The organism is Algibacter mikhailovii (assembly GCF_014651495.1).
GTDB lineage: Bacteria > Bacteroidota > Bacteroidia > Flavobacteriales > Flavobacteriaceae > Algibacter_E > Algibacter_E mikhailovii.
This window is the reverse complement of the sequence record NZ_BMWZ01000001.1, coordinates 1-115,343: the sequence shown is the minus strand read 5'-3', so window position 1 is coordinate 115,343 and position 115,343 is coordinate 1. Positions and strand designations below refer to the sequence as shown.

Below are 115,343 nucleotides of genomic sequence, written 5' to 3'. Positions count from 1 at the left end.
TGTATGGAATCCCATCGTTATACCCCCATTCTGCTTTAACAATCACAAAATTAATAGCTGAAGCTATAGTATTAGGCCGATCAAGAAAAGACATTAACTGAGCGTTTTGTGCTTTTAAATGAAGCCAATCTCTATATGGACTCCATTGTTGTTTTGAATAATCATGCATTTGAGCACCATATTCTGAAATAACAAAGGGTTTAACTCTGTTAAATTTCATCTGACTATATTGCTCCATCATATCAAATGTGGCTTCTAAATTACTTCCTGATCGTAACAATTTCTTCCCGCCATTTATGGAAGGAAAATCATATATGTGAATAGACCAAAAATCCATGTTCTCTCCTGCCACATCCATGAATAATTTCCATCTATTATCCCAACGCTGAAAATCTCCTTTTTCAAAATTTGGAAAGGCTGTTGTATACCCACCAACTTTAATGTTTGGCACATGATTTTTAATGGCTAAAGCTACATCATTATGAAAATCTGCCACTTCCTGTAGCGAATGTTCATAGTCATTAGGTCCTCCTAAATGTTCGTATGCTGGTTCATTTATAATTTCAACAAAAGCAGGAAGCGGTTGACCATTGCCTCCATGAAAAGCATTTATATACCTTCCCATATAATCTCCGGTAGCCGTGCCGTTAGCCAAATACCAACCTTTACCTGTTTGCTTTTGTCCTTCCCCTGTCCAAAATGGATGTTTTTGACCTGCTAAGACTAGATTATTCCTAACTTCATAGGGGTGTAAGTCTGTTTTTAAAGCGTAGCTATTTCGGCTGTTTGTTCCGCGTCTGGTAATCTCAGAAGCACTGGCATAACCTGTAGTTCCCTCTTGTGGCATCTGGTTTAAATTCCAAGTAATGCCTCCTGTGTCTCGTCCCATATAAACATCATACCCATTTAGAAAATGATCTTTTAAATCGGGTGTAAAGTTGGAACCATTCCATCCATTTTCAGTTTGATTAGCATGTATGGTTATAAATTTTGAACGATCAAATTGTTCAAAACCTTCAACAGTATGCCTAGCATTTAACGTAGCCGTAACTTTGGAATTCAAAACATTCGAAGAAACAGTAATATCAACGCTACCATTAGCAGAGGTGTTAGGCGTATTATCCAACAAATAAATGATTAAAATATATGAATGACCTGGGTTTAAAGTGCTACTTTCAGGTACATTTACCGGAATGGTATAATTATAATTGACAACACCACTATTGGGTGCAGTGTTATTAAGAGGACAGGTTTGAAAAGCACCATATTCAGCAACTTTTGAATTGAATTCATCCACCTCTCTTACCCAAACACAAACATAACTTAAATCGGGTGTACTGTAAGTGATTTCCATAGGTATTTGTTGCCCCGGAGAAAAAGTTAGATTAGCAGGTGCGTTTGTCCAACTAACACTGCTTTGAGCATTAATAATACAAGAGATTAAGAAAAAAAATATTGAGATTTTATTCATGTAAACTTCCTTTATTGGTTATTATGATTCAATTAATCCTAAATATAATATATGAATACATTCAAAACGCCTCTAACTACTAGACTAAAACTTGACTCCTAAAAAATCACTCATTTTTTAAAGCTTTTACCAAACTTTTATCTGTTCAACTAATAATATCAATCTGCAAAGAATTCCAAGTTTGGCCCATATGTACGGGTAATTATTAAACCAATAACACCTGTTTAAATATTTAACAGAAACAATGAGAACCACAGAATTATATTGACAATGAATAAGTTATAATCTAAATTTCAATACTTATAAAATTATATTACTGACTTGGTACAATAATCAAAAGTCTTCACTTAAGGTTACCGCCAAACAAATTAAAATAATGAAACCCAAAATATTAATAAACTCAACTGCCCTTTACTATAGAATCAGAAAAGAATTACAATACCCTAACTATGCGAAAAACCTACGTTTATTATTAAATTAATTCGTTTTTTTTTTTAATATTTTTTCTACCTTACCATACTTTTGAAAACTAGTTATACCTCAAATGATATTAAACCTTCATACATATAGCAACTCTTTTAATTTCATACTTAGATTTGCCTTCATTTTCCTTTTTTGTTGTGCTTTTAACATGGGAAGCGCTCAAGAGTCTTTGAGTGCTAAAAAAGCTTTTGACAGAGCCTTAGAAATAAGGTATAAGAATCCTGACAGTTCCATATTTTTATTTGAAAAAAGTTATAATGAGTATCTTGAATTAAACGATACAATACCTGCCATCCAAGCGCTTTTCCAAAAAGCTTTTGTTTATGAAACTAGGGCTGAATACGCCAAATCTTATGATGTTCTTTGGAAAGCTCTATTGATCATGGATAATATGCAAAATGATGGATTAAAAGCTCAAAACTATCATAGACTAGGAAGAATCTACAGTTATTATAAGCGAGAAGACACATCCATTGAATTTCAAAAGAAAGCATTACAACTTCAAAAAGAAATACTTAAAAAAAATAATGAAGATGATGGTAGATTATCTACGTATTACTACTTTATAGCTGCTACATATAGAGAACTTAATAAACCAGAATTAGGTAAGGTGTATTTAGATTCAAGTTACACCTATTTTAAAGAAAACAAATCCTATACACCAAAGGCGTTTTTAGATTTTGAAAATGCATTTTATCTTTCAAAATCAAATAAAGGACAAGAAGCCATTAAAACCATGGAACGCATTGCACCTTGGTTTGAAAATAACAGGCCGTCCTATTTGGTTCTTTTTTATAAATACTGGGGTGATTTTTATTTAGACCTAAATAATCTAAAAAAGAGTAAAGAATTCTATTTAAAATCTTTAAAGGTATCTTCTGACTATAAAAGCCATATAGATTTTACGCCTTTAGTTTATGAAAAATTATCAGAAGTATCCCTGCTTTCAAAAGACTACAAAATGGCCTTTGAATATATTAACAAGGCTAAAGAGTTAGATCGGTTATTTTTTGATAGTAGAAGCCCAGAAAACAGGACTTTATTGGAGATTAAGGATGACTACAGATTAGAAAAGGAAAAGCAACAGAAACTAATACAAACACAACATTTAAGACAACTTCAACAAGAAGACGAAATAAAAAACCTTCAAAGAATTATTTTATTTGCCTCCATTGTTTTTATCTTGATCATAGGCTATTTTTATATTAAGAATATTAGAACAAAGCATCAAATTGAAAAACAATTAATCAAAAAAAATAAGGAGCTTGAAATTAAAAAGGCTAAAGAACTTTTAGAACTTAAAAACCGTGAGTTAGCTGCTTCTGCCTTACAGCTCATAGAAAAAGAGGAATTTTTGAAAGACCTTAAAATTAAAGTTAGAGAAGGTGATTCCACAATAAAGAAGAGTGAATTGAATAAAATTTTACGTTCAGTATCTATTAACAATACTATTACTTGGGAAGAATTTAGGCTCAGATTTATTGAAGTTAACAAAGAGTTCTACGACAAAATTTTTGAGAAATTCCCTAATCTAAGTCAGGGAGATCAAAAAATATGCGCCTTAATTAAATTAAATATGTCCAGTAAAGAAATGTCTAAGCTTTTAGGTATTTCTGTGGAGTCAGTGCATACTTCTCGTCATAGAATAAGAAAGAAAATGGAACTTTCCAGAGAGGTTAATTTGGAGGACTTTATTAATTCTTTATAAACTTCAAAACTTTGTCTAGTACAGTTTTTGTCAATCCTATACCCTATAATTTATAGTCGTGTACAGTATTTGTCAAGTCGTAAATAACTCAAATAAGTACCTTTTTCTACTAAATTAGCACTCGCTATTTTGACAGGTTTAGGCAGTAAGTCTTCAATCAATTTCAAAGCACTGATCATTAAAGCCGACTAGAACACGTTAATATGTCTTCTAATTCAGGTAATTATTATGCAGGTTTATAGCCTTGTAATAAGATAAATTATGATTAGTTCTATTATTTAGAAAAAGTAAAAGAAGCTTTTTTAATGATAGCACCTGTTTCATATTAACAATAGCAAGAAAATCGACATTAGACCATGGATATAGAAGTTACCGACGAACAATTAGACTTTTTAGGAATTACCAATAGAGATAAATTAAGCGCTGCCAGCAAAAGAGCTTTGAAATGGCCTACAGATTTAGGGAAAGACTGGTTTTTTGAATATCAAATTGAGGATTTAAAGGGGGATTTGGCCTATGAAGAAGGTATTGTAAGAAGAGACCCGAGTGCACTCATTAAATTTGAAGGTAAATATTTTGTATGGTATAGCAGAAGTGTTGGTCCCACTCAAGGCTTTTCGGGTGATATTTCTAAAGATAAAGTTTTTCCCTGGGATAGATGTGATTTATGGTATGCCACGTCCTATGACGGCATTACTTGGAAAGAAGAAGGTTTAGCCATTCCGCGCGGGAAAGCAGGTGGCTACGATGATCGATCTGTATTTACCCCAGAAATAATGGAGCATGACGGCACATATTATTTATCCTATCAAACGGTTTCTGGTGATTATAATGTTCGTGTAAAAAATGAAGTTGGACTGGCTTGGTCCAATTCACCTTTTGGCCCTTGGGAGAAAAGTGAGGCACCTATTCTAAAACCTGCAAATAATGGTGTCTGGAAAGGTGATACTCAGAATAGGTTTGCCGTAGAGAAAAAGGGCGATTTTGATAGTCATAAAGTACATGATCCTTGTATCATTCCATTTAACAATAAATTTTACTTGTATTACAAAGGCGAGCAAATGGGAGAAGCAATCACCTTTGGTGGTAGACAAATAAGACATGGCGTTGCCATAGCAGACCATCCTAAAGGCCCCTACATAAAATCTGAATACAATCCCATATCAAATAGTGGTCACGAAATTTGTGTTTGGAAATATAATGGTGGTATTGCCTCATTAATTACCACCGATGGTCCAGAGAAAAACACGGTGCAATGGTCTCCCGATGGCATTAATTTTGAAATTAAAAGCGTGATAAAAGGTGCTCCACATGCTATTGGTTTAAATAGAAATGCTGATAATGACGTACATCCTACTCATATTTTGCGTTGGGGTTTAACACATGAATATATGAATGATGACTATCAATATATTCGAAGATTTACCACTTGGGAAATGACGCATCATACAGCCAAAGGAGAAAAAACCACTTAAAAACCTACTTATAACTCATAATTATGTCAAGTAAAAAAGTATTTATTATCAAAATAGCCGCTATTGTGGCACTGGGTGGGTTTTTATTAGGATTTGATGCTTCTGTTATTTCTGGAGTGGTTAAATTTATTGAACCTGAATTTAACTTAACAAAAATACAATTAGGATGGGCCGTTAGTTCCATAACCCTCACTGCAGCTCTTGGAATGGTAATTTCAGGCCCCATGAGTGACAAATATGGCAGAAGAAAAATACTTAAATACGCTGCTATATTATTCACCATTTCTGCAATAGGCTCTGCTTTGGCAGGAACATTTTTTTGGCTTATCGTCTTTCGAATGATTGGCGGATTAGGTGTTGGAGCTGCATTAATCATAGCTCCAATGTATATCGCTGAAGTTGCTCCACCTGAAAAGCGAGGACAATTGGTTTCCTTTAATCAGTTGAATATAGTAATTGGCATTTCGATAGCCTTTTTTACCAATTATTTCATTCTAGAACTCGGTAATTCTGAGGCAGAATGGACTAAAACACTAGGTTTTGATACATGGAATTGGAGATGGATGTTAGGTCTTGAAGCCTTACCTGCCATTCTGTATTATTTTGGATTATTTCAGATACCCAGAAGCCCCAGATGGTTAATGACTAAAAACAAAAAAGAAGAAGCCTTAGCGGTTATGAAGCAGCTTGTTTCAGAAGAAGAAGCCGTTTCGCAAATTAATGCAGTACAAAAAAGCATCAAAGAAGATAAAGGGAAACAAAAATCAAAATTGGGCGACCTCTTTAAAAAGTCTATGCGTAAAGTGCTTATTATTGGTTTAATTGTTGGGATCTTTCAACAAATTGTTGGTATTAATGCCGTATTATTTTATGCCCCTATGATTTTTGAACAAACAGGTATAGGAACAAATGCAGCCTTTGTTCAGGCTGCCTTGGTAGGTTTAACCAACCTTGGCTTTACCATTCTTGCCATGTTAGTCATTGATAAATTAGGGCGAAAGCCTTTACTTATTATTGGAATGGCGGGTATTGCAATATGCTTATTTCTTTTAAGCTATGGATTTCATGATGCTACGTATTCACTGTCTAAAGAAGCCATAGTCAACTTACCTAAAGAAATAAACCAAGAACAAATTGTTCAATTACAAGATAAGGTATTTGAAAGCGACCTTGAATTTAAAACGGCCTTAGTTTCAACCTTGGGAGAGGAAATGGCTCTAACCTATGAATCAACACTTATAACAGCTTCTGCCAAAATGAATACGCTTTTAATCCTTATAGGAATTATAGGTTTTGTGGGCACATTCGCCATGTCCATTGGCCCTGTTATGTGGGTATTATTCTCTGAATTATTTCCAAACAGAATTCGCGGTCTAGCTATATCATTTGTAGGTCTAATTAACCTTACGGTAGCATTTTTAGTTCAACTACTCTTTCCTTGGGAACTTTCAATATTAGGTAATGCTTCCACCTTTTTATTATTTGGCCTTTTTGCAGTGGTTGGATTTATACTTATTTGGTTTAAGGTGCCCGAAACAAAGGGTAAATCATTGGAAGAGTTGGAAGACTTACTTATTAAATAAATCCATGAAATACCTTAAAAATATAGTTTTAGCATTAGTCCTACCTGTATTTGTTATAGGTTCTATTAATGCACAAAATCATGAACTTATTCTATTTGATTTTGAAGATGGAGCCCAAATAGAATACATTAAACCACAAGATGCTACTTTTAAATTAGTAAGTTTAGAAGGCAGTAACCATCTTCAAGTAAATAATGGGAATACCTTAAGAGAAACTGGTGTCAAACTTTTATGTTCTTCAAATCAACCATGGAATTTATCTGGCTACTATCAAGTAAAGGCAGATGTTTCTAATAAAGGCGATGAAGACATGCAAGTTGAGCTGTTTGTTGGTAATGACCCTGATGGTTTGCTGAGATGGTATTGTTCAGATTATGTTGACCTTGCTCCTGGTCAAAGTAAAACCATTACAGTCGATCTTGCTTGGACTCCTTGGATACATGAGCCACAAATTGAAATAAATGGATTAAGGGGTGTCCCCGGAAAAATAAAAGCGGATTTAACTAAAGTTACCGAATTAACATTCTGTTCTAGATATAACCTAGTTCCCAATCAATTTACAATTGACAATGTGAGAGCCGTTGGGAATTATGAAATTAAAAGTTCGGATAATTTCTTTCCTTTTGTTGATAAATACGGACAATACATTCATGATGATTGGAAGGATAAAATTCATTCTGACAATGAATTAAGGGAAAAAACTAAAGCAGAAATAGACTATTTATCAAATGCTAAAGGCCCGGATAATCGTGGGAAATTTGGCGGTTGGACAGCAGGACCTCGATTATCAGCTACTGGCTTTTTTAGAACAGAAAAAAAAGATGGCAAGTGGTGGATAGTAGATCCTGAAGGCTATTTATTCTGGACAGCAGGACTAAATTGTGTTTCCTCTAATGCTACTAATACTGGGGTGTCTAGCCGTGAATACTACTTTGAGTATTTACCTGAAAAGGACAACGATTTTACTCAGTTTTATGGGGAAGGTACCCATGCCTCACATGGCTTTTACAAAGATAAACTACCTTTTAAAACCTATAATTTTTACGAAAGTAATTTATACAGAAAATATGGCCAAGATTGGCTCAGCTCATTTCAAGACATGGCACATAAGCGTCTAAAGGATTGGGGCTTAAACACTATTGGGTTTGTATCAGATTTTGGTGCCACAAGACAGCATAGAACCCCTTATGTAGGTTCTATTTGGATTAAAGGCACACCTAAAATTGAAGGCTCTAAAGGTTTCTGGGGGAAATTTCATGATGTATTTGACCCTAATTTCAGAACAGCAGTAAAACAATCCATCGTATTACAAAAAGAAGGCGCAAATGATCCCTATTGTATTGGATACTTTGTTGATAATGAATTGTCTTGGGGGCAATTAGGCTCTTTATCCATTGGCGTACTAAAAAGTAAAGCCACGCAAGCAGCTAAAATAAAATTCATTAGTGATCTTAAAGACAAGTATGAACATATTGAAAACCTAAATACCAATTGGCAAACAACACATAAGAGTTGGGATGCTTTATTGCTGAGTACAACCCCTCCAAATGAAAAACTTGCAAAAGAAGACTTAATTGATTTTTATGAAAAAATAGCTTTGACCTATTTTAAAACAATTAATGAGGAACTTAAAAAAATAGCTCCAAATCAAAACTACTTAGGATGTCGCTTTGCATGGGCAAATAATGATGTTGTCCTTACTGCTGCGAGCAACTATTTAGACATTATGAGTTTTAATAAATATGAATACAGTGTAGAAGGGTTCTCTCTACCAAAAGGTATAGATAAACCCGTAATGATTGGCGAATTTCATTTCGGCGCATTAGACCGAGGAAGCTTTCATGTAGGTATTAAAAAAGCCAAAGATCAAACTGAACGTGGCGAAATGTATCAAAGTTACATACAAGGTGCTCTGAAACATCCAAATATTGTTGGTGCACATTGGTTTCAGTATATAGATGAACCCAATACAGGCCGTTTTGATGGTGAAAATTACAATGTTGGGTTTGTAGATATCTGTGACACCCCATATGAAGAATTGATTAATAAAGTAAAAGAAACAACTTATACCATGTATGACTATAGGTTCAACAATAATATAAACTCGAAAAAATAAATTTAAAAATAAGATGATTTACCTAAAAAATAATTTTCAAAAACCATACTTCTTTTTACTATTCTTAGCCGCACTTTGTTTTCAGAACTGCAGCAACTCTTCAAGTGAAGATGAAATACTTACTAAAAACCATTTACCTGAGGCAGTCAATGATGTATTAATTATAGTTGAAAACAGTGGGTCTGGTGTTTTAAATCAAGTTAATGTTGCTACAAACGACAATTTGGGTGAAGATGGTGGTGATGAAGATAATTATGCGCTTATAAGTGCTACTTCTAATGGTACGATTATCGAGATAAATGATGGTATTTTCGAGTATATTCCAAGTACCAATTTTATTGGTGAAGACAGCTTTACCTATGAAATAACGGATATTGATGGTGATGCAGCATCGGCTGTGGTGACCATTACAGTAAATAAATATCAGGCAACCGCCGAAGATTTCAACAATATTGACCCAAATTTCCCATCATTCGTTTCTATAGATGACACTACACCAGAGGACAAAAAATGGGTCAAATTAGAATCTATGTCGGATGAATTTGAATTCTGGGACAGTAATAAATGGTTTAAATCAACATGGAATTATGGGGTGCCTGTTTTTATGTCGTCATCATCTGCAAACTCTGGCGTTGAAGATGGTAAGCTATGGATAAAAGCAACTTTGAATGAAAATAACCCTGAAGGCCGATGGTTTCAAACGGCAAGAATTCATTCTAGAGCAGAAACCAAATATCCTATGTATACCGAGGCTAAAATAAAATCGTCACATATTTCCGCTTATAATACCTACTGGCTTAATAATGGAGATATTAACAATAGGGATGAAATTGATATTATTGAAAACAACTCAAAACCGTCTTGCGGCTGTCAACCCGAATTCCCTACCCGAATGAATTCACAATATTTTCATGCTGATTCAAGCAAGTCTCCAGGTACCATAAGAGATGAGGACAATTTTATAAATACTAATTTATCGGATGCAAATCCATTAAAAGGTGTAAAATGGAATGAAGCCTATCAAACCTTTGGGGTATGGTGGAAAGATTCAAAACACATACAGTTTTATTTAAATGGAGAACCAGCAGGAAGTGTTGTTGTTGGTGAAGACCGTTCTGGAAAAACATACGCGAATCGTGAATTTACACGAGATTTAGAAATAATCTTTGATTTATGGACCAATGAAGCTAGTTGGCTAGGTGGGCTTCCTCCAAAATCTGATTTAGGTGACGATAGTATAAATACAATGAAAATTGATTGGGTAAGAACTTGGAAATTAGAAGATAAGTAAGCATCACATGTACGGGATAATGTAGTTCGTCATTTTGTTTGCTCTATTGCATTTCAAGATGTTAAAACCTACTTTATTCAACTTTGTTATCTGTCAAGTTTTTGTCAAGGAAGAGAAATACAAGATTAGCTACACAATGCGCTAGTTTTACATAAAAATGAAAAAATGAAAATAATATATACGGTTATTGTAGTTCTTGCTATGGTTATTGAATCTAGCAGTCAAAATGATTGGGATGGCATTCCTGTTCCACCAACTTTAGAGCCTGGAGATACTTGGGTTTTGCAACCAGATGTATCAGATAGCTTTAATTATTCAGCCCCTGCTGACAATAAAGGAAGTACCTTTTTATCAAAATGGGATGATTGGTATCATAATAGTTGGTCTGGACCAGGTTCAACGGTATGGTCAAGAACACATTCATCCGTAGCTGATGGCGAATTAAAAATGATTGCAACCAGATATCAAACCAATAAAGTCAATGCTGGTGTTATGCATTCAAACAATACCATCCAATATCCTGTTTATATTGAAGCAAGAATTAAAATAATGAATTCGGTTTTAGCCAACGGCGCTTGGCTACTAAGTCCTGATGACACCCAAGAAATAGATTTTATGGAAGGTTATGGCGCAGATTATTCAGAAAGTGCAAATGCTAATCTTACATGGTGGGCACAAAGAATGCATGTGAGTCATCATGTTTTTATAAGAAATCCATTTCAAGATTGGCAACCTAGTGAATTTGTGAATGGGAACGGAAACCCCTCACCCAACCCGACTTGGATTACAAGAAATGATGGCGCCGGAAATATTCTGTGGAAAGACACCTATCATACCTACGGTGTTTATTGGAAAGACCCTTGGCATTTGTATTATTTTATTGATGGTGTTCAAGTCACAAAACGAGAAGGTAAGAATCAGGTAGATCCTTTATATTTCACCAATGCAGTAAATCAAGGAGACACCAGTAATGATACACGAACAGGATTGTCTAAGGCTATGGATATTATGATATCTGTAGAAGAACAAGGCTGGCGATCTGCAAATGGTAAAGCTGTTATTCCCACCGATTCAGAATTAGCAAATACTGCAAATAATACGTTTAGCATAGATTGGATTAGAACTTATAAACCTAACAGTAGTCTATCTATTGAGGATATTAGAAATGCATTGAAAGTTGAAATATACCCCAATCCATCCTCAAGTTTAATCCATATCAATTCAAGTAAAATAATATCTAAAATAGATTGTTTTGATGTTAGCGGTAAATTGATTGCTTCAAAAACGTATGATGATGCCAGTCTGACGCTTAATATTGAAAAATTTGCTTCTGGAGTTTATTTCTTAAATGTATCAGCTAAGGATGGCTCTATAACTAGACAAAAAATAATCAAGTATTAATCACCAACATTTAAATTGAAAACGTATTCTTATTTGTTCATATTCTAAACTTTTATTAAAAATTTTCAATTCATTTTTTGGTTATAACAAATATTTCTAAGTCAAAAATAGGTATCAATAAGAACAACATATAAGACCATAGTTAAGATCGTTTTTGAAAATAATAAAAGCGGTGTTAATAGAATTCATGTAACCTTAGTGCTTCAGAACTGATAAGAATTGCGTTTTAGTATTTACTTACATAAACATCAATGTTACTTTTAGACGTCTTGCTTGAATTAGGTTTAGACGCGCTATTTCCAGTGAACCAGCCGAACCCAATAAATGGGTTTAAAACTTGACGGTGCTTTTTTTTGTGTCGTAATTCCATGATTTAAAAATTTTGATTGTGAAAGTTTTATATAATCATAGACAAGTTAAAAAGTAAAAGGTTGCAGCATTTTTAATAAAACTACTAATCAGGTTACTAAAACTAAATTATAAATACGGATCTTGAAGTCTAAATGCACAAGGGTATTGTTCTATGGGAATTTGAAAATTTAGGATAAAAAAAAGAGCAACCTTTAAAAAGGTTGCTCTTTTAGATATTTCAGTAATCAATTTAAATGTGTAGCGCTCTATCTTCGGTTGCCGCCAAAGCAGCCTCTTTAATAGCTTCCGTATATGTAGGATGCGCATGTGACATGCGAGATACATCTTCAGCACTCGCTCTAAACTCCATAGCAACAACAGCTTCAGCTATCATATCAGCAGCACGAGCCCCAATCATATGAACTCCCAAAATTTCATCTGTAGTCTTATCAGCAAGAATTTTAACAAACCCATCGATGTCCATACTCGCTCTACTTCTTCCTAAAGCACGCATTGGAAATGATCCCGATTTATAGGCAACACCTGCCTCTTTTAATTGCTCCTCAGATTTACCAACTGAAGCAACTTCAGGCCAAGTGTAAACCACACCTGGAATTAAATTATAATCTATATGTGGTTTCTGTCCAGCAATAGTCTCGGCAACAAAAACACCCTCTTCTTCCGCTTTATGCGCTAACATGGCACCTTTTATAACATCACCAATAGCATATATATTTGATGCTGAAGTCTGTAAATGGTCATTAACTTCTACTTGTCCACGATCGTTTAACTTAACGCCTGCGGCTTCAGAATTCAATCCATCAGTATAAGGACGACGCCCAACTGATACTAAACAGTAATCCCCTTTTATTTCTACTTCTTCACCTTTTTTATTATCCGCTTTGATGATTACTTCATCTCCAACACGTTCAACAGATTTCACTTTATGTGATACGTTCATTTTGAACTTTGCCTTCTTAAAAACTTTATTAAGTTCTTTAGATAAACCAGCATCCATAGTAGGAATAATTCTATCCATATATTCCACAACCGTAACTTCAGCGCCTAAACGTCTATATACTTGACCTAACTCAAGACCAATAACTCCTCCACCTATAACAACCAAGTGCTTAGGAATCTCCTTTAACTTCAAGGCCTCCGTAGAGGTTATAATACGCTCTTTATCTATATTAATGAAGGGTAAGCTTGAAGGTTTACTTCCAGTAGCAATAATGGTGTGCTTTGCTTCTATCTCAATAGTTTCTTCTCCTGCAATATTAATATGCCTAGCATCTTTAAAACTTCCTAAACCTTGGTAAACATCAATATTATTCTTCTTCATTAAGAAATCAATACCTCCAGTAGTTTGGTCAACAACAGCTTGTTTTCTGGCTATCATTTTTTCTAAATTCACCTTAACATCACCAGGAAGTTCAATACCATGTGTATCAAAATGCTTAACAGCATCTTCAAAATGATGGGAAGAATCAAGAAGCGCTTTACTTGGGATACACCCAACATTTAAACAGGTTCCCCCTAAGGTTGAATACTTCTCTATAATGGCAGTTTTCATGCCTAATTGTGCGCATCGTATAGCTGCCACATACCCTCCAGGACCCGAGCCAATTACGGCTACATCATATGAATTCATATCAATATTATATTTTGAATTTTGATTTTTATGTATAGTTACCAAAAATACAAATGTTTTAACGGGTAGCAATAAAAAACAAGTTTTATCAAATAAAATTACAATTCACTTAAAGAATCCCTCAAAACTTTATGAAAATCAAATAAAACCATCACTACTTTAAATGATTTTCGGAATCTTATATTTTTGGAAAAGAAACTTCCTAATTTTATGTAGTTTTGTGACACATGCAAAAGACCATAAACATAAAGAATAAGAAGGCTAGATTTCAATATGAAATTTTAGATAAATATACCGCTGGAATTGTTTTAACAGGGACTGAAATAAAATCGATTAGAAGTAGTAAGGCTTCAATTGCTGAAAGTTTTTGTGAGTTTAATGAGCAAGGTGAACTTTTTGTTGTAAACATGACCATTCAAGAATATGCCTTTGGAAATTACTACAATCACAAACCAAAAGCAGTGCGTAAATTACTTTTAAACAAAAGGGAGCTAAAAAAACTCAATAAAGAAGTACAAAATTCCGGATTAACAATTATCCCTTTGCGTTTATTTATTAATGATAAAGGTTATGCGAAATTAGATATTGCTTTAGCCAAAGGAAAAAAGTTATTTGATAAACGCGAAACCATTAAAGATAGGGACAATAAACGGGATCTAGATAGGATAAAAAAAGCCTATAAATAAGTCTTAGAATTATTTACAGGCTATCAATACCTTAACTTTGTTTGCTGCCTTAAAGACATAAAAATTATGAAAAAAAGACTCATTGTTATTTTATTCGCACTAATAACAAAAGGTGCTTTAGGGCAAGATGAAAAAAATAAAGAATCGGCTCCAGCTCCAATTGAATTCACAGTAGATAGCACATCTGTTTTAACTTTAGGTAAAACCATTAAAACACTCTACGCAGTTATTTCGGGTGAAAAAGGGGCAAAGAGAAATTGGAAGCAATTTAAATATTTGTTCAAACCTGACGCCAAATTAATCCCTTCTGGCAAAAATAAGGCAGGGGTTTTTCAAGTCAATTACATGTCGCCTGAAGAATATATTAAAAGCTCAAGTAAATGGTTTGCATCTAACGGTTTTTATGAAAAGGAAATATTAAGGCGTGTAGAATACTTTGGCAATATTGTTCATGCTTTCAGCTCTTATGAATGTTTTCACACCGAAACCGATAAAGAACCTTTTATGCGGGGTATTAACAGTATTCAGCTTTTAAATGATGGCACGCGTTGGTGGATAGTGAATATATATTGGACTCAGGAAACCAAGGATAATCCCATCCCCGAAGTTTACCTAAAAAGATAGTATACCGTTAATTCTTATCTTCTAACAAAGGCACAAATCTAAATTCACCAAACTCTTCCTGTTCAAATTCTTTTGGTCCTTTTCTGTGATACATGGTCATAACCTGAATATCATCGCCTACAGGGATTACCAACCGTCCACCTACTTTTAACTGACTTAACAGCGGTTTAGGCACAAAAGGTGCTCCGGCTGTTACAATAATACCATCAAAAGGCGCTTCATCCTTGAGCCCTATATAACCATCTCCAAAGATTAGCTTTTTAGGACGGTACCCTAATTTTGGTAAAAACTTATTGGTTCTTTTAAACAATTCATTTTGACGCTCTATACTCCAAACTTTAGCGCCTAGCTCACATAAAACAGCCGTTTGGTACCCACTACCCGTTCCAATTTCAAGGATTTTGTCTCCCGGCTTTATTTGAAGCAATTCAGACTGAAAAGCCACCGTGTAGGGTTGAGAAATAGTTTGGTCTGCAGCGATAGGAAATGCTTTATCTTGATAAGCATGATCTAAAAAACTAGAATCCATGAAAAGGTGTCTTGGAATTTTCCCAATGGCCTTTAAAACAGCTAGATCCTTTATTCCTTTGTTTTTTAACACATTGACAAGTTGCTGGCGTAATCCTTGATGCTTAAAAGAGTCTTTCAAATTGGTTAAGTTTTAAAAGTTAAAATTAGGTAAAGATTTTCAACACTGAAACAATTTATTGAGAATTAATTTTAGAGCATAATTGATCAAAAATTTAGTTGCTTTTGCTTAACTTCATCTTTTAAATATCTTATTTTTGTTAAAAACGAAACAATATGCTAAAAGCTGGAGTACTTGGTGCTGGTCACTTAGGAAAAATACATTTACGGTTATTAAATCAATCAGATAAATATAATCTTGTAGGTTTTTATGATGCCGATGAAAATAATGCAAAAAAAGTAGCTGATGAATTTGGGTATAAATACTTCAATTCGGTAGAGGCATTAATTGATGCCGTTGATATGGTGGATATTGTTACACCTACCCTATCGCATTATGACTGCGCAAAACAAGCCATTGCAAAAGGGAAACATATATTTATTGAAAAACCTATTACCAATACTGTTGAAGAAGCTGAACATATTAGAGAACTTTTAGCTGAACATAATTTACGAGGTCAAGTAGGACACGTTGAACGTTTTAATCCGGCCTTTATCGCTGTGAAGGATGATATTAAATCGCCCATGTTTATTGAAACGCATCGCTTAGCTGAATTTAATCCTAGAGGAACAGATGTCCCTGTTGTTTTAGACTTAATGATTCATGATATTGATATTATATTAAGTCTTGTAAAATCTAAGGTAAAACATGTTTCTGCTAGTGGTGTTGCGGTTATAAGTGATACACCAGATATTGCCAATGCTAGATTAGAATTTGAAAATGGTTGTGTTGCTAATCTTACTGCCAGTAGAATTTCACTTAAAAAAATGCGTAAAGCACGTTTTTTTCAAAAAGACGCTTATATCTCAGTGGATTTTTTAACTAAAAAATGTGAAGTTGTTAAGATGAAAGATGCTCCTGAAACCCCTGGTGATTTTGATATGATTTTGCAAAATGCTGAAGGTGTTAAAAAGCAAATCTACTTTGACAATCCTTCAATTCCGGATAATAATTCAATTTTAGATGAATTAGAAACATTTGCAGATGCTATTAACAACAATAGGGCTCCTATAGTCACACTGCATGATGGAACAGAAGCTTTGCGCGTAGCTACTCAAATAATAAATAGTTTTTAATTATGGAATACGTTGCGGTTATTGGAGCCGGAACTATGGGCAACGGTATAGCTCATACTTTTGCGCAAAGTGGATTTAAAGTCCATTTAATTGATGTTAATATGGACGCCTTGGAAAAGGGCGTACAGACAATTACTACCAATCTTAATAGGATGGTAGCCAAAGAAAAAATTACAGACCAGCAAAAAGAAGATACCCTAAAAAACATCAACTTATTTACAAGTATGAAAGCAGGGGTTAAGGATACAAATCTTGTGGTTGAAGCTGCTACTGAAAATGTGGCGCTTAAATTAAAAATATTTAAAGATTTAGATGAAGCTTGCCCCAAAACGACCATTTTAGCAACAAATACCTCCTCAATATCAATTACGCAAATTGCCGCGGTAACATCAAGGCCTGAACAGGTTATTGGTATGCATTTTATGAATCCCGTGCCCTTAATGAAATTAGTTGAAATTATACGTGGATACAATACCAGTGATGCAGTAACTTCAACAATTATGGCGCTATCAAAAACTTTAGGTAAAGCTCCCGTTGAAGTTAATGATTACCCTGGTTTTGTTGCCAACCGCATTTTAATGCCTATGCTAAACGAGGCTATAGAAACGCTTTACAATGGTGTTGCAGGTGTTCATGAAATTGATACAGTTATGAAATTAGGTATGGCCCACCCTATGGGACCATTGCAATTAGCCGATTTTATTGGGTTAGATGTATGTTTATCAATTCTCAATGTGATGTATGATGGTTTTAAAAATCCTAAATACGCTCCTTGCCCACTGCTTGTAAATATGGTTATGGCCGGAAAACTTGGTGTCAAATCTGGTGAAGGTTTTTATGACTATAGTCAAAATAAAAAAGCAGAAATAATTTCGAAACAATTTTTAAATTAAATAACACGTTGCTTTAAACGCAACGCAAAAAGACTTCAATGTCCATCTCCGAAAACCTTAAAAAAATAAAATCAGCGCTTCCTAAACACGTTACTTTAGTGGCGGTTTCAAAAACTAAGCCTGTAGCTGATCTCATGGAGGCCTACCAGGCTGGTCAGCGTATTTTTGGAGAAAACAAAATTCAAGAAATGGTGGAAAAACATGAAACCATGCCCAAGGATATTGAATGGCATATGATAGGTCATGTACAGCGTAATAAAGTGAAATACATGGCGCCTTTTGTTAGTTTAATTCATGGGGTTGATAATTTAAAATTATTGAAGGAAATTAATAAGGAGGCAAAAAAAAATAATAGAATTATAGATTGCTTGCTTCAGATAAAAATTGCTACCGAAGATTCTAAATTTGGACTAACTAACACGGAGGCTCTAGAAATTATTCAATCCGAAGTCTTTTCAGAATTAAAAAATATTAGAATTACAGGTGTTATGGGTATGGCCACTTTTACAGAAAACAGTGAACAGGTTACTCAAGAATTTAAGGCCTTAAAAGCCAGTTTTGAGCAGTTGTTGAAAGTACCTGCTTTTAATTTAAATCCTCAGATAATTAGCATGGGTATGAGTGGAGATTATGACTTAGCCATTACTTGTGGTAGTACCATGATTAGGGTTGGAAGTAGTATCTTTGGAAGCAGAAATTATAGTTAATTTATAATTATGAAAAAAGAAAATTAAATAAACCCAAAAATATTTTTTGTACGCAATATTAGACATAGAAACCACTGGAGGTAAATATAATGAAGAAGGAATTACGGAGATCGCTATTTATAAATACAACGGTCATGAAGTGGTCGATCAATTTATAAGCCTAATTAACCCCGAGCGTGAAATCCAACCTTTTGTTGTTAATTTAACAGGTATTAATAGTAATATGCTCCGCAATGCACCAAAATTCTATGAGGTTGCCAAACGTATTGTTGAAATTACAGAAGATTGTATTCTTGTGGCTCATAATGCCCAATTTGATTACCGGATATTATGTACTGAGTTTAGAAGATTAGGTTTTGAATATGAGCGTAAATCACTTTGTACTGTTGAACTCTCCAAAAATTTAATTCCAGATCAGCCCTCTTATAGTTTAGGCAAATTAGTCCGATCATTAGGGATACCGGTTACTGATAGACACAGAGCCTCAGGTGATGCCTTAGCCACTGTTAAGTTGTTTAAGCTGTTATTAGATAAGGATTCTGGTAAAAGCATTATTCAGAATTCAGTGAGGCTAAACCCGAAACATCAACTTGAACCAAAACACATAGATATTATTGCCAATTTGCCAACGGTTACTGGGGTGTATTACATTCATAATGACAAAGGGGATATTATATACATAGGGAAAAGCAAAAATATTAAGAAAAGAATAAATCAACATTTAATTGGCACTAACACTAAATCAAAAAAAATTCAAGCCAAAATCAGTACGGTGACTTATGAAGCTACTGGTAGTGAACTCGTTGCATTACTGAAAGAAAGCGAAGAAATAAAAAGAGTTAAACCTTTGTATAACAAAGCGTTAAGACGATCTATTTTTACTCATGCTTTATATCATTTCAAAGATGAGCATGATTATATCAACTTAAAAATTGATATTGCTAATGGTAAAGAAAAACCCATAACAACTTTTAGTAATCGCCAAAGTGGTAAAAGTTTTATAACCAAAGCTGTTGAAGATTATAATTTATGTCAAAAATTAACAGGACTATATAAGACTAAAACAAGTTGTTTTAATTATGAAATTAAATCATGTGATGGAGCATGTATTCAAAAAGAGCCATCTGAACTTTACAATAAGAAAGTTAATTTACTAATAGAAAAAAATAGCTATGCTAATAAAAACATGGTGATTGTTGACAAAGGAAGAGTTGTTGATGAGCGCAGTGCCATACTTATTGAAAATGGGGTTTTTAGAGGTATTGGCTTCTTTAATCTTAACTATCAAATAAATAACCTTGATGTCTTAGAATCTATAATTACCCCAATGCAGAATAATAGAGATACCCAACATATTATTCAAAGTTATCTAAGACGCAACAAACGACTAAAAATCCTACATATTTAAGTGCCCTATGAAAAAAACCTACCTACTTCTATTCTTACTTTTTACTAGTTTTAGTTTTGCACAAACCCATTATGATTCAGACCAATTTATAGTCACATTAAAAGATATTTCATCAAAAACATTTGATAAAGATTCTACAGCCAATGCCTTAGTCATTTATGAATCTGGAAAAAGTTTTGTTGGACAAGGAGACTATAGGCTTCATACCAAATTCAAACACAAAATTAAAATTTTGAACAAAGATGGATTTGATAAGGCCACTGTTAAAATCTATCTATATAAAACTAAAAGTAGTTCTGAAAAAGTAAAGAATATTTTAGCCACATCATACAACCTTGTTGAAGGTACTAATAAAGTAATTACGCGTAAATTAGATAAATCTAATATTTATGAGGAAAAGTATAATGATAATTATACCATAGTCAAATTCACTTTACCCAATGTAAAAGTTGGGTCTGTTATTACCTATAGCTATGAAACTGTTTCTCCATTTATGTTCAACTATAAAAGTTGGCATTTTCAAGAAGATATACCAAAGTTATATAGTGAATACAAAACGAGTATACCTGCTAATTGGATATACAATATAAAACTTATTGGGTATAAACCCCTTGATATTAATACAAGAGATATTGAAAAAAATTGCTTGGAAGGCGCTCGAGGAGCTTCCTCTGGATGTTCTTTAAGTCACTACGCCATGAAAGATATTCCTGCTTTTATAGAAGAAGAATACATGACAAGTGACACGAATTACAAGGCAAGAATTGAATATGAGTTAAAGACTTTTCAAGGCTTTGATGGTGTTACCCATAACTATACTAAAACATGGGAAACCGTAGACGATGAATTAAGAAAAGATCCTAATATTGGAAAACAACTATCTAAGTCAGTGGATTTGCCTAAATTGCTTCCACAAACCGTGTATTCTATAGAAGATAATTTAGAACGCGCTAAGTCTATTTATCACTACGTCCAAACGCATTATACCTGGAATGGTGACTATAAAATATTTAAAGATGTTGATATTAAAGACCTTATAAAGACAAAATCTGGTAATGTTTCTGAAATTAACATATTGCTTCATAATCTTTTAAAAGAAAGCAACATAGACGTAAAACCAGTACTTATTTCAACTAGAAATAATGGATTCCCAACTAAAATTCACCCGGTTATTAGTGATTTTAATTATTTAATTGTTCAAGCCAATATAAACGGAAAAAGCTATTCACTTGATGCTACTGATAAGTTTTTAGATTTTGCAGAACTCCCCTTTCGTTGCCTAAATCAACACGGCAGACTCTTAGACTTTAAAAAGGGTAGTAATTGGATGGATATAAAAGTGGAAAATATATCGAAAGTATTTTATAATGTTGATTTAAAGGCCAATGATGAATTTTTTTCCGGTTCTGTCCAATCAAAAATCACAGGCTATCATGCCTTAAATAAAAGAAAAGACTATTTTCCAAATTCGCAAGAATATTTTGATGCCCTTGAAAAAAGAAATGAAAATCTAGAAATTTCAAACATTGAAATCGACTGTGAAAAAGAAACAAGTTCTGAATTTAAAGAGTCCTATGATTTAGAATATTTTGTAGAAAATTCAGGTGATAACGTATATATTAACCCTTTCTTGGTTACCTTTTTTAATGAGAACCCTTTTAAACTTCAAGAACGCACCTATCCTATTGACTTTGGCTATAAGGATACCTATTATTATGCCCTAAAATTAAATTTGAACGAAAAGTATGAACTGGTAGAGGCCCCAGAAGATTTTAAGATTGTCCTACCTAACAATACCGGTACAATTGCCCTTTCCACAAAACAGGTATCCAATGAGCTAATAATGACATTTAGAATTAATTTTAATAAAGCTTTATATGCTCAGGATTACTACCCATATTTAAAGAAGTTTATGAGTAAAATTGTAGAAATTCAAAATAATTCAATAGTCTTACTTAAAAAAATAGGCTAATCTTTTATTACTTTTGAAAGTATGAGTAATAAACCAGAACAAAGTTGGAAAAGAAAACTTCATGATATTATCTATGAAGCCGAAACACCAGAAGGTAAACTTTTTGATGTTATCTTACTTATTGCCATCATTGCTAGTATCATTCTAGTCATGCTAGAAAGCATAAAGAGTTTTGATGACAAGTTCCATAACTTCTTAAATATTTCAGAATGGATTATTACCATCTTATTTAGTATTGAATATATTGCCCGTATTATAACTGTAAAAAAACCAATTAAATACATTACCAGTTTCTACGGTATTATTGATTTTTTATCTACTATACCAAAATATATTTCCTTGTTGTTTGGAGGCATACATGCCTTGGCCGCATTAAGAGCCTTGCGCTTATTACGCGTTTTTAGAATTTTGAAACTTGCTCGTTATTTAGGGGCATCAAATATGCTAACCTCTGCTTTAAAAGCTAGTAAGGCAAAAATTTCTGTCTTTCTTTTTGCCGTTCTTATTTTGTGTATCATTTTTGGTACGCTTATGTACCTCATTGAGGGGGAAGAAAGTGGTTTTACTAGTATTCCGGTAAGTGTTTATTGGTGTATTGTTACCCTTACCACAGTAGGCTTTGGTGATATAGCACCCGTTACAGCCGTAGGACAATTTATTGCTGCCTTAATTATGATTTTGGGTTACGGCATTATTGCGGTTCCTACTGGAATAGTTTCTGCGGAATATACCAATCGTCATAAAAATGACAAGCCTGTCAATCCTGAAGATACAGTACACTTAAATTCACAATCCTGTTCGTCTTGTTTAGCTGAAAATCATAAAGATCATGCTGAATACTGCTATAGTTGCGGGGAAAAGCTATCCGTGTAATTATTGATTTGAAAAAGATTGGCGCATTGCTATTGAGCCTCCAAGCTTAACGATCTTCATTCGAGAACCTAAATGTTTATTTTAACCGCAAACACTTGTTCAATCCTTTTTTCAATTTAACTTTGCACATCACTTTAAACTAAAAAAAATTAGTACTCAAGAAAAATATCTTATTGCCATCGTTGGCCCTACGGCTATAGGGAAGACAGCTTTAAGTATTAAATTAGCTCAACATTTTAATACTGAAATACTATCTGCAGATTCTCGTCAGTTTTTTAAAGAAATGCAAATAGGAACCGCTGCTCCTACCACAACAGAATTAGCTGCAGCAAAACACCATTTTATACACCACAAATCCATTAAAGACAGCTATAATGTAGGCGCCTTTGAAAAAGACGCCATTAGTCTTTTAGACAAGCTATTTGAAACCAAAGATGTGATAATCATGGTTGGCGGTTCTGGCCTTTATGTTGACGCTGTTATAAAAGGTCTTGATTATTTCCCTAATGTAGAACCAAGTATTCGCGAGTCGCTAAATCACGATTTGAAAACTAAGGGGCTTACTTTTTTACAGGAACAGCTTAAAGAACTGGATCCTATTTCCTATAAAACTATGGCCATTGCTAATCCCCATCGAGTAATTAGGGCATTAGAAATTTGCATTGGTAGTAAACAACCTTACTCTTCTTTTTTAAACAAAAACAAAAATAAACGCCGTTTTAAGACCATAACTATTGGACTTTCAGCAGAAAGAGAAATGATATACCATCGAATAAATCGGCGCGTGGATATAATGATGCAACTTGGTTTGCTAGAAGAGGTTAAGGCCTTAATGCTCTTTCAAGATTTAAATGCGCTTAATACGGTTGGTTATAAAGAACTATTTAAATACCTAAATGAGGAATACGAATTAGATTTTGCTATTTCTGAAATTAAAAAGAATACAAGACGTTTTGCCAAACGGCAACTTACTTGGTTTAAAAGGGATAAAAGCACTTTATGGTTTGATTATTTAACTAATGTTGAAGCTATTATAGTTAAGGTAAACCATCTTATTGGGAAGAACTAATTTATTGAAAATTTACCGTACTATACTTTGCATTAACCACAATGTTTTTATTGCTAGTAGGATTACCCGCAGAAAAATTTGATTTATTCTCTTTTGTTGTCTTATCTGGATGTGAATATTTAGAATAGCTTCCTTTATATTGCAAATTATGATCTAATTTTGGCAAACTAATCACCGCATTACAGTTTTGAATAATAATATTTAAATTACTAAAAGCATCATCAATATGCATGATTTTCAAATCACCAATATTGCCATCAATTACTGCAGTATGTCGCAAGTTTTCAATTTCTATATTTGACGACGTAGCATTTAAAACTAACTGATCTACATTTTCCAACTTTACATTTTTAACATAGTTTAGATTTAGTTCGCCCAAACTCCAATGTGCAACATTAATTGGTGAGTAAGATGCATTAATGGAAGTTGTTCTCCCATTAATGCTATGTGCTTTAAACTTAGTATAAGCTAAATCAGCCTGTAAGTTATCAATAGTTGAGGCAAACTCAATTTCGCCATGCCTAACATCAACTTTTAGCTTTGCACTTTTTGGCAATTTAATTTTAATCGTTTTCTTAACCTTACTATTGGATTTTCCGTGAACCATGTGCTCTATTTCCTTGTGGCGCTCTTTCAATAAGTGATTTTTTTCAATGATATATATCTTCTTATCCTCCAAAGCTTTAGCTCTATGATGCTCGCGTTCAATTTGTTGTTCTATCCTTGCTGCTTGGCGTTCAGCTTGCGCTGCATGTTTTTCTGCCCATGCTTCCATTTTTTCAGCATACGCCTCTGTATCATATTTATCCTCAAAGCTCTTTGCCCAATCTTCCAATTGAAGCTCATAATTTTCGCTCCATTGCTCGCCAAACTTCTCACCCCATGCTTCCATTTTTTTGGCAAAATCCTCGCCAAATTCCTCCTCAAATGCTTTGGAGTATGCTTCCAAATATTTATCACCATCCTTCTTATAGGCTTCAAAATCAAACTTTATTTTATGAATGCCTTGTGGTAATTCCGGCAGTTCAGGTAAAGGAGGCATTGGTGGCATAGGCGGCTGTTTGGCCATTTTTACCTTAATATCAATATCAGGAATGTCCGCCAATTCAAATTGCAACTCATTTAAGATAGCTATAGCAGCATCTGTATCTCCAGGATTATCTACATTATAAACCCAAACGTTTTTACTGTCCCCTTTAGTTTTAATGGTCACTTCATTAGTTGTACCATCAATATCAATATCCCAAGACTTCAGGGCTTCTTGCAGCTCTTCATTATTAAGTTGTTCTCCTTCAATATAAGCTTCAATTTCAATTGTATTCTTATTCCATGTGTCAAAAATCACATTACAATTGCTCGTATTTAGTTTTACGTTGACATCTTTATTTACTTTTATGGATTGTGATAATTTTGTTAATTTTTGCTGCCCAATAAGACTTCCTGTTATAAGAAAGCTTAATAGAAACATTTTAAAATTTATGATTATTCTGTTCATTTTTTGATTATTAGATTGATTGTTGCACCGCATCCCCGGAGGTTGTATTGGTGCTAAATTCCTTTAATTGCGCCCTTAACCGATACAATAAATTTAATCGAAGTTTTAAATTATCAATTAGTGCATTTACGGTTAGCTCATTTGGTCCTGATACCGCCATTTCCTGGGACAACCGTTCATATTCTCCATCCAGTTCATTTAGTTGAACCAAATAATCATCAAATAATTCTTTAGTCTCAGGCGTATAACTCATTTGTGATAATTCTAGATTTATACTAGCTAAATAATAATCTTCAACCTTTTTTAGTGCGGGAGAAATATCTCCCAAAGTTTTCGTGTTTTTCACAGCTGATTCATTAGCCACCTGAACATCAATAGTATCTGTAATTGGTATTTCAAAATAGTAATACCCTCCAATACTTAATCCTAGAAGTACAACTACACTAGCTGCAACTTTCATCCAATCAAATTTAAGACCTTGCTTTTCAGGTAAGGCTTTTTCCAATTTCTGGAGAAATCGATCTTCATGCTTAAAAGGCATCCTTTCATGACTTAATTTATCATTTTCAAATAACTCCTTAATATCTTGTGCCATTCATTTTAGGTTTTAATTGTTCTAGTAATTTCGCTTTACCTCTTGATAATTGCGTTCTTGAAGCCACGGTGGTAATATTTAGAATTTCTGAAATCTCCTGGTGGTCATAACCTTCAATTAAATATAGCATCACTACATATTGATATTTATCCGGTAAATTATTAATTGCTTTCTTAACATCATCAAGTGTTATTGCATCGTCTACTAACCATTTGTTGTCCATAGAATTATCAACTACTTTGAGGTGCACCTCTTCTAATTCAACAAGTTGTTGTTTTCTAGATTTTAAAAAGTCGATACTCTTATTTATAACAATACGTTTTAACCAAGCACCAAAAGTAACTTCTGCCTTATATTGATGGAGTTTTGAAAAAGCTTTTATAAAAGCCTCTTGTACAACATCTTCAGCATCAGCAGTATCCTTCAAAAACCGTTTTGCAACAATATACATACCATCGCAGTACTGGTTGTATAACTGCAGTTGTGCCTTTCGGTTGTTCTGTTTACATTGTTCAATAATGTCAACTTGAAACATACTTATTTTACTTCTGTGTTTGTTAGTTCATTTAAAAGACGACTAAAAAAAAGGAATGTTGCAAAAATTATTTTTTTTATTGCAACTTTAACAAAACTAAATAAATATACGTTTGCATTTTAGAAGTTCTACCTTTTAAATTATCTTTATACTTTACTAATTTGCCATTTATGAACACCTTTTTAAAACGCGTCTTAATTCTATTATCTGTAATAGCGTTAGGACTATTTTTATATTCAGTTTTAGTAGAAAATATTTTTGCTCAACGTTTAAGTCCTAAAGATACCGTAGAATTTAAGTTAAATGATTTAAAACTGGAAGTCTTCTACAACAGGCCATATAAAAAAGGGCGTGATGTTTTTGGGGCTTTAGTACCTTTCAATCAGGTTTGGCGTACTGGTGCTAATGAAGCTACAACCTTTAAAACAAATAGTCCGCTTAAAATTAAAGGTAATTCCTTAAATGCTGGAAAGTATACCTTATGGACTGTTCCTAAAGATTCTACTTGGACCATTATCTTTAACTCAAAACAATATTCTTGGGGTGTAAACGCCCAAATGCAGCCCATGTGGGACCCTAATTATGATGTGATTAATGTAGAAGTTCCGGTACAAAAATTGGATGATTCAGTAGAACAGTTTACCATTGGTTTTGACAACTCCACAGATAAACTATTTCTAACTTTGGCCTGGGATGATGTTAAGGTTGCGGTTCCTTTAAAATAAAATAACTATTTTTAGAAGTACATTGTTTTTAATAGGCATTGCGTACGCTAAACTTGACCGCTTTCATGTCAAATAAAAAGAAATCAAAATCATATGAAACCTTAGGAGTTCCTTCTGAAGAAATATCAAATATTTCTTCTATTGAACGCATTAAGACCAAACGTAAAACAGCCATTAATATGGTTGACTTAGTCTCTGGTATTCTTAAGCAAGATATAACGGCATTAAGTAGAGCTATTACCTTAATTGAAAGTAGAAACCCAAAGCATCTTCAGCAAGCCAATACCATAATAAATAACTGCTTACCGCATGCAAACAAGTCTATACGGATTGGTATTACGGGTGTGCCTGGAGTTGGTAAAAGCACTTTCATAGAAGTTTTTGGTAAATATTTGACCAGCGTAGGAAAACGCGTAGCTGTTTTGGCTATAGATCCTAGTAGTAGCATTACTAAAGGTAGTATTTTAGGTGATAAAACTAGGATGGAAGATTTAGTTAAAGATCAAAATGCTTTCATCCGGCCTTCAGCATCAGGTGAGAATTTAGGAGGTGTAGCAAGAAAAACAAGAGAATCTGTCATTTTATGTGAAGCCGCTGGTTTTGATGTAATTATTATAGAAACTGTTGGTGTAGGTCAAAGTGAAACTACGGTACATAGTATGGTAGATTTCTTTTTGCTTTTAAAACTGGCAGGAGCTGGTGATGATTTACAGGGAATAAAAAGAGGAATCATTGAAATGGCTGATGCCATAGCTATAAATAAAGCCGATGGTGATAATTACAAATCGGCAAAATTAGCCCAAGTAGAATTTAATAGGGCTTTACATCTCTATCCTAAAAAGCCTTCAAATTGGCAACCTAAAGTATCTATCTGTAGCGCGATAAATAACACTGGCATTGAAGCTATTTGGGCACAGATTTTGGCTTATTGGGAAATAACTTCGAAAAACAATTATTTTAACGCCAAGCGTATTGAACAAAATAAAAATTGGTTGATTCAGACTATTGAAGGGCAATTAAAGGCTAACTTTTTTAATAAAACACAGGTTAAAAAAGAGTTAGAAAACCAATTGGAGCTCATAGAAAATAATAAGACCTCACCATTTACTGCAGCAGATTATCTCTTAAGTTTAAAATTTTAAGATTTTACAAACCTTTTCAAAGCATATGTTGCAATTTTAAAGAACATAAAACCTGCTAAGGCTCCAAAGGTTAAACCACACAAAATATCTAATGGATAATGCACGCCAACATATATGCGGCTATAAGCAACAATAACACTCCAAACCAGTAGAATAAAAATTAGATTTTTATAAAATGGCTTTAGCATTAATCCAGCAAAAACAGCAGCGGCCATGGAGTTGGAGGAATGCCCTGAGAAAAACCCATATTTCCCACAACGTACAGCTATAAAACGCATATGATCAATTAAATCGGCTTCACCGCAAGGTCTTGGTCTCATAAATCCGCGCTTAAATACGTTTGTAATCTGATCTGTAAAGGTTATCATTAAAGCGACTACCACGACAAAAACCAACAATGATTTAGCACCAAACTTTTTGTAAAGTAAAAACAGTAATAAAGCATATAAGGGTATAAAAGTTAGTTTTTCAGTAATGGCAAGCCATAACCCATCCCATGGATTGGATCCCAAATTATTTAAATACAAAAATAATTGTGTGTCGTATTCTAAAAGCTGATCAATCATTTTCTATATGCTATTCTTCATATTTTTCGACTTCGCTATCATAAAATGCTGTGGCCAGTTTTATGGCGTGTTCTGTTTCTGTTTCTAGTTCCTTTTGGTCTTCAGCATCAAAATCTTCAAACCATTCCACTTCATCATTTTCAAGATTAATTATAAATCTTGGAAATTCAGTATGAATCACATAAATAGCATTTGGATAATCTGTATTATCCCCTAGAATAAATTTTGGAAGACTCATTTAATAAATTATTAGTTATGAGACAAAATTAACCTTTTGGTTAAATAATTAAACCTAATATATAATAAAATTGCAGCCGTGGTTAAACCCGCTAACAAGCCTAACCATATGCCAAAACTACCATACATATCTTCCTTACCTAAAAACCAACTTATGGGAAAGCCAATTAGCCAATAAGATATAAAGGTAATAATGGTTGGTATTTTAACATCTTGTAAACCACGAAGTGCCCCTAAAACAAGAACCTGAATACTATCACTTATTTGAAATATTGCAGCTGCAATTAATAATTTGGAGGCAATCTCCACAACTTCCTTATTGTCCATCAAATTCTTAGCATCATCATAATCAACATAAATTTTTGGCAATTGATTATGGAAAACATAAAACAAAATAGCAAAACTAATTGCAAAAAGTGTTCCCATCAAAAACAAGGAGAATGCTATGCGTCTTAATTCAAAATAGGCTTTAAGCCCTTTTTGATTCCCCACTCTAATCATGGCGGCAACACTCAACCCCATGGCCACCATAAAAGTCATTGAACTTAAATTTAATGCGATTTGATTTGCTGCTTGCGGATTCTTGCCTAGCAAACCACTCAACCATATGGCTGCCGTAAAAATGGCCACTTCAAAAAACATTTGCATAGCACTAGGCGCTCCTAAATTAAGCAGTTTTTTAATCATCAACTTATTGAGCACAAATATTTTAATATGCGTTACATAGGCGCGCGACTTTTCTTTTCCCTTCAGTAAAAACCACAAATGCCAAACCATAAATATTCTTGAAGCCAAGGTACCATATGCAGCCCCAACAATACCTAATTCAGGGCAACCAAACTTTCCAAAAATCAATAAATAATTTAAAATCACATTGATTATATTTCCTAACAAGGTTGCATACATAGGATATTTGGTCATAGACAAACCATCTCCAAATTGCTTAAAAGCTTGGAATATTACAAGGGGGATTAATGAAACGGCCACCAAGTCTAAATACGGCATGGCCAATTCAACCACCTCTAAAGGCTGTTTCATTAAATACATTAATGGTTTGGCAAAATAAACAAGTGCAAAAAGCAAAACACCTATGATTGTGCACAGAAACAAACCATGTTTAAAAGCAGATTTCCCTTTTGCAAAGTCATTTGCAGTATCTGCCTCTGCAATTAAAGGTGTGATGGCCGTTGAAAAACCAATACCTAATGACATGGCCACAAACATAAAACTATTACCTAAAGATACTGCGGCCAGTTGCGCAGTACCCAATTGCCCCACCATTATGTTATCAACAAAACTAACAAAAGTATGCCCTAACATCCCCAACATAACCGGTGCTGCCAGTTTCCAATTGTATGCAAATTCTTTTGTGTATGCTCTTATTTTCATTGTTGAATTGAAGGGATTTGCTTGTTATACTTTATATACAGCTATTAGTATTCAAAGGTGAAAATCAATAAATGATTACTAAACATTACCATGTTTTATAGCTAGAATTATTAGCCTCTTCAAATTCATCTATAATATTTTGAACAATTTGCCGAACGGGCTTTACATCATGTATTAAGCCTGAAATTTGACCAATTTCCAATTCACCATTTTCTAAATCGCCTTCAAACATGCCTTTCTTTGCTCTTGCTCTTCCTAAAAGTGTCTTTAATTCATCAATAGATGGCCCTGTTTTATATAAATCTTCAACTTCATTATAAAACTTATTTTTAATAAGTCTAACAGGTGCTAATTCTTTAAGTGTTAATTGCGTATCACCTTCTTTGGCCTCTACCACTATTTGCTTAAAAGCTTGGTGAGCAGAGCTTTCTTCACTGGCAACAAAACGACTTCCAATTTGAACGCCATCGGCTCCTAATACCATTGTTGCCAACATCCCCCTTCCTGTGGCAATGCCCCCTGCAGCAATTAATGGGATTTTAATCTGCTCCTTCACCATGGGAATTAGTGTTAAAGTTGTTGTTTCATCCCTCCCATTATGTCCACCTGCTTCAAATCCTTCAGCTACAATAGCGTCTACTCCAGATTCTTGGGCTTTAAGTGCAAATTTCAAACTACTCACAACATGTACAACTAGTACACCGCGTTCCTGCAACCAGCTAGTCCATATCTTTGGATTACCCGCCGATGTAAATACTATTTTAACACCTTCTTCCACTATAATATCCATAATTTCTTGAATATTAGGATATAGCATAGGTACATTAACCCCAAATGGTTTATCTGTAGCTTTTTTACATTTTATAATATGCTCACGCAACACATGAGGATACATTGAACCTGCACCTAATAAACCTAATATTCCTGAATTACTAGCCGCCGATGCTAAACGCCAACCACTATTCCACACCATCCCCGCTTGGATAATAGGATATTTAATATTAAACAATTGGGTGATTTTATTCATTACTTCTTAATAAGTTTTATAGTTTTAAATCTTTCTTTCTCTCCTATTTTAACCAAGTAAACACCCTGCGAAAGGTGAGCAAAATTGAAAGAAACCTGATTATCTAGGCCAGATTTAAAGATCAACTTCCCAAATAAATCATACATCTCAAATGTAGCCTTTTTTAAATTAGGCCCTAAATCAAGAAATAGTTCGGAGGTGAAAGGGTTAGGATATAAACGAAGAACATCTTTTTCAATTGCATTTACTGCTAAGACTGTTTCTAAGGCCTGGTATAAATTAGGAATACCATAGCCTAGTTGATAATCAGGCATACCGTATTGGGATGCAGATTCACGAACTAGGTTCATGATTTCAATATTGGTTTTATTTGGCAAGGCCTGCATTAAACAGGCAATTCCGCCTGCCATAATTGGTCCACTAAAAGAAGTCCCATTATTCTGAACAATATTATCATTTAAATCAATTAAATAAGGCTGCACCCCTCTAGCCATAACATCTGGTTTTTGAGACGGCTGTATTACACTGCCAACAGAACTGAAAGCCGCATACTCACCATTAGAATTTACCGCACCTATGGATAAAACACTAGGAGAATCGGCTGGCGCTCCTACACCAGAATTTCCAGAATTACCTGCAGAGGTTACCAATAACAAACCTTTTTCAAAAGCAATATTTGCACCTTTAGTGATAAATGCCGTCTTACCATCCATATCTGAAGACGTGTAACTATAATGAGGGTAATTTGGTGCATAGCTCTTATAACCCAACGACGTGTTTATAATATCAACACCTAAACTATCAGCTCGCTCCACTGCTTCAACCCAATAACTTTCTTCTACTGGGTTTTCATCTTCATCATCTTCAGTTCTAAATAAGTAATACGATGCATCTGGAGCCGACCCCACATATCTGTTTTCAATAAAACCAGCCATAGTGCTTAAAACTTGGGTCCCGTGACTAATTCTAAATGTTATAGGACTATAGTTATAAATATTGTCTGTTCTATCTACAAAATCATAACCGCCAAGTAACTTCTCAGAATCACGTAATCGTTCAAAAGACCTCATGATATTGACATTGGTAAAAGATGCATCTAACACAGCAATGGTAACACCAGCTCCAGTAAAATCATCTAAATGCAATTTATTTACACTTATCATTTCTAGCTGGTTTTGCGTAGTCCCATATGAAAAATTTACTAAAGAATTTTCTAACTTAAACTTATGAGCTGCAGTCTCATATTTATAGTTTGAATGCCTTTTTAAATTTAAACTTCTATCTGCATATACAATATAATCAATAAAGTTTAAGGCGGAATTTGTAAGCAGATTTTCTATAGCTGTCCTTTCACCCCTAATATGAATCGCATTAAACCATTTTGATTTTGCCTTTACTGTAATACCAGCAACAGCCTTAATTTCTCGTATGTAAGTTTCATTGACTGGCACATCTCTTGAATCAATACCAATATTGTGTTTGGCTTTTCGATCAATGGCCTTTTGGGTAAGAATACTAATAGGATTGGCAATAGAAGCCGCTATATTTTCTTTATCAACAAAATATACCCAAGCATCTTCTTGAGCAAAAACACTGATAGCTAGTATATAAATTGTAAAGAAACAATAGGGCCATTTCATTCACTTAATTTTAAGCTAAGTTATGAAATTACTCCTGAACCTATAAGTTCATCATTTATGTACCAAGCAACAAATTGACCTTCTGTTATTGCCGATTGTAAATTCTCAAATTCAATATACAAACCCATGTCTACTTTGTACAGCGTAGCTTTTTCTAGAGCCTGTCTATAACGTATTCTGGCTTTTACGTGCATAGTCTCATCCAATTGTAATGCCAAATCTTCACGAACCCAATGCAGTTCATCATTAGCTACAAAAAGTGCTTTTTTGTATAAGCCAGGATGTTGTTTTCCTTGTCCAGTATAAATAATATTCTTTTCAACGTCAGTATCAATTACAAATAATGGTTCTACTGTGCCTCCCACGCCTAAACCTTTACGCTGTCCTTTAGTAAAATAATGAGCACCTTGATGCTTTCCTACCACTTTTCCCCAATCCTCTTTGTAGATTATTTTCCTAGACAAATATTCCAATTTTGATTCCGTTGAATTAAACTCAGTTTCAACATTTGAAAAAACGGGTTCATCTTCAGGAATTTCAACAATAAAACCTTCTTTTGGTTTTAATTGCTGTTGAAGAAAATCTGGCAACTTAACCTTTCCAATAAAACATAGACCTTGCGAATCCTTCTTTTCTGCTGTTACCAAATCTAATTCCGTTGCTATTTTTCTAACCTCTGGTTTGGTTAACTCACCAATAGGGAATAACGACTTGGCTAATTGCTCTTGTGATAACTGGCATAAGAAATAAGATTGATCCTTATTAGTATCAATACCACTTAATAACTGATAAATATCTTTACCATCTTTATGGATCATGCCTTTCCTGCAATAATGTCCTGTAGCAACGTAATCGGCACCTAAGTCCAGTGCAATCTTCATAAAAACATCAAACTTAATTTCTCTATTGCACAGTACGTCTGGGTTTGGTGTTCTACCGCGCTCGTACTCAGCAAACATATAATCAACGATGCGTGCTTTATATTCCTCACTTAAATCAACCGTTTGAAATGGTATACCCAACTTTTCAGCGACAAGCATGGCATCGTTACTATCATCTAACCATGGACACTCGTTAGAAATGGTCACTGAATCATCATGCCAGTTTTTCATAAACAATCCAATAACTTCATACCCCTCGCGTTGCAATAAATATGCAGCAACACTAGAATCTACACCTCCTGAAAGTCCAATAACTACCCTTTTCATCTTAAAAAATTAGGGCACAAAGATACATAATATTCTAGGAATTTAGTTTTCCTCAAAGGATATCGAATATCGACGAAATACATTTTTGTTTACTTATTTTAAAAAAACATGAAACAAAATTTGGTTTTTTGTTTAATTATATTCTATATTTGTTGAACAAAATAATTATAGATTAAAAGAAGTAGAATAAAATTATGCAGACGTTACTAAATATAGATAGAACAAAACCCATTCTTTTTCTAATATTTTCTTTCGCTACAATTGATTTCTATTTGATTATGCTCTATATATTTTAAAAAAATCTTGAAATACAAACCCAGAAAAATTATTACAAAATGAAAAATTTTAATTACTTAATGCGATTTAGTTTAGTGATGCTAGTTGTTTTTACTTTGACCTCTTGTAGCGATGACGACGACAACACAGGTACTGTTCCTGAAGGTCCCAAAAATATTGTAGAACTGGCGTTAGAAACACCAGAACTAACCGCCCTTGTACTTGCACTTCAAGCAGCAGATGGCGATTTAGTAAATGTGCTTCAAGGCGATGGACCATTTACCGTTTTGGCACCAACCAACGCAGCCTTCACAGCATTTCTAAATGCCAATGGATTTGACGGTCTAGGGGATGTTCCTACCGATGTTTTAGAGCAAGTATTACTGAACCATGTCATCATGTCTGACGTCAAGGCAAGCGACTTAATTTCCTTGGGAGCTGGTTATGCTACAGGAAGTGCTACGAACAGTGAAAATGATAATATTAGTATCTATTTTAATGCCCCATCGGCGGATAACGTAAGGTTTAATGATGGCGCTTTAGCCTCGGAAGCCGATATAGATGCATCTAATGGAACTATACATATCATAGACAAGGTATTAGGATTACCAGATGTTGTGGATCACGCCATCAATAATCCTTCTGCATTTTCTAGCTTAGTAGCAGCTTTAGGAGCGGCTGATGGTAATCTTGTAAGTGCTTTGCAAGGCGAAGGACCATTCACAGTATTAGCTCCAGATAACGCTGCTTTTACCGAATTTTTAGATGGAACACCTTTAGGAAGTGTTGACACAGCCATTTTATCCCAAATTTTATTAAATCATGTACTTTCTGCATCAATTAAGGCTGAAGACCTAGTAGCATTAGAGGCAGGGTATAATAAAACCCTTGCAACAGGTGCAGGAGATAACCCAATGAGTATTTATTTTAATACTACTGAAGGGGTTAAGTTTAATGGAATTTCCACTGTAACCCAAGCAGATGTGGTAGGAACCAATGGCGTAATTCATGCAGTTGATAAAGTTATTGGAATACCAACTGTAGTTACATTCGCGGCAGCAGATCCTAACTTTACAACATTAGTCGCAGCCCTTACAGACTTAACACCGGCTACAGACTTTGTTGAAATATTAAGCAGAACAGAAGCCGGAAGTCCAGCAGACGGAATAAACCCTGATTTCACAGTATTTGCTCCAACTAATGATGCATTTGCAAAACTTGATGCTGTTCCTGGTGAAACGGTGTTAACTCAGGTGTTATTACATCATGTTAAAAGTGAAGCGAATATCACATCAGGTATGTTAAACAACCCAGGTGAGACTATGGCTGATATGTTGAATGGAGGTATAACGATAACATTACCTGGTATAAACGGAAGTATTGCTAACATTACAGATGGATCTGGAAATTCTAGCACAGGCATAATTGCCGTAGATGTTCAGGCAGGAAACGGTGTAATACACGTTGTTGATACCGTATTAATACCACAATTATAAAAAAATATATAAAACTTTAGTTTGGTTTGTTGATTTGTAGGCAGTTACTTTAGTATTCCCTCTAATAATTGTCTATGAAAAAGAGGCCCCCTAAGCTTTTAGGGGGTTTTTTTTATGTACTTTGGTATGTATGTAAAATCTTTTTCGCGTACTAACTTTCCGTTTTCGTAATATTTCCAGACACCATCTTTCTTATCTCTTTTATACTGACCTTCAGAAATCAATTCTCCTTTAGGATTATAAAACTTTGCGGAGCCATGAAGTTCTCCATTTGAATACACTAGATGCTTCATAACCACATTCTTTACAGAATACCAAATGGCATCACCTTCCAATTTACCCGCATTGTAATTTTGCTTTTCAGCAATTTGTCCGTTTGGATAATACACGAGACGTTCATTAATTAGAACTCCGGTATTATTATAATGCTCAATAGTTAATAATGCATCTGAATTCTTATGAAAATATTTCCATGTTCCCACATATATTTTCCCATCCATTGTGCCTTCACTAATCACTTTCCCATTTGAAGCTAAAAATTTTACTTCAGCGGTATTATCGTTTTTATTGAATTTTTTTGTAGCACTTAAAACGGCTCTATTTCGAATTTTTTTATAAAACTTAAATGTGCCTATCTCCTTACCATGATCAAATTGGCCTTCATACCTTATAAGCTCTGTTTCGTCAAAATATTTTTTCCAGCTACCATGGCGCTTTCCATCAGCGTCAAAGGCATTTAATTCTTGTGAAATGACTACACCATGGCATAGCATCATAATAAAAAAACTAATCAGGATTCTCATTGTTCTTTAGATAAAATATCGCTTATGCGAAAATTATTAAATACATGTTTTTATTTAGAAAGTATTATAACAAAAAAGCTGCCAAAATTATTGTCTTGGCAGCTTCTTATGTATGTTTATAATGTTTATTTACGCTTTTTCTGAGCTTGTTTTTGCTGTTCTGCTTGCTCCATCATTTCGGCCATTTTCTTTTGAAACTTGCTTTGTTTTTTAGGCTTCTTTTTCTTCTCCTGCATTTCGGCATGAATTTTATCTTCATCAAGAATATAATTCTTAATTACTAATATAATTCCAATACTAATAACATTCGAAATAAAATAATACAAACTCAAACCTGAAGCGTAGTTGTTAAAGAAAAACAACATCATGATTGGTGAGAAATACATCATATATTTCATCATTTTCGCCATATCTGGCATACCTTCTTGCTGCGGTTGAGATTGCATATTTTGACCTGTAGTTAATCGCATATAGAAGAAAATCGCCACAGATGCCAATATTGGAAACAAACTCACGTGATTACCATAGAATGGAATATTGAATGGTAAATTTGCTATGGTATCATAAGATGATAAATCATCAACCCAAAGGAATGATTTTTGTCTTAAATCAAAAGCAGATGGAAAAAACTGAAACAAGGCATAGAATACAGGCAACTGCACTAACGCCGGTAAACAACCTGCCATTGGACTTGCCCCTGCTTTAGTTTGAAGTGCCATAGTTTCTTGCTGCGCCTTCATTTTATTATTCTTATGCTTTTCACGAATAGCATCAAGTTCTGGCTTCAATATTTTCATTTTTGCCTGAGACAAAAACTGCTTATACTGTACAAATGACAACAAGATTTTTACCAAAATAGTCATAACCACAATGGCTATACCGTAAGGCATAAAACCACCCAAGAAACTAAATAACGGCATAAAGATGTAACGGTTTATCCAACCAAATAATCCCCATCCAAATGGTACTAATTCATCTAGGTTTCTACCATAGGCATCTAAAACCTTAAAATCACTTGGGCCATAATACCAATCCAGAGATTCATTAATTTCTCCGGCTTGCAATTCTAATGGAATTTTAGCTGCAAAAGATTTCGTGTAAACGGTATCAATGGTTTCATCATCAACCAAGTTAACAGCCTTAATATTTGCTTTTTTAAATGCTTTATCTGTTAATAGAACCGATGAAAAGAAGTGCTGCTTATACCCTATCCATGTTACGTCTTCAATATCCTCATCCGCATCTCTTGCCCCAGTGTAATCATCTTTACCACCTTCATACTCATAATGTATATCAGTATATCTGTTTTCATACGAAATACTCTTAGCATGGCGGTACCCTTTTAGTTTCCAGTCTAAATTAATGTCTTGAGAACCATTAATAACTTGACTTAAGCCTTGAGAACGTACATTGAATTTAATCATGTAATCACCTTCTTTTATCTCATAGCGGTATTCTAAAAATTGAGATTCAGAAACTTTAAGCTTCATTGAAACCACAGTTAAATCTCCATTTTTTGTTACAGAAGGGATAAATGGTAAATCTTTAGTATTTAAAATTCTACTGTCTGTAGTTCCAAAATTAATATTGAAAACTGCATTATTATCTTTAATCAAATAGATTGGTACTGAGTCATAATCAACAAACTGCTTTAGTCTTACTTCTGAAAGATATCCTCCTTTACTGCTAAATGTTAAGGCAAATAGATCACTTTCAACGACCGTTTCATTCTTGTTTGATTGGATGGCTGAATAAGCAAATGCTCCTAATTTGTTTTTAAGCTGAACTTGTCTTAATGAATCTGTTCCAGCTCCAGTTTCTGAAGCATAATCTGTAACAGCTGTTTCAAAAGATTGTGTTTGGTTGTCCTTGCTTTTTTCGGCTTCAGCTTGTTCTTGCTTCGCTTTCTCTTGAGCTTCTAATTCTTCAGGCGTTGGCTGATTTTGCCAAAGCATATAACCCAAAATTCCAAAAATAAGAACAAAGCCTATAATTGAATTAACATCTAATTTTTTTTCTTCCATCTATTCTATCTCTATTAAAAAGATTTCTGCCAAAGCAGTATTACCGGAAAGCTTATCAATAAGCTATCCAAATTTAGTTTTATGCCACAGTGGCACTCTTCTTTCTTTTATTAAAATTTAATGAAGCCTTAACAAATGCCACAAACAAAGGATGCGGATTTGCCACAGTACTTTTATATTCTGGGTGATACTGTACGCCTACAAACCAAGGGTGTTCGGGAATTTCAACAATTTCAACCAATCCTGTGTCTGGATTTAGCCCTGTTGCCTTCATTCCTGCAGCTTCCAATTGTGCTTTATATTTACCATTAAACTCATAACGATGTCTATGGCGTTCAGTAATACTTTCCGCTTTATAAATGTCACGAACCACACTACCTATTTCTAGATCACATGCCCAAGCGCCTAAACGCATTGTGCCGCCCTTATCTGTAATTGTTTTTTGGTCTTCCATTAAACCAATGACTGGGTTGGAAGTTTCGGTATCCATTTCGGTTGAAGCTGCATCTGCCAAACCTAAAACATTTCTCGAAAACTCAATTACAGCCATTTGCATTCCTAGGCAAATTCCTAAAAATGGAATGTTATTTTCACGAACAAATTTTACTGCATCAATTTTACCGTCAATACCACGTTCACCAAAACCAGGTGCAACTAAAACACCGTCTAAATGACCTAATTTTAGTTTAACATTATCACTGTTAATATATTCTGAATGTACTGACTCTACACGCACCTTTACTTCATTCTCAGCACCTGCATGTATAAAAGCCTCTAAAATTGATTTATAAGAATCTTGTAATTCTACATATTTACCAATCAAACCAATGGTAATTTCTGATTTAGGATTTTTATGACGATGAACAAATTTATTCCATGTATCAATATCAGGTGTAGCACTTTTTAGGTTTAATTTTTCTAGAACCACTTTATCTAGACCTTCCTCAAGCATTAAATTAGGAACATCGTAAATTGTAGATGCATCTATAGATTGAATCACCGCATTTTCCTTAACATTACAAAACAAGGCTAACTTTCTGCGCAATTCTTTTGGTAAATTATGCTCTGTTCTACATACCAAAATATCGGCTTGAACCCCACTTTCCATTAATGTTTTTACACTATGCTGTGTTGGTTTTGTTTTTAATTCTCCGGCGGCCGACAAATAAGGTACTAAGGTTAAATGAATAACAATACCATTATCCTCACCAAGGTCCCAACGCAATTGACGCACAGCCTCTATATAAGGCAAAGATTCTATATCACCTACAGTACCACCTATTTCAGTTATGACAATATCATAATCTCCAGACTTACCTAACATCTGAACGCGTTCTTTAATTTCGTCTGTAATATGAGGAACTACCTGAACTGTTTTACCCAAAAACTCACCACGACGTTCTTTTTGAATAACACTTTGGTAAATGCGTCCTGTAGTTACATTATTCGCCTGACTTGTAGGCCTATTTAAAAAACGCTCATAATGCCCTAAGTCTAAATCTGTTTCTGCACCATCTTCTGTCACATAACATTCCCCATGTTCATACGGGTTTAATGTACCTGGATCCACATTAATATATGGATCTAATTTTTGAATGGTTACCCTATAACCTTGTGCTTGTAATAATTTAGCAAGAGATGCTGCTATTATACCTTTTCCTAGAGATGATGTAACTCCACCGGTTACAAAAATATATTTTGTTGTAGTTGTCATGTTGCGCTTTTAAACGCAGGCAAATTTACAAAATTAAAATAGTTATTTTGAAATTGTTTTTTAGTTATTTGAAAAGGCCTTTTTTATAGTGGTTTTTGCAGTTTATTTAACTGTGTAGTACTTGAATACATTTACTTTTATTAAATCAGAAATAAAGAAGTATTAGGTATAAACCTACTTTTAGTTTGGTATTTTTCTTTAAATGATCTCATATAGTATTAAACCGGTGATCCGCTTTCAGCAAATTATAGATTCATCCGCTTCATATTTTACTAGAGATGGGTGCTCTTGGTTACAAGTTCGTATTGAATTTATACTTTCTTCAAAAAAATAGGTGTTAATCTAATGGGGTAATAATTGACTAATCTTGGATAAATATCTCCGGTAAACTACTATATGATACTAGTAATTTTGCTTTTAAGACTTAGTCTTTAAAAAAAAGCGAAAGAAAACAATTTAATATTTACTAGAAATGGCAAGAAATTACTTTAAAAAAAATCATATGATTATTTTAAATCAATTAACATTGTTAACCATATTATTGGTTTACGCTTTTGGTACGGCACAAGATTACCCATTTTCTGACCCAACTAATCAAGGTGGGTGGATTTTAAATGGAGATTTCAGTGACGAATTTGAAGGTGACGCACTAAACAAAACAAGATGGCATTTACAAGGTGAGTCTTGTCTTGGTATACCTGGATGTAGAGAAGGTAAATGGTTCAATGGTTTTAAGGGAAGGTGGCCTGCGGAATTTACACCTAATAATGCTTGGGTTGAAGGCGGTAAATTAATTTTGGAAACGAGATGGGATCCAGATTATCCTTTTTTAGACAACTGCGATCCAAACCCTAGCCGCGACCCATATTGCTTTGGAAAGGACGTCAATGGAGATCCACTTCCAATTACTACAGCAGCTGTAAACTCCACTAAAGAGTTTACCTATGGCTACATGGAAATTTTATGTAAGGCTGCAGATGCTGAAATTACAAGTTCATTTTGGACCATTGGTAATGGTGGAGAAATTGACATGTTTGAGATGTTTGGGAAATATGAAAACAGAAAATACAAGGAAAAAGAACTTAAGTTCAACCTTATTGATTGGAGGAATGGTTTTAAACCAAGATTTGATACATTTATAAGCACTGATTGGCGTGTTGCTGATGATTTTCATGTTTATGGATTTGAATGGGGTGATACTTCAGTAAAAATATTTATTGATGGTCAATACATTGCTGAAATTAGTGCAAGACATTTTAATAAAAATAATGAAAATGGCAAAGAATGGTTTTTTACTACTCCGGAAAGATTATGGGTAGATCAAGAAGTTTTTTATTGGAACGGATTACCTAACGAAGCAGATTTACCAGCGCAGTTTCAAATAGAATACATTAGAGTGTGGCAGAAAGACAGTCAAATAGAAGATGTGACAGCTCCGGTTTTATCTAATTTAGATACCTCACAGGCTGCCTCTAGTGGTCTTGTTTCAGTTAATGTCAGCGAGCAAGCGCAATTGTATTTAGTACCTACGGGTACACCAAGTGACTTGGACGCTATTAAAGCTGCAGACACCAACCCCCTAACGGTTACTGAAGCGAAAGCTACAAAATCAAATAGAGGTACTGCAGGCACCTATATTTTATATGCCATTGATTGGGCTGGAAATATTAGTTTAGCGTCAGAAGCATTTACTATAGCCAATGATCCTACAGCCAGTACCCAGTCAAATAATTTATTAGAATTCAATGTTTACCCTAACCCGGCGAAGGATTATATCACTGTAAACTCAGAGATAAATAATACTATAAAAATAATAAGCAGCTTAGGCTTGGAGGTAAAAACCATCAACAAGGCTTCAAAGTCCCAAGAAATTTCAGTAGCTGATTTAACGTCTGGATTGTATTTTGTTTCTGTTTCTTCGGATAATGGAACTGGTATTAAAAAATTAATCATACAATAACATCCCTATTTATTTTTTGGCATTAAACCGACCAAATGATTTCCATTATTTGGTCGGTTTTTTTTATAAATCAAAGATGCATTGAAAGGCAGATGTTGATGTTGACTGGAAGAAAAAAATAAAAACTATATTATCTAAATCATTTTTATTGGAAATAATAAATACGTGAAGTTTAAAAGATAAGTGGAAAGCTTATCCTTTATTCCTTGTTGAAAACATAAGTATACAACCACATTAAGGTAAATGTAGGTATGATATCTAAACCAGGCACAGCTTCTTCTACAAAGGCTACTAAAGCAGCTATTTTTCCCGGTTTACCCTTATATAGTTTCGTCATGAGCCACCCCGCAATAGGCGCCCATATTACATCTGCAAATTCTCCTATGCCTGGGATAACATAAGAAATACAACCAATAGCATCGAGCACTATTCCTATTAAAAGTATTTTATATTTATTCATTAAGTTTTATTGATGCCTGATTATAAACAAGAAACATACCAAAATATTGTATTGAATCTACTTACCAATAAGCTTCAAAAATTCATTTCTAGTTTCACTTTTTTCAAACTGTCCTCTAAACCCCGAAGTTGTGGTAATAGAATTTTGTTTTTGTACGCCCCGCATCATCATACACATATGCGAAGCTTCGATTACAACAGCAACGCCTTGCGGTTTCAGGGTATCATTAATGCAATCTAAAACTTGCTCGGTTAAACGTTCTTGTACTTGTAATCGTCTAGAAAAAACATCAATTATTCTAGGAAGTTTGCTTAAACCTACAATATATCCATTAGGGATATAGGCAATATGTGCCTTACCAAAAAAAGGCAAGATATGATGTTCACATAGCGAATACAATTCAATGTCTTTTACAATTACCATTTCATTATAAGACTCTTTAAACATAGCACCTTTTAAAATCTCAACAGGATCTTGATCATAGCCCTGTGTTAAAAATTGCATGGCTTTCGCTGCCCGTTCTGGTGTTTTCAGGAGCCCCTCACGAGACGTATTTTCACCTAAATCTTCAATAATTTTTTTATATAGATTTTCCATATTATCCTTATAATTCATAGAGTTTTGTTCAAAACTCTTGAAACCTTTTCATTTGTTTTGTGATTAAAATTAATCAAATCAACCCTAGAAACAAGTAATAATAGCATTATTATGTTGCATAACTCTTCATTTTACCCTCACAGATAAATAGGAATATCAAATTACGCGAGCAGAACAACCTCCAATATTTTATGGTTTACAACGATATTAAAAGAACCTTTTAAAACAAGTCCATAGGATAATTGTACATCCCCTTCTAAAGTATTAATTTCACATTTCAATTTTTAAAAATGATTCAGGCAAAAAATATTCATAAGTATTATGGCGATTTACAAGTTTTAAAAGGTGTAGATATTCATATTAAAAAAGGTGAAATTGTCTCTGTGGTTGGCGCTTCAGGTGCCGGTAAAACTACATTGTTGCAAATATTAGGTACTTTAGACCGTGTGTCATCGAAGGAGAAGTCTGAATTAATCATAAACAACACCAATATCAATACACTTAAAGATAAAACTTTAGCTAAGTTTAGAAATGAACATATTGGTTTTATTTTTCAATTTCATCAATTACTCCCGGAATTCACCGCTTTAGAGAACGTTTGCTTACCAGCGTTTATTAAAGGGACAAAGAAAGCAGAAGCCGAAAAACGAGCCAAAGAGCTATTAGATTTTTTAGGGTTATCACATCGTTATGACCACAAACCAAATGAGCTTTCAGGTGGAGAACAGCAGCGTGTGGCTGTTGCTAGAGCCCTGATTAATAATCCCGATCTCATTTTCGCAGATGAGCCTTCTGGAAACTTAGATAGTGAATCTGCTGAAAACCTGCATAACCTGTTTTTTAAACTAAGAGAGGAGTACGGTCAAACCTTTGTAATTGTTACCCACAATAAAGATTTAGCAAATATGGCAGACAGAAAACTGACCATGGTAGACGGTACGATTCTTACCTAAATTGAATTACTATTCTGATTTTTATGAGTTCTTAGTAAAACACACCTTTACGTTTGCTCTGTTTCTTTCATTAAGAAAACCAATCCTAAAATAGGTCCTAATGCCAGAAGCGTAAATACATAGCTTGTATTTACATATTCTATTAAAACATTTATCAATTGAATACTTACAATGGTTATTGCGAAACCAATGCAATTCACGATTGTAATTGCGGTACCTTTTGAAGATATATCGACATTTTGAGCCACTAAAGTTGAGAATAATGGCGAATCAGCAATAACTACCATACTCCAAAACATTAAAAACAGTATAAAAACTAATTCAGAATTAATTTGAAAAAACAAAGGCGATAACAAACAACACAATAATGACAAAAACAAAGAAGTACCTGCCACAGTTTTAGTTTGAAACTTTAAAGATAAATACCCGGAAATAACACAAGACAAGCTGCCTATTGCAATTATTATAAAACTTACTAAAGGTATATTGAAATTAGTATCTGAATGAATCTCAGCATAGGTCATCAGTAAAACGGGAGTAAATACCCAAAAAGCGTACAACTCCCACATATGTCCAAAATAACCAAATGCTGCCGCTTTGAAACGCTTGCCAGAAAATAACTTATAACATGTTGTGATATCAAATTTATTCAATCTTTGACGATATGGACCGTTTGGAACAAATAACATGATTAATAAGCCACCTAATAATGACAATAATGATGTTACTATTATCATCTTTTCCCAAGATAGAATACCATTAAGACTTCCTTTGAGTAAATGAGGAAAAGCTGTTCCCAAAACTAAAGCACCCACTAAAAAACCAAGTGATTTACCCAAGCCTTTCTTATAATAGTCTGAAGCTATTTTTATGCCTACCGGATAAATACCTGCCAAAAAAAAGCCTGTCATAAACCTAAGCCCCATTAAACTTTCAAAAGTGTGACCTTTATATATAATGAGTACATTACATAATGATGCAATTATGGCACTATAAAAAAACACTTTTGAAGGTGAAAACCGGTCTGTTATGGTAAACAAGGCAAAAATTAAAGTCCCAAAAATGAATCCAAATTGAACTGCAGACGTCAAGTCACCTAAGGCAGAAAACTCTAAATTAAAGGTTTCAATTAAATTTATAATCACGCCATTTCCTGCAAACCATAACGAGGTACAGCAAAATTGAGCAAAAACAATAAGGGGTAAAATAATTACTTTGTGCTTCATATAGCGGAAATAGGCTGCCAATTTAGTTTTAAAAAACTGATTAGTCTTTTTCAGTCCATATAAATTACAAAGTTTTATTAGTTACCAATTAAAATGGGGTAAGTAACACCTAAAATAGTAATAGTTGAACTGGTATAGTTTAATTCAATATCCTTAATTTCACCAATATCTATTTTTAGAATTCCAGATTCAATTCCTCTTGGCAATAAAACAAAATGCAACGGATCAGTAATAGACAAAGCATATTCGAGACCTCGAGAGTTCATTCCATTTTGGGTGCCTTCTAGCAAATACTGGTCATCCCATATGTTTAAGGGCGATTCAGAACCTGCAATCCATGTTCTATAGGATTGTTCTCTGTAAGTAATAGATTCACCAACATCAGTCGTGATCTTACCATCTTCAATAGTAACGCTATATTTTAAATGACTACCGTCAGAATAGCCCAAATTCTTAACCTTATGAGTGCCTTCTACTTTATAAGTCTCATGATAATAGTTTTCAAAAGTTGTAGTGTGTTCACTTCCTTCTTGTCCATACCAATTATTAGAAACAATGGTTACAATACCTTTTCTTGTAATACCATCCTTGCATAAGGTGCCATCCAAAAAATCAACAGTAATCGTTTTTGGGAATGTTGTTAAATCAAAAGGTTCAACCGTTATATGCGGCTCATTTTTAGACTGTGTGCTTTTTTTTGTATTTGTAGATTCCTCAGCATTTAATATGGCATCACCAGTAGTATTCCCTATATCCTGAAAAATTTTATTTATTAAAGCATACTCATTTAACGCTTCAATAGTTTCAGTAGGTTCAGTCACTTGTTTTAAATCGTTTTCCTCGCAACTTATGAAAAGAAGTAGTAAAATTGGGGCTATAATTTTTTTCATAATATTAAAATTTTAAAATCAAATAACGTTTTTAATTAATTTTAAGTACAATAAACTCCTGATTTTTTCTGTTTTTAATGCAAACACATGCATTTGACCGACATTAAATAACCGTTTATCTAATACCTATCCTGATTTCATCTACTATATCTGCGCAAATTCTAAACCGTATTTTAATTAAAAAAACTGTTGCAAAAGCAGCTTAACTTCTAGAACAGTTTCTATAATAACAGCTGTTTATGTTTTACAGTTTAGGTTCCCAACCGTTTTCATAATCACGTTTCCAGAGCATATCAGCTCCTTTATTATTTAAAACTCTTCCATTTTCTGGATTAACATTAAGGCTCTCCTCTAGCTGCTGTGAGATATTACCCAAATGACATAATTGAGTTGAAATAGCAGCATCAGCAATAGGTGCTTTTAAAATATCATCTTTTAAAATGGCATTAATAAAATTTTGCATATGTCCAACCGTTAAATCTCCAAAACCTTCCGTATCTGCCGTATTATTTGATGAACCCGAATTACCTTCAATTTCCTTTTTAATCAATTTACCTTTTAAATCATACAATTCATATTTTGACCTGTTGAGCTTAATACTGCCTTCTGTACCTGTAATTACTGAACCACGTCCGCCTTGAGGGTTATAAGCATTACAACTTTTACCTTCCCAAGTAATCATTTTACCACCTTCAAACTCATAATTGACCATTTGCGTATCATAATATTCCCAATCGTCATTTTTAAAATGAAATCTTCCTCCACTTGATAACACTCTTTTTGGATAATCTACACCTAATGCCCAGCGACAAATATCAATTTCATGAGTTCCATTATTATGAATTTCACCAGTTCCCCATGTTTTAAACCAATGCCAATTATAAGGATGTACATTATCTCTATAATCTTCACGAGGAGCAGGCCCCTGCCATAAGTCCCAGTTTAATGTTTTAGGAGGCGCTATTACGTTTCCTGTTCCTATTGATTTTCTAGCATTTACATAAAATGCTTTACCGGCATAAACATTACCAATAATACCGTCCTTAATTTCCTTCATGGCCAGCAATGAAGTTCTGGAAGACCGTTGCTGGTTCCCCATCTGAACATGTTTACCATATTTTTTTTGAGCAGCAATTAATAATTCTGTCTCGTGCGGATTATGACTACATGGCTTTTCAACATAAACATGTTTCCCTGCTTGCAAAGCCATAATAGACATTGGTGCGTGCCAATGTTCTGGTGTTGCAACAAATACAGCATCAATATCTTTATTTTCTAATAGTTTTCTAAAATCTTGTTCCGTTTCTGGCTTATTCCCTATTTCCTTTTTACAAAATGCCTCAAATTTTTCTAGTCTATCCAAATCTACATCACAGATATGTGTAACTTTTGCACCTTTTGAATATTTCACAGCCTTAGCTAAACCAAAAGCTCTACCCCCTGTTCCGAGTATAGCAATTTTAACCTTACTATTTGCTCCTAAAATATTACCATACATTTTTGAACTGCTTAATAATGTAATTCCCGCTGTTCCTAGGGCCGTGTTTTTAATAAAGTTTCTTCTATCTATCATAACTTAAAAGCTTATAGTTCTTTAATTTTAATGTTTTTAAAATGCACTTCATCACCATGGTCTTGGAGTAAAATGAGTCCGCTCTTAGCTTCTCCAAAATTAGGCCAATCTCTGTACTTACTATAAGCTACTAAAGCTCTCCACATTTGATTTCCTCTAGTATATTCAATGACTTTACATCCATTCAAATAATGCTGCACCAAATTACCATTTACAACAATTCGGGCTCTATTCCAACCGCTTTTATTCACGTATTTTTTGGTGTATAAAGAAGGAATATACTCTTGAGCATTTGCTTTAATTAAATCATATAATGATCCAATTGTACGGTTACCATTTGTTCCTTTTTTAGCATCAGGATGTACTGCATCATCTAGAATTTGAAATTCACAACCAATAGCACTTCCTTTACCTTTATTCAACTCGGTATCCACAAAGTACTTGATTCCACTATTAGCTCCTTTAGTATATTTAAAATCCAGTTCCAGAATAAAATTTTCGTATGGTTTAGTAGTAACAATATCTCCGCCGTGTTCAGATTCTCCTCCACCAGAGGCTTGAACAGTTAAAATACCATCATTCATAACCCATCCCGTTTTAGGGAAATCATCCATTTTAGCACCTCTCCAACCTGTTGTAGATTTACCATCCCAAAGCAACTTCCAACCATTTTCTTTTTCTTCCTCTACAATGGAATTTAAAGCATAATTTAAAACAGGAGCTGTAGTTTCAAATTTATAATCTTCAGGAATTTCTGTTAATTTAATATTTCTCCATTTTATAGTTTTACCCGCTTTCTCTTTACTATTACCTATGCTATGAACCTGAAGCCCAATAAAACCAGTTTCAACCGATTCCTCATAAAGGTTGGTCATATTAATACCATTAACCCAAGTTGCAATGTGATTTCCGGCAGCAATAACCTTAATTTTATTCCATTGTCCGCGTTTGTAAGCTCGTTTTACCTCTGGATTATACTCTAAGGGGTATCTCCATCCTTTTCGTGCTTCATCAAACAAACCGCCAAACCAATTTCTTTCAGAATCATCTGCCTCTACTTGAAGACCATGAACTCTTCCGTTATTATAATCTGAGATACTACGACTTCTAATTTGTACTCCTGAATTTAATCCTGCTCCTAATAATATTTCATAATCTAAAATAAAATTGGTGTACTCTTTTTTTGTCGCCAAAAAAGTATTTGGCGTTCCTGTTTTTGAAGTTCCTACAATAGCATTGTCTTCAATGGTATATTCAGCAGTGCCATTTAATACTTTCCAACCTTTAAAATTTTTGCCATTAAAAAGGTCTTTACTTTTTTGTGCCTGAAGGGTAAAAACTAACATGCAACATGCTAGTACTCCTAAGTAAGTTATTTTCATTTTTTAATTGTCTTTATTAAGTTTTAATTTGAATGGTTAACTCGGTTATTTTAGTAAATACGGTGTTATTCGTATCTCTCAAATATATAAAAGCAAAAACCTCAATAACACTTTTAACTCTTTTTAATGGTTGTTTTAAGGGTTAAAACCAGCTTTTAGACAACCTACTTGTTGGTGCGTTTTATTTTCACTTACTTTACGCTGTAACTCACTTTAAAATGATTTCAACAGCGGAAAAACATCAGGTATTAAAAAGCCTAATAGAAAGCCATACGTTTTTAAAATCTACTACTAGCAAGGTTCTTTTAAAATATATTATTGAATCTTCGATTGAGAATAAAGACCTAAACGCTACCAATATTGCACTTGAACTTTTTGGCTCTAAATATGAATCTGAAAAAAGTGAGGCTACGGTACGGGTGAATATTTACCATTTACGCAATAAATTACAAAAGTATTACGCCGCTGAAGGTATAAATGACCCTATTCATATTGTAATAAAACGCGGGCAGTATAAAGTATCATTTTACAAAAAGGCTAAACCAAAACCTAAATATTCAAAAAAGTCTAAGGTTTTAGCTGGACTATCAACTTTAACCATTTTAGCTTTAGCAGCATACCTAATTTTTAAACTCAGTTATACCCCCCCCATTTGGCATTCCTTTTTTAACAATGACAAAGAAACCACTTTATATCTATATGATATATTTGGTTATTACGGCCCTACATTGTTTAATAAAACAGGATGGCATAGAGATTATGAAATAAACTCTACTGCTGACTTTTATAATGAAATTAAAAAACAGCCTGATTTAATGAAGGATTATTCACCTGGCAGAAATGTTTATGTTAATTTTTTAAGCGCCTATTCTGTTAATGATTTATCAAGATATTTTCAGAAAAGTGATAAGGAATTTAAGATTCATAAATTTCATAATTTAACACTACAACAGCTTAAAGAACAAAACTCCCTTTATATAGGGCCGTTACGTTATGAAAATGCTTTTGTAGAGTTTTTCAACTTAAAATCTAAACGTGTAAAATTAATTAATCAAGTTTCTAGCAATAAAATTGATGATGTTGTGTATTTTGATAACCAAAAGGTTCCTTATAATGAAGAAAGAAATGTTAAATATAAAAACACTAAAAAAAATATTGACACTACATATACATTAATGTCAAACGGACATAGTTATGAGCATGTGTTGGTAGCTAAACTTATTGGCGATAATAACACCTCAAATCTTATGTTCTTCTCTAACCATGGATTTGGAGCCACAGCAGCCGTTGAATATTTTACAAATCAGGATTCAATTATGAGTTTCTATAAAAAGTATCTAAAAAATAGTGAAGAATTTATTGCCTTATTTTATGTAAACGGAAAAGACCGCACTAGCATGAATATTACACAGTTACTATTTGACAACAATGAATAAAAGTGAAATCAAGGAATTCTTAGATTCTAAAGTAGAGGAATACAACAACCAGAAGTTTGTTGAAAGTGACCCTATACAAATCCCACATAGGTTTAATATAAAAGAAGATATAGAAATCGCATCTTTTTTAACAGCCACAATAGCTTGGGGAAATAGGAAAATGATTATTAAAAACGCTGATAAAATGATGCAATTGTTTGATCATGCTCCATTTGATTTTGTTATGAATCATTCTGAATTAGACTTAAGCAATTTGAACGGATTTGTACACCGTACTTTTAATGCTGAAGATTTAAAATATTTTATAAAAGCGCTTAGACATATATACCTACATCATGGTGGCTTGGAATCTATTTTTAATAAGAATGCTTCAGCATCAAGTATGCAACCTGCCATACATGAATTTAAACACACCTTCTTCTCTATAGCTCATCCAAGCAGGACACTTAAACATGTTGGAGACCCCAATAAAGGGTCGGCCGCAAAACGGTTAAATATGATGCTTAGATGGTTAGTAAGGCAGGATAATGCCGGTGTTGACTTTGGCATTTGGACTAAAATACCAACCTCAATTTTATCATGCCCCTTAGATGTTCATTCGGGAAATGTTGCTAGAAAATTAGGACTCTTGAAACGCAAACAAAATGATGCTAAAGCTCTATTTGAACTTGATAGCGCCCTAAGAAAGCTAGACCCAAATGATCCTGTTAAATATGATTTTGCCTTATTTGGTTTAGGCGTATTTGAAGGGTTTTAACTTTGAAATTATATATATTTACAATAAAAAATAAACCTTATGAAACATTATTTATCATGCCTTTTAGTGCTGTCAAGTGTATTGTGTTTAGCACAAAAAAGAGCCATACCAGTTGATACAATGGTTGTTACCAACCATACCACAACGATTAAGAATAAAAGTATCAACTATAAGGCGACTACTGGAACACAACCGGTGTGGAACGAAAAAGGAGAACCTATTGCCGCATTATATTATACCTTTTACGAGAGAACAAATACCAATAACACGAATGAACGGCCTTTGATTATTTCCTTTAATGGAGGTCCTGGTTCAGCTTCGGTATGGATGCATATTGCCTACACAGGACCTAAAGTATTAAATTTGGATTCTGAGGGGTATCCTATTCAACCTTATGGCGTTTCTGACAACCCTAATTCAATACTAGATATAGCAGACATTGTCTATGTTAACCCTGTAAATACAGGTTATTCAAGAATGATTCCAGATAGTAAAGGAGAATTACCTAAGCGAGATACTTTTTTTGGAATTAATGCCGATATTAAATATTTGGCCGAATGGATTAACACGTTTGTATCTAGAAAAGGGAGATGGGAATCACCAAAATATATCATTGGCGAAAGTTATGGCGGTACAAGAGTCATGGGGCTAGCAAACGAATTACAGAATCGACAGTGGATGTATTTAAATGGCGTGATATTAGTATCGCCCGCTGATTATAAGTTATACAATACCAACCAACCTGTGTATTCTGCCCTTAACTTACCCTATTTCACTGCTGCCGCTTGGCATCATAACATGCTTTCTCCCGAATTACAACAAAAAGATTTACTTAATATTTTACCTGAAGCTGAAGATTTCGCCATTAACAATTTGATGCCGGCACTAGCTAAAGGAGGCTTTATTTCTGAAAATGAAAAGGGACAAATTGCAAAAAAAATGGCCTATTATTCAGGTTTAAGTGAACAGTCTATTTTGCAGAATAATTTAGATGTACCTACCCATTTTTATTGGAAGGATTTACTCCGAAACAAAACCGGTCAAACCATTGGGCGACTAGACTCTAGGTATTTGGGCATTGATAAAAGAGAAACCGGTATTTCACCGGATTATAGTCCAGAACTTATGTCTTGGAACCATGCCTTTACCCCTGCCATAAATTATTACCTTAGAGAACACCTTAATTTTAAGACGGATATAAAATACCAAATGTTTGGTGATGTTCACCCTTGGGACAGAAGAAATGACAATACCCGTGAAGGGTTGAGACAGGCTATGGCACAAAACCCTTTTTTAAAAGTACTTATTCAATCTGGTTATTATGATGGTGCAACCACCTATTTTGGAGCGAAATACACCATGTGGCAAATAGACCCAAGTGGCAAAATGAAAGACCGCTTTACCTTTAAAGGCTATAGAAGCGGACACATGATGTATTTGCGAAGTGAAGACTTAATAACCGCTAATGATGATTTGCGTGCGTTTATGAAAAACGCATTGACGAATGGAAAAGCAGCTAAATACCTAAAAAAATAGCCCTAATTTATTTTTGTCCCCTAGACAAAATGGAATACAATAATAGAAGTGCGTTTTAATTTAGAGACTACGGAATATATTATGCACAACAAGTATTAAGTAATAGAATAAAGTATACACACTAAAAGATTCAAAAATGCCTCCCAGACAAAGTGGGAGGCATTTTTGTTTAGAAAATCTGTTTACAATGCGCAACCGCTTCTTAAAATGTTGCCTTTAGTCAAAATGGTTTTCTCTTTATCTGCCTATTTCTAAAGACCAAATCGATACTGTAGACCAGTCATAAAAAACTTTTGATTATCACGATATCCTAATTCCGCTCTATACATCCAGTTATTAGATATCTCAAAATTAAAGCCAATTTGCGTACTCCAATTGTCAATAATTTCCTTTTTAATGCTGTAATTTATTGTGTCGGAGTTTTCTACTCTATCAGCGGCAGAATCAAGCTTATTTTCCCTTGCATATAACTCTGCTAATTTTTCATCTTTTCCTGGCGTTGCATCAGGCAGACTTTCCCAAAATACTATCTGTTCATTATTAATAGTGGAAAAAGCATCAATAGCTCTTAACATGGCTTCATCTAATTCTGGCACCCCGATAGATCCTGTATTATTTTCTTTATTTACAAAATCACGATACATGGCACCAATGTATACCGCTAACTTCATTTTATTCCTAAAAGTCACTCTACGTCCTATTCGAGCAGAACCTACAAAAAAAGTAACCGTTTGCGTCAATAAATCTGATGTGGTCCAAGTCACATTTCCATCCATACTTACAAAATAGTTATCCCATCCATAAACTAGCGTGGTCCCCATTCCAAATGAATTTGTATTAAATGTCACTGCAGGGACGTCTATAGGCTTTTCAAGCGTTGTTATTTCCTTCAAGTTTCCGTTTGGTCCTAAATTATTTTCAACAACCTGGGGTTGAAAAGACACCTTAGTTGTACCTTGATTTTTTGAATAAATACCATAAAAATTTAAAAATGGTAATATCCAAGCATCAGCTCTTAGATTTACGCCATTTGTGGTTGCCACAGTCTCAGTGAAATTAAGTGTTTCAGGATTAATAAGGTCATCCAAATTTTCGCCATCGAAAAAATTCATACTGAATTCTGTTAATTCCAAAGACATTTGATTAAAAACATAATTAATATTGAAACCAAATGGTAATTGTAAATCAATATTTCTGTCGGCTACCTTTTGACCCCAAATTGGTAAAACATATGGCCACTCCTTTGATACCGTAGTTGAATCCTTCTTAGGAAATTGGATACCACTTTGTGCATTTGCTTCAAATAAATTTATCACGAGAAAAACAAGGCATAATACCCCTCCAAATTTGTTTGATCTATTCATAATTTCTGATTAAATTTATTTGTTTCACCCTACTAACCACATATTAAACACTGGTTTTCAACACATTAGTAGAAATCAAGTTGACACTGTAAGCTTTAATTTCAAGACGAAAAAAGGAAGGCCAAAAATTTATATTTATTAACACCTAATTTTAACACAAAATTAGACATTATTTTTATAAAGCACTGCGCTATTCAAGAGAAAATCTTCACGGTATAGCTTTAAATTTCCTGCTTATTATATGCATTAATTCTCCGAATATATCCTGATGCCTTCAGAAAATTAAAATCAAAAAAAAGGATTGATAAACACTAGTTTACCAATCCTTAATCTATATTATATCTAATATTATCCGCGCAACCAAGCTACTCTTATTGATTTTTGTGCTTCTGTCGCCTCTGCTTTTTCTACAATCCCAATGCCTTGGGTATAGTTTGTTGTGGTAGTGGTTTTAATTACAATTTCCTCTCCATTTCTATCCAGCTTAACTTCAACCTCCTGCCCTGCTTTCCAATTGAAAACTTTCTGTAAAATGCTATTTGCATTGGCCATGATCATATCTTCTCCATCAATACTTTTTATAACGTCATTTGGCTGTACACCTTGTTCTTTCCAAAAACTGTTTTCTAAAACCAATTCAGTAAAGAAAATAGTACCTGTTGCTTGGTCACCACTAACAATAGGACCTCCATTCATAACTATATAATTCGTTTCAACTTTGGTCTCTCCAAGCTCAAGCCCAACTTTTTCAAAAAACTCATTATATTTTATCGGAATATCCCCTATTACATGATCGTTAAAAAACGTTCCTAATGAAGGATACGTCATAGCTACAATTTCATCAATTATTTTATCATCTTCAAAAGGTTTGTTTGTGCCGTACTTATTAGTCAATTCTTTCATTAAAGATAAAATACCTCTTTGACCATTACTTTCGTATCGCATTAAAATATCAATACACATACCAATTAACGCACCTTTTTGATATACATTAATATACTGTTCTTTGTAAGGATCTCTTAGTACATTTTCGCTCATGATTGTAAAGCTCATGGCATCATCATACTGTTTAGAATAATTTATTTTTTCCATGATTTTCTTATAGAAATCAGCCGTTTCATCAAGTCCCTGATTTACTTGAAATAAGGTCGCAAAATATTCAGTAACCCCTTCATACATCCATAAATGCTTTGAAAATGTTGGATTATTATAATCGAAATAATGAATATCTTCAGAATGCAGACTTAACGGTGTAACAATATGAAAAAACTCATGAGCGACTACATGGGTCATACTATCATCTAAACTATCTTCGTCCATAGACTCTGCAAAAACAACAACCGTAGATTTATGATGCTCTAAAGCACCAAAACCTTTAGGAGAATCTTCTTTACCTTCAGACAAATACAAAAAGATATCATATCTCGGTGTAACATTAATATCTCCTAAAAATGTTTTTTGAGCCTGCATCATTTTAAATACAGTTTCTTTTAAAGACGCTGCTGAATGCACTTTATTAGGTGAATAAACACTTAAAACAATTTTTATATCCCCTACTTGAAATTCGGCTACATCTAAATCGCCATACATCATTGGGTTATCCGTTATATCAAAATACCTAGGTGCAAAATAACTTGTTGTGATATATTTGCCATCTTCACTGGTTTTAGAACTCACCGTTTGTAATGCTGAAGAACGCACAAAATCTGCCGATGCCGCAATATCTAGCTTATACTGGTTGTTTTTTAAAGAATCAAAATACCCTATAAAACCGTGAAGGTTTAAAACAAAATTATTGGCTTCTATATTGGTACCGCCAGGAGAAAATGGCTCCTCTTTTCCAATACCTCCTTCAACTTCAATATCAAAAGTATCATTAACTAAATAAGTGATTTTATCCAAAGCTTTGGCATTTGAAATTGACCAGGTATTAGTATCTACCTTATTTACGGTCATTTCATTTCCTTGATAATCAAAAGCTTTGAAATCCTCAATATACTTACCAAAATCACTTACTGAATAGGTACCTTGCACAACTCTTGGCATACGGTATGTTACAGTTTCTGAATTAAACCGTCCTGGATTAATAGTAACAGGTGCACGATCTTCATTTATATTCACCAAATCTATAGTGGTTTCAATTGGTAAGTTTACTGCTAAATCTTCACTTGTGTTTTTCGTAGGATTACAACTAAAAATTAATGTAGTAATAAATAATGTGAATAAGACTCTGGTATTCATTAATTTCATTTTTATTTTTTTAAAGCCGCAAAATACTATTATGTTGTCGCTCGTATTCTTAAGGTTTTGTTAAATTCGCATCATGCAAACACCGCTTGTAAGTATATTAATTCCTTTCAAAAACACTGAGCATTACTTAACCGAATGTTTAAATTCAATAATTAATCAAACCTATTTAAATTGGGAGTTGATAATAGTTGATGACGCCTCATCTGATAACAGTTATGATATTGTGTCCGCTTTTGCTAAAGCAGATAAAAGAATTAAACTTTTAAAAAACGTTGGTAGCGGTATTATTAATGCATTACAATTAGCATTCAAACACTCTTCGGGTGAATTAATCACAAGAATGGATAGTGACGATATCATGCGTGCAAATAAAATACAGGTTTTAGTTGATAAGCTCTTGGTTCATGGTAAAAAACATGTTGCGCTTGGCTTAGTTAACTATTTCTCCAAGGATGGTATAAAAGCCGGTTATAAAAGCTATGAGCTGTGGCTAAACGCTTTGACAGAAAAAGGTCTCAACTACACCGAAATTTATAAAGAATGTGTCATTCCTTCGCCCTGCTGGATGATTCATAGAACAGATTTTATTGCCTGTGACGCCTTTGAACCTAGCAGGTATCCTGAAGATTATGATTTGGCCTTTAGATTTTATAAGCAGGGATATAGGTGTATTCCATGTGATGCAGTAATTCATGATTGGAGAGATTATAATACCCGCACATCAAGAACACACGAACATTATGCCGAAAATCATTTTTTAGAATTGAAATTGCATTATTTCTTGGAACTGGATTATCAAACCAATAAAATTTTGGTGGTTTGGGGTGCTGGAAAAAAGGGGAAAAAAGTTGCAAAATTACTTATTGAAAAAAACATCCCTTTTGAATGGATTTGTGATAATCCAAAAAAAATAGGTAAAGATATTTATGGTTCTACATTAAAAGCATTTAACCTTCTTGAAAGTTTTACGGACACACAGAGTATTATAACTGTAGCGAACAAGGAGGATCAAAGTGAAATTTTAGATTATGTAAATGGCTTAAACATGAATCCTATTGAGGATTATGTTTTCTTTTGTTAATCAAAAAAATTATGTAGGTTTGTTTAACCGATATTAGACATGCAGTTTAAACACCCAGAACTTCTTTACGCCCTATTCTTACTGCTAATTCCAATAATTGTTCATTTATTCCATTTAAGAAAATTTCAAAAAGCCGATTTTACTAATGTTGCTTTTTTAAAAGAGGTTACTTTAAAAACAAGAAAGAGTTCTCAAATAAAAAAATGGCTACTTCTCTGCACAAGATTACTCCTTTTAACTGCTTTAGTATTAGCCTTCGCCCAACCATTTATCTCAAAAACAGAAACCTTTAATACCCCTAAAGAAACAGTCATTTATTTAGACAATTCCTTTAGCATGCAGGCTAAAGGTAATCAGGGAGAGCTTTTCAAAAGAGCCATTCAAGATATTATTACCCATGTGCCAAAGGATGAAGTAATCAGTATTTTTACTAACGATAAAACATTTAGAAACACGACAATAGATGGGGTTAAAAATGATTTATTACAACTCAATTATACCTCAAATAAATTGAGTAATAAGGCTGCCATGCTGAAGAGTAAATCATTTTTTTCTAAAAGCCAAGGCTCTCTAAAAAATTTAATATTCGTTTCGGATTTTCAAGACGACGGGTCTGATTTTAATTTTGTTGCTGATTCCAATATTCAAGCCAATTTGGTTAAACTGCAAGTTGTAAACAGGAATAACATTACCCTTGACAGTGCTTTCATTGCGGAGCGTACACCAACATCCATATATTTAAAAGTTACATTAAGAAATAGCGGAACGGAAGTTGAGAACCTACCGATCGCCTTATATAATGATAATAAACTCATTGCAAAAACATCAATAACTGTAGGAGAATCTTCTGAAACTACCTTTTCGCTACCTGTTAATCAAATTATAAATGGTAAAATAACCGTTGATGATAACAGCCTACAATTTGATAACACCCTTTATTTTAATATTAATAAACCTTCAAAGATTAATGTCTTTGCTATTAACAATGCTGAGGATAACTATTTAAAGCGTCTGTATGCTTCAACAGAATTTAACTATACTGGCACACCAGAACAGCAGGTTAACTATAATGACATTGATAGCCAGCAGCTTATTATCTTAAATGAATTAGACAACATTCCAAATTCTTTACTTACTTCATTAAAACAATTTATTACAAAAGGAGGATCTTTAGTTATTATTCCTTCCCAATCAATAAATATCGGATCATACAACCAACTTTTGACTAATTATGGTGGTAGTTTTTTAAATGTTAATGAAACTGAAAAGCGCATTACTACAATTAATTATTCACACCCTTTATATAATTCGGGTGTCTTTGAAAAACAGGTAAAAAACTTCCAATACCCCAAAGTCAGTTCGTATAACAGATTCATAACTAATAACTTTTACAGTGCGCTTAACTTTGAAGATGGTACGCCTTTTTTAAATAGTAATAACAATCTTTATGTATTTACAGCCGCACTAAATCAAAATAATTCTAGTTTTAAAAACTCGCCTTTAATAGTTCCAACATTATATAATATTGCCAAAAATAGTTTTAAAAACCCCGAAATTTATTACACCATTGGTGAAGAAAACGCCTTTGATGTGGACACAAAAATGAAACTAGATGACGTATTGTCTTTAGAAAAAAATGGCATCAATATTATTCCCAGGCAACAATACTTTAATTCAAAGGTAACCATAAGCACCTCTGAAACACCTTCAACTTCAGGCACATATTCCATTACGAATAAAAACGAACATTTAAAGAATGTTAGTTTTAATTACTCCAGAGATCAAAGTGTGTTAGCATATAGAGACCTGTCTGCATTTGAAAACGCCTCTATAAGCCAATCTATTCAAGATGTTTTTAACAGTATAAAAAGTGATACAAAAGTTGACGCCCTATGGAAATGGTTTGTTATTTTTGCATTAGCATTATTGATTATTGAAATGGGTATCTTAAAATTCTTTAAATGAACATACTTATAAAATCTGCTACAATAATAGATCCTAAAAGCGAATTCCATAATTCCACTAAAGATGTATTAATTAAAAATGGGGTGATTACTGAGATTGCAGATGGAATAAAAAACACCTTAAATTTTAAAGAAATCAAGTTAGATAACCTCCATATTTCTCAAGGCTGGTTTGACAGCAGTGTTAGTTTTGGAGAACCAGGTTATGAAGATCGTGAAACAATATTAAACGGACTTAAAACAGCAGCATATTCTGGCTTCACAGCTGTTGCACTAAATGCGAATAGTGATCCCATCATAGATTCTAATGCCGACATCACATTTGTTAATTCTAAATCAAATAATAACGCCGTTTCTTTATTACCTATAGGTGCCTTAACTGTTGACAGCAAGGGTGAATATTTAGCTGAACTGTATGATATGCGTACGGCTGGTGCTGTCGCTTTTTATGATTACAAAAAGCCCATTTCTAACCCCAATCTTATGAAAATTGCTTTGCAATATGCCAGTAATTTTAATGGTCTAGTTTGCTCTTTTCCACAAGAGAATAAAATTGTGGGTAATGGTGTTATGAATGAAAACATAACAAGTACAAGACTTGGATTAAAAGGCATTCCTGCTTTAGCTGAAGAATTACAAATTTCTCGAGATTTGTTTTTATTAGAATACACTGGTGGAAAATTACACATCCCTACCATTTCTACAGCGAAATCTGTGGCCTTAATCAAAGCTGCAAAACAAAAGAAACTTGATATTACCTGTAGCGTCGCGCTGCACAATATATTCTATACAGACGAGGTATTAACTGAATTCGATACCTCTTATAAGGTACTACCGCCTTTACGGACTAAAACTGACGTGGAGGCTCTTATTGATGGGCTAAAAGATGGGACTATAGATATGGTGACAACAGATCATAACCCAATTAATATTGAAGGCAAGAAAATAGAGTTTGATCATGCCGATTATGGCACCATAGGATTAGAAAGTGCCTTTGGCATTTTACAAAATATATTTACTACAAAAAAAACAATTGATATTCTAACCAAAGGTAAAGTTAGGTTTGGCACTGAACAAACACCCATTAATATAGGAAACAAAGCAAATATTACCCTATTTAATCCAGACACAAAATATGTGTTTTCAAAAAAACACATCATTTCTAAATCAAAAAATGCCATTTTTGAAAACGAAACCTTGAAAGGTCATGTTTATGGTATTATTTCAAACAATAAGACCGTTCTAAATTCATAAATTTATGACTGAACAAGACATTAAAAAAGGCCGAAAAAATGCAATAATAAGTTACATTACCATTTTTGGGACTATTATTGCTTATTACCTTAATAATGACAATAAAAGTGATTTTGCTAGTTTTCATATTCGACAGGCTTTAGGTCTATGGCTTACTTTTTTTGCATTGGGTTATATTATTGGAAGTTTTAATAGTTGGTTAATCACATCGAGTTTTTATTTATTTTTTGCCGTGCTATTTATTTATGGATTCTCAAATGCACTGGGAAAAAAAGCGCAAGAAGTACCACTTGTAGGCGCATTATATCAAAAACTATTTGCTAATCTTGGAAATTAAATGGTAAATACCTCGCTTTCTTTACAACACATTATTCGTGAATCAAATTTATCGAAAAACGCACCATTACTTATCATGATGCATGGCTATGGCAGTGATGAGAATGACTTATTTTCTTTTGCCTCAGAGTTACCAAAAGAGCTTTTCATTATTTCTGTAAGGGCTCCGTACCCAATGCAGCCTTATGGCAATGCATGGTATGCTATAAATTTTGATGCTGAACGTGGTAAATGGAATGATAATGTAGAAGCCATACAATCAAGAGATTTAATATCTAAATTTATTGACGAGGCCATTGCAACGTATCCTGTAGACGCCGATAATGTTTCTTTATTAGGTTTTAGCCAAGGCAGTATTTTAAGCTATGCTATAGCATTAACCTATCCTGATAAAATAAGAAACGTAGTAGCCTTAAGTGGTTATATTGTTCGTGATATTTTTCCTGATGATATAGTAAGTAGAGATTATTCAAATCTAGATTTTTATTGCTCTCATGGAAGTGTAGATCAGGTTATACCTGTGGATTGGGCCAGACAAACCCCAACATTTTTAAATAGTCTGAACATCAAAAACCAATACTCTGAATTTCCAGTTGGACATGGTGTAGCGCCACAAAATTTTTATGAATTTAATACGTGGCTAAGTACCCGAATTTCGTAAGAACAGATAAAGCTTAATTCGTATAACATAAAAACTCAAAGTATTTATTTGATAAAACACCTTTGTCAAAATGCTACTAACATGATAGTATGATTTGTGATTGTAGCTATAAGGCCTTAAAGTTATAGTACAAATTCTATAGAAAAGAAAAACCAGCATCAGCTGGCTTTTTTATTTTATGGTATAAGTATAAAGTAAATAATCTAATTATTAATTACCAATCTGAAACCTTCACCATGAATGTTTAAGATTTCAACTTTCTCATCGAGTTTCAAATATTTACGCAATTTAGCAATGTACACATCCATACTTCGAGATGTGAAATAATTATCATCTCGCCATATTTTTGTTAAAGCGAGTTCTCTAGGCATTAAATCATTTTCATGCAATGCTAACAAACGTAAAAGTTCATTTTCTTTTGGTGAGAGTTTTACAGGTTCTCCTCCGTCAAATTTCAAAAATCTAAGCTTTGAATTTAAATCAAAACGTCCAATTTTAAACTCAAACTGTTTACTATCAGAAATCGTTTCAGTAGCCTTACGCTGAATAATTGCTTTAATTTTCATTAACAATACTTCACTATCAAATGGCTTATTCAAGTAGTCATCTGCACCAACTTTATATCCTTTTAAAACATCTTCTTTCATTGTTTTAGCAGTTAAAAACACAATAGGTACATCTGTGTTTTTCTCCCGTATTTCTTTAGCCAATGTAAAACCATCTTTATAAGGCATCATAACATCAAGAATACATAAATCAAAATCATCTTTCTTGAATTTCTCAAAACCTTCCATGCCATTTTTAGCATGCGTAACTTCATAATCGTTCATCATTAAATAATCCTTTAAAACAGTACCGAAATTAGGGTCATCTTCTACTAATAATATTCTTTTTTTGTATTCTTCCATAATTATGATATTAATGGTAGCTTAATTATAAATGTGCTTCCCTTGTCTTTTTCTGATTCTACTGATACATGACCTTGGTGATCTTCTACAATACGTTTAACGTAAGCTAAACCTAAACCATGCCCTTTTACATTATGTATATTCCCAGTGTGTTCTCTATAAAATTTTTCAAAAACCTTTTTGGCTGCGCCTTTACTCATACCGCTCCCATGATCTTTTACTTTTAATATAATATTAGTTCCAACATTTTCTGTTGACACTTCGATCTCAGGGGCATCTGGAGAATATTTTATCGCATTATCCAGTATGTTCACAACCACATTAGTAAAATGTGTTTCATTAGCTAGAACTGACGATTTTGCAGCATTAAGATTGGTTTTACAATACCCTTGTCTATCTTCAACTATCAACTGCACATGTGTGAGTGCATCTAATACCAATTCATGTAAATCAACTCGGTCCTTACTAATATTAAGTTCATTTTTTTCTAATTTAGAAATTCTTAATACGTTTTCAACCTGTGCATGCATGCGTTTGTTCTCTTCCTTAATCATAGTAAGATAACGAATTACTTTTTCACTATCACCAATAACCTTAGGATTTTTTATTGCATCTAAAGCTAAATTTATAGTCGCTATAGGCGTCTTAAACTCATGTGTCATGTTATTGATGAAATCAGTTTTGATCTGTGAAATCTTCCGTTGTTTTACCAATTGAAATAATGCGCTTCCGTACGCTATTATTATAATAGAAGTAAATAGCACAGACAACATTATCATACCAATAATTCCCGAAAGAATAAACTGCCTATCATCAGGGAAATTAACTAAAAGCCTATACGAACTCCTATTATCTTCATCGTAAAATATTGGTACACTAAAGGTAGATTTTATGTTATTTTCAAAGTTATCACTATGCACCTTAGTCGCTAAACCATTTCCATAAATAGCATATTCAAAACCAATGCTAATACCATACTTTTCCAATTTCTCAGATAACAACTCACTAATTTCTTCTTCTGAGACTCTTTTGTGAATTGGTGTTCTTTTAGAAATCATTCTAAAGCTTTTCTCCCAATTCAATTTTTGAGCTTCATCAATAGTTCCCGTTCTTATGATTTCAGAAATTGGACTTTTCAAATCTTTTTCTGTAACCCCTACATCACTATAAATTTCGGTACTAGACTCACCAATAATATTTGTAATATCTAGACTATCTAAACCAATGTCAAAGAGCGAAGAAGACAACTTATAGTCTTCTTGTAATACATTACTTTTATAAATTAATGTTTCTTTTGTACTATTGTTTTTTCTATAAATTAACAACTGAGAAACAGTCTCTTCATCTGCTTTCTTCTCCTTATCTAAATTTGAATACTCGGCAAAATACTTTTCAAATTCATTCTCCTGAATGGTGTTTGAAACATTATTTAATACCGTAAGAACATTGAATTTAAAGCGTTCCTTTTCATTCTTAACGGCATCATTTATATAATAAGCCTGAATAGAAATAATACCAATAAGTGATAAACTCATTAACAGTATTAATAGGACGAAAATTCTTTTGCTCATCATTCAAAATTAACATTTTAACATTTAGGAGCGCAGCCTTTTAACCTTACATTAACAAAAATGTTAAATTTTAAGATTTTCAATTATTTTGTTGTGAATTTTAAGAACTTGTTCCTGAGTTTTGTCAAGAGACACATTGTGAATTACAAAATGAGAGTGCCTTACTTTTTTTTCATCAGACCATTGATTTTTCATAATGGCTTCTATCTTTTCTTTAGAAGTATTATCGCGTTTTAAAACACGTTCAATTCTTACAGCTTTTGGAGCCGTTACCGTGATAGCATAATCACAGCTATGTTCACCTCCATTTTCAAATAAAATCGCAACTTCCTTAATCAAATAAGGTGCATCTTGATGCTTTACCCATTCCTCAAAATGTTTTGCCACTTCAGGGTGAATAATGGCATTCATTTTACTAAGGAAGGTCTTATCATTAAATATAAGATTTGCTATATACGGCTTATTAAGATGACCTTCTAAGTAGGCCTCTGTTCCAAATAAGCCTATTAGTTGTTGCTGTATAACTTTTGATGAGGCCATTAATTTTTTCGCTTCCTCATCAGCTATATAAACGGGTACGCCTAATTTTTCAAATTGTTTTAAAACCGTAGTTTTACCACTACCAATACCCCCTGTAAGTCCGACAATAATCATTTTGTTGTTATAAACTCTATACGTTGATAATCAATTTTTGTGTTTTGAGCGACTTCTGGAAAGAGCACCAATTCAGGCTTTAATACAGTCTGGCTTTCATTCACTTTTTGAAAATCACAAATTACTTTAAAATCTTTTTTCGAAATCATCTTAAAGTCACTTAAACTTACATAGTACGAAACGGTAACTTCTTTAGGGAAGTATTTTACCTGCAACCCCTTAGGCACATTTATTAATTCTACCGGTATTTTAAAAGCGCCTTCCGTGAACTTTTCAACCTTAGCACTCAATGTGACGTGTTCTACCGTAATTTTTAAATCGCTTTCATTATTAGGTAATTTCAACGTTACACTTTGTTTAATATCACCCCTTATATTACTAAGTTTTAAAGTATCTGTTTCCAAAAACTCATATTCTGACACTAAAATTTCTGGCCCCACAATTACCACTGAATCTGGCTCTGCAATCACCTCAGACGCCCTATCATACCCAATACGATATTGAATATCTGTATTTATTTTTATTGGTACCTTTTTAACCAAATTGACATCATATCTAAATACCAGTCGTTCTGGCTCTAAATTAAGTACTTCTATATTTTTGTCAAATTGCGTATTATTTAAATAAGCCTTCGATTTGTTATATATAAAAACACTTCCTTCTTTAGAAACATCTTTACTGAAATCAATAGCTATTTTGGGTTTAGACATGGCGTAACGCAACCAATTAAATCCAAATGTTTTTAAAGTAATATTTAAGTTTATGGAATCGTTTAAAATCACATATTCTTTCGGTACATTATACTTTTCAATTTCAAAAGAAATGGTTTTAGTATATTCTTTAGACAGCTTAGTGAAAATCAAAATCACAAAAGACGATAACAAAAACAACAAGAATACGTTTATTCTCTTATTCTTTATGGAAGCCATTATGTGAGTTCTTATACTTTTTATCATGTCTGTTTAAAAAACAATTTTGGAAAATGAATTTCTGGATCTTTTTTCAAAGTAGATACGGCTAGTGTCGATTTCAAAAAACCATAGCCATAGCCAAAGAATTGAATTAAGATAGCTGGGATAGCTAAAAAAGAAACTATCAAACTTTTTGTTTCTATTAAAGCCATTACAAAAGCCATAACAAAATATAGCATATAAAGTATTAGTGGCCATGTAAAATCAAAAACAAATAGTACTAGACAGGCAATTAAACCCAAAATAAAAAGTGTAGGAAACCAATATGTAAGCTTTTTTGTTGAAGGGTGCCAGAAATTTAAAATGGGGCGAACCAAACCAAATTTATGGACTTGTTTATAAAACGTTCGCCATGAAATACGACGTTTATGATAAACATAAGCTTCTACAATTAATTTTGTTTTAAACCCTAAATCCCATAGTCTAATTGATAAATCAGGGTCTTCACCAGGGTGAATTCTACCAAAACCGTTGGTTGCCTCAAAAGCCTTTTTTGATAAGCCCATATTAAAACTTCTGGGTTGAAATTTATCTAAACTATTCTTTCTTCCTCGAATACCGCCCGTAGTAATCATGGACGTCATTGAAAAATTAATAGCCTTTTGCAAATTTGTAAACGACTCATGAGCGGCATCAGGACCACCATAACAATCAACAAATTCGCGCTTTAAATCATCTTCAACGACTTGTAAATAGTCTTTCGGAAGAATACAATCTGAGTCTAAAATAATAAAATAATTGCCTTTAGCCCGTTGCATACCATAATTCCTAGAATCTCCCGGCCCCGAATTAGCCTTTATAAAATATGATATATTTAACCTGTTCTGGAAAGATTCAACTATCGTTTTTGAAGGTTTAGTCGATCCATCTTCAACAATTACAATTTCATAAGCCATAGTCGCCTCAAGAGCTTCAAAACTCTGCAAGAGTTCTTGAATTTCCTCAGGCCGATTATAAACTGGAATTATAAATGAGAATTGTAACTGCATAACACAAATGTAACAAAAAAGCCACCGTTATACAGGTGGCTTTTACTCAATATTATTTTTGTTTGTTATTCCTCTTCTCCCATAAAAGTGGACATCACAGCATCACTAACCCCCATATTACTAAATCCACCGTCGTTATATAGATTTTGTAAAGTCACGCGTTTTGTTAAATCGCTAAATAGAGAAACAGTATAGTTAGCACAATCTAAAGCACTTGCATTACCAAGTGGTGACATCTTATCTGCATATGCTATGAAACCGTCAAATCCTTTTACTCCACTACCTGCTGTTGTTGGCGTTGGTGATTGTGAAATAGTATTAACTCTTACTTTTTTATCTCTTCCGAAGAAATAACCAAAACTACGTGCTATACTTTCTAAATACGCCTTATTATCAGCCATATCATTATAATCAGGAAAAACACGTTGTGCGGCCATATAGCTCAATGCAACGATACTCCCCCATTCATTCATAGCATCAGCTTTATATAACGTTTGCATAACCTTATGAAAAGACATAGCCGAAACATCAGTTCCCTTTTGTGTCCAATCATAGTTTTGATTCGTATAATGTTTTCCTTTTCTAACATTAATAGACATCCCAATAGAGTGTAAAACAAAATCAATTTTACCTCCTAGAATCTCCATAGATTGATCTACCAAGTTTTGTAAATCTTCTAAAGAAGTAGCATCAGCAGGAATGATTTGAGAACCTGTTTTTTCAGCTAGCTCATTTATTTGACCCATTCGCATGGCCACTGGTGCATTAGTTAAAACAAAAGTTCCACCTTCTTCATGAACACGCTCAGCCGTTTTCCAAGCAATTGAATTTGAATCTAGCGCCCCAAAAATAATTCCCTTCTTTCCTTTTAATAAGTTATACATATATTTTGATTTTGTAAGTTTATTGGTTTATTCAGCCCACAAATATACTAATTAATTGAGTAATTCTTTGGCATGAGCAATAGCTGATGTTGACATTTCTTTACCCCCAAGCATTTGAGCAATTTCCACAATACGTTCGTCATAATTTAAGGGTATTAAATTGGTTTGAGTAATGTCATTGACATCCTCCTTATAGACTTTAAAATGAGCATGTCCTTTCGCTGCAATTTGAGGTAAATGTGTAATGGAAAACACCTGCATGCTTTTACTCATTTGTAACATAATATCGCCCATTTTATTCGAAATCTCTCCCGAAACTCCCGTATCTATTTCGTCAAACATTATGGTAGGCAACTGGATATATGATCCTAAAATAGACTTTATAGCCAACATAATTCTTGACAATTCACCTCCCGAAGCCGCTTTTTTCAATTCATTAAAATGGCCTCCTCTATTGGCTGAAAACATAAACGATAGCTCATCTTTACCATTAGAATAAAAAGTATCACCTCTCAGAACCCCAATTTTAAATTGCGCGTTAGGCATTCCTAAATCCATCAAAATAGCCTCAAGTTGGGCAATTAATTTAGGAATAACTTCCACACGTTTTTTATGAATACGTTTAGAAATACTGTCAAGAGATTTTTCCTTAGCACTTATACTATCCTGTTTTTGTTGAATGTTACTATCTAAATTAGCAGTAACAGTAACCTTCTCTTCCAACCGATTTTTTATAGTAATTAACTCTGCGACATTTTCTGCAATATGTTTTTGCATCAAATTATGCAATAATTTTAGTCTGGAATCCACAAATTCAAGTCGATTAGGGTCTGCATCCAAGTTTTCTTGTAGACCTTGGACTTCACTGTGAAAATCATCCATTTCAATTAAGCTGCTTTCTGCACGTTCAAACAAATCTTGATATGCAGATGAAAAACCAGATAATTTCTGAAAAACCTGTTTTAAGGCAGTCAAAGAAGTCACCACTCCAAGGTGCTCATCACTTAAAAGATGATATGCTTCAGCTAAATTTTCTTGAATACTTTCAACATTATTTAAAGTTTCATATTCAGCTTCTAGGCTTTCTACCTCGTCTTCAATTAAATTGGCTTCAACCAATTCATTTAACAAAAAAGTATTGTAATCCTGTTCTTTAAGTGCTTCTGCTTGTAGGTTTAAAAGTTCCTTTAATTCCTTTTGAAGTCTTTTAAATGATTTTAATTCAGCTTTATACTTTTTTAAGTTATCCGTATTGTGAGCCAACGCATCAATGACATGAAACTGAAAGTCATTACTTGTCAATTGGACTGTTTGGTGCTGTGAATGAATATCTATTAATCGTTCACCTAATACCTGTAAACTAGATAGATTGACTGGAGAATCATTTACAAATGCTCTGGACTTACCTGAAGGTAATATTTCCCTTCGGATGATAGTCTGTACTTCATAATCAAAATCTTCAGATTCAAAAAGATCTTTTAAATTGTAATTAGAAATATTGAAGACCGCTTCAATAATACATTTTTTAGAGGCATCCCTTAAACTTCCGAGATCAGCCCGCTTTCCTAAAATCAATGATAAACCTCCTAATAAAATAGATTTACCAGCTCCCGTTTCTCCTGTAATTATGGATAATCCATCATTAAAATCAACATGAAGGCTATCTATTAAAGCGTAATTTTTAATTGATAATGAAGTCAGCAAAGCTTATTATAATGTTTTAAATTATGAGTAATTAAATATAAGAAAATGTAGGTATGGAATAAAGACTTTAGAACTTAATATTTTGCCATTTGCTGCTGTACATAGGTGCTACTTTTTGCAAAATTTCTTTAACTTCGGCAATATTAACATTTGGTCCTTCACTAAATATTTGTTCAATTTCGTCTGATTTGGCATCAAAAAATGTTCGTAATAAGAAAGAATTGGGTCTACGCCTATTCATAATTTCAAACTTTTTTAATGACGATGCTATCGCATCTTTCCCGGTTTTCACATTTTCGCTCATTCTATCTAGGCCCATTCTATGGTAATCATACAGCACTTCTCTATATTCCTTAAAAGTAGGTGATAAAATATTATCTATTAACGCAAACCTGCTCTGCAGACCATCTTCTAATTTCCACCCTTTAAAATTTCCTTGCTGTGAGTAATTTGTAATTACTTGGGCTTGTTTAAAATAATCATCTCCTCCTTTTGGCGAAAAACTATCAGCATCTATAGCCAAGACCATATAAACATGAAATGCTAAAACAGAAATTAAGTTTGACTCAAATTGTGTTGGGTTGTATATCAGGTTTTGAAATTCTAAATACGTAAATGTAAAATCCTTGTCGTTAAAGTTATAGGTTGGGGTACTAAATGAAGATCCATAAATAGGCCTAGAAGATTGTATTTGCAAGGTTGCTCTAAACGTCTCGCCAGAATAGGCACTTACGTTAATAACCATACTGCAGTTAATGCGCTCTTGTGACTTATAGGTTTTATCTGTCCATTTGGTGTTATTAATAAACTCAGTAACTTGTTTTTCTAAAGTCTTGAATATTGGGAAATTCTCATTTCCTGTTTGTCTAGCATCTACTACAACATTGCAGTTTAACTCCTGTGAAACACCTTTAAAACAAAAACAAACTAGTAGTAAAAGAAAAATATTACGCATCAATATGTGATCTAATTTTATTTAATAAATCAATAGCAACCTCAGCTTTTGATTTTAATTTAAACGTCGTTATTACCTCATTGTCATCAATAAGAGTCACCTTATTAGTGTCACTCTTAAAACCTGCCCCTTTATCATTTAACGAATTTAAAACAATTAAATTTAAATTCTTTCTTTTTAATTTCTCTTTGGCATTTTCTATTTCGTTATTGGTTTCTAAAGCAAAGCCCACTAAATATTGTGTCTTTTTTATTTCACCTAAAGATGCCAAAATGTCTTTAGTCTTTTCTAACTCTAAAGTTAACGTTGAAGATTTCTTTTTTATTTTCTGATTTGCCACTTCTTTTGGTCTAAAATCTGCAACAGCGGCCGAAAGTATGGCGACATTAACAGATTCAAAGTGGTTATGCACAGCATCATACATATCTTTTGCACTGGTAACAGGAATTACCTTAACAAGTGCATGCGATACTTGTTCATGTGTTGGTCCGGAAACCAAAATCACCTCCGCACCTAATTGAGCCGCTGCTTTTGCAATCTCAAACCCCATTTTACCACTGGAGTGATTACCAATAAAACGTACAGGGTCTATAGCTTCATATGTAGGCCCTGCAGTAATTAATATTTTCTGACCTCTTAATGGTAGTTTTGATATGACATCACCCTCAATAAAAGCAACAATATCCTCTGGCTCAGACATTCTTCCCTCACCTATAAGCCCACTTGCCAGTTCCCCACTTGTGGCAGGAATCATTATATTTCCAAATGATTTTAACTTAGCAAAAGACTCCAAAGTAGTATTATGCTTATACATGTCTAAATCCATTGCTGGTGCAAAATACACAGGACATTTAGCAGAAAGATAGGTAGCCAATAATAAATTGTCACAAACGCCATTTGCCATTTTGGCCAAAGTATTTGCCGTTGCTGGCGCTATAAGCAAGAGGTCAGCCCAAAGGCCAAGGTCTACATGATTGTTCCAAACATCATTTTCATTCTCTTCACTAGTAAAGGATGAATAAACAGGATGCTTGGACAGTGTAGATAAAGTTAATGGTGTAATAAAATCTTTTGCTGCTGGCGTCATTATTACTTTTACGCTAGCCCCAGACTTAACCAATAACCGTACTAAAGAAGCAGTTTTATAAGCGGCAATACCACCAGTGATGCCTAATAGTACGTTTTTGCCGCTTAGTATACTCATAAGAAATTATGCCTGAGAATCTTCCTCAGTATTTCTGAAATAAATTTTATCAGTTAACCATTCTTGAACAGCTAATGCATGAGGTTTTGGTAATTTTTCGTAAAATTTTGAAACCTCAATTTGCTCTTTATTTTCAAAGATTTCTTCAAGACTATCATTGTAAGTTGCAAACTCTTCTAACTTATCAATAAGTTCTTTCTTAATCTCTGTGTTAATTTGTTCAGCACGTCTTGAGATGATTGAAATTGACTCATAGATGTTTTCTGTTGGCTCATCTATTTGATTTCTATCATACGTTACCGTATTAACTGGAGCATTGGTCTTTTTTAAATCCATTATTATAAAATTAATTAACTTTTTGCGCTATAAGCTTTCAATTCTTCTTCTATAACCATGGCCATCTCATCCACATCACTGATGTATTCTGAGTTCGCATAGGTGCTTTTAAAAGTATTATTATAATCTTTTGCTATTTCTAAACGTTCTTTACGCTTTCGTTCTATACTGTTAACCGCCAACCTGTAAGCTGAATCTAATCTATAAAACAAAGCATCTTCTCTTAATGTTGAGCCAGGATATTCAAAAACAAAGTTTTCAAATGACCGAATAGCAGCCTCATAATCTGAAATAGTATTATATTGTTTTGCTATTTCAAAGGCCTTTTTCTCTAATTTAAAAACTAACTCCTTCATCATTGTATTGGCTTCAGCCAAATAACTAGAATTAGGGTATATATTTATAAATTCTTGAAGTTTTTCAATAGCTTCCTTGGTTTCTTTTTGTGATTTACTGTATACTGGTGACAGCATATAGTAACTCTTCACAGCTAAAAAAGAGGCTTCTTCTACCTTTTCACTTTTTGGGTAACTTGTAGCAAAACGCTCAAACTGATACCCTGCTACATAATAATCCTGTATTTTATAAAAAGAATAAGAATACAAATACATTAGTTTTTCTGCTTGAGGCTTACCTCTATAATTTGGTACTATTTGAGCAAATAGTTTATTCGCCTTTTCATATTTCCCCTCGTTATACAGCTGTTCTCCTAACTTAAACTTGGCGCCAATATCTGGTGCTTTCAAAACCTTTTGATACTCATTACACCCCATCACAGAAAGAGCAACTAATAATATGTAAAAAAATTTCTTCATAGTTTTTTAAACAGGATGCAAAATTAAGTTAATTATATCGATAATAAAAATAATATTTAAGACGAAAATAATTCTTGAAATACAGTAATAGCAAGGTTTAAGTAATATTTAACTTTTAGAGGATTCAATACGATCAAATAGCTTGTGATCAAGTATCATCTCTCCGTTTTCATTATAATAATACGCTTTAATAAATTTGTAATGCAATCTAATATCAGCTAGCAAATAGGAATACATTTGGTGCACAACTTGATTAAATGATTCATCATAATAGCTCACCATGATTAATATTTCACCTTGTTGTTCTATTAAATCGTTTTCAGCTATTCCAAATAAAGGACTGTCTTTATTAATATCATGAACTACTGTCCATGTGGTGGGTAAAAACTTTATGGTTTCCCGTTCTAACTTTAAATCATAAAATTCATTATTATACTCGCCCCTTTTATTCTTTTTTGAAAGCGATAATGTTACAGAAACCTTTGGATCTATCATGGTGCTTTTTCTGTTATTCTCTATCCTAAACATAACAGCTTTATGATCTCCAAAATCCCTGAAAACTAAATCTTCACTAAAACGTATTGCCGCCCTTGGCTTTGAAAACCGACCATAAAGCAAACCTGTAGTAAACGCAAAGAACATCAAACCTACAAAAGCTTCTAATGAAGACACCAGAGAACTAGCTAAACCATTTGGAGAAAGCGCCCCATAGCCAAGCGTTGTAAATGTTTGGGATGAAAAGAAAAAAGCGTTTAAAAAATCATCTACTAAATTGCCTGTTGCACTAATAATCTCTTCTATACCAATACATAGATAAACTACTGCAAAACATACGTTAGCCAAAATATAAGAACATAGAGCCAGAGCAAAAAACTGCCACCATGATACACCGATAAGAAAATGATAAGCCTCTGAGAACCTTCTAGCTTTGTTAAGATGTATAACGTTAAAAGATCCATCTTTGTTAATCATTCGTTTGGCAAATTGCGCCGACGAATTCCCTAAACCTGGATCCTTTATTTTTTTTCCCAATCTAAAATGCGCTTACAAAACTATTTATTTTGGATTTCAACTCATTAGAAGCAGGAACTAAAGGTAGTTTCACCTTGGCACTGCATAATTTTAAAGCCTCAAAAACAGCCTTAATACCGGCAGGGTTATTTTCCTCAAAAATATAGCCAATCACATCCATTAGTTTATAGTGTAGCTCATAAGCTGCTTTAGCCTCTCCTTTTAACCCTAACCTAATCATATCTGAAAATTCTTTAGGAAAAGCTTGACCAATAACAGAAATAACACCTGCACCTCCTGCTAAAGTAACTCCCAAAGCCAAATCATCATCACCCGAAATCACTAAAAAACCTTCTGGTTTATTTTTAATCAATTCGTAGTATTGAGCCATATTATTTCCAGCCTCCTTAACACCTATAATATTGTCGAAATCATTGGCCAATCGCAATGTGGTTTCAACATCAACGTTTTTTGAAGTTCTCCCAGGAACATTATACAAAATAATGTCTATGGGTGAGGCTTCTGAAATTGCTTTAAAATGCTGATAAACCCCTTCTTGAGTTGGTTTACTGTAATATGGTGATACAGATAAAATAGCATCTATCTGACTTAAATCTGTTGACTCAATTTCTTCAATTATTAAAGCCGTATTATTTCCGCCAATTCCTAACACTAAAGGTACCCTACCGTCACTGGCTCTAGAAATAGTTTCTATAACATCCTTCTTTTCTTGTTTGGTTAACGTAACACTTTCTGCCGTAGTTCCGCAAATAACAAGATAATCTGTTCCATTATCAATATTATAGTTTACAATATCGGTAAGAGCGTTGTGGTCTATACTTAAATCTGAATTAAATGGTGTTACCAGCGCTACTCCGGTACCTAAAAATTTACTCATTACTACTTTATTTTTTTTAATATTTTTAAATACTTAAAAACTTCCTCTTTAAATAAATGAAACTCGTTTAAACTCGTTTTAACTATTAAATCATTCACACGCTCATCAGACTGCATAATTCCTATTTTAAATTTTGCCTTTGAACGTGCCGTTATTATTTTTAATTCTAAAAGTTCCCGTTCATAAAAACTAATGAGCACATCAAACTTTGTGTCTAAAAAAGTTTCTAACCCACTGTTTTTTATAGCCCCATTCCATCCGAAATCATTTGCATTATAACACTCCTCCCAATTGCTAATAATTTCTTTTTTACTTTCAGAAAAAGCTATGATTTTGACTCTGTTTTCTTTAACTTGAATGTACTCAGCTAATTTGTAAAACAATTCTGCCTTATCTACCTCATCTACATTAAAGACAACACCTAAACTAATAACCGCATCATCACTTATATTCACATGACGCTCTGACAACAATTTGTTTAAGTACTTTTCATTTGATTTTTCCTTAAAACCCTTTAAAATCATTTAACTTTAAACTTTGCGCAAAGGTAACAAAAGTACATTCATTTTTTTTGTTTTGCACAGGAGGTTTACACTTTTATAAATTTTGTTATATTTTTTGTTTTCCTGAATCTACAAGCGCGCATTTACAAAGCCTAATTGGGCACTGATAAATCAAAAATTTAAGAATATTTTAAACCTGTAAAGGAGATATTCAAAATGAATATATGAGATATAAACTTTTTTAACTACAACTAAGAATAGTAAGAGTTATGCGTCAAAATTTCATTTATTAATAAATGAAACACGCTCATTAATGGAAGCATTTAATTGTCAAATAATAAGAGCTTTGATATTTTATTTAAACCAAAATATTATCTCCGGAAAAGCTTTCTTGCATTTCTGGTTCTTGGCTTACTTTACAATTATTTTCCTCAATAATAAACTTAAAAACAAAATACAATCCTAATAAATAAATCACCCTATTAATGACCAAGAACCCTAAATTGTTCACAAAGGATAAATTCAAATAATCAAGGGCGTTAGAAAACCCAAAACATACCGTTGCAATAAGAAATAAAATAGACTGCTTACTTTGAACATGTAAATAAACACCATATGATATGAAAACCAAAATCACGACTACCATGCTTTTAGCACTAAAAAACATCGCTTCAGCTTGTTCTAAAAACGGCATGCCAACAAGATCATAGAGCACCTTAAAAAAGAATAAAGCGACGCCAAACATCATTAGTAAATAAACCTTTATTAAACCGTCGAATTGCGTGAATTTAAACCTTGGCAACATCAAGACAATCAATTGAATAAAGGCTATGCACAAAAACATACTTTCTGTACAAACACTATTAAAATCAGAAAATATACTAACAGCACTTTCGCTCAAAAAAGCAAAAAACAAAAAGAAAACCATTGATGTGTTTATCTCATTTTTTCTCAAATAAAAGAAAATCAATAAAACCGGTATACTCAATGGTCGCAAAGACTGAATAAATACATCATCTTCTATAAAAACAGCAAGACTATTAATGACTGCCAAAAGGAAATAGGCAGCAAAAAAGACTTTATTAAAAGTAAATAAATTCCAGTTTTTCATGGCAATATCATAAGTAGGTATTTCAAACTTAAGTATAATTATGATAATGCCGTCAAAACAACACATTTAATCGACAAAATGCATCATAAACATGTATTTGGTCTAATATTCATTCCTAACAACAAAACAAACAGCCTGAGCTAATTACTATAATTCAAAAATTAGATGTTTATTTTGACTGAAAGAAAATATTATCTTTTAAAACGGCACAAAGAATGCTGAAGAAAACAAAAGGGCCATATATTAATTATAGTGCACTGAATAAATATAATAAGAAGCTATACTTAAAAGAAATCATTTCTCGTCACTAAAGGCATACAAATCGGACTTATTCACTTCCCCATTGTCGCGCAGTGATGATTGCTTATAGAAGAAATAAAATGCCAACAAACAAAATGTAGATGCCAACACATTTATTAAAACTCTTTGATCAATGTAATTATAAGCGATATCCATTACCTCAGAAAAAACTATGAGCAGAGCGCCTAGAAAAAGAAACAATGATTTCTTACTATCTCTATAAAAGTACGCCAGTAATGCCGCTGATAAGAGTACGAAAATAATAACATTATATACGAATTCCGTAAAATACTCATAGTCAAACTCTAATTCTGACTTCACAAAAAACTGAAGCACGTATATTAAATAAATGTTTAAAAATGTAAGTACAATCAAATGAATTTTGAAATTCTTAAGCACATGCTTTAGGTTAATAGTCTTACTTATTTTAACTAATAAAAATGTATACCCAAGAATGTATAAAAAACTGCCGATATAATAATCATATTCATAAAATATCAAACTTTCTTCGAAAGGGACATTATAAAATAAAATATAGTGCATAGTAACACCTAGTATATCAGACACAGAATAGCATATTAAAAACAGCAAGAAATATATATTCTTTCTTTTTGCAAGAATGATATATGCCATGGTGATTATTGGAACAAGTATTGAATCAAGAAAAAACGCAATATTGAATTCATTACTTATTTGAAAAATAATAAATAAAACATACACGATTAAAACAAAACTTGCCCAAACTTTTGGATTGGTCATATTACGCAATTCTGGTTAGCAGGAACGAATGTAGTAATAATTCATTAAAAAATCGTTAAAAACATGAAATTTATCGATTAAACGCTTATTCTTTGTAAGAATTCATTTTCATTAATTATTGAAATATTCAATTTATCTGCCTTTTCCTTTTTACTAGGACCCATATTAGCCCCTGCAACTATATAACTCGTTTTTGATGAAATCGAACTGCTAACCTTACCTCCATTTTTTTCAATTAGCTTTTTAAGTTCATTCCTAGAAACTGTTTCGAACACTCCAGTAACCACAATAGTATCACCTTTTAATAATTCTGTTTGCCCTAAAAGGACATCAGCTGATAATTCTAATTGTAAACCAAAATCTTTAAGCCTACCAATTATTAATACATTTCGCTCTGAATTAAAAAAGTCAACAACACTTTCCGCAATTTTTATTCCAATTTCATCAACATTTACCAAATCTTCTAAAGAAGCTTGCGCCACGGCATCAATACTTTTGTAATGCTTAGCCAGTTTTTTTGCCACTGTTTCTCCAACATAGCGAATACCTAAGGCAAATAAAACACGCTCAAAAGGAATCTTCTTTGACTGCTCAATACCTTTTACTAAATTCTCTGCACTTTTATCCGCCATGCGCTCTAAAGGCATGACCTGCTCCTTTGTTAACGTATACAAATCGGAGTAATTTAAAATCAACCCTTCATTAACTAATAGTGCAACCGTTTCCCCCCCCAAACCATCTATATCCATGGCTTTTCTTGATATAAAATGTTGTATTCTACCAATTATTTGAGGGTTACACCCAAAATAGTTTGGACAATAGTGTTGCGCCTCTCCTTCTTTTCGTATCAGTTCTGTATGACATTCTGGACACGTCTCAATGTATTTCGTAGGTACAGAATTCAGAGGTCTTTGCGTTAAATCAACTCCCAGAATCTTCGGGATAATCTCTCCTCCCTTTTCTACATAAACTATATCGTCTACTCTGATATCTAATTTCTCAATTTGATCGGCATTATGAAGTGATGCACGCTTTACCGTTGTACCTGCTAATTCTACAGGTTCAAGATTTGCTACCGGCGTTATAGCTCCCGTTCTGCCGACCTGATAAGTAATACTATTTAATTTGGTAGAAACCTGCTCAGCTTTGAATTTATAAGCCATTGCCCAACGTGGCGCTTTAGCCGTGTACCCCAACTCCTCTTGCTGCTGTAAATTATTTACTTTTATGACTACACCATCTGTTTCATATGGTAAATCATGTCTATGAATATCCCAATGGTCTACAAATTCCAAAACTTCATCAATTGAAAACACTAATTTTGAGACATCTGGCACTTTAAAACCCCATTGTCTTGCCTTTTCTAAACTTTCATATTGGGTGTTAATCCCAATATTGGTTCCTGTTAAATTATAAAGTAAACATTCTAATGGGCGTTTAGCTACTTCAGCGCTATCTTGCAACTTCAAGCTTCCAGAAGCCGTGTTTCTTGGGTTCCTATAAGGCTCTTCCCCTAAGGCAATACGCTCCTCATTCATGCTATTAAATCCTTCAAATGGCAATACAATTTCACCTCTGATATCAAACTTTTCAGGATAATCGCCTTTTAATTGCAGTGGCACTGATTTAATAGTTTTTACATTAGCCGTTACATTATCACCCTGAAAACCATCACCACGTGTTACTGCCCTGACAAGCATGCCTTTTTCGTAGGTTAAACTAATTGAAGCACCGTCATATTTCAATTCACAAGTATAATGAACATCTCCATCAACCAACTTTTTGATACGCGTTTCCCAATCTTGTAAATCGATTCTTGAGTAGGAGTTATCCAAAGAATACATACGATGTTCATGCACGGTAGTTTCAAAGTTTTTTGTCACCTCACCACCAACACGTTGGGTTGGTGAATTAGCATCATACCATTCTGGATGTTTTGCTTCCAGTTCTTGTAACTCCTTTAATTTTAAATCAAAATCATAATCGGAAATTGAAGGTTCATCTAGGACATAATAATTGTGATTATGTTGTCTGAGTTCATCTCGTAGACTTTTTATTTGCTGTTCTATTTCTTTCATTAACTTTTTACTCCTTTAATCATTCTATCTTTTCTGTAGATATCTTGTTTAAGTTCCAATTCTGTATAGTTATTTTCTTGTAGTAAGCTGATCATTTCCTTTCCTAAATATTCATTGATTTCAAAAAAGAGAAGCCCGCCTTTATTTAAACTCGCTTTAGAAAAATGTATAATGGCTTTATAAAATTGCAAAGCATTATTGTCTTTAACAAACAAAGCTAAATGAGGTTCGTTATCTAGAACATTAGGTTTCATGAAAGCTTTTTCTTGCTCCCTAACATAGGGCGGATTAGAAACAATTACATCAAATTTAAAGTTCTTTAAATTTGTGGTTTGCAAAATATCTGCTTCAATAAATTCAACGTTAACGGCATTCGAGTCTGCATTCTGCCTAGCGATATGCAATGCATCAGTACTAACATCCATGGCATAAATTTCTGCTTGAGGCAAATGCTTTGACAATGAAATAGCAATACTACCACTACCCGTACCTATATCTAAAATCTTAATTTTTCTTTCCGGATTCACATGATTTAAAAGCCAAGCTACTAACTCTTCAGTTTCTGGTCTTGGAATTAACACATATTCATTTACCTTAAAGTTTAAGCCATAAAACTCAGATTCACCAATTATATATTGTACCGGCATTTGTTGCTTTAACATACTAAGCGCTCGTAAAATAGGCTCGTCGTTTTCAACGAGAATCTCCGGATTCAAAGCCAATTGTATTCGGGTAACTTTATAAAAGTGATCAATAAGCATATAAAACACACTATCAATTTCTTCAATGGTAGAAATTGATTTTAACTCCTCGTGAAATATATTCTGAATACTTTTTAATATCATAACGTCTTAATCATCCATACTCCACAGGAGTAATGACCTGTATTTCCCATGGCTTCCTTAAGATGAGAAAAACCATAGCTTTCATAAATATGAATAGCTGCTTTTAATTGAGAAGCAGATTCTATATAGGCACTTTCATACCCATATTCTTTAGCGGTTTGTAAACATTTTTCAAATAATGCTCTTCCATATCCCTTTCCTCTTGCACTAGGCGAAAAATACATTTTCTGAATTTCACAAACGCTATCCTCAAAATCCGTTAATGGTTTAATACCTCCGCCTCCTAATACATCGCCATTGCAATCAAGCACAAAATAACGTTCCCTATTATCCTGATAAGACTCAAACATTCGAGGCGTTTCTCTATCCGTATACGCTGTGCCCTCCAAAGGAATTTTAAACTCATGAAAACAAGCTTTTATAACTTGCTCCAATTGCCCATTATCTTGGGGTTCAATTTCTCGTATAACTATAGTATCTTTACTCACTTTAAAAGACTCACGTATTATTAAGTGAAGATACATTAATTAGAAAAAAAACGTAATTAAAAAATTCATAATCTTATCAACAAAAACGTTCATAAGATATAAATTTCAAAAGTGTACAATCATTAACACGGGTCTTTATCAAATAAAACATATAATTATTGACTGCTCACCAAATTTACATAAAACGCTGTCTTGACATAGCAAAAAAGGGCTTAGGAACTACAAGGCCAAATCCGTCAGTTGGTTGTGTTATAGTTCACAACAACCAAATTATTGGTGAAGGTTTTACTAGTAAATATGGTGGAAATCATGCTGAAGTAAATGCAATAAATTCAGTTGCGAAAACAAATTTACTTAAGGAGTCTACGCTTTATGTTACTCTTGAACCCTGTGCACATTATGGAAAAACACCACCATGTAGTGACTTGATAATTAAGCATAACATTCCAAGAGTAGTTATTGGATGTTTAGATGACAATAAAAAAGTTGCGGGCAAAGGCATAAAGAAACTTGAGAATGCTGGTTGTCAAGTTATTGTTGGCGTTCTAGAAAAACTCTGCAAAATTCATCATAAACGTTTTTTTACATTCCACAATAAAAAACGCCCTTACATTATTTTAAAATGGGCAGAAACAAATGATGGCTACATAGCGCCTGGAATAAGAAATGAGCAAAAACCTGTCTGGATTACTAATGTGTTTTCAAGACAACTTGTTCATAAATGGCGAACCGAAGAACAATCCATTTTAATTGGTACCAATACCGCTATAGCAGATAATCCCAGTTTAACTGCTCGAGATTGGAGCGGAAACCAACCTATTCGGGTTGTTTTGGATAAAGAAGGTAAATTACCTCAGAATTTCAACATATTTAATAAAGCATCAAGTACAATCTCAATTACTAAAAGCGATATTGATTTTTCTCAAAATATTGTAGAACAAATTTGCAACCTACTTTATGATAAAAATATTAATTCATTAATTGTTGAAGGTGGTACAAAAACACTGCAGTCCTTCATCGATGAAAACCTCTGGGATGAAGCCCGAGTATTTATAGGAAATACTGCATTTAATTCAGGTGTGATAGCACCAAAATTATCCGGACACCTTGTTTCAGAAGTGTCCATTTTAAACGATTCATTAAAGACTTATTTAAATGATTAAAACATTAATTTTTGACTTTGGCAATGTATTTATTAATCTAGATATTGAAGGGGCTCAAAAAAAAGCGTTTAACACTTTTCAGGTTGACAAGCTTTCAGAAGAAATGATTGGATACAATAGCTTTTACGAGCAAGGCCTTATTTCAACCGATGAATTTCTTAATTTTTATACGGATAATTTCCCCAATTTATCCAATGAGGAATTAGTAAATGTATGGAATTCAATTCTAAAAGACTTTCCTGAGCACCGACTTAATTTTTTAAAAGAACTCAAATCTAATTCAGATTATAAGCTTATACTTTTAAGCAATACCAATGAAATTCATATTAATTGGATTAAAGAACACATTTCCTTTTATGAGGATTTCAAAAACTGCTTTGATGCCTTTTACCTGTCCTATGAAGTTAATTTAGTCAAACCGAATCATGACATTTTTAAGTTTGTTCTAAACGAGCAAAAGTTGATTGCCGAAGAATGTTTATTTATTGATGACAATGCTTCCAATATAGCTAGTGCTAATTCTTTAAAACTAAACACCTGGCATATTAAGCCATATACTGAAGACGTTACAACTCTATTCGATACTAAAAAGAATTTGTTTTAAAGCTTGTGAGTCAAAAAGACACATATAAAACCATTGACACTTCCCCTGAACCAGTACTTTTCAAGGATAAAAACAGTAAGTTCTATGGTTATATCTTCCCTGTTAAAACAGAAGAAAATGTAAAGGCGAGTTTAGAAAAACTAAAAAAGGAGCACCATTCTGCCAGGCATTGGTGCTATGCCTATCAACTAGGAACAGAAACCATTACCTACAGAGCCAATGATGATGGAGAACCTAGCAACTCTGCAGGCATGCCCATTTATGGTCAAATTCAATCCTTTGAAGTTACCAATGTATTAATTGTAGTAGTTCGTTATTTTGGCGGTGTGAAACTAGGTGTGGGCGGCTTGATTAACGCCTATAAAACGACTGCGCAATTGGCTCTAAATGATTCTGATATTATTGAAAAAACCATAAATAATGATTTTCTAATTTCTTTCGATTATAAGAATATGAATAAAGTCATGAGAATCATTAAAGAAAAGCGACTAACCATTATTAATCAAAAATTAGAATTAGATTGCCAAATAACAATATCCATTAGAAAAAAGGATGCTATGGACATATTTCATCTTTTCGATCAATTATATGAAATTAATATCACGAAAATAAATTAACTAGCATGAAGAGCATCCAAAATATACTGCGGCGGTCTCGTTGGCTTATTAGTTTTCATATCTATAAACACCAAAGTTGTTTCGGCAGTTGTTAAAATTTCACCATTTTCATTAGTTATTTCGTACTCAAATTCAATCTTTACCGTTGGCGCTTTTTTTAGTTGAGTTTTTACGTTAATTACATCATCATAACCCGCTGATTTTTTATAGTTTAAATGCATGGAGACAACTGGAAGCATCACCCCATTCTCTTCCATTTTTTTATAAGACACCCCAATTTTTCTAAGCCACTCAATTCGCCCCATTTCTAGATATAATGCGTAATTCCCATGATAGACCACTCCCATTTGATCTGTTTCACCATATCTCACTCTTATTTGTATTTCATCGAATTTCATAAGCTTTATTGGATATTTTTTTGTAGTTTCGAATACGACTTAAACATGAGGAAATATTTCTGAAAAATCAATAGTATTTCATTTTTTTTTTAAGATTTTTGTTCACATATTTGTCGTGCTAAAAAAGGGAGTTGCATAATCAATTTATTATGCAGTTATTCTAAACTAACCAAATAATCCAATAGAATTAAAAAATGAGTATAACTGCCCAATCGGTATGGAACAATTGTCTGGAATTTATAAAGGATAACATCCAACCGCAAGCATACAAAACTTGGTTTGAACCGATAATTGCAGTTAAACTTACGGATAACGCCTTAAGTATTCAAGTACCTAGCAAATTCTTTTACGAATGGCTTGAAGAGCATTATGTAAAAATTCTTAAAGTGTCTCTTACCAAAGAATTGGGAGAAACAGCTAAGCTTGTTTACATTATTAAAATGGAAAACACTTATGGCAATAAGCAACCTTTCACTGAGAAAATACCTAGTTCAAACCGATTAGGATTGAAGTCGCAAGACGTTGATATTCCCTTAAATAACAAAAGCCCGCAATTACGCAATCCATTTGTTATACCTGGTATAAGAAATGTAAAAATTGAATCGCAGTTAAATCCAAATTATAGCTTTGAGAACTTCTTAGAAGGTGATTCCAATAGATTAGCACGTAGTGCTGGATTAGCTGTAGCAGCCAAACCTGGCGGAACCTCATTTAATCCGTTATTAATTTTTGGTGGTGTAGGCTTAGGAAAAACACATTTAGCGCATGCCATTGGTGTTGATATAAAAGATAAGTATCCAGAAAAAACGGTTTTATATATTTCAGCTGAAAAATTTACGCAACAATATATAGACGCGGTTAAGAAGAACAATAGAAATGATTTCATTCATTTTTATCAAATTATAGATGTTCTCATAATTGATGACGTACAATTCCTTTCTGGAAAAACTGGAACACAGGATGTATTCTTCCACATATTCAATCATTTACATCAAAATGGCAAACAGGTTGTCTTAACAAGTGATAAGGCTCCTGTAGATATGCAAGACATCGAGCAACGCTTACTATCGCGTTTTAAGTGGGGGTTATCAGCCGAATTACAAAACCCAGATTTTGAAACTAGAGTTTCTATACTTAGAAACAAATTATATCGTGATGGTGTTGAAATGCCAGAAGATATCATTGAGTATGTTGCTAAGAATATAAAATCAAATGTGAGAGAATTAGAAGGTGCAATCATTTCACTAATTGCCCAATCTTCTTTTAATAAAAAAGAAATCACAATTGACTTAGCACGTACCATCGTTGAAAAATTTGTCAAAAACACAAAACGAGAGGTTTCCATCGATTATATTCAAAAAGTAGTTTCTGATTATTTTCAGATGGATATTGATACACTTCAATCAAAAACGAGAAAACGTCACATTGTTCAAGCGAGACAATTGGCCATGTTCTTTGCTAAAAAGCTCACAAAAGCGTCTTTAGCAAGTATTGGTTCGCAAATTGGTAAGCGAGATCATGCTACAGTACTTCATGCTTGTAAAACTGTTGACAATTTATCTTCTACAGATAAACAATTCAGAAAGTATGTTGAGGATATTACTAAAAAACTTTCTGTTTAAAAAAAACACATCATGACTAAGATATTGATGGTTTGCTTGGGGAACATTTGTCGTTCACCCCTAGCTGAAGGTATTCTTAGATCCAAGTTACCTAATACATTATTTAAAGTTGATTCTGCCGGAACCGCAAGTTACCATATTGGCAGTGCTCCAGATAAGCGATCCATTGCTGTTGCAAATAAACACGGCATAAATATATCTCAATTAAAAGGTAGGCAATTTGAAGTTTCTGACTTTGATCGATTTGATACAATTTACGCTATGGATCTATCTAACTATAATAACATACTAGAACTAGCAAGAACCCCTAACGATCATTCTAAAGTAAGACTGATTTTAAATGAAATTTATCCGGATGCCCAACATGATGTTCCCGATCCTTATTACGGCGGTATTTCTGGGTTTGATGATGTTTACAAAATGCTTGACCTAGCCTGTGAATCTATTGCAAATAATTTAACTTCTAAATAAAATGGACGCAAAAGGCAACCTGTACTTAATACCTACAACTTTGGGTGACAACGCGCCTTTGGAAGTACTTCCAATCTCTGTAAAACGCGTCATTGAGGAAACAGACTTCTTTATTGTTGAAAATGAAAAAACAGCACGACGCTTTATTAAAAAGATTTGTCCTGAAAAATCGCAACCATCGCTTAATCTCTTTCTACTAAATAAATTTACTAAAGATACCGATGTACCAACCTTTCTTGCACCCTGTTTAAATGGAATCAATGTCGGTATACTTTCTGAAGCCGGATGTCCCGGCGTTGCCGATCCTGGAGCTGATGTTGTGCGCATAGCTCATAGTAAAAATATTAAAGTCATACCGCTAGTAGGTCCTTCTTCTATTCTAATGGCCATAATGAGTTCGGGTATGAATGGTCAAAGTTTTGCATTTAATGGCTATCTACCCATTGATAAAGGCGAACGAAAAAACCATTTAAAACGTTTGGAACGCTTATCTTTTGAACTTAATCAATCACAAATTTTTATTGAAACACCATATAGGAATAACAAAATGCTTGAGGATTTGTCAGGGACTTTAGACAGAAACACCCATGTTTGTGTAGCCTGTGATATCACCTTAAGTACGGAGTTTATAAAGACTAAAACGGCCGAAACGTGGAAAAAAAATAAGGTAGACCTTCATAAAAGACCTACCATATTTATTATACACAAATTTAAAACTATTTAAATCGCCTTAGCCTTTTTATTGGCCTTTACAAATGACATGTCATAACCCGAGAAGCGTTTCATATAATGATACACTGTAGTACCGTAACCATCGGCAAAGTTATCTAAGCCATAACTTCTTAAGTATTTCTTTACACTACCCGGGCCTGCTAAATGAGCAGCTGCCAGAATACCTGATTCTGTAATGATAATACCATTGATACGTTTACCCACGAAGTTTTTAATATCTCGTCTCAATATCCACTTGTTACGCGCCGCATTTGCAACAAAAGCTTTTTCCTGCAACCCTGGACTTGCTAGAAATTCTTCGGGGTTATGAATACCTATAAGTCTTAAGGTACCTGCACCAAACTGATATTTTCCTAAATAACCATAGGTATTAACCGAAAAATAATTACCTCCTGACTCCTTAAAAGCGACGGCTTCCTTAAAACCGACAAATGACTTTCCTAAAAAAGGTGAGAATTCTTGATCATCCATAGGATTTGGATCTGCCAATTTATCCTTAAAATCAGCGTCTTTACTTACAGTATAATATAAGTCTAAACCGCTGGTTGAATACTTACAAAAATCGGAACTATTTAAATCAATAGTTTCATTTGACTGTAATGACAAATACAATAAAACTGAAATTGCCATTGTAAGCGTAATGATACTTCCAATATTTCTTATCATAATTTCTAAATTTATTCAATGTATTTTATAATTAAATACACCTTAAAATTTCAGCGTGCAAAATTATGATTTTTTTCTATAAAGTCAAAATTACTCGTTTATGTGCTTTTTTTAGAAGTAGAATAGATGAAATACAGTGCCTTTTTCACTAAATTCTAAGGTAGGAAGAGGTACTTTTATCATATTAAAAACATCGAAAACGGTACTTAAAACCCTTGAATTAGTCTTAATACCGTTTAAATTAATATCCAAACTTAGATAGTACTTCCGATAAGCTTCTTTCGATGTAACATATTGATTTACAATGTTTTCAGTATCAGAAAGCATGCCTTCAGCACCATAACCGATACCAATATTTAGCCATTCAGGTATCCTACTTGTTTTAAAAAAGGCTTTTAAATTAAAGCTTAACCAATAAGTTTGCCCATTATAGTCTTTAAGCATTTGCTCTAGAACGGTTGATCCGAGCTTTTCAGGTTGCAATTCTGCGTACTTAGTCTGATGAAAAGAGTACTTAAACGCAATTCTTTGCTCATTCCAGAGTAATTCTTGACCAATATACATTCCAGATCCTAATGCATTAGCCATCACATCTCCCCAAGAAAAACCCCACTCCGCTGAATAACCATCAAGAATTTCAACAGCCGTTAAAAAGGTAAATCCTAGCGTTGCACCATAAATTAATTGATTCTTTTTACTAACACCACTCCAATTAAGTAATTGCGCCCCATGCTTTCCTAATTGATACGAGGTAAAGGCATGTCCCAATTTATCCATCTGCATCCAGGCATCATTATCATTAATAGTATGAAAACTGGAACGCTCATAATCGGCGTACCAAAGTTCATTCAAGCCAATTAGAGCAATAGTTGCCAAAGATGCTTCTGATACAATGACCCCATTCCGCCTAGGAATGTTTAACGTATCACTGGGGGTAAGAAATTGATTAATTTTAGATTGCGAAATAGTAATGCTTGGTAATAAAACAAAAAATACGATATGTCTTAATACTTTCCAATTCACTATTTATTTATGCCTTGTGCCGACAAATAACGCTGATAATTTCTGGCGTTTACATTATGCTGGGCCAATGTTTTAGCAAAATTATGATAACCTATGCGTTTTGCATCTGCTGCAAAATATAGATATTTATGTTTCTCATAATTTAATACAGCCTCAATAGCCGTGATATCGGGCATAGCGATAAGCCCTGGGGGTAAACCGCTATATTTATAAGTATTATAAGGCGAATCAATCTCCTTATGTACATTAAGAACACGCTTAATCACAGTATTTTCATATTGAGGTAATTGATAAGCGGCAAATTTAAGCGTGGGATCTGCTTGCAGTGGCATGCCAATTCTTATCCTATTAATATAGACTCCAGCAATACGCGGTTGCTCTGAAGCTTGTTTGGACTCTTCATGCACAATAGAGGCTAATGTAATGACCTCATTAGAAGAAAGTCCTAGTCCTTTAGCCTTTTTTAATCTATCCGAATTCCAAAACCTATAATATTCCTTCAACATTCGCGCTCTAAATTGTTCAGCAGAGGTGTTCCAAAAAAATTCATAACTATTCGGAATATACATGCCTAAAGCGGTTGCTTCTTGAAACTTATTTTTAGACAAAAACGCACTATCAGTCATTGATTGCAATAGGCTAATACTATCTGCCTCAATTTGAGCAGCAATTCTACCGGCTAACTTTTCTAAGTTTTCCTGATTATTAAAAGATACTTTAACTGGTAGGTTTTTGCTTCTAATAGTGTTGATAATGTCGTTATTAGTCATGCCCTTTTTAACTTCGTACTTTCCCGCTTTAATGTGCGTGCTATATTCTTTTTTATGCGCCAAATCATCAAAGGAATCAATGTCCAATAATAAAGGTTCTAATTGGCTTCTTACTTCGGCATAACTTGCATTTGAAGGAATAAAAATAAAGGCCGATTCATTATTAAATGCCGTATTTGGCTTCAGCATAGCTTTATAAACAAAGTTTGCAAAAAATGCCGCTACAACAAGGCCAATAATTACGATAGCTAAAAGAATTTTTTTTATATACATTTAATTATTTATAAGCTGAAATAAATATTCATTTTTAAAAGAACCATTAACATAATTCCAGTCCTTTTTTAATCCAATTTGTTGGAAACCCTGATTTGAAAAGAGCTTAATACTTGCTGTATTACTTTCCAAAATATTACAATACAATTGATGCAAATCTAAGTGCGTAAAACAATAATCAATCAATAATTCTAAAGCTTCCCGGCCATAACCTTTTAACCGGTCTTGAGGTTCTTTTACCAAAATACCAACGCCCGATCGCTTATTTTTAAAATCAAAATCAAATAAATCAATCAGCCCTAACGTGAGATGTTCATGGCTTGAAATAACTAACCTTAATTGTTTTGCCTCATAAATATCTTTATGCACATTTTCTAAATATTGTTTTATTAGAAACTTGGAATAAGGGGTTTGCGTGCAACTAATTTCCCAAATAGCTTCATCATTTTCAACCTCATGAATAAAATCTAAGTCTTCGGGTTCAAGAGCGCGTAAATAAATATGTTCCCCTTTTAAAGTCATTATATTGTGCCTTCAAATACTATTTTTGCAGGACCTATAAGCCATACATTATCATAAGCGCCGTCTTGAGATTCAAAACTCACTTCTAACACCCCGCCTTCAACTTGTAACGTTACCTGATTCGCTTTAGTCTCTCCTATACTATGCATAGCAATAGCTACCGCAGTTACACCTGTTCCACAGGATAAGGTTTCATCCTCCACACCACGCTCATACGTTCTTACTCTAAAGGCATCTTCTGTTAGCTTTTGTACAAAATTCACATTACTTCCTGCGTCATTATAAGGCGCTCCATACCGTATTTCAGCACCTTTTGACTTGATATCAAAATTCTCAATATTAGATTCAAACTGCACATGATGCGGTGATCCTGTATTTAAAAAGACATGTTCTTTATGCTGTTCAACAACAGGAACATCTACCATTTGAAGTTTTACAATATCACCTTCTATATGAGCATGATGCAAACCATCAATAGCCTCAAAAACGGCTTTATCTTCAATAACTCCCAATTGCTTGGCAAAAGCCACCAAACAGCGTCCACCATTTCCGCACATAGAACTCTCATTGCCATCAGCATTATAATACACCATTTTAAAATCATAATCTGGGTGATTCTCCAATAGGATTAATCCGTCAGCACCTATGCCAAAACGTCTGTCACATAAAAAAGCAACATGTTTGGTATTATTTTTGTCGAATGTATGTTGACGATTATCAATCATCACAAAGTCATTTCCGGTTCCTTGATATTTATAAAAAGTCTGTCGCATAATTAGCAGCAAATATATAAATATTATACCGTTTTATTGATTGTTAAATCGCCGTTAAAGTTGATTTTTAAATTCAATAAATCTTTAATTTTAATGTTAATAAATAAAATAAAAACCATATAATTATGAAGAAGATTATAACATTAGTAATAGTTTCTGCCCTAGGAGGTATCTTCACTTTAGGTGCATATAAATTAATGTTTGAAGAAGAAAAACCAATAATAGCTTCCTCACCGGAAACCCAAGCTACGTTTTTGCCAACCCGTAATGTTGGAAATTTAATGTATTCTAATGAAGCACCCGATTTTACTGCGGCAGCTGAAAACACGGTAAATGCAGTAGTACACGTAAAAAATGTAACCATGAGTTCGGGAGAAACCTCCTTTCAAGATTTTTTCTATGGAAGACGATCTCCACATCCTCAGGTAGGTACAGGTTCTGGTGTTATTATTAATGCAGATGGTTATATTATAACAAACAATCATGTTATAAAAAACGCACAAGAACTATCTGTTACATTAAATAATAATAAAACGTACAATGCTGAATTGATAGGTGCCGATGCGAAAACAGATATTGCCTTACTTAAAATTGAAGCAGACACGGAGCTGCCATTCGTAACCTTTTCAGATTCTGACAATGCCAAAATAGGAGAATGGGTTTTAGCTGTTGGAAACCCATTCAATTTAACATCTACAGTAACCGCTGGAATCATTAGTGCCAAATCAAGAGATTTATCTGGTGCGAGTACGCAATCTTTTATTCAAACCGATGCGGCTGTTAACCCAGGTAATTCTGGTGGTGCTTTAGTAAATACCAATGGTGAATTGGTCGGTATTAATACGGCAATATCATCTCAAACAGGATCATATATTGGTTACTCTTTTGCCGTTCCAAGCAACATTGCAAAAAAAGTGATTGAAGACATCATGGAATATGGTAATGTCCAAAATGGTATTTTAGGTATTCAAGGTGGTGATCTTAACAGTGACTTAGCAGAGCAATTAGACATTGATGAAACTGAAGGTGTTTATGTTGGCAGTGTTGTTGAAGGTTCAGGTGCAGATAAGGCTGGACTTCAAAAAGGAGATATCATTAAAGAAATTGATAATAAAGAGGTTTCTAAATTCTCAGATTTAACAGGGCATTTAAACGCGAAACGACCTAATGATATTGTTCGATTAAAGCTTTCTCGAGATGGTGAACTAAAAACAGTATCGGTTACGCTTGCAAAAAATGACACTTATGTTATGCCGCTCGTTGGACGTGTAAAAAATACAAGTCAAGCAGATTTAAAAAAGTTTAAAGCTAAAAACGGTGTGAAAATCACCCAATTAAATGATGAATATGCAGGATATTGGGAGAAAAATGGGGTTGTTAAAGGTTGCATTATTACAGCTATTAATGATGAACCAGTTTATTCTATAGACGATGTTAAAAACCTTATAAAAAACAGATCCTCTTATGACGCTTTAAGAATTGAACTTATTAATATTGATGGCGAAATAGAACGTTATAATTTTAGATAATCAAAAAGCCTTTAGTCTTTCCATAATCCTATTAAATTCAATGAATTTAATAGGATTATTTTTTTATAAATCATTTTACAAAAAACGATTAAATATGGTACATTAGTCTCAACTATTCACTACAAACTAAACTACTATTCTATGAGTCCTAAAAAAACTTATGAAAATGAATTGGCCTTTCAGGCAGATAGACGAAAAGCCACAGTAGAATTCATTAAAATTATCAGTGATTTATGGTATGATAAATCCATAGAATTGGTTCTTTTCAGGAATCAATTAATTGATAGGAATGTGAGTCAAATTTTAAATCTACTGGACTACTCCGGTAAATTTGTCCAAAAACCAATGTCCGTTTTTGATACGGTTGAAATTGCTCAGGCCATCAAAGCATTGGATCTTCCACCTGCCAAATTAGACATTGGCAAGCTTGTTTTTGAAATGCATAAGCAAGACAATAATCACCATGATGCAACAGCCTTTATTTCCCAAAAATTAAAGGATGCCAAGAAAAATGGCAGTTTTGAACCTAAAGATGTTGTTTTATATGGTTTTGGTAGGATTGGTCGCCTGGTAGCCCGAGAGCTTATGGTACGTACCGGTAAAGGAAGCCAATTACGATTAAGAGCCATTGTAACTCGAGGTCCCATTGATGAGGAAATTCTAAAAAAAAGAGCCTCACTGCTAAGAAATGATTCTGTTCATGGAGACTTTCCCGGAACCGTATCTATTGATAAAAAAAATAGTGCCCTTATTATAAATGGGACTACTGTAAAAATTATTTCAGCCAATAGCCCTGAAGAGATTGATTACACTACCTATGGCATCAACAACGCTTTAGTCATTGATAACACTGGCGCTTTTAGAGACAAAATAGCCCTCAGTAAACATTTAAAATCAAAAGGAGTACATAAAGTATTATTAACCGCACCGGGAAAAGAAGTCCCTAATATTGTGTATGGGGTTAATCAACATCAATATAATCCTGATGACGTTGATATTTTCTCAGCTGCCTCTTGCACCACCAATGCCATAAGTCCTATTCTTATGGCCATTGAAGATTCTTTTGGAGTAAAAAGCGGACATTTAGAAACCATCCATGCCTACACTAATGATCAAAATTTAGTTGATAATTTTCACAAAAAATACCGTCGTGGTCGTGCCGCGGGATTAAATATGGTTATTACTGAAACTGGTGCTGGAAGTGCTGTTTCAAAAGCTTTGCCGAGTTTAGAGGGCAAATTAACATCAAATGCAATAAGAGTACCCGTTCCTAATGGCTCCCTAGCGATACTAAATTTAGAACTCGACAAAAAAACTTCTCTAGATGGCGTGAATGCTATTCTAAAAAAGTACGCCCTTGAAGGACCACTGGTTGAACAAATAAAATTTGAATTGAGTGATGAACTCGTGTCAAGTGATATTGTGGGCTGTTCGGCACCTTCTATCTATGACAGCAAAGCTACTATTGTGCGAAAAGATGGAAAAAATATTATATTGTATATATGGTATGATAACGAATATGGATATAGCCATCAGGTCATAAGATTGGCAAAATACATAGCTAAAGTTAGGCGCTTTACTTATTATTAAAATAATAAAACCTAAAATATAATTTACATCGTATATAAACAAGCACAATCACTTGACGCTTTTTATTTATTTATAACCATATAGTTAACAATATTTTATAAATTCGCAACCAATACAACCAATTAAATTATGTTCAAAATGAACCCTGTCAAAACGATTTTTATAGCATTTTTAACTTGTTTATTCTCTCTTACCTCATTTTCACAAGACCAGCCTGAAGCACCTAAACCTTCATTGAACAGTGGTACGATAGAAAGTCAATTTGATTACCTTATAAGAAAATCGGGTAAATACCAAGAGTATAAAGTAGTTAAACAAACATGGCTTTATATATTAAAATCTCATACGCTGGATTCTTTAAAAGCAGTACATAAAGATTTAGCAGAAACGCAATTGGTAGTTAAAAACCAGTCAGAAGAAATTTCAGAATTAAAATCTAATCTGGCAAGTACACAAGCTAATTTAGACCAAACTAATGCTGATAAAGATAGCATTTCATTATTCGGAGCGCCATTAAGCAAAAACAATTACAAAGGACTTATGTGGGGTATAATTGGTGTATTATTTGCCCTATTACTTTTCTTCATCTATAAATTTAAGAGCAGTAATGATATTACAAGGGAATCAAGAAAAAATTTATCAGAGATTGAAGAAGAATTTGAAGAGCATAGAAGAACGGCTTTAGAACGTGAGCAAAAAGTGAGACGCCAATTACAAGATGAAATAAATAAGCAGAAAAAAGCTTAAAACCAAAAATACACTTTGTTTAAAAGGTTGCATTATTTCCATGAATGCAACCTTTTTTATTTCATGAACACATAACATTGTCATAGTATGCTAAATACAAGCATTTTAACTCTATACTGAGTAGGACACCGTTTACTTTAGAATATCCTATCCCATTAGAAATATCGAGTTCTTCATTTTTTTAATAATCCTATTATATAATGTGAATAGCTTAGAAATACTATATTATTTAATTACTTTTAAAGAGAACTAAATAGAATTGGTATGAATGATTTACAAATAGCTAAAACGGTGTCGTTGAAAAACATTACGGCCATTGCCGAAAAATTTGGTATTCCAGGAAAGGATATTGAAATGTATGGCAGGCACAAGGCGAAATTACCAATAAAATTCATCAATAAATCTAAAGCTAAAAAAAGTCATCTTATTTTAGTTTCGGCCACCTCCCCTACACCAGCTGGCGAAGGAAAGACAACCATTTCAATAGGTTTATCAGAAGGGTTAAACCGTTTAGGAAAAAAGTCCACGGTAGTATTAAGAGAACCTTCATTAGGGCCTGTATTTGGAATAAAGGGTGGTGCAACTGGTGGTGGATTTTCACAGGTACTGCCTATGGAAGATATCAATCTACATTTTACTGGAGATTTTGCTGCCATTGAAAAAGCGCATAACCTGTTGGCTGCACTTATTGATAATAATATCCAAAGCAAATCGACGTCTTTACATATTGACCCAAGAACAATAGGATGGAAACGTGTTTTAGATTTGAATGATCGCGCTTTAAGACGAGTTATAGTAGGTTTAGGCGGTACTAGTTCAGGAGTACCAAGAGAAACTGGTTTTGATATCACCGCTGCTTCAGAAATAATGGCCATTCTTTGTTTAGCAGAAAGTCTGAGTGATCTTAAACGGCGTTTAGGTCAAATATTTATTGGTTACACCTACGATAAGGAACCCGTTTATGCAAAAGATTTAAAGGCTCAAGGCGCAATGGCCGTGCTACTAAAGGACGCCATAAATCCAAATTTAGTACAAACCATTGAAGGTAATCCTGCCATTATTCATGGTGGTCCGTTTGCCAATATTGCCCAAGGGACCAACTCCGTTATAGGAACTTTAATGGGGATGTCACATTCTGATTATACCATTACAGAAGCTGGTTTTGGCTTTGATTTAGGCGCTGAAAAGTTTTTCGATATCAAATGCCAAAGTGCTGGGTTAAAACCAAAAGCTGTTGTTTTAACTACAACCATTAGAGCACTTAAATATCATGGTGGTGCCGATTTAAAATCTTTAACCACACCTAATATTGAGGCCATAAAAAAAGGGCTTCCTAATTTGGAAAAACATCTCGAAAACATCAATAAATTTCAAGTTGCCCCCATTTTAGCCATTAATAAATTTTCAACAGATACAGAAGAAGAAATTCAGGTCATTAAAGCATTTGCAAAGTCTAAAGGCATAAATGTTGCCGTAGCTGATGTTTGGCAAAAAGGCGGTGCAGGTGCTTTAGATCTGGCCCAGAAAGTAATTGATATTGTTGACTCAAATATTTCTAACTTTAAGCCTTTATATCAATGGAAGTCACCCGTTAAAGTAAAAATAGAAACAATAGCTAAGGAAATTTATGGCGCTGAATATGTGGATTATACAGCAAATGCCAAGGCACAACTTGCTAAAATAGCAAAGTTAGGCTTAGAACAATTACCTGTTTGTATAGCTAAAACCCAGAAATCACTATCAGATAACCCCAAACTCCTAGGTAGGCCAAAAGATTTCATAATAACCGTCAGGGAGATTGAAATAGCATCGGGTGCTGGATTTTTAATACCCATTACTGGTAATATAATGCGAATGCCAGGCCTTCCCTCTCATCCTTCTTCAGAGCACATAGACATCAATGATGATGGGGAAATTTCAGGATTGTTTTGATTCAGATAAAAGACCGATTACTAATATTGAAAAGATTTCTTCTGAATTTGTTTATTGCAGAAGATCAATAATTTAGCTTATAAGCCCTAACCGTATTATGAAAAAAAGTAGGAACAAGAAGCATTTGTGTTTCGTGTATAAAATCTATATCTGCCGCATTTATTTCCTGTTCTTTAGTATCAAGTAATAGTGTTTTAGTCCAATCTTTACTGTTTATGTGGTAAATCTCCCCTTTCCAACTAGAAGTAATAAAATCACCATTTTCCAATTTAACAATACCATCTCCATGACCAATACCATCAGTTAACTTCTGAAACTTATTTGTGGTCGTGTTATAAATTCCAAATTGCTGAGTTCCTGAATCTAAATAGTAAATACCTTCTTCTGTATGGAGCAAACCGTTTAATCTCTTCAAACTATCAGCCGCAAATACATTCAAAACTTCATCTTTAATTTGATAAATGGTATTTGAATTAGAACCGGATGCATAAACATAACCATTGGTATCCACCGTAATATCATTTAGCTGTGGATTATTTTCAACAGTATAAGTATTAGTAATTTTTCGAGAAGCTATATCAATCTCAACAACATCATCAATATCGTTCACAAATAGTTTTCCGTTACTAATACCTAAACCTTTTGGGGCACTTACCCCTTCTATCCATTTTAGATTTGTTATTTCTCCTTTTGTATTAATTGTTGATATAAAACCATTCCCATCCTTCTCCCAAGGTCCATTATTAATATTTGAAACATAAATGACCTGAGATGATTTGTCATATAACACAGATTCGCAAGTGGTTAGAAGTGAATCTGTTTCCCATACTAATTCTAGTGATGGGTTTAATTGAACACCTTCAATTTCTTTTTTTAATGCTTTGTTTTTGCCTCTATTATTACATGACAAAACAAAACATGACATAAAAACCGCGATTAATAGAAGTGAGTTTTTCATCAAATGTATATTTTTTAAAATAATAACTTCTAAGCAAATATCTTAGTCCACCCTTTCAATATGAGCACCAATGGCACGTAAGCGCTCATCAATATTCTCATAACCTCTATCTATCTGCTCTATATTCTGAATAGTAGAGGTGCCCTTAGCAGACAAAGCTGCAATTAATAAGGATACTCCTGCACGAATATCAGGAGACGTCATGGTTGTTGCTTTCAAAGTCGATTTATAATCATGTCCTATTACGGTAGCACGATGCGGGTCACAAAGAATAATTTTAGCTCCCATATCAATCAATTTATCCACAAAGAACAAACGACTTTCAAACATTTTTTGATGCACTAATACGCTTCCTCTAGCCTGTGTTGCAACTACTAAAATAATACTCAGTAAATCAGGTGTAAATCCTGGCCAAGGTGCATCAGATATGGTTAAAATAGAGCCATCAATAAAACTTTGTATTTCATAACCATCGGTATGCGCTGGAATATGAATATCATCACCTTGTCTTTCAACAGTAATACCTAATTTTCTAAATGTTTCAGGAATTAAACCTAAATCATTCCAAGATACATTGGTAATGGTTAATTCACTTTTGGTCATTGCCGCAAGCCCAATCCAACTCCCTATTTCAATCATATCAGGGAGCATTCTATGTTCAGTTCCCCCTAAGGAATCAACACCATCAATAATAAGCATATTTGAACCTACACCACTAATCTTGGCGCCCATTCTATTTAGCATTTTACAAAGCTGTTGTAAATAAGGTTCACAAGCCGCATTATATATAGTGGTTTGCCCTTCAGCCAAAACAGCCGCCATTAAAATATTGGCAGTACCGGTCACTGAAGCTTCTTCCAGTAACATATAGGTACCTTTTAATTTTTTGGCTTCAACACCATAGAACTGTTCTTCTTTACTGTATCCAAATTTGGCCCCTAACTTAATAAGACCTTCAAAATGGGTATCTAAACGTCGGCGTCCTATTTTATCTCCTCCAGGTTTTGGGATATAACCTTTGCCAAACCTTGCTAATAACGGACCAACAATCATAATAGAACCACGTAAGCCGCGACCATCAATCTTAAACTCGTCTGATTCTAAATATTTTAAATTAACTTCATCTGCCTGAAAACTATAAGATCCCTTTCCAAGTTTTTCAACCTTAACTCCAAGTTTTCGTAATAAGGCAATAAGCTTATTAACATCAACAATGTCCGGAATATTATTAATTGTAACTAACTCGGGGGTTAGTAAAACAGCGCATAAAATTTGTAAGGCTTCGTTTTTAGCTCCTTGAGGTTGAATGCTTCCTTTTAATTGGTGTCCACCTTCAATTTTAAATGTTCCCATAAAGTACTAGTAGCGTTTTCTTTGGCGATTATTAGAATTCTTTTTGTGGTGATGCCCTTTCTTATTGCTATTGTTAGAAAATTTATTTTTAGATCGCAATAAACTAGTAGCATCGGTTAAATCCTCTTTTGAGTCTTTTAAATTTAATTTCCCATTTGAAAGTTCAAAAAGGTGATCAAAAATAACAGCATCTTCTACCGTATCTTTATTCCAATTTAAAAAACACTTTTTCATATGATTGGCAATCGTATATGTTAAAGCATCTTTAAGATCACCATCTTCCCAGGTATTCGCCACATCAATCATGGTTTTTATATTGTTTCCGTAGAAACGATACTTTGGAAAGTTTTGGGGGTAGTTTAAAGGCGCTGGACGCTCTTCATAGATTTCTTTTGTTGGTATATCATAAGGGGAATCAGCATCCAATTCAAAATTAGACATGATAAACAATTGATCCCAAAGTTTATGCTGAAAATCTGGTACATCTCTTAAATGAGGCTGCATGTTACCCATTACCGCAATTATGGCCTTAGCCACCTTATTGCGTTCCTCTTTTTTTTCAAGTGATTTGGCGTAATTAATCATTTTCTGTATATGTCTCCCATATTCCGGAATGATTAAATGTTCACGCTCTGTGTTGTATTCTAAATTATCTATCAAAATAAATGTGTAGTGTTAAAAAAGTGCATGTAGTTGATATGCTCGCGCAAAATACAAAAAAAAACTAAAGACTTATGACGCCTTCTACTTTTTCTGCAACTTCTTTATACTTATCAATTACAGCCTCCGGGTTTTTCATTGAAACGTTTATAGAAAGGCTTGTATACTTACCATTTTTGGATTCTTTAGTCTCAATGACAGCACCTAAATTATTAAAAAGACCTTCTATTTGCTTAATCTTTTTAGTATCTGAAATAACAATAAACTTATACAAATACTCCGATGGCCAGAGTGCCGTATCATATAATTGCTCTTTTAATTTTTTATAAAATTCTTCTGAATTTGGTGGTGTGCTCATAGTATATTCTTCTAGTACAAATATACTGATTACTTTCCATTTTTTTTATCGCGGTTAAATTCCGATTTTTACAACAAATATAGGAGATTTGGACAAAAGAAAGATTGTTATAACGGGTGGGCCCGGTACTGGAAAGACTTCCGTTATTAATCACTTAAAAAGACAGGGGTATCATTGTTTTGATGAAATTATAAGACTATTAACTTCTGAAGCTAAAAAGGAAGTTGATACGTCCAATCATATTTCTAATCCAATTGTTTTTGCTAAAGATCCATTAGAATTCAATACGCGTTTGCTAAATGGACGTATAGAACAATTTAATAGTGCAAATACGCTTGAGGAACACACCTGTTTTTTTGATCGTGGGATTCCTGATGTTTTGGCATATATGGATTATTTTAATCAACCGTATGATAGCGTATTTGAAAATGCCTGTACCAACCACAACTATTCAAAGGTATTTTTATTACCACCCTGGAAAGCCATTTATAAAACCGATAGTGCGCGCTTTGAAACTTATGAAGAATTAGAGCAGATCCATAAATGTTTAAAATCTACCTATAAGGCCTTTGGATACACTATAATAGAAGTTCCTTTTGGTAGTGTAGACACACGCACAAGTTTTATTCTAAACAAACTCTAACTTGGTGGAACATCCTATTAACATATTAGAACGTTATTGGAACTTCACCAGTTTTAGACCCGAACAGGAAGCTATTATACAAGCTGTGCTAGACGGTGATGACACCTTTGTTCTGCTGCCTACTGGTGGTGGGAAGTCATTGTGCTTTCAAATACCAGCATTGGTAAAACGCGGTATTTGTATTGTCATTTCTCCCCTAATAGCCCTTATGAAAGATCAGGTTACAGCCTTAACGGATAAAGGGATAAAAGCCATGGCACTTACAAGCGGCCTAAGTTATAGTCAACTGGATACGCTTTTAGATAATTGCATTTATGGTAATTATAAATTCTTATACCTCTCCCCCGAACGATTGCAACAAGAGTTAGTTCAAGATCGCATTAAACAAATGAACGTTAACTTAATTGCGGTAGATGAAGCCCATTGTATTTCGCAATGGGGTAGTGATTTCAGACCTGCTTATAAAAACATTAACCTTTTAAGACAATTACAGCCTAGTACTAATGTTATTGCATTAACGGCTTCGGCAAGACCTAATGTGGTTCAAGATATTATAAAGGAACTCGATTTTATCCAACCAAAACTATTTAAAAAATCGTTCTCAAGACCAAACTTAGCCTATATGGTTTTTCATGAGGATGATAAGTATTACCGACTTGAAACCATATTAAAAAAAAATACAGAATCTTCAATCCTATATGTTAGGAACAGAAAGGCAACATTAGAATTAAGTACTTTTTTAAAATCAAAACAAATTTCGGCAACCTATTATCATGGCGGGCTATCAAATGACGAAAAGGATATCAATATGACCACTTGGGTAAATAATCAAACTCAGGTAATGGTGGCTACCAATGCCTTTGGCATGGGCATTGACAAACCCGATGTAAAAACCGTTATACATTTAAATTTACCAGAAAGCATTGAGAGTTATTTTCAAGAAGCTGGTAGGGCAGGTAGAAATGGAGAGAAAGCCTTTGCTGTGATCCTAAAAAACCACAGTGATAAGGTCTTAGTTCAAAATCAATTTTTAAAGGTTTTACCAACGGTCAGTTTTGTAAAACAGGTTTATAGAAAACTATGTAATTACTTTCAAATATCTTACGGAGAAGGAGAATATCTAACTTTTGATTTTGATTTCAGTACTTTTTGCAAAACCTATGCCTTCAATTCTATATTGTGCTACAATGCCTTATTAATACTAGATAGGAATAGTATTATCACCTTATCAAAACAATTTATTAATCGAGTTTCGGTACAGTTTATAATTTCTAATCATGCCCTATTTAGCTATCTAGAAACCCATGTAGAATTGAGTATCATTGTAAAATCAATATTAAGAATGTATGGTGGTATTTTTGACCATGTCACCAAAATTGATTTGAATAAAATTGCGGCTAAGGCATCTGCTAGTGAGCCCATTTTAATAAGCGCATTGCAGCTTTTAGAGCGCGATGAAATACTCACGCTCGACTTAGCAAAAACCGATGCACAAGTTACATTTATAGAACCGAGAGAAGATGACAAATCCATAAATAGAATAGCTTCCATTATAGAACAACAAAACACATTAAAACAAAATCAAGTTCATGCTATGCTGGATTATGTTGAAAACAACAGCCAATGCAAAAGCATGCAGCTTCTCGTTTATTTTGGTGAAAAGGATTCTAAACCTTGCGGCATTTGTTCTGTTTGTATAAAATCAAAGCAAAAGCACTCAACACAAGATTTAACAGCGTTAAGCACTCAATTAATTGCGTTATTAGAGCATGACGACCAATCCTCTAGAGCCTTATTGGAAAATTTGAATTGCTCTGAACACGAACTAACAACCGTTCTAAAATTATTATTGGAGCATCAAAGAATAAAGATTACGCCAAGAAACACGTATGAATTAAATCATTTATAAATAGTTTAAAGCTCCTGGAGTGCATTACGACAATAAAACGAAACAAAACACAAGCATTAATAGTGATAAAGAAATATTTTAATACATGAAAGACATAAGAATTGTATTTATGGGAACACCAGATTTTGCGGTGGACTCATTAAAGACCTTAGTTGAGAACCAATATAATATAGTAGGCGTTATAACTGCACCCGATAAACCTGCTGGACGTGGAAGAAAACTAAATGAAAGTGCCGTAAAACAATATGCTAAATCTGAAAATCTCAGGGTTTTACAACCTACCAATTTAAAGGATGAAGCTTTTTTAGCTGAGTTAAAAAGTCTTAATGCCAATTTACAGATAGTCGTTGCCTTTAGAATGTTACCCAAGGTAGTATGGCAAATGCCAGAATATGGCACATTCAATCTGCACGCTTCTTTACTCCCAAATTATCGAGGTGCCGCACCCATTAACTGGGCCATTATTAATGGTGAATCAAAAACAGGGGTTTCCACTTTCTTTATTGATGAAAAAATTGATACCGGAGCTATGATCCTTCAGGAAGACATTGACATCACACCAGATGAAAATGCAGGAAGTCTTCATGACAAATTAATGCATATGGGGAGCAAATTGGTTCTAAAAACAGTAGATAGTATAGCAAATAACGCTATTAAAATAACGCCACAGCAAGACACAGCTGATATAAAAACAGCATACAAATTAAATAAAGACAATTGTAAAGTAGATTGGAATAAGAGTCTAGAACATACCTATAACCATATTAGAGGGCTAAGTCCATATCCTGCAGCCTGGAGTACATTAATAAACGGCACTGATAAATTGGATGTAAAAATTTACAAAGCAAAAAAGGAATTTTCAGAGCACGACTTAGAGATTGGACAGATTATTTCCACAAAAAAAGAATTGAAGGTCGCTGTCCATCAAGGCTATATAATTTTGGAAGAAATAAAACTTCCAGGAAAACGCGCTATGGATATAAAATCCCTTTTAAATGGATATTCCTTTGAAGCAAATGCAAAAATGCTCTAAACCCTTGTGTCTACTGACTCTGCTAATTATCGGATAAAATACATATCTCTTATTAACAAATGCTATAAGTTATCAACAAAACTGGGTATTTCCCTTGCTGTTACTTGCATGATTGCATAATCCGTATAAATTTGTAAAGGATTTAACAAAAGTATAATCGATTTATTAATTATTAAATTTTATATTATGAACAAAACAGATTTAATCGACGCAATGGCAGAACACGCAGGAATTACTAAGGCAGCTGCAAAAAAAGCTTTAGAGTGTGCGCTAATTGAAATTGAAGGAGCTTTACAAAAAGGTAATAGAGTTTCTTTAGTAGGATTCGGATCTTGGTCAGTTTCAAAAAGAGCTGCTAGAGACGGAAGAAACCCTCAAACAGGAGAAACTATCAAAATCAAAGCTAAAAACATTGTGAAGTTTAAAGCTGGATCTGATTTATCAAGTGCAGTAAACTAAGCATTACATGCAAAAAAATATTGAAATGCCCTCACAATGTGAGGGCATTTCTTTTATATTTTAGTTAAACCTTGCATTTCATCGAAATAAATATTAGATTTAGTTATTAATTCCTCACAATTATGGTTAACACTAAACCCAAAAAAGGAGATTTGTTAATTGCTGAACCTGCTATTATAGGTGATGTATCCTTTAACCGTTCAATCGTTTTACTTGCCGATCATTCTGAAGAAGGTTCTATTGGTTTTATATTGAATAAACCTCTAGAATATTCCATAAACGATTTGATTCCTGAAGTAAATGCTTCTTTCAAAGTATATAATGGCGGTCCTGTTGAGCAAGACAATTTATACTTTATTCATAAAATACCCGAACTGATACCAGACAGTATTGAAATTTCATTGGGTATTTATTGGGGTGGTGATTTTACTAAAGTAGCTGCACTTATAAAAGAAAACATTATTAAAGAAACAGATCTCAAATTTTTCTTAGGATACTCTGGTTGGGAAGCCAGCCAATTAGAAAACGAATTGAAATCTAATTCTTGGGTAGTTTCTCAAAATATTTACAAGAAAAATATTATTGAAAAGGACTACCAAACCTTCTGGAAGGAAAAAATGTTAGAGTTTGGTGGTGAGTATAGTATCTGGTCTAATGCTCCTGAAAACCCTAGTTATAACTAGTTAAGTCTTATTTTTACATTAAGTTTTTGAACTAAACTTTTAGCCACAGCTGAATTAAATATTTTTTTTCTGTATTTGCTTATGGGTTGTATTCCTGCAATGACATTGGTTATAAAAAGTTCATCTGCTTTTTGCAATTCAAATGGTGATATTGATTCCTCCACCAATTCCAATTCAGGCAAATCTTTAATCAGGTTAAGTATTTGAGTTCGCATTATACCTTTTAAACAGCCTTCGCTTAAAGGAGGTGTTTTTATAATATTTCCTTTAACTAAAAACACATTTCCATTTAATGCTTCAACAATTTTTTTATTTGTATTTAATAAAAAACAATTGTTTAAACCATTTTCTTTAGCATATATACTGCCAATAACATTTATAGCTTTGTTATTCGTCTTAAGCGTTGATAATAGACTTGGTGACACGTAAAAATCTTTATACAAATCTACCTCGTAAAACTCATCCTTAATTAAATAAAAATCTTCATTCAATTTAGAGGCAGATATAACAAAACTAACATCATTAACGTTTGGTGTATACAAACCACCTTCATTTCTATGCACCATTAATTTCACTCGAGAAGTAACAGTATTTAACCCGCTATTTTCAAGAGTTTTACGAATCTCATCCTCTAAATACTCCATAGTAAAACGCATAGGGATTTCCATACGCATAATTCGCATGGAAGACATTAATCTAAAATAATGATCTTCCCAAAATAGGATTTTACCCCCACTAACTTTTATGGTTTCAAAAAGCGCATCACCATATGCATATCCCCTATTTTGAAAGGACATTTGCTCTTCTTTTTCTAAGATTGTTCCGTTAAAATTTGTCATAAAAAAAACCGCTATCATTATTTTGAAAGCGGGGCAAATATAATTTAAATTAAACTATTCTTTTTTAAATGGAACCTAATACTTGCTTTAAACTAGAAATTTGATTTGTCCAAAGCATTTTTGCCTCATCCAACTCATCTTCTTCAGAAAAATCGGTAACCATCAATGATACATCTTTTGTGATTTCATCAACTTGAATTCTAATTTCGAAATAGTATGATTGATCATCTTCTTCGTCTTCAAGCCATCTAAACTTAACGCGTTCACCACTTTTTTTATTTAATAGTTTTGCTTGTTCTTCACTCCCATCCCAAATAAAGGTGAATAAATTTCCTCGTAAATTCACATTATCAGCAAACCATTCAGATAAACCTGACGGTGTTGCTATGTATTGATACAATAATTGTGGTGATGCATGTATTGGGAATTCAATGTCAAATCTAATTTTTTCGTCCATATGTAGCTCAGAAATTTATTTTGCTCAATATATACATTAATTGATAAGAATAACAACAATATTTAATAATATTTTCTTGCAGTTCTGTTTGGATAAAATAATATTGTTTTTATATTTGCACCCTTAAATTATGGCGAGGTAGCTCAGCTGGTTAGAGCGTCGGATTCATAACTCGGAGGTCGCGGGATCGTGCCCCGCTCTCGCTACAGTTCTTAATCAGTTCCAAACTAACGGTTTAGTTCACACTAAACCGTTTTTTTATGCATACTCTTAATAAGTTTATTACATTTGAACACACAAATGAACACGATTTAGAACACGATTTGGCACACAAACCTAAGTTTTCAACCCCAAAAATTAACACCGCAAACGGCAATCTATCCAAACGTTGGTACGTCCATTATTCATATAGAGATCCAAAAACTGGAAAGTTAAAGCGTATGAATAATATTTATGGTTCAGCAAATTCATATAAAAATAAAGAAGATCGCCTAGCTGTCTTATCAATTTATAGAAAACGCTTAATCAAACTTCTCAAAGAAGGCTATGATCCCTTTATAGATAATACGGCATTTCATAATTCAAAGCAGAATAATGAAAACAATACGCCTGTTAAAATTGAAGTTCCAGAACATAAAATAGCTCCTAGCCCTTTACCGCAAGAACCAGTGGCTACACCTAAAAGTCCTTCTAAAGAACCTAGTAAAGTGGAAGGCATGTCTTTAAAAGAAGGTATTGCATATAGTTTAGAATTAAAAAAGAATCAAATTAGTGATCGCACCTATAAAGATTATCAGTACTCATCCAATACATTTATAGCTTGGATGCAAAGCAATAAGCCTGAAATTAAAACGATTGATCAAATCAATAAAAAAGTAGCTATGGACTTTTTGAATGCTATTTTAATAAGATCCAGTGCTAGAAACAGAAATAATTACCGGCTTAATTTAAGTACGCTTTTGCAAACTTTAGAAGACAATGAGATTATTTTAAGTAATCCCATGAAAAAAACACCGGTTTTAAAAAGCAAGTCTAAAAGAAACAAAACCTATAATCCTGCTGAAAAGGAAAAAATATTTGATCACTTAGAAAAAGAGGACCCAATGCTGCTCTTATTCATCAAATTCTTCTCCTATAATTTTTTGAGACCTGTTGAGGCCTGTCGCTTAAAAATAAAAGACTTTGATTTAGTAAATAAAACCATCCAATTTCAAGCTAAGAACAGCCCACTAAAGACTAAATTGATTCCTCAAATTGTTCTCGATGAATTACCAGATTTATCAAAATTAGACCCTGAGGCTTATTTATTTACACCTCATAAAATTGGAGGATTCTGGAATGCTACAGAAAAAAACAGAAGTAACTATTTCTCAAAACAGTTTAATAGTATTGTAAAAAAGCATTTTAAATTAGATGCCAATCAAACCATGTATAGTTTTAGGCACACATTTACCACAAAACTCTATCGTGCTTTGGTGAAAGCATCGTCCCCATATAATGCAAAAAGTCAACTCATGCAGATTACAGGGCATTCTACCATGACAGCTCTTGAGAAATATTTAAGAGATATTGATGCGCAATTACCAGAAGATTATTCTAACCTATTAAAAGATGTTTAATGACTTTTAATGATGACATTACGGGTTTCGTGAATAACCTTTATCGCCCCAGTATTTTTTATGTTCCTGAATCAATCATTCCGAATATTACAGAGGAGATGAAACAGGATCTTTTGACTTTTGGCGTTACCAATACATTGGTCATTATAAAAGCAAATGGAGAACATAAATTATATGAAAATTGTATTCCCGCAATTGAACTTTTAAATAAGGAGAAGCATCTTGAAAACAATATCTTTCAACTCTATAAGTTTAAGGAATTACAAGAGGATGCTTTTAAATACATCCTGGACTTATACCAGAAACATGTTGCTTCCTATGAATATATTTATGACTGGCTTTTAAATAATCTAGAAGATAATATAAAAGACGCTACAGCAGAACACAAAGCACATTTTCAAATGCAGTTTACAGCCATTAAGTCACATGCAATAAAATTGACTGAGTGCTTTGGTCATAAAAAACAGGCCGACCCAAAGGTGGTTCAAGAAAGCATAAGTAGTGTTTTTGGAGATATAAAAATACCAAAATCGGTCACCGGAATCTCGAAACCAACCAAGACTAAAGTTAAAACACCTAGAAAAAAGAAAAAGGTGCTCATTAGTTTTGAAGAAGCGGATAAATACTTACTTGAAACCGTTTTTAAGGTGAATTTAAAATCAAAAACACCTAATAACTAGTCCAAATTGACTAATTTAGCGTCAAACAAACGTTTGTTTGACGCTAAATTTAATAAATGAAATATTACACCTGTAAATACTGTTATAAAGAATTTATACCCAAAAGACGAGGCGTTCAGGTTTTTTGCAGCAATAGTTGTCGGTCTAAAAACCATCATCAAAAGATAACGGCAAAAAAGAAATTACTCAATACCACTACAAAAAATAATACACTTGTAACTGTTCCTGAAAAATCACCTCCTACAGATAAAGGTAAAATAGAAACCATGAGTTTAGCAGGTGTAGGAAATTCAACAGCGGGAAATATAATTGCCAACAAACTTCAAAATGCTTTTACCCCTTTAGAGAATCGGCCAGCCACCAAAGGCGATTTAAAAATGCTCGCCAATAAAATTACTAAACGCTATCACCCTGTAAATAATCTTCCTCATCGGAGTGATGGTGCGCTCCCCTATTTTGATTTACAAACGAATGAAATTGTTTATTCATTTTATCCTAAACTGACTTAAATCAAACACTAAATACATACCTTCTATACGCAAATAAAAAGTCTGAGGAAGTCCTATTCTTTATAAGTTAAATACTATAAAAACAATAGTTGACACCTATTAATTTAATCCTACATCTGGATTTAGAAAACAATTAGTTCCTATACCATAAATTCCCTCAAAATAACGTAAGAATAATACTAAACAAAACAAAGTAATTCGCTATATTTGGGAGTGTAATTTAACCTAATAACAGCATAGTTTTAACGATTAGATATATTTAAGCCTTATTACTTTTATCTGGTGGTTAACAACTATAAACAGGATACTTTGTTAGGATATAACTAGTTATGTGTAATTCTGAAAATCTTAGCATGAAACTCACTTTTGGTCTATTTTTTTTATTAATTCTAAACATAAATTCTCAGAATTTATCACATGAATTAGAAATTATAGAAAAAGAGAATCAAGAATGTTTGGATAAAGGAAAATTCATGTTTAATTGTTCAGTGAAATATTATCAAGAAAATGACAGTTTATTGAATATTGTTTATAACAAAATAGAAAGGAATTTAAACTCTGAAGAAAAGCTAAAAATAAGAGAATCCCAAATCGAATGGCTTGAGCTTCGGGATAAAGAATTTAAGAAAATAAACTCGGAAAATACTGGTTTCGGAAATGGTCTTGACGACAAAATGTTTAAATATCAGAAAAAAGCAGAGTTTGTTTCGGAAAGAATTAAGTACTTAATAAATGAATTTTTGAAAGCTTTAGGTGAATAAAACATATAGCTGAAGGAATAACTACACATAACACCGTTTATAATTAATTGCTGGTGAATTCTAGCCATAAAATAACAATACAAAACAAAGTAAATTTTAAAGGAAAAATTTAGCTATTTAACGTAGCAACTAATCATAAACAAGACCGTTAGGCAACATTATCACTCTCATGGCTACAATACAAGACACACTTAACGAAATTGAACAAATACAAGAGGAATTTAAGTTAATTGAAATTGAAAGTAGTTTGGTTGACGATTTAATGGGCTTTTCCACCTCTATATACTTTGACTATATTTCACATGCTGTTCTTGACCAAGCAAGGACAGTTGACCTCTCAAGTATTTCTTATTCTAAAAAATATTATGAATTGTTTGCACAAAAGGAACTTTTACAAACACATGTAAGGTTTAATAATATTGGACAATTATTCGTTATTTGGAACGCATATGAAAAGTATTTAAGGCAAAAATATATAGATGTATGCGGATCAACAGAATTCAAAGTGAGTATTTTATTTGAGGATTTGACTTTAAAACTGGATATAGAAAAAAGAGAGCAAACTCTAGAGGAATTTGAAGTAATTCGTAATACAAGGAATAGTTTATTTAACCCTAAATTCAAGCCTTTTCAAGGTTCTTTCTGTGGTACAACTTTTTACTTCATTCCTGGTGAATTAGTAAAACCTTTAAGAATTATGAATGTTATAAGGACAATGTGGGAACATTTTAAGAGATTAGAAAAAATTAACGTTGCCTAACTACGTGCATATTTAATTGTATAGCTAGTTAAGCAAAAGAATAATCCTTACCATTATTAAAAATCAATATAGCGTAAATATGAATTTTGGAAAAGCAAGACATTTTAAAAATGAGTTCTCAGAAGAAATAAACTCTTGTAATGAAAATGAATCAGATGGAATATTAATTACAATTCGTCGATTTGAATATTTTATAAAATCTGTATCGAATCAAATTGAGAGTGATAATATTCTTATAAAAAAAGAAATTGATAAAGAGGAATTTGATGTGGCTATTAGTATGCGAAAGCAATTTAATATTGATTCAAATTTGAATTATTTTTTAGACAATATTTTGAAATCGAATCTGGTTGGTATCTATTCATATTTCGAACATACATTAAAAAATATTTCCAAAATATGTGAATCACACATAAGTACAACAAAAACAATAGCCTCATTCAAAAATGGATCTTTAATAAATAGATACAATTCATTTCTAATTGATCAGGTTATACCGCTGCTTTCTAATGAAAATCAATCTTTTGAACGAATACTTGTATGGAATAAATTGCGAAATGATATTGTACATCAAAATTCATTTATTGAAAAATTTAATCCTAAAGACCTAGTGCATAATTCATTATTAATTCAGGAGGATACTTTTCAATTTCTTAAAAGCGACATAATAATAGAGTTCTTGCAAGAAATTGAAAGTTATTTATTCAAAATAATCAAATTAATAAATGAAAAATATGATTTGATTCAATATTCAAAATAAACGTTGCCTAACACCGTGTAAAATTAATTGCTAGTTCAAGCCTACTTACGAAATAAAAATACTTTGAATATAAAAAAATAGCTTTTAGTAAATATGAAAGAATTTCAAGATAAATTAATTGAATTACTTTACACAAATGTTCAAGTAGAACGAGAAGAGATATTCTCAATAAATTCAGATAATTATACACCTCTTCACTTAAAAAAAGATGCGAGAATAATGTTTCCAGGATATTTTGGAGAAAATTTCAATAAAGGAGGAACAATTGTTTTTGGAGTAAATCCTGGAGGAGGAAGTGATAAGCGAATTCAAAGACATCCGAGTGACAATTTATTATATCCACTTTTAGAAAACTTTAAACAAAGTAAAAGTAACAAGATTGAAATATATCAAACAATTAATAAAGAATTTCCAGAAATATTAAAATCTTGGAATCTATGGAGAATATTTGAACCAACACTTCAAGCTTTAGATAATAATTTGAAAAATATAGCATATTTTAATGCAATTCCATATAGAACAAAACAAGATAAAAAACCTCCAGTTTTTGCTCAAAGGAATTCATTCAACCTATTGATTAATCCGATGCTAGAGTTAATAGAACCAAAGTTAATTATTTGTCTTGGGAAAAAAGCAGGTGGAATTGTTGATAGATTTACTGAAAATATTGATATTATCACAATACCACGTACCATTGGAGACTCGTACATCAGTCAAGAGGCAAATGAAATACTTGAAAATTTAAGATTAATACGAGTAGATTAAAAAAAACACCAACCAAAAATGCATAACCAAAATTGTTGCTTTTAGTAAAATAGAATATTTCTTAATACTAATTTTAGTAGTTATATAAAACGAAAAATTGCAAAACCAAAACACAACTTTGGTTATACTAAACCGTGGCCAGTAATTTGAGAAACGACGTTACAACTATAAAATCATAAGAAATGAATTTTAATCAAGCTACCGAATTAAAAAATAAAAACGAACATTTAATCGGACAAAAATATAGAGGTGGAACAATCGATGAGTTAAATAATACGTCCAACTAATGAAAAAGAATTTGATGCTTTTGTTAAATCATATTTGAGAACGATGAATGCAGAAGCATCAATTCAACCATTTTTGAGAAGTGATTTAGCTGTTGACGTAGTTTGCGATAGAGCAAAAATTAGAACAAATGGTATATTTTTTAGAACGGAATTAGAAAGTCTATTAGATGAAAAATTGGATGTAAAATTTTAAAAAAAAGTTATGACAGAACAAGAAGCAAAAAACTTATTATACGACCTCTGGCAAAATGGAGAAATCCCAAATAATTTCGACGAAGACCATTCAGATTATGATAAGGCCGTAAAATACACAAAGGAAAATGGTCAATTTGATTACGAAGAATTTTATGCAAGTATTGCTATAATAAAGTTCGGAATTTGGCAAGTAGAGTCTGATGCATTAGTTGGTAAAGGTGGAAGAGATTATATCATAGAAAGCAGTAGATTTTGGGAAACCAGAGATTATAATGGTCATCTAGTTTGGGATTGGTTAATTCATTTGACCGAAAAAGCGTGGATTAATAAAGAAAATGTAAAAGACTTGAATACAGCATTCTTTTTCTGTCAAGATTATTTCAGAAAAAACAAACCTGCCAATTTACCGTATGTATCTACTGCTCAAACTTTAAATATTCAAAAACAAATATTAGAAATAGAAGAGGAAATGGCAAAATCTGAAAAAGTCAGTGAACTCGGAATTGTTGAAATTGACACTGAAGATATGCTGAAATATAGAGATTTAATGAACAATATTAAATATCTATAGTAAAAAAACTACAGCTNTAAGATTACATTTATCTTTAGACTTCAAAACACCGAATATGGTATATAAATTATCAGCTTAATTTCAATTTTAACCTGTAGCCATATTTCAGGACGAGACATTAAATGAAAATAAGAACAATAAACATATTAATGCTGATTTTAATATTCATCAATTGTAAAAACAAGACAACTGAACCAGAACAATTGAATATAAAACAGAATTCTGAATTAGAAGAAAAAATCGAACCCGAAACCAAAACTCAAATTAATACAACTGAACTGAATTTGGAATCAACTGATAAAATGTTTGACTTTCTTTCTGAAAAATATTCCAAAGTCTATGAATATAAAGGAATGGATTCAAGACAATTAATCGGAATTTCGTTTATATCAAAAGATAGCATTGACTATTATTTAAGTTCAGAAACTATGCCTTGTGACACGGAATATTACGGAAAAGCGTTTAATAGAAATTACGGATTGGATTCAGAAATTGACGAAGATAAAAATGGTATTTCTTATCCTGCAAACGAATACTCAAATGACCAAAAAGATTATATGATTTATATACGAGTTGCATTGGACTCGACAAAAGTAAAAATCGGATATACAGACAATGTAACTGACGGAACGGATTGTGCACCGAACACAGTAAGTATAATGAAAAAAATAAAATAACGTGTGCCAACACCGTATAAAAAAAATTGCTAGTTTTAGCTAAACCAAAGTTAGTTGCTCGTTTGCTAGCTTCTGATTTTCCTTCGGAAAATCCTCGCACACAAACACGCAACTTTCCTTATACAACAACGTTGGCGTGCATTTGAGAAACACTATGGATAAAAAGGCGAAATCAATTTTATTTAAAACTTATTGGAGTTCTCAAGGCTGGAAACGTGAATATGAAACTGACCCAATAGATTTTGAATATGCTAAATCAAAAGGACTAATGTTCGAGCCTGTTTCAATGTCAATGAAAGAGGTGAAAACTGAATTGAAAAACATATTAAACGAAATCAGTACAAAAAAAATAACTAACGGATTTTTATCAAGTTTGTCTAATAAAAGACTTGATTGGCGTTCTGCTATTGCCAGTTATTTCAATGCCAAATTAATACTTGAAGGAAAAAGAGAATTTTATCGACCTGAAATTTTTGAATACAAAAATGAAGACCTGAATGTTCTAAATTTTGAGCGAATTAAATGGAGCGGAGTTAGACATTCAGATTTATTATATAATTATCTTGATTTAAAATTATTTAGTCAAGAAAATATTAGTGAACCAACTGAATTAGACATTAAGACTTTTAAAGGAATTTTAAAATGTATAAATGATTCAGAAATTGGAGAATATCCAGGTAAATTAAGAGATAGATTAAAAGAAGTTATGAAAGGAAGTAAAAATGAACGACATACAATAATGGAAATTCTTGGCTGTTGTGAAATTTTGGAACCTAAAAATTATGATAGACCAACAACTGGCAGACACGATTGGGCTTTTGTTGAATATTGGAGAGGAGAAGATAAATTCAACAAAAAAATAGTTGATGAATATTTTGAACAGTATCTGAAATAAAAAACGACACGCCAACAAAGTACTGTGGTAAAAAACAAATAAAAAAGCATTAACTTTTCACTAAAGTACTTCTATAAGAATCATCATATATTAAACCTGATTTTGCGATAGCAAAAGCCTGTTTTAGAAGCTTATTACACACGGCTATTAAAGCTAGTTTTTTACTCTTCCCTTTTGCTACAATGCGTTCATAAATATCTCTGCATGCTTTGTTGTATTTACAGGCATTAAAACTGCACATAAATAATAAATTACGCAGCTTTTGATTCCCTATTTTACTAATCCTACTGCGTCCATTTACACTGCTACCACTCTTTCTTACTACAGGAGTTAATCCAGCATAACTGCATAGTTCACTTGCGCTTGTAAAACGATCAAAACCATCGGTAAGAACCACTAACATCAATGCTGTTTTATTTCCAATCCCTGGTATGCTTTTTAAGCGAGTTAATACATCGTGGTGAACTTCTTTTACTAACACCAGTAGCTTATCCTCCAAGATTTCTATCTCTTTTTGTACTTGTCTTAAACTGCGCTTTATAGAACTCTGAACGACTTTACTAGGATTTCCTAAAACGGCTTCACCATGTATTTTATTCTTCAGCATAGTGCTCTGTTTTGTATACACAGAAAGGAGTCTGGTCATTTGAAGACATTCTCTCTGATGTTTAGATTGACCTTCCCAAAGCTTTAAATCTACTTGTTTTGCATATTCACAAATAAGTTTAGAATCACTTTTATCCGTCTTGATCTTAGACAATTTCATCTGGATAAACCGCTTGACAGCTAAAGGATTTTCTACTGATACTTTTATCCCTAACTCTAGTAAATAATAAGCTAATTGATAATGGTAATAACCAGTGGCTTCCATAACACAATGACTATTTAGTGTTAGAAGTTTAGCAAGGTTTTTAAAGCCTGAAATCGTGTTTTTAAACTGATAGTAATTCCCATCAGAATCGGTGACATCAAAAACCAAATGACTAATATCTATTCCAAAATATTTAATATCTTTATT

109 protein-coding genes and 1 tRNA gene (1 of these 110 running past the window's edge) are annotated in these 115,343 nt (G+C 33.3%); 55 read left to right on the top strand and 55 right to left on the bottom strand.

Going from position 1 to position 115,343, the window contains the following annotated elements; translation table 11 throughout:
• On the bottom strand, positions 1–1,471 hold the 5' portion of the coding sequence (locus tag IE051_RS00550; RefSeq protein WP_189358397.1) for a T9SS type A sorting domain-containing protein. It extends 1,028 nt beyond the left edge of the window; the window shows 1,471 of its 2,499 coding nt (coding positions 1–1,471); it begins with the start codon at positions 1,469–1,471; its stop codon lies off the left edge, out of view.
• Between the two features lie 631 nt (positions 1,472–2,102).
• Between IE051_RS00550 and IE051_RS00545 the strand changes: the two genes are divergently transcribed.
• The 6 genes from IE051_RS00545 to IE051_RS00520 all read left to right on the top strand — a co-directional run bounded on the left by IE051_RS00545 (position 2,103) and on the right by IE051_RS00520 (position 11,528).
• Positions 2,103–3,662: a hypothetical protein gene (locus IE051_RS00545; RefSeq protein ID WP_189358395.1), complete on the top strand. Its 1,560-nt coding sequence runs from the start codon at positions 2,103–2,105 to the stop codon at positions 3,660–3,662.
• A gap of 356 nt (positions 3,663–4,018) precedes the next feature.
• Positions 4,019–5,137 carry a glycoside hydrolase family 117 protein gene (locus IE051_RS00540; RefSeq protein ID WP_189358393.1) on the top strand — a complete coding sequence of 373 codons (1,119 nt, stop codon included), beginning with the start codon at positions 4,019–4,021 and terminating at the stop codon, positions 5,135–5,137.
• Between the two features lie 23 nt (positions 5,138–5,160).
• The gene (locus tag IE051_RS00535) at positions 5,161–6,720 is read left to right on the top strand and encodes a sugar porter family MFS transporter (protein ID WP_189358391.1); all 1,560 of its coding nucleotides are present in this window, start codon (positions 5,161–5,163) and stop codon (positions 6,718–6,720) included.
• A 4-nt stretch (positions 6,721–6,724) separates the two neighbouring features.
• Positions 6,725–8,836 (top strand): beta-galactosidase, encoded by a 2,112-nt coding sequence (locus IE051_RS00530; RefSeq protein ID WP_189358389.1) that lies wholly within the window; start codon positions 6,725–6,727, stop codon positions 8,834–8,836.
• 13 nt (positions 8,837–8,849) lie between these two features.
• Complete coding sequence (locus IE051_RS00525; RefSeq protein WP_189358387.1) at positions 8,850–10,127, top strand: cadherin-like domain-containing protein; 1,278 nt, start codon at positions 8,850–8,852, stop codon at positions 10,125–10,127.
• 165 nt (positions 10,128–10,292) lie between these two features.
• The gene (locus IE051_RS00520; protein ID WP_189358384.1) at positions 10,293–11,528 is read left to right on the top strand and encodes a T9SS type A sorting domain-containing protein; all 1,236 of its coding nucleotides are present in this window, start codon (positions 10,293–10,295) and stop codon (positions 11,526–11,528) included.
• A gap of 601 nt (positions 11,529–12,129) precedes the next feature.
• Here IE051_RS00520 and lpdA read toward each other — a convergent pair.
• Positions 12,130–13,530: a dihydrolipoyl dehydrogenase gene (gene lpdA / locus IE051_RS00515; protein ID WP_189358382.1), complete on the bottom strand. Its 1,401-nt coding sequence runs from the start codon at positions 13,528–13,530 to the stop codon at positions 12,130–12,132.
• A 227-nt stretch (positions 13,531–13,757) separates the two neighbouring features.
• Here lpdA and smpB point away from each other — a divergent pair, with 227 nt between their 5' ends.
• Both smpB and IE051_RS00505 read left to right on the top strand, forming a co-directional pair.
• Positions 13,758–14,216: an SsrA-binding protein SmpB gene (smpB, locus tag IE051_RS00510; protein WP_189358380.1), complete on the top strand. Its 459-nt coding sequence runs from the start codon at positions 13,758–13,760 to the stop codon at positions 14,214–14,216.
• A gap of 66 nt (positions 14,217–14,282) precedes the next feature.
• Positions 14,283–14,840, top strand: coding sequence for a hypothetical protein (locus IE051_RS00505; RefSeq protein ID WP_189358378.1), 558 nt, complete (start codon positions 14,283–14,285; stop codon positions 14,838–14,840).
• Positions 14,841–14,847: 7 nt separating this feature from the next.
• Here the strand turns inward: IE051_RS00505 and IE051_RS00500 are convergent, their stop codons facing one another.
• Positions 14,848–15,489, bottom strand: coding sequence for a protein-L-isoaspartate(D-aspartate) O-methyltransferase (locus IE051_RS00500; protein WP_189358376.1), 642 nt, complete (start codon positions 15,487–15,489; stop codon positions 14,848–14,850).
• A 155-nt stretch (positions 15,490–15,644) separates the two neighbouring features.
• On the opposite strand from IE051_RS00500, the gene IE051_RS00495 reads away from it, so the two are divergent.
• From IE051_RS00495 to miaA, 7 genes are all read left to right on the top strand, one after another.
• Positions 15,645–16,604, top strand: a complete 960-nt coding sequence (locus IE051_RS00495; protein ID WP_189358374.1) for a Gfo/Idh/MocA family protein — start codon at positions 15,645–15,647, stop codon at positions 16,602–16,604.
• 2 nt (positions 16,605–16,606) lie between these two features.
• Complete coding sequence (locus IE051_RS00490) at positions 16,607–17,497, top strand: 3-hydroxyacyl-CoA dehydrogenase family protein (RefSeq protein ID WP_189358372.1); 891 nt, start codon at positions 16,607–16,609, stop codon at positions 17,495–17,497.
• 38 nt (positions 17,498–17,535) lie between these two features.
• Positions 17,536–18,204, top strand: a complete 669-nt coding sequence (locus IE051_RS00485; RefSeq protein ID WP_189358370.1) for a YggS family pyridoxal phosphate-dependent enzyme — start codon at positions 17,536–17,538, stop codon at positions 18,202–18,204.
• Between the two features lie 46 nt (positions 18,205–18,250).
• Positions 18,251–19,612 carry an exonuclease domain-containing protein gene (locus IE051_RS00480; protein ID WP_189358368.1) on the top strand — a complete coding sequence of 454 codons (1,362 nt, stop codon included), beginning with the start codon at positions 18,251–18,253 and terminating at the stop codon, positions 19,610–19,612.
• Positions 19,613–19,619: 7 nt separating this feature from the next.
• The gene (locus tag IE051_RS00475) at positions 19,620–21,584 is read left to right on the top strand and encodes a DUF3858 domain-containing protein (RefSeq protein ID WP_189358367.1); all 1,965 of its coding nucleotides are present in this window, start codon (positions 19,620–19,622) and stop codon (positions 21,582–21,584) included.
• Between the two features lie 21 nt (positions 21,585–21,605).
• On the top strand, positions 21,606–22,457 hold the full coding sequence (locus IE051_RS00470; protein ID WP_189358365.1) for an ion transporter: 852 nt from the start codon (positions 21,606–21,608) through the stop codon (positions 22,455–22,457).
• Between the two features lie 148 nt (positions 22,458–22,605).
• A complete protein-coding gene (gene miaA / locus IE051_RS00465; RefSeq protein WP_189359353.1) occupies positions 22,606–23,526 on the top strand; it encodes a tRNA (adenosine(37)-N6)-dimethylallyltransferase MiaA in 921 nt (306 codons plus the stop codon).
• A 1-nt stretch (position 23,527) separates the two neighbouring features.
• Here miaA and IE051_RS00460 read toward each other — a convergent pair whose 3' ends face one another.
• Genes IE051_RS00460 through IE051_RS00450 form a run of 3 tightly spaced genes read right to left on the bottom strand, consistent with a single transcriptional unit; the run spans position 23,528 to position 26,151 of the window.
• On the bottom strand, positions 23,528–25,021 hold the full coding sequence (locus tag IE051_RS00460; protein ID WP_189358363.1) for a hypothetical protein: 1,494 nt from the start codon (positions 25,019–25,021) through the stop codon (positions 23,528–23,530).
• 10 nt (positions 25,022–25,031) lie between these two features.
• Entirely contained in the window at positions 25,032–25,616 is a 585-nt protein-coding gene (locus tag IE051_RS00455) for a hypothetical protein (RefSeq protein WP_189358361.1), read from the bottom strand.
• Positions 25,600–26,151, bottom strand: coding sequence for an RNA polymerase sigma factor (locus tag IE051_RS00450; protein ID WP_189358359.1), 552 nt, complete (start codon positions 26,149–26,151; stop codon positions 25,600–25,602). Before IE051_RS00450 ends, IE051_RS00455 begins: the two co-directional genes overlap by 17 nt.
• A gap of 170 nt (positions 26,152–26,321) precedes the next feature.
• Here IE051_RS00450 and IE051_RS00445 point away from each other — a divergent pair, with 170 nt between their 5' ends.
• Entirely contained in the window at positions 26,322–26,876 is a 555-nt protein-coding gene (locus tag IE051_RS00445; RefSeq protein ID WP_189358357.1) for a DUF2911 domain-containing protein, read from the top strand.
• A gap of 65 nt (positions 26,877–26,941) precedes the next feature.
• Positions 26,942–28,018 (top strand): methylmalonyl Co-A mutase-associated GTPase MeaB, encoded by a 1,077-nt coding sequence (gene meaB / locus IE051_RS00440; RefSeq protein WP_189358355.1) that lies wholly within the window; start codon positions 26,942–26,944, stop codon positions 28,016–28,018.
• On the opposite strand, the gene IE051_RS00435 is transcribed toward meaB, so the two are convergent.
• From IE051_RS00435 to mnmA, 6 genes are all read right to left on the bottom strand, one after another.
• On the bottom strand, positions 28,015–28,584 hold the full coding sequence (locus tag IE051_RS00435; protein WP_189358353.1) for a phosphatase PAP2 family protein: 570 nt from the start codon (positions 28,582–28,584) through the stop codon (positions 28,015–28,017). The two genes, meaB and IE051_RS00435, sit on opposite strands and share 4 nt — an antisense overlap.
• Before the next feature lie 10 nt (positions 28,585–28,594).
• On the bottom strand, positions 28,595–28,822 hold the full coding sequence (locus IE051_RS00430; RefSeq protein ID WP_189358351.1) for a DUF8828 family protein: 228 nt from the start codon (positions 28,820–28,822) through the stop codon (positions 28,595–28,597).
• An 11-nt stretch (positions 28,823–28,833) separates the two neighbouring features.
• Positions 28,834–30,210 (bottom strand): MATE family efflux transporter, encoded by a 1,377-nt coding sequence (locus IE051_RS00425; RefSeq protein WP_189358349.1) that lies wholly within the window; start codon positions 30,208–30,210, stop codon positions 28,834–28,836.
• Positions 30,211–30,295: 85 nt separating this feature from the next.
• A complete protein-coding gene (locus tag IE051_RS00420; RefSeq protein WP_189358346.1) occupies positions 30,296–31,237 on the bottom strand; it encodes an NAD(P)H-dependent flavin oxidoreductase in 942 nt (313 codons plus the stop codon).
• Complete coding sequence (locus IE051_RS00415) at positions 31,237–32,877, bottom strand: S8 family serine peptidase (protein WP_189358344.1); 1,641 nt, start codon at positions 32,875–32,877, stop codon at positions 31,237–31,239. The genes IE051_RS00420 and IE051_RS00415 overlap by 1 nt, the downstream gene beginning before the upstream one ends.
• Positions 32,878–32,897: 20 nt before the next feature.
• On the bottom strand, positions 32,898–34,085 hold the full coding sequence (gene mnmA / locus IE051_RS00410) for a tRNA 2-thiouridine(34) synthase MnmA (RefSeq protein WP_189358342.1): 1,188 nt from the start codon (positions 34,083–34,085) through the stop codon (positions 32,898–32,900).
• A gap of 335 nt (positions 34,086–34,420) precedes the next feature.
• Here mnmA and IE051_RS00405 point away from each other — a divergent pair, with 335 nt between their 5' ends.
• Positions 34,421–35,857: a fasciclin domain-containing protein gene (locus IE051_RS00405; protein WP_189358340.1), complete on the top strand. Its 1,437-nt coding sequence runs from the start codon at positions 34,421–34,423 to the stop codon at positions 35,855–35,857.
• A gap of 98 nt (positions 35,858–35,955) precedes the next feature.
• On the opposite strand, the gene IE051_RS00400 is transcribed toward IE051_RS00405, so the two are convergent.
• From IE051_RS00400 to pyrG, 3 genes are all read right to left on the bottom strand, one after another.
• A complete protein-coding gene (locus IE051_RS00400; protein ID WP_189358339.1) occupies positions 35,956–36,660 on the bottom strand; it encodes a toxin-antitoxin system YwqK family antitoxin in 705 nt (234 codons plus the stop codon).
• A 125-nt stretch (positions 36,661–36,785) separates the two neighbouring features.
• Positions 36,786–38,684, bottom strand: coding sequence for a membrane protein insertase YidC (gene yidC / locus IE051_RS00395; RefSeq protein ID WP_189358337.1), 1,899 nt, complete (start codon positions 38,682–38,684; stop codon positions 36,786–36,788).
• Between the two features lie 79 nt (positions 38,685–38,763).
• Positions 38,764–40,398, bottom strand: coding sequence for a CTP synthase (gene pyrG, locus IE051_RS00390; RefSeq protein ID WP_189358334.1), 1,635 nt, complete (start codon positions 40,396–40,398; stop codon positions 38,764–38,766).
• A 502-nt stretch (positions 40,399–40,900) separates the two neighbouring features.
• Here pyrG and IE051_RS00385 point away from each other — a divergent pair.
• Complete coding sequence (locus tag IE051_RS00385; protein WP_189358332.1) at positions 40,901–42,358, top strand: T9SS type A sorting domain-containing protein; 1,458 nt, start codon at positions 40,901–40,903, stop codon at positions 42,356–42,358.
• Between the two features lie 199 nt (positions 42,359–42,557).
• Here IE051_RS00385 and IE051_RS00380 read toward each other — a convergent pair whose 3' ends face one another.
• Together IE051_RS00380 and folE are read right to left on the bottom strand one after the other, a co-directional pair.
• Entirely contained in the window at positions 42,558–42,818 is a 261-nt protein-coding gene (locus IE051_RS00380; RefSeq protein WP_189358330.1) for a hypothetical protein, read from the bottom strand.
• 57 nt (positions 42,819–42,875) lie between these two features.
• Positions 42,876–43,433: a GTP cyclohydrolase I FolE gene (folE, locus tag IE051_RS00375; RefSeq protein ID WP_189358328.1), complete on the bottom strand. Its 558-nt coding sequence runs from the start codon at positions 43,431–43,433 to the stop codon at positions 42,876–42,878.
• A 272-nt stretch (positions 43,434–43,705) separates the two neighbouring features.
• Here folE and IE051_RS00370 point away from each other — a divergent pair, with 272 nt between their 5' ends.
• Positions 43,706–44,368 carry an ABC transporter ATP-binding protein gene (locus tag IE051_RS00370; RefSeq protein ID WP_189358326.1) on the top strand — a complete coding sequence of 221 codons (663 nt, stop codon included), beginning with the start codon at positions 43,706–43,708 and terminating at the stop codon, positions 44,366–44,368.
• Positions 44,369–44,415: 47 nt separating this feature from the next.
• Here the strand turns inward: IE051_RS00370 and IE051_RS00365 are convergent, their stop codons facing one another.
• The 4 genes from IE051_RS00365 to IE051_RS00350 form a co-directional block, all read right to left on the bottom strand.
• Positions 44,416–45,594, bottom strand: coding sequence for an MFS transporter (locus IE051_RS00365; RefSeq protein WP_189358324.1), 1,179 nt, complete (start codon positions 45,592–45,594; stop codon positions 44,416–44,418).
• A 77-nt stretch (positions 45,595–45,671) separates the two neighbouring features.
• A complete protein-coding gene (locus IE051_RS00360; protein WP_189358322.1) occupies positions 45,672–46,484 on the bottom strand; it encodes a hypothetical protein in 813 nt (270 codons plus the stop codon).
• A 244-nt stretch (positions 46,485–46,728) separates the two neighbouring features.
• Entirely contained in the window at positions 46,729–48,057 is a 1,329-nt protein-coding gene (locus IE051_RS00355) for a Gfo/Idh/MocA family protein (protein ID WP_189358320.1), read from the bottom strand.
• Positions 48,058–48,068: 11 nt separating this feature from the next.
• The gene (locus IE051_RS00350) at positions 48,069–49,439 is read right to left on the bottom strand and encodes a 3-keto-disaccharide hydrolase (RefSeq protein WP_189358318.1); all 1,371 of its coding nucleotides are present in this window, start codon (positions 49,437–49,439) and stop codon (positions 48,069–48,071) included.
• Positions 49,440–49,657: 218 nt separating this feature from the next.
• On the opposite strand from IE051_RS00350, the gene IE051_RS00345 reads away from it, so the two are divergent.
• The 3 genes from IE051_RS00345 to IE051_RS00335 are packed head-to-tail and all read left to right on the top strand — an operon-like array spanning position 49,658 to position 53,168.
• Positions 49,658–50,875, top strand: coding sequence for a hypothetical protein (locus tag IE051_RS00345; RefSeq protein ID WP_189358316.1), 1,218 nt, complete (start codon positions 49,658–49,660; stop codon positions 50,873–50,875).
• Complete coding sequence (locus IE051_RS00340) at positions 50,868–51,632, top strand: TIGR02757 family protein (protein ID WP_189358314.1); 765 nt, start codon at positions 50,868–50,870, stop codon at positions 51,630–51,632. The genes IE051_RS00345 and IE051_RS00340 overlap by 8 nt, the downstream gene beginning before the upstream one ends.
• Before the next feature lie 39 nt (positions 51,633–51,671).
• The gene (locus tag IE051_RS00335) at positions 51,672–53,168 is read left to right on the top strand and encodes a S10 family peptidase (RefSeq protein ID WP_189358312.1); all 1,497 of its coding nucleotides are present in this window, start codon (positions 51,672–51,674) and stop codon (positions 53,166–53,168) included.
• Positions 53,169–53,419: 251 nt separating this feature from the next.
• On the opposite strand, the gene IE051_RS00330 is transcribed toward IE051_RS00335, so the two are convergent.
• Together IE051_RS00330 and IE051_RS00325 are read right to left on the bottom strand one after the other, a co-directional pair.
• The gene (locus IE051_RS00330; RefSeq protein ID WP_189358311.1) at positions 53,420–54,532 is read right to left on the bottom strand and encodes a hypothetical protein; all 1,113 of its coding nucleotides are present in this window, start codon (positions 54,530–54,532) and stop codon (positions 53,420–53,422) included.
• 348 nt (positions 54,533–54,880) lie between these two features.
• Positions 54,881–56,773 carry a M61 family metallopeptidase gene (locus tag IE051_RS00325; protein ID WP_189358309.1) on the bottom strand — a complete coding sequence of 631 codons (1,893 nt, stop codon included), beginning with the start codon at positions 56,771–56,773 and terminating at the stop codon, positions 54,881–54,883.
• A gap of 82 nt (positions 56,774–56,855) precedes the next feature.
• Here IE051_RS00325 and IE051_RS00320 point away from each other — a divergent pair, with 82 nt between their 5' ends.
• Genes IE051_RS00320 through IE051_RS00300 form a run of 5 tightly spaced genes read left to right on the top strand, consistent with a single transcriptional unit; the run spans position 56,856 to position 62,078 of the window.
• Positions 56,856–57,863 carry a glycosyltransferase family 2 protein gene (locus tag IE051_RS00320; RefSeq protein ID WP_189358307.1) on the top strand — a complete coding sequence of 336 codons (1,008 nt, stop codon included), beginning with the start codon at positions 56,856–56,858 and terminating at the stop codon, positions 57,861–57,863.
• 39 nt (positions 57,864–57,902) lie between these two features.
• Positions 57,903–59,828 (top strand): BatA domain-containing protein, encoded by a 1,926-nt coding sequence (locus tag IE051_RS00315; RefSeq protein WP_189358305.1) that lies wholly within the window; start codon positions 57,903–57,905, stop codon positions 59,826–59,828.
• Positions 59,825–61,081, top strand: a complete 1,257-nt coding sequence (locus IE051_RS00310; protein WP_189358303.1) for a dihydroorotase — start codon at positions 59,825–59,827, stop codon at positions 61,079–61,081. The genes IE051_RS00315 and IE051_RS00310 overlap by 4 nt, the downstream gene beginning before the upstream one ends.
• A gap of 4 nt (positions 61,082–61,085) precedes the next feature.
• Positions 61,086–61,418 (top strand): hypothetical protein, encoded by a 333-nt coding sequence (locus IE051_RS00305; protein ID WP_189358301.1) that lies wholly within the window; start codon positions 61,086–61,088, stop codon positions 61,416–61,418.
• Positions 61,419–62,078: an alpha/beta hydrolase gene (locus IE051_RS00300; protein ID WP_189358299.1), complete on the top strand. Its 660-nt coding sequence runs from the start codon at positions 61,419–61,421 to the stop codon at positions 62,076–62,078. It abuts the gene before it with no gap.
• A 203-nt stretch (positions 62,079–62,281) separates the two neighbouring features.
• Here IE051_RS00300 and IE051_RS00295 read toward each other — a convergent pair whose 3' ends face one another.
• The 19 genes from IE051_RS00295 to IE051_RS00205 all read right to left on the bottom strand — a co-directional run bounded on the left by IE051_RS00295 (position 62,282) and on the right by IE051_RS00205 (position 81,062).
• On the bottom strand, positions 62,282–62,986 hold the full coding sequence (locus tag IE051_RS00295) for a response regulator transcription factor (RefSeq protein ID WP_189358297.1): 705 nt from the start codon (positions 62,984–62,986) through the stop codon (positions 62,282–62,284).
• A gap of 2 nt (positions 62,987–62,988) precedes the next feature.
• On the bottom strand, positions 62,989–64,521 hold the full coding sequence (locus IE051_RS00290; protein WP_189358295.1) for a sensor histidine kinase: 1,533 nt from the start codon (positions 64,519–64,521) through the stop codon (positions 62,989–62,991).
• Between the two features lie 99 nt (positions 64,522–64,620).
• The gene (coaE, locus tag IE051_RS00285) at positions 64,621–65,211 is read right to left on the bottom strand and encodes a dephospho-CoA kinase (RefSeq protein ID WP_189358293.1); all 591 of its coding nucleotides are present in this window, start codon (positions 65,209–65,211) and stop codon (positions 64,621–64,623) included.
• On the bottom strand, positions 65,208–66,167 hold the full coding sequence (locus IE051_RS00280; RefSeq protein WP_229796687.1) for a CdaR family protein: 960 nt from the start codon (positions 66,165–66,167) through the stop codon (positions 65,208–65,210). Before IE051_RS00280 ends, coaE begins: the two co-directional genes overlap by 4 nt.
• A complete protein-coding gene (locus IE051_RS00275; protein WP_189358291.1) occupies positions 66,164–67,171 on the bottom strand; it encodes a glycosyltransferase family 2 protein in 1,008 nt (335 codons plus the stop codon). Before IE051_RS00275 ends, IE051_RS00280 begins: the two co-directional genes overlap by 4 nt.
• 65 nt (positions 67,172–67,236) lie before the next feature.
• A complete protein-coding gene (locus IE051_RS00270) occupies positions 67,237–68,055 on the bottom strand; it encodes an enoyl-ACP reductase FabI (protein WP_189358289.1) in 819 nt (272 codons plus the stop codon).
• Between the two features lie 51 nt (positions 68,056–68,106).
• Entirely contained in the window at positions 68,107–69,759 is a 1,653-nt protein-coding gene (recN, locus tag IE051_RS00265; protein WP_189358287.1) for a DNA repair protein RecN, read from the bottom strand.
• A gap of 67 nt (positions 69,760–69,826) precedes the next feature.
• Positions 69,827–70,714: a type IX secretion system protein PorD gene (porD, locus tag IE051_RS00260; protein WP_189358285.1), complete on the bottom strand. Its 888-nt coding sequence runs from the start codon at positions 70,712–70,714 to the stop codon at positions 69,827–69,829.
• Positions 70,707–71,918, bottom strand: coding sequence for a bifunctional phosphopantothenoylcysteine decarboxylase/phosphopantothenate--cysteine ligase CoaBC (coaBC, locus tag IE051_RS00255; RefSeq protein WP_189358283.1), 1,212 nt, complete (start codon positions 71,916–71,918; stop codon positions 70,707–70,709). The genes porD and coaBC overlap by 8 nt, the downstream gene beginning before the upstream one ends.
• A 6-nt stretch (positions 71,919–71,924) precedes the next feature.
• Entirely contained in the window at positions 71,925–72,254 is a 330-nt protein-coding gene (locus IE051_RS00250) for a DNA-directed RNA polymerase subunit omega (RefSeq protein ID WP_189358281.1), read from the bottom strand.
• A 14-nt stretch (positions 72,255–72,268) separates the two neighbouring features.
• Complete coding sequence (locus IE051_RS00245; RefSeq protein WP_189358279.1) at positions 72,269–73,069, bottom strand: outer membrane protein assembly factor BamD; 801 nt, start codon at positions 73,067–73,069, stop codon at positions 72,269–72,271.
• Between the two features lie 108 nt (positions 73,070–73,177).
• Positions 73,178–74,101 carry an ion channel gene (locus tag IE051_RS00240; protein ID WP_189358277.1) on the bottom strand — a complete coding sequence of 308 codons (924 nt, stop codon included), beginning with the start codon at positions 74,099–74,101 and terminating at the stop codon, positions 73,178–73,180.
• Position 74,102: 1 nt separating this feature from the next.
• Complete coding sequence (gene dapA / locus IE051_RS00235; RefSeq protein WP_189358276.1) at positions 74,103–74,978, bottom strand: 4-hydroxy-tetrahydrodipicolinate synthase; 876 nt, start codon at positions 74,976–74,978, stop codon at positions 74,103–74,105.
• Positions 74,979–74,980: 2 nt separating this feature from the next.
• A complete protein-coding gene (locus tag IE051_RS00230; RefSeq protein WP_189358274.1) occupies positions 74,981–75,502 on the bottom strand; it encodes a DUF6913 domain-containing protein in 522 nt (173 codons plus the stop codon).
• Between the two features lie 337 nt (positions 75,503–75,839).
• Positions 75,840–76,592, bottom strand: a complete 753-nt coding sequence (locus IE051_RS00225) for a hypothetical protein (protein ID WP_189358272.1) — start codon at positions 76,590–76,592, stop codon at positions 75,840–75,842.
• A 294-nt stretch (positions 76,593–76,886) separates the two neighbouring features.
• Complete coding sequence (locus IE051_RS00220) at positions 76,887–77,651, bottom strand: hypothetical protein (RefSeq protein WP_189358270.1); 765 nt, start codon at positions 77,649–77,651, stop codon at positions 76,887–76,889.
• A gap of 77 nt (positions 77,652–77,728) precedes the next feature.
• A complete protein-coding gene (gene ligA, locus IE051_RS00215; protein WP_189358268.1) occupies positions 77,729–79,729 on the bottom strand; it encodes an NAD-dependent DNA ligase LigA in 2,001 nt (666 codons plus the stop codon).
• Entirely contained in the window at positions 79,729–80,574 is an 846-nt protein-coding gene (gene prmC / locus IE051_RS00210; protein WP_189358266.1) for a peptide chain release factor N(5)-glutamine methyltransferase, read from the bottom strand. Before prmC ends, ligA begins: the two co-directional genes overlap by 1 nt.
• On the bottom strand, positions 80,571–81,062 hold the full coding sequence (locus tag IE051_RS00205) for a GNAT family N-acetyltransferase (protein WP_189358264.1): 492 nt from the start codon (positions 81,060–81,062) through the stop codon (positions 80,571–80,573). Before IE051_RS00205 ends, prmC begins: the two co-directional genes overlap by 4 nt.
• Before the next feature lie 158 nt (positions 81,063–81,220).
• Here IE051_RS00205 and ribD point away from each other — a divergent pair, with 158 nt between their 5' ends.
• Genes ribD through IE051_RS00190 form a run of 3 tightly spaced genes read left to right on the top strand, consistent with a single transcriptional unit; the run spans position 81,221 to position 83,446 of the window.
• Complete coding sequence (ribD, locus tag IE051_RS00200) at positions 81,221–82,225, top strand: bifunctional diaminohydroxyphosphoribosylaminopyrimidine deaminase/5-amino-6-(5-phosphoribosylamino)uracil reductase RibD (RefSeq protein ID WP_189358262.1); 1,005 nt, start codon at positions 81,221–81,223, stop codon at positions 82,223–82,225.
• The gene (locus IE051_RS00195) at positions 82,218–82,829 is read left to right on the top strand and encodes an HAD family hydrolase (RefSeq protein WP_189358259.1); all 612 of its coding nucleotides are present in this window, start codon (positions 82,218–82,220) and stop codon (positions 82,827–82,829) included. The genes ribD and IE051_RS00195 overlap by 8 nt, the downstream gene beginning before the upstream one ends.
• Before the next feature lie 5 nt (positions 82,830–82,834).
• Positions 82,835–83,446 (top strand): IMPACT family protein, encoded by a 612-nt coding sequence (locus tag IE051_RS00190; protein WP_189358258.1) that lies wholly within the window; start codon positions 82,835–82,837, stop codon positions 83,444–83,446.
• Here the strand turns inward: IE051_RS00190 and IE051_RS00185 are convergent.
• On the bottom strand, positions 83,443–83,844 hold the full coding sequence (locus tag IE051_RS00185; RefSeq protein WP_189358255.1) for an acyl-CoA thioesterase: 402 nt from the start codon (positions 83,842–83,844) through the stop codon (positions 83,443–83,445). The genes IE051_RS00190 and IE051_RS00185 overlap by 4 nt on opposite strands.
• A gap of 194 nt (positions 83,845–84,038) precedes the next feature.
• On the opposite strand from IE051_RS00185, the gene dnaA reads away from it, so the two are divergent.
• Genes dnaA through IE051_RS00170 form a run of 3 tightly spaced genes read left to right on the top strand, consistent with a single transcriptional unit; the run spans position 84,039 to position 86,661 of the window.
• Complete coding sequence (dnaA, locus tag IE051_RS00180) at positions 84,039–85,466, top strand: chromosomal replication initiator protein DnaA (RefSeq protein WP_189358253.1); 1,428 nt, start codon at positions 84,039–84,041, stop codon at positions 85,464–85,466.
• Between the two features lie 12 nt (positions 85,467–85,478).
• The gene (locus IE051_RS00175) at positions 85,479–85,937 is read left to right on the top strand and encodes a low molecular weight protein-tyrosine-phosphatase (RefSeq protein ID WP_229796686.1); all 459 of its coding nucleotides are present in this window, start codon (positions 85,479–85,481) and stop codon (positions 85,935–85,937) included.
• Position 85,938: 1 nt separating this feature from the next.
• Complete coding sequence (locus tag IE051_RS00170) at positions 85,939–86,661, top strand: SAM-dependent methyltransferase (RefSeq protein ID WP_189358251.1); 723 nt, start codon at positions 85,939–85,941, stop codon at positions 86,659–86,661.
• On the opposite strand, the gene IE051_RS00165 is transcribed toward IE051_RS00170, so the two are convergent.
• From IE051_RS00165 to dapF, 5 genes are all read right to left on the bottom strand, one after another.
• Positions 86,658–87,335: a lysozyme family protein gene (locus IE051_RS00165; RefSeq protein WP_189358249.1), complete on the bottom strand. Its 678-nt coding sequence runs from the start codon at positions 87,333–87,335 to the stop codon at positions 86,658–86,660. The two genes, IE051_RS00170 and IE051_RS00165, sit on opposite strands and share 4 nt — an antisense overlap.
• 111 nt (positions 87,336–87,446) lie before the next feature.
• Complete coding sequence (locus IE051_RS00160) at positions 87,447–88,358, bottom strand: DUF2279 domain-containing protein (RefSeq protein ID WP_189358247.1); 912 nt, start codon at positions 88,356–88,358, stop codon at positions 87,447–87,449.
• A complete protein-coding gene (mltG, locus tag IE051_RS00155) occupies positions 88,358–89,401 on the bottom strand; it encodes an endolytic transglycosylase MltG (RefSeq protein ID WP_189358245.1) in 1,044 nt (347 codons plus the stop codon). Before mltG ends, IE051_RS00160 begins: the two co-directional genes overlap by 1 nt.
• The gene (locus IE051_RS00150) at positions 89,402–89,926 is read right to left on the bottom strand and encodes a GNAT family N-acetyltransferase (protein ID WP_189359350.1); all 525 of its coding nucleotides are present in this window, start codon (positions 89,924–89,926) and stop codon (positions 89,402–89,404) included.
• Positions 89,923–90,696: a diaminopimelate epimerase gene (gene dapF / locus IE051_RS00145; RefSeq protein WP_189358243.1), complete on the bottom strand. Its 774-nt coding sequence runs from the start codon at positions 90,694–90,696 to the stop codon at positions 89,923–89,925. Before dapF ends, IE051_RS00150 begins: the two co-directional genes overlap by 4 nt.
• Before the next feature lie 125 nt (positions 90,697–90,821).
• Between dapF and IE051_RS00140 the strand changes: the two genes are divergently transcribed.
• From IE051_RS00140 to IE051_RS00125, 4 genes are all read left to right on the top strand, one after another.
• Entirely contained in the window at positions 90,822–92,225 is a 1,404-nt protein-coding gene (locus tag IE051_RS00140) for a trypsin-like peptidase domain-containing protein (RefSeq protein ID WP_189358241.1), read from the top strand.
• A 141-nt stretch (positions 92,226–92,366) separates the two neighbouring features.
• Positions 92,367–93,815 (top strand): glyceraldehyde-3-phosphate dehydrogenase, encoded by a 1,449-nt coding sequence (locus IE051_RS00135; RefSeq protein WP_189358239.1) that lies wholly within the window; start codon positions 92,367–92,369, stop codon positions 93,813–93,815.
• Positions 93,816–93,953: 138 nt separating this feature from the next.
• A complete protein-coding gene (locus IE051_RS00130) occupies positions 93,954–94,562 on the top strand; it encodes a tRNA (guanine-N1)-methyltransferase (RefSeq protein WP_189358237.1) in 609 nt (202 codons plus the stop codon).
• 264 nt (positions 94,563–94,826) lie between these two features.
• Complete coding sequence (locus IE051_RS00125) at positions 94,827–96,494, top strand: formate--tetrahydrofolate ligase (RefSeq protein WP_189358235.1); 1,668 nt, start codon at positions 94,827–94,829, stop codon at positions 96,492–96,494.
• A gap of 64 nt (positions 96,495–96,558) precedes the next feature.
• Here the strand turns inward: IE051_RS00125 and IE051_RS00120 are convergent, their stop codons facing one another.
• The 4 genes from IE051_RS00120 to IE051_RS00105 all read right to left on the bottom strand — a co-directional run bounded on the left by IE051_RS00120 (position 96,559) and on the right by IE051_RS00105 (position 99,823).
• Positions 96,559–97,452, bottom strand: coding sequence for an NHL repeat-containing protein (locus tag IE051_RS00120; protein WP_189358233.1), 894 nt, complete (start codon positions 97,450–97,452; stop codon positions 96,559–96,561).
• A 42-nt stretch (positions 97,453–97,494) separates the two neighbouring features.
• Positions 97,495–98,805 carry a UDP-N-acetylglucosamine 1-carboxyvinyltransferase gene (gene murA, locus IE051_RS00115; RefSeq protein ID WP_189358231.1) on the bottom strand — a complete coding sequence of 437 codons (1,311 nt, stop codon included), beginning with the start codon at positions 98,803–98,805 and terminating at the stop codon, positions 97,495–97,497.
• Between the two features lie 6 nt (positions 98,806–98,811).
• The gene (locus IE051_RS00110; protein WP_189358229.1) at positions 98,812–99,465 is read right to left on the bottom strand and encodes a DUF4290 domain-containing protein; all 654 of its coding nucleotides are present in this window, start codon (positions 99,463–99,465) and stop codon (positions 98,812–98,814) included.
• 64 nt (positions 99,466–99,529) lie between these two features.
• Positions 99,530–99,823: a DUF493 family protein gene (locus tag IE051_RS00105; RefSeq protein WP_189358227.1), complete on the bottom strand. Its 294-nt coding sequence runs from the start codon at positions 99,821–99,823 to the stop codon at positions 99,530–99,532.
• A gap of 88 nt (positions 99,824–99,911) precedes the next feature.
• Here IE051_RS00105 and IE051_RS00100 point away from each other — a divergent pair, with 88 nt between their 5' ends.
• The 5 genes from IE051_RS00100 to IE051_RS00080 all read left to right on the top strand — a co-directional run bounded on the left by IE051_RS00100 (position 99,912) and on the right by IE051_RS00080 (position 104,550).
• On the top strand, positions 99,912–100,466 hold the full coding sequence (locus IE051_RS00100) for an AAA family ATPase (RefSeq protein WP_189358225.1): 555 nt from the start codon (positions 99,912–99,914) through the stop codon (positions 100,464–100,466).
• Between the two features lie 4 nt (positions 100,467–100,470).
• Entirely contained in the window at positions 100,471–102,375 is a 1,905-nt protein-coding gene (locus IE051_RS00095; RefSeq protein WP_189358223.1) for a RecQ family ATP-dependent DNA helicase, read from the top strand.
• A gap of 85 nt (positions 102,376–102,460) precedes the next feature.
• Positions 102,461–103,408, top strand: a complete 948-nt coding sequence (fmt, locus tag IE051_RS00090) for a methionyl-tRNA formyltransferase (RefSeq protein ID WP_189358221.1) — start codon at positions 102,461–102,463, stop codon at positions 103,406–103,408.
• 186 nt (positions 103,409–103,594) lie between these two features.
• On the top strand, positions 103,595–103,867 hold the full coding sequence (locus tag IE051_RS00085) for an HU family DNA-binding protein (RefSeq protein WP_189358219.1): 273 nt from the start codon (positions 103,595–103,597) through the stop codon (positions 103,865–103,867).
• Between the two features lie 122 nt (positions 103,868–103,989).
• Complete coding sequence (locus IE051_RS00080) at positions 103,990–104,550, top strand: YqgE/AlgH family protein (protein WP_189358217.1); 561 nt, start codon at positions 103,990–103,992, stop codon at positions 104,548–104,550.
• Here the strand turns inward: IE051_RS00080 and IE051_RS00075 are convergent.
• Positions 104,547–105,389 (bottom strand): aminotransferase class IV, encoded by an 843-nt coding sequence (locus IE051_RS00075; RefSeq protein WP_189358215.1) that lies wholly within the window; start codon positions 105,387–105,389, stop codon positions 104,547–104,549. The two genes, IE051_RS00080 and IE051_RS00075, sit on opposite strands and share 4 nt — an antisense overlap.
• 64 nt (positions 105,390–105,453) lie before the next feature.
• Positions 105,454–105,846, bottom strand: coding sequence for an START-like domain-containing protein (locus IE051_RS00070; protein ID WP_189358214.1), 393 nt, complete (start codon positions 105,844–105,846; stop codon positions 105,454–105,456).
• 132 nt (positions 105,847–105,978) lie between these two features.
• On the opposite strand from IE051_RS00070, the gene IE051_RS00065 reads away from it, so the two are divergent.
• The 12 genes from IE051_RS00065 (at position 105,979) to IE051_RS00010 (ending at position 114,325) form a co-directional block, all read left to right on the top strand.
• Positions 105,979–106,052, top strand: a tRNA-Met gene (locus IE051_RS00065).
• Positions 106,053–106,106: 54 nt separating this feature from the next.
• The gene (locus IE051_RS00060) at positions 106,107–107,465 is read left to right on the top strand and encodes a tyrosine-type recombinase/integrase (RefSeq protein ID WP_189358212.1); all 1,359 of its coding nucleotides are present in this window, start codon (positions 106,107–106,109) and stop codon (positions 107,463–107,465) included.
• Positions 107,465–108,145: a hypothetical protein gene (locus IE051_RS00055; protein ID WP_189358203.1), complete on the top strand. Its 681-nt coding sequence runs from the start codon at positions 107,465–107,467 to the stop codon at positions 108,143–108,145. Before IE051_RS00060 ends, IE051_RS00055 begins: the two co-directional genes overlap by 1 nt.
• Before the next feature lie 56 nt (positions 108,146–108,201).
• On the top strand, positions 108,202–108,654 hold the full coding sequence (locus IE051_RS00050) for a hypothetical protein (RefSeq protein WP_189358201.1): 453 nt from the start codon (positions 108,202–108,204) through the stop codon (positions 108,652–108,654).
• Between the two features lie 353 nt (positions 108,655–109,007).
• The gene (locus IE051_RS00045; RefSeq protein WP_189358199.1) at positions 109,008–109,415 is read left to right on the top strand and encodes a lysozyme inhibitor LprI family protein; all 408 of its coding nucleotides are present in this window, start codon (positions 109,008–109,010) and stop codon (positions 109,413–109,415) included.
• Positions 109,416–109,584: 169 nt separating this feature from the next.
• A complete protein-coding gene (locus IE051_RS00040; protein WP_189358197.1) occupies positions 109,585–110,175 on the top strand; it encodes a hypothetical protein in 591 nt (196 codons plus the stop codon).
• A 79-nt stretch (positions 110,176–110,254) separates the two neighbouring features.
• Entirely contained in the window at positions 110,255–110,935 is a 681-nt protein-coding gene (locus tag IE051_RS00035; protein ID WP_189358195.1) for a hypothetical protein, read from the top strand.
• Between the two features lie 93 nt (positions 110,936–111,028).
• Positions 111,029–111,700: a hypothetical protein gene (locus IE051_RS00030; RefSeq protein ID WP_189358193.1), complete on the top strand. Its 672-nt coding sequence runs from the start codon at positions 111,029–111,031 to the stop codon at positions 111,698–111,700.
• Positions 111,701–112,030: 330 nt separating this feature from the next.
• Positions 112,031–112,180, top strand: a complete 150-nt coding sequence (locus IE051_RS00025) for a hypothetical protein (RefSeq protein ID WP_189358191.1) — start codon at positions 112,031–112,033, stop codon at positions 112,178–112,180.
• Positions 112,181–112,189: 9 nt separating this feature from the next.
• Positions 112,190–112,753 carry a hypothetical protein gene (locus tag IE051_RS00020; protein ID WP_189358189.1) on the top strand — a complete coding sequence of 188 codons (564 nt, stop codon included), beginning with the start codon at positions 112,190–112,192 and terminating at the stop codon, positions 112,751–112,753.
• Between the two features lie 122 nt (positions 112,754–112,875).
• Positions 112,876–113,430, top strand: coding sequence for a hypothetical protein (locus tag IE051_RS00015; RefSeq protein WP_189358187.1), 555 nt, complete (start codon positions 112,876–112,878; stop codon positions 113,428–113,430).
• Positions 113,431–113,584: 154 nt separating this feature from the next.
• On the top strand, positions 113,585–114,325 hold the full coding sequence (locus tag IE051_RS00010) for a hypothetical protein (protein ID WP_189358185.1): 741 nt from the start codon (positions 113,585–113,587) through the stop codon (positions 114,323–114,325).
• 49 nt (positions 114,326–114,374) lie between these two features.
• Here the strand turns inward: IE051_RS00010 and IE051_RS00005 are convergent.
• A partial coding sequence (locus IE051_RS00005; RefSeq protein WP_229796685.1) for an IS110 family RNA-guided transposase occupies positions 114,375–115,343 on the bottom strand: 969 nt, incomplete at its 5' end.

Excerpts from the sequence above, each read along its gene's own strand:
- IE051_RS00070 (WP_189358214.1), bottom strand. The coding sequence starts at position 105,846 with ATGGACGAAAAAATTAGATTTGACATTGAATTCCCAATACATGCATCA.
- folE (WP_189358328.1), bottom strand. The coding sequence starts at position 43,433 with ATGAATTATAAGGATAATATGGAAAATCTATATAAAAAAATTATTGAA.
- IE051_RS00505 (WP_189358378.1), top strand. The coding sequence starts at position 14,283 with ATGAAAAAAAGACTCATTGTTATTTTATTCGCACTAATAACAAAAGGT.
- IE051_RS00460 (WP_189358363.1), bottom strand. The coding sequence starts at position 25,021 with ATGAACAGAATAATCATAAATTTTAAAATGTTTCTATTAAGCTTTCTT.
- mnmA (WP_189358342.1), bottom strand. The coding sequence starts at position 34,085 with ATGAAAAGGGTAGTTATTGGACTTTCAGGAGGTGTAGATTCTAGTGTT.
- IE051_RS00355 (WP_189358320.1), bottom strand. The coding sequence starts at position 48,057 with ATGATAGATAGAAGAAACTTTATTAAAAACACGGCCCTAGGAACAGCG.
- IE051_RS00170 (WP_189358251.1), top strand. The coding sequence starts at position 85,939 with ATGGACGCAAAAGGCAACCTGTACTTAATACCTACAACTTTGGGTGAC.
- IE051_RS00080 (WP_189358217.1), top strand. The coding sequence starts at position 103,990 with ATGGTTAACACTAAACCCAAAAAAGGAGATTTGTTAATTGCTGAACCT.
- IE051_RS00360 (WP_189358322.1), bottom strand. The coding sequence starts at position 46,484 with ATGAAAAAAATTATAGCCCCAATTTTACTACTTCTTTTCATAAGTTGC.
- IE051_RS00420 (WP_189358346.1), bottom strand. The coding sequence starts at position 31,237 with ATGAATAAAATCACCCAATTGTTTAATATTAAATATCCTATTATCCAA.
- IE051_RS00485 (WP_189358370.1), top strand. The coding sequence starts at position 17,536 with ATGTCCATCTCCGAAAACCTTAAAAAAATAAAATCAGCGCTTCCTAAA.
- IE051_RS00315 (WP_189358305.1), top strand. The coding sequence starts at position 57,903 with ATGCAGTTTAAACACCCAGAACTTCTTTACGCCCTATTCTTACTGCTA.
- IE051_RS00185 (WP_189358255.1), bottom strand. The coding sequence starts at position 83,844 with ATGAAATTCGATGAAATACAAATAAGAGTGAGATATGGTGAAACAGAT.
- IE051_RS00475 (WP_189358367.1), top strand. The coding sequence starts at position 19,620 with ATGAAAAAAACCTACCTACTTCTATTCTTACTTTTTACTAGTTTTAGT.
- IE051_RS00020 (WP_189358189.1), top strand. The coding sequence starts at position 112,190 with ATGACAGAACAAGAAGCAAAAAACTTATTATACGACCTCTGGCAAAAT.
- IE051_RS00220 (WP_189358270.1), bottom strand. The coding sequence starts at position 77,651 with ATGACCAATCCAAAAGTTTGGGCAAGTTTTGTTTTAATCGTGTATGTT.
- coaE (WP_189358293.1), bottom strand. The coding sequence starts at position 65,211 with ATGATTATTGTCGGACTTACAGGGGGTATTGGTAGTGGTAAAACTACG.
- IE051_RS00085 (WP_189358219.1), top strand. The coding sequence starts at position 103,595 with ATGAACAAAACAGATTTAATCGACGCAATGGCAGAACACGCAGGAATT.
- IE051_RS00125 (WP_189358235.1), top strand. The coding sequence starts at position 94,827 with ATGAATGATTTACAAATAGCTAAAACGGTGTCGTTGAAAAACATTACG.
- dapF (WP_189358243.1), bottom strand. The coding sequence starts at position 90,696 with ATGCGACAGACTTTTTATAAATATCAAGGAACCGGAAATGACTTTGTG.
- IE051_RS00275 (WP_189358291.1), bottom strand. The coding sequence starts at position 67,171 with ATGCAGTTACAATTCTCATTTATAATTCCAGTTTATAATCGGCCTGAG.
- IE051_RS00365 (WP_189358324.1), bottom strand. The coding sequence starts at position 45,594 with ATGAAGCACAAAGTAATTATTTTACCCCTTATTGTTTTTGCTCAATTT.
- IE051_RS00250 (WP_189358281.1), bottom strand. The coding sequence starts at position 72,254 with ATGGATTTAAAAAAGACCAATGCTCCAGTTAATACGGTAACGTATGAT.
- IE051_RS00540 (WP_189358393.1), top strand. The coding sequence starts at position 4,019 with ATGGATATAGAAGTTACCGACGAACAATTAGACTTTTTAGGAATTACC.
- lpdA (WP_189358382.1), bottom strand. The coding sequence starts at position 13,530 with ATGAATTCATATGATGTAGCCGTAATTGGCTCGGGTCCTGGAGGGTAT.
- IE051_RS00305 (WP_189358301.1), top strand. The coding sequence starts at position 61,086 with ATGACTGAACAAGACATTAAAAAAGGCCGAAAAAATGCAATAATAAGT.
- IE051_RS00380 (WP_189358330.1), bottom strand. The coding sequence starts at position 42,818 with ATGAATAAATATAAAATACTTTTAATAGGAATAGTGCTCGATGCTATT.
- IE051_RS00490 (WP_189358372.1), top strand. The coding sequence starts at position 16,607 with ATGGAATACGTTGCGGTTATTGGAGCCGGAACTATGGGCAACGGTATA.
- IE051_RS00405 (WP_189358340.1), top strand. The coding sequence starts at position 34,421 with ATGAAAAATTTTAATTACTTAATGCGATTTAGTTTAGTGATGCTAGTT.
- IE051_RS00445 (WP_189358357.1), top strand. The coding sequence starts at position 26,322 with ATGAACACCTTTTTAAAACGCGTCTTAATTCTATTATCTGTAATAGCG.
- IE051_RS00025 (WP_189358191.1), top strand. The coding sequence starts at position 112,031 with ATGAATGCAGAAGCATCAATTCAACCATTTTTGAGAAGTGATTTAGCT.
- dapA (WP_189358276.1), bottom strand. The coding sequence starts at position 74,978 with ATGAGTAAATTTTTAGGTACCGGAGTAGCGCTGGTAACACCATTTAAT.
- IE051_RS00015 (WP_189358187.1), top strand. The coding sequence starts at position 112,876 with ATGAAAATAAGAACAATAAACATATTAATGCTGATTTTAATATTCATC.
- IE051_RS00530 (WP_189358389.1), top strand. The coding sequence starts at position 6,725 with ATGAAATACCTTAAAAATATAGTTTTAGCATTAGTCCTACCTGTATTT.
- porD (WP_189358285.1), bottom strand. The coding sequence starts at position 70,714 with ATGCGTAATATTTTTCTTTTACTACTAGTTTGTTTTTGTTTTAAAGGT.
- yidC (WP_189358337.1), bottom strand. The coding sequence starts at position 38,684 with ATGGAAGAAAAAAAATTAGATGTTAATTCAATTATAGGCTTTGTTCTT.
- IE051_RS00520 (WP_189358384.1), top strand. The coding sequence starts at position 10,293 with ATGAAAATAATATATACGGTTATTGTAGTTCTTGCTATGGTTATTGAA.
- IE051_RS00495 (WP_189358374.1), top strand. The coding sequence starts at position 15,645 with ATGCTAAAAGCTGGAGTACTTGGTGCTGGTCACTTAGGAAAAATACAT.
- IE051_RS00075 (WP_189358215.1), bottom strand. The coding sequence starts at position 105,389 with ATGACAAATTTTAACGGAACAATCTTAGAAAAAGAAGAGCAAATGTCC.
- IE051_RS00385 (WP_189358332.1), top strand. The coding sequence starts at position 40,901 with ATGATTATTTTAAATCAATTAACATTGTTAACCATATTATTGGTTTAC.
- IE051_RS00195 (WP_189358259.1), top strand. The coding sequence starts at position 82,218 with ATGATTAAAACATTAATTTTTGACTTTGGCAATGTATTTATTAATCTA.
- IE051_RS00040 (WP_189358197.1), top strand. The coding sequence starts at position 109,585 with ATGGCTACAATACAAGACACACTTAACGAAATTGAACAAATACAAGAG.
- IE051_RS00120 (WP_189358233.1), bottom strand. The coding sequence starts at position 97,452 with ATGAAAAACTCACTTCTATTAATCGCGGTTTTTATGTCATGTTTTGTT.
- IE051_RS00165 (WP_189358249.1), bottom strand. The coding sequence starts at position 87,335 with ATGATAAGAAATATTGGAAGTATCATTACGCTTACAATGGCAATTTCA.
- IE051_RS00330 (WP_189358311.1), bottom strand. The coding sequence starts at position 54,532 with ATGAATAGATCAAACAAATTTGGAGGGGTATTATGCCTTGTTTTTCTC.
- IE051_RS00470 (WP_189358365.1), top strand. The coding sequence starts at position 21,606 with ATGAGTAATAAACCAGAACAAAGTTGGAAAAGAAAACTTCATGATATT.
- IE051_RS00045 (WP_189358199.1), top strand. The coding sequence starts at position 109,008 with ATGAAACTCACTTTTGGTCTATTTTTTTTATTAATTCTAAACATAAAT.
- IE051_RS00135 (WP_189358239.1), top strand. The coding sequence starts at position 92,367 with ATGAGTCCTAAAAAAACTTATGAAAATGAATTGGCCTTTCAGGCAGAT.
- IE051_RS00010 (WP_189358185.1), top strand. The coding sequence starts at position 113,585 with ATGGATAAAAAGGCGAAATCAATTTTATTTAAAACTTATTGGAGTTCT.
- IE051_RS00435 (WP_189358353.1), bottom strand. The coding sequence starts at position 28,584 with ATGATTGATCAGCTTTTAGAATACGACACACAATTATTTTTGTATTTA.
- IE051_RS00050 (WP_189358201.1), top strand. The coding sequence starts at position 108,202 with ATGAAATATTACACCTGTAAATACTGTTATAAAGAATTTATACCCAAA.
- IE051_RS00230 (WP_189358274.1), bottom strand. The coding sequence starts at position 75,502 with ATGATTTTAAAGGGTTTTAAGGAAAAATCAAATGAAAAGTACTTAAAC.
- pyrG (WP_189358334.1), bottom strand. The coding sequence starts at position 40,398 with ATGACAACTACAACAAAATATATTTTTGTAACCGGTGGAGTTACATCA.
- IE051_RS00320 (WP_189358307.1), top strand. The coding sequence starts at position 56,856 with ATGCAAACACCGCTTGTAAGTATATTAATTCCTTTCAAAAACACTGAG.
- IE051_RS00310 (WP_189358303.1), top strand. The coding sequence starts at position 59,825 with ATGAACATACTTATAAAATCTGCTACAATAATAGATCCTAAAAGCGAA.
- murA (WP_189358231.1), bottom strand. The coding sequence starts at position 98,805 with ATGGGAACATTTAAAATTGAAGGTGGACACCAATTAAAAGGAAGCATT.
- IE051_RS00525 (WP_189358387.1), top strand. The coding sequence starts at position 8,850 with ATGATTTACCTAAAAAATAATTTTCAAAAACCATACTTCTTTTTACTA.
- IE051_RS00105 (WP_189358227.1), bottom strand. The coding sequence starts at position 99,823 with ATGAGCACACCACCAAATTCAGAAGAATTTTATAAAAAATTAAAAGAG.
- IE051_RS00300 (WP_189358299.1), top strand. The coding sequence starts at position 61,419 with ATGGTAAATACCTCGCTTTCTTTACAACACATTATTCGTGAATCAAAT.
- IE051_RS00400 (WP_189358339.1), bottom strand. The coding sequence starts at position 36,660 with ATGAGAATCCTGATTAGTTTTTTTATTATGATGCTATGCCATGGTGTA.
- IE051_RS00340 (WP_189358314.1), top strand. The coding sequence starts at position 50,868 with ATGAATAAAAGTGAAATCAAGGAATTCTTAGATTCTAAAGTAGAGGAA.
- IE051_RS00175 (WP_229796686.1), top strand. The coding sequence starts at position 85,479 with ATGACTAAGATATTGATGGTTTGCTTGGGGAACATTTGTCGTTCACCC.
- IE051_RS00280 (WP_229796687.1), bottom strand. The coding sequence starts at position 66,167 with ATGATAAAAAGTATAAGAACTCACATAATGGCTTCCATAAAGAATAAG.
- IE051_RS00455 (WP_189358361.1), bottom strand. The coding sequence starts at position 25,616 with ATGGCACAAGATATTAAGGAGTTATTTGAAAATGATAAATTAAGTCAT.
- ligA (WP_189358268.1), bottom strand. The coding sequence starts at position 79,729 with ATGAAAGAAATAGAACAGCAAATAAAAAGTCTACGAGATGAACTCAGA.
- IE051_RS00225 (WP_189358272.1), bottom strand. The coding sequence starts at position 76,592 with ATGAAAAACTGGAATTTATTTACTTTTAATAAAGTCTTTTTTGCTGCC.
- IE051_RS00430 (WP_189358351.1), bottom strand. The coding sequence starts at position 28,822 with ATGAGTCTTCCAAAATTTATTCTAGGGGATAATACAGATTATCCAAAT.
- IE051_RS00035 (WP_189358195.1), top strand. The coding sequence starts at position 110,255 with ATGAATTTTGGAAAAGCAAGACATTTTAAAAATGAGTTCTCAGAAGAA.
- IE051_RS00140 (WP_189358241.1), top strand. The coding sequence starts at position 90,822 with ATGAAGAAGATTATAACATTAGTAATAGTTTCTGCCCTAGGAGGTATC.
- smpB (WP_189358380.1), top strand. The coding sequence starts at position 13,758 with ATGCAAAAGACCATAAACATAAAGAATAAGAAGGCTAGATTTCAATAT.
- IE051_RS00030 (WP_189358193.1), top strand. The coding sequence starts at position 111,029 with ATGAAAGAATTTCAAGATAAATTAATTGAATTACTTTACACAAATGTT.
- fmt (WP_189358221.1), top strand. The coding sequence starts at position 102,461 with ATGAAAGACATAAGAATTGTATTTATGGGAACACCAGATTTTGCGGTG.
- IE051_RS00295 (WP_189358297.1), bottom strand. The coding sequence starts at position 62,986 with ATGGAAGAATACAAAAAAAGAATATTATTAGTAGAAGATGACCCTAAT.
- mltG (WP_189358245.1), bottom strand. The coding sequence starts at position 89,401 with ATGTATATAAAAAAAATTCTTTTAGCTATCGTAATTATTGGCCTTGTT.
- IE051_RS00290 (WP_189358295.1), bottom strand. The coding sequence starts at position 64,521 with ATGAGTTTATCACTTATTGGTATTATTTCTATTCAGGCTTATTATATA.
- IE051_RS00060 (WP_189358212.1), top strand. The coding sequence starts at position 106,107 with ATGCATACTCTTAATAAGTTTATTACATTTGAACACACAAATGAACAC.
- IE051_RS00450 (WP_189358359.1), bottom strand. The coding sequence starts at position 26,151 with ATGTTTCAAGTTGACATTATTGAACAATGTAAACAGAACAACCGAAAG.
- IE051_RS00370 (WP_189358326.1), top strand. The coding sequence starts at position 43,706 with ATGATTCAGGCAAAAAATATTCATAAGTATTATGGCGATTTACAAGTT.
- IE051_RS00345 (WP_189358316.1), top strand. The coding sequence starts at position 49,658 with ATGATTTCAACAGCGGAAAAACATCAGGTATTAAAAAGCCTAATAGAA.
- IE051_RS00325 (WP_189358309.1), bottom strand. The coding sequence starts at position 56,773 with ATGAATACCAGAGTCTTATTCACATTATTTATTACTACATTAATTTTT.
- IE051_RS00545 (WP_189358395.1), top strand. The coding sequence starts at position 2,103 with ATGGGAAGCGCTCAAGAGTCTTTGAGTGCTAAAAAAGCTTTTGACAGA.
- dnaA (WP_189358253.1), top strand. The coding sequence starts at position 84,039 with ATGAGTATAACTGCCCAATCGGTATGGAACAATTGTCTGGAATTTATA.
- meaB (WP_189358355.1), top strand. The coding sequence starts at position 26,942 with ATGTCAAATAAAAAGAAATCAAAATCATATGAAACCTTAGGAGTTCCT.
- IE051_RS00245 (WP_189358279.1), bottom strand. The coding sequence starts at position 73,069 with ATGAAGAAATTTTTTTACATATTATTAGTTGCTCTTTCTGTGATGGGG.
- prmC (WP_189358266.1), bottom strand. The coding sequence starts at position 80,574 with ATGATATTAAAAAGTATTCAGAATATATTTCACGAGGAGTTAAAATCA.
- coaBC (WP_189358283.1), bottom strand. The coding sequence starts at position 71,918 with ATGAGTATACTAAGCGGCAAAAACGTACTATTAGGCATCACTGGTGGT.
- IE051_RS00350 (WP_189358318.1), bottom strand. The coding sequence starts at position 49,439 with ATGAAAATAACTTACTTAGGAGTACTAGCATGTTGCATGTTAGTTTTT.
- IE051_RS00335 (WP_189358312.1), top strand. The coding sequence starts at position 51,672 with ATGAAACATTATTTATCATGCCTTTTAGTGCTGTCAAGTGTATTGTGT.
- IE051_RS00055 (WP_189358203.1), top strand. The coding sequence starts at position 107,465 with ATGACTTTTAATGATGACATTACGGGTTTCGTGAATAACCTTTATCGC.
- IE051_RS00130 (WP_189358237.1), top strand. The coding sequence starts at position 93,954 with ATGAACCCTGTCAAAACGATTTTTATAGCATTTTTAACTTGTTTATTC.
- IE051_RS00270 (WP_189358289.1), bottom strand. The coding sequence starts at position 68,055 with ATGTATAACTTATTAAAAGGAAAGAAGGGAATTATTTTTGGGGCGCTA.
- IE051_RS00535 (WP_189358391.1), top strand. The coding sequence starts at position 5,161 with ATGTCAAGTAAAAAAGTATTTATTATCAAAATAGCCGCTATTGTGGCA.
- IE051_RS00425 (WP_189358349.1), bottom strand. The coding sequence starts at position 30,210 with ATGAAAATAAGAGCATACACAAAAGAATTTGCATACAATTGGAAACTG.
- IE051_RS00415 (WP_189358344.1), bottom strand. The coding sequence starts at position 32,877 with ATGAAATGGCCCTATTGTTTCTTTACAATTTATATACTAGCTATCAGT.